Source organism: Chryseobacterium sp. 14P4.3.2 (genome assembly GCF_057799275.1).
Window position 1 is genome coordinate 1 of record NZ_JBYOKO010000018.1, and the last position, 100,381, is coordinate 100,381.

Below are 100,381 nucleotides of genomic sequence, written 5' to 3' on the forward strand. Positions count from 1 at the left end.
CTGCCAATGGTGGAAACTGGAATTCTGTAAAATGGGACTGGCAAAGAACATGGAGTGCGGTATTGGGAGGCGCCATTGGTGGAGCGGCAATCTCAGGAGCGTTGGGAACTATTTCAAGTGATCCGGCAGCTATTAAGTTTGTACTGCCAGGTATTGTTTCAGGAGGATTGAACTCTGCCTTTACAGGAAGTAGTGCTGTTGGTGGGATATCTTATACAAATAGTCTATTCGAAAGTAAAATTACATCGGCAGATTTGGTTAATACAGGAAACAGGTATATAATTTTACCAAATTATAGTGATAGTCATAAGGATGATTCTTGAGTAACAGGAATTATAAAAGATAATAATCTTTCTCTGATTTAGATTTAAGATCTGAATTAGTTAGTAAAAGGAGATGTTTTCAATTCTTTTTGCCATTATATTGTGGCCAGGTAAAAAATGATAATTTAGTATTACATTGTGCTTTATGATATGATAAATTATATTTTACTATATAAAATATACGACGATAAATTTCGAGGTTTTATTTTTTATCGGAAAATAATGAAAAATTGTTTTAGCTTTTAATTTAGGTAAGATCTTGAAAACCATGTAATATTACTATGGATAAGATTGTCTTATCAGTAACCAATGAATACTACAAAAAATATTTTCTTCTTACTGAGCTTAGCTTTGTCAGGAGGTATGGCGGAAGCCCAGGAGATCGCAAAGTCACTAACCAACACAGTGTGGAAACAACAAGGCTATGACCGGGTGCTGGCAATCAAAGATTCTGCATTTTCGTATTACAATATCAATTCTGTTACCTGCAAACCCTTGGCAGAAGGGATTTTTAACGGTCGTTTCCGGGTCATTTCTTCAGCTAAAAGAAAGCTGGTTTTAAATCCGGGAGGAATTGTTAATTATAATTTTACCCCATTGGATTCACTTCCTTCAAAATGTATAAGAGAGGTGAAGGACCTATCTTATCCAAAGAACTTTCAGGTATTTTGGGAAACGTTTAATGATAATTATGCCTTTTTTAAAGAACGGAATATAAACTGGAAAGCAATATATGACCAATACCATCCAATGGTTCAGAATGCTAAGACCGATAAAGAGTTTGCCGCAATCTTAAAGGAAATTATAGGAAAACTTAAAGACGGGCATATCCGTCTTGATCTTCCAGATGCTTTGAAGGACCAGCCTGCACCAGTATCGGCTGCATCAGGAAGTGTGCATACAAGACAGATTTTGCTGTCTGATCTGAAAAATACTTATGGAAAGGGACTAAAATCTTATAATGGAGGGGTATTGCAATGGGGGTTTTTGAAAAATGGTAAAACGGGGTATATCTTAATGACAGATATGAATAATTTTGCTGATTACGTTCCTGAAAATCAGCAAAACTCAAAAGAATTCAGAGCTTTGTATGATAAAATCAGTGAATCAAAAACTCCTCAGAAAATGTTTGATGATGAAATCGAAGGAGCGGCAAAGATGATGGATCGGGTACTTCATGATCTGGAAGGAACATCTTCCGTAGTAATCGATCTTCGTTTCAACGGGGGAGGATATGAAACGGTAGCCCTTAAACTGTTAAGCTATTTTGTTCCGTCTGACAAAAATGTGCTTTCTGTTAGAGCAAAAATGGGTTCCGGCTTTACCCCGAAACAGAACTATACTTTACATCCTGCACAGAAAACGTATTCTAAGCCTGTCTATTTACTCTTGGGACCCAATACAGCAAGTGCAGCAGAAATTTTTGCACTTGGAGCACTGGATTATCCGCATATTACAAGAATCGGAAGCAGAACTTCAGGAATATTTTCAGAAATCCTCTGGAAAGAACTGCCTAATGGATGGGAGTTTAGCCTTTCCAACGAGATTTATACTGATAAAAGAGGAAAAATTTACGAAGGAACCGGAATTCCTGTCACGATAGAGATGGATTACCCAAGGAAATATCCCGATTTTAATAACAGCTTTTATCCGGCCGGTATTTTCAAAGACAAGACACTTGATAAAGTGTTGGAATTGGAGAAGCTAAAAAAATAAAGGAGCATAGATTTACTAAAAAATACCACCTGAATAAGGCGGTATTTTTTTGGCATAAATTTTAGCTAAACTTTTGAATTGCTTCCGCAGTCACCGGTGTGAAAAAATTAATCAGATTCCCGTCCGGATCCTGAAACAGAAGAGACCGGTTTCCCCATGGCATAGTTGTAGGCTCCTGTACAATGTCAGTTGTGAGTTTTTTGATCCTTTCATATTCTGCATCTACGTCAGCAACAAGAAACTCTATGATTGTGGTTTTATTTCCTGTTGATTCTGTAAGATTTTCACCAAATAGTTTCATGGTTCGGGTACTTCCAATGGCTATGGTGATAGAGCTGGCGGATAATTCGGCAAAATCTTCAGTATACCACTGAGCGGTTAAGCCAACTGCTTTTTCATAAAATGATACCGTTTGCTTAATGTCTTTTGTAATAATCCTTAGTGAGGCAAGTTTCATACTGTTTAAATTTAATTGTTGAATAATTTTAAACAAAGGTAGAGCAGAAGGGTGACAACAGGGTGTCAGGAGGTTATTCTACAAACCACAATTCAAAACAACTTCCTTCTTCCAGGGCTCTGTAATTAAGATATCCGCCATGAGCTTCCATGATACTTTTAGCCAGTGTTAATCCAATCCCCGATCCGTTGGCTCTCGTTGTAAAAAAAGGAAGGAATATTTTATCTTTAATACCAGGAATAATTCCTGAGCCGTTATCGGCAATACTGATGATAATCCGGTTGTTATTGGATCTAACGGTTGTTTTGATCATCTTTTGTTCCTTTTCTGAGACGGCATAAATTGCATTGAGATAGAGATTGATCAGACTTCGCTCAATCATCTTTTCATCCGCAGACACTATAAAATCTTCTATTTCCGAAACCATCATGATATTGTATCTTTCAAACTCAGGTTTCAGGAAATTAGCGGCAGATTCAGAGATTTTTTTCAGTGAAATAGGAGCCAGAACGGGTTTGGGCAATTCTGCAACCTGACGGTAGTGATCTACAAAATTCAGAAGCTGTTTTGATTTTGAATTGATAATCATCAGGCTTTCTTTCATTTCCTGCTGATCTTCCTTATCGATGGTTTCCTGGTTGCTGATGTACTCCAGGTTTTGAATCAGGCTGTTGACGGGAGTAAGCGTATTCAGGAGCTCATGGGAAATCACTTTCATCAGATTGTTCCATGCCAGTTTTTCTTTTTGTTCGATAATCTTTTGTACAGATTCCAGCGTAATAATATAAAAATGATGCTGAGTACTTCTGACCTGTTTAGTTCTCAGAGAGAACGACTGTTTAGAATTCCCGTGAATAGAAATGTCAAAAAATTCCTGTGAACTCTTGTAATTGGTATCTTCGATAATCCTATAAAATTCAGGAACTTTTTCGGCATACAGATCCCACCTGTTGTATTTGGGAACCTGAAGAGTATTGAGGAACGTGCTGTTCACATAAAACACATTCCAGAACTGTTCTTTTTCAGAGAGGATCATAAGCCCGGTTTCCAGCTGATCCAGTATACTTTCATAGAGAAGCTTATAAGAAGATAAAGAGAATTGTTCTTCCTTGCTTTGATAATATAGCCGGACGCTGTTTTCTAAAAGTTCTGCTCCTTCTTCCTTTGGAAATAACGAAAAATCTTTTCTCCTGATAGAGGAAATCACCTTGTTTGCTTTTGAAATCTGGGCCATGAGTGATGTATAGACCAATGCTGTAAAAGCAATCATGAGTAGGGCAAAAAGAACAGCATTGAACCATTTTTTTTCTGAAAAGAAATGATAACTCGTGATTCCACTAACGATAGCCAGCAGGTTGTAGATCAGCCACAGATACTTTGTTTTACTCATGAATTTTTATATAGTATTGATAGTACATTATAATAACCGGAGATTTATATTTTACCAGCCCGATTGCAGTCTGGAATCTCACATCTGAAATTTAATCGCTTTTATAACCCGAATTTCTCCATTCTCCTGTACAGAGCCGCCCTTGAAAGGCCCAGATCTTCTGCTGCTAAAGAAATATTCCCGGTATGTTTTTTCAAAGCTTTTCTGATCAGGATTTCTTCCATTTCTTCGATATTAAGATTCACAATAGTGTTCTCATGTTCTTCATGTTGAGGCATTAATAGGTGAAGATTACTTTCATTGGATAGAATGACACTTCTTTCCAGGCAGTGATCCAGTTCCCTGATATTGCCGGGCCAGGGATAATTTTTGAGACCGGTTAATAAATCTTCCGTGAGGACAAGATTGGGTTTATGGTATTTCTGTTTATAACGGTCCAGAAAATAATGAGTAAGCAGTTCAATATCCTCCTGCCTTTCTCTTAAAGCAGGAATCTGAATTTCCACCGTATTGATCCTGTAATACAAATCTTGCCGGAAACGGTGCTCAGCAACTGCTTTTTTAAGATTTTCATTGGTGGCAAAAATAAAACGGACATCCAGTAAACGTTCTTTAGACTCTCCAATTCTGGATAATTTCCTGTTCTGAATCAGGCTCAGAAGTTTTGTCTGAAGCTGAAGGGGCAAATTTCCGATCTCATCCAGAAATACAGTTCCGTTTTGGGCATTTTCAATTTTTCCGGTATAATCCTGATGAGCATCAGTAAATGCACCTTTTTTATATCCAAATAACTCAGATTCAAAAAGATTTTCAGAAATACTTCCCAGGTCAATATGAACAAAAGGTTGATTTTTCCGTTCAGACTGTTCATGGATAGACTCTGCCAAGACATATTTTCCCGTTCCGTTTTCTCCTAACAGCAGGATATTAGCATCTGTAGGGGCTACTTTGCTGATCTGCTCAAGAACTTCCTTCATTTTTGAAGAGTGGCTTTCCAATTGATATTGGCTGTTTTTCTGACTTACGTTTTCCCATTGGCTGAGTTTTCTGTTTTTCCGTGAAATATCTACGGCGAGATTAACGGAGGCGTATAGCTTCTCATTGTTCCAGGGCTTTAGAATAAAATCGGAAGCTCCGTTCTTTAAAGCTTCTACCGCCAGTTCCACCTCTCCATAAGCCGTCATCAGAATAATGGGAAGATGAGGTTCCAGGGTTTTGATCTCATTCATCCAATATAGACCGTCCTGGCCGCTTTCAAAGCCTTTTCTGAAATTCATATCCAGTACCACGGCATCCACCTGATTTTCCGTCATGAATTTTAAAATCTGAGCAGGTTTACTGAGGCAGCTGACTTCTGAAAAAAACTTTTTAAGCCAGACTCTGGCGGAGAAGAGAATGTCTTCATCATCATCTACAATCAGAATATGGGCTTCTTTTTTACGCATACAGTTTACATTAAATGTATTAAAAACTTGTTTTTTGATTACAAAAGTGTTCGTTTTCGCACAAGAAGTGTCCGATAATGAACAGTTGATCTTCTATTCCTGAAAACATTATTGCAGATTGTCAATGACTTACCTGTTTATATTTCTCTGGCATCTGCCTTGTGTAATCTATTGTAATAAAATGAGTTATCTTTAATATGGATACGAAAATAGTAAAAAAGAAATCGAAATTAAAATTTGTTTTAGGCGGATTGGCCCTATTGACAATGATATCGTTGTCCGGCGTGTACTTTATCAGTGAGAAAAAAACATATAATGTTTCCGCTGCAGATATTCAGATGGACGAGGTTACCCAGGGGAAATTTGAAGATATGCTGATGGTGACAGCACAGACCCAATCTCTTAATTCTTCACTGGTCAATGTACTGGAGGGAGGAGCGGTGAAGGAAATCTTTGCTGAAGACGGTCAGATCCTCACTAAAGGACAGCCTATTGCGAGAGTGTATAATCCTAATACCGAATTTACTTACATGAATCAGGAAACAGGAATTATGCAGCAGATCAGCCAGATGAGAAGCACCCTTCTCGAACTGAAAAATCAGGAACTGGCTCAGGATAAAGAATTGCTGCAGGCTCAAAATGATTATAATACGGCGCTGCAGAATTTTAATCTTCAGAAACGGCTTTATGACGCAGAGATTGGAAAAAAGACAGATTATGACATCAGTACGCAAAATCTTACCTATCAGAAACAGAGAAAATCTATCATAGAGAAAGGATTTTCTACAGAAAAAAACTCCAGGAATGCTCAGATGGCGTCCATAAGCAGCTCAATAGGGCAGATGGATAAGAGCCTTCAGATCTTGCGTTCCAATAAAAACAATTTTCTGATTCTGGCACCGGCTTCCGGAAGACTTTCATCGTTCAGCATCTCAATAGGAGAAAACCTTACCAATGGACAAAGTATAGGGAAGATTGATTTGATGGACGGATATAAAATGGTAGCTAAAATAGATGAGTATTATATCAATAAACTTCAGAACGGAATCAAAGGGATCCTTGATAATGATGGTAAGCTTTATAATGTGGTAATTACTAAAATCCTGCCGGAAGTAAAAGACGGACAGTTTTTGGCGGAGCTTAATTTTACAGATAAAAAACCTGACAACCTGAAAATAGGAATGACCTTCGGATTGAAATTAAAGCTTTCAGCAGATACCCGGAGTACCATGATCCCCAAAGGGAACTTCTTTAAAGAGACCAATGGAAAATGGGTATTTGTAGTGAAAGGAGATAAAGCAGAAAAAAGAACAATAAGTATCGGCAGAGAAAATCCGCTGTACTATGAAGTAATATCAGGACTCAAAGAAGGAGAGACCATTATTACATCAGATTATTCAGACTTGAAAAAATATGAAATCATTGAGATTAAAAAGTAAAAAGATGAATATTTTTAACCTCTTATAAAAAGCAGCCACAAAAGGCTTTCAGAATATCAATAACCATAACATTAAACATATACTACAATGATCAATATACATAATCTTTCAAAAATTTATAAAGCAGAAGATGTACAGACCAATGCTTTAAATGAAGTAAATCTCAATATTAAGGAGGGCGAATTTCTTGCGATAATGGGACCTTCAGGCTGCGGGAAATCTACATTTTTAAATATCCTTGGACTTCTCGACGCTGCTTCATCAGGTTCTTATCAGTTTGAAGGCGTTGAAATGATCGGACTGAGTGAAAGAAAAAAATCAGACGTCCGCAAAAAAAATATAGGTTTTATATTCCAGAATTTTAACCTGATCGACGAGTTGACGGTCTATGAAAACATTGAGCTTCCACTCATATACAACGGATTTTCTTCTTCTGAAAGAAAAAGAAAAGTAGAGGAAATTCTGGAGAAAATAAATATTGCCCACCGTGCAAAACATTATCCACAACAGCTTTCCGGAGGACAGCAGCAGAGAGCAGCAGTAGCAAGAGCGCTGGTAACAAAACCCAGGCTGATTCTTGCGGACGAGCCTACAGGAAACCTGGACAGCTCCAATGGTAATGAAGTAATGAACCTTCTGGCTGAACTTCATAGGGAAGGATCTACCATAGTGATGGTGACACACTCTTCTTATGATGCAGGTTTTGCTTCCCGGATCATTACTATGAAAGATGGCGAAATTTTTAATGAAGAATATGCCTCCCGAAGAAAAGATGTCTTTGCAAAAGCAGATGCCGGAGCATTTGATTAATCCAGATGCACTTCATCACCTATCATTAACTATAACACTACTATTATGCTTACCAACTGGCTCAAAATTGCCCTGATCAATTATAAAAAGAACTGGCTGTCCACATTTATCAATTTATTTGGACTTACTGTCGGGTTAACTGGATTCATGCTCATCCTGATGAATTGGAATGATGAAGAATCTTTTGAAAGATGGAACCCTAAAAGGGAGAATATGTACTATTTCCAGACGTATCACAAGAAAGAAAATTCTTATGGGAATAATATTTCGATCCCAATGGCAAGACGTGCTAAAGAAGTCATTCCGGGGGTTCAGGATTACGTTTTGTTTAATGGTTCCGGAATAGGATTGAAGATGAGCACAAAAGATAAAACGATCTATCAGCAGGATGGAATGACCTCTACAGAAAGTTTTTTCGACTTTTTCCCATTTAAACTGATTGCCGGAAGTTATAAAAATGCACTGAAAGGAGGGAATGTTATTGTGCTTTCCACAACGGCTGCCAAAAATCTTTTTGGAAGAACAAATGTAGCAGGAGAAAGTATCAAATTTGACAACCACAATTATATTGTCACTGCAGTGTATGAGCTGCCTAAGGGAAATACGCAGGTAAAACCGGAATTCATCATCAATCCTGTTGACCAGATTAAAAATGATGAAAAGAACTGGGGTAATTTTAACTATGCCTGTCTTTTTATGCTCAAAAAAGGAACAGATCCTCTTATGGTACAGCAAAGATTCAGAAAGGATGTTTTAGAATACCGTGCCAGCCTGGAGAGTGGTTCTGCCGGGTTAACCGTTCAGCAATATCTTGATTTGTATGGTCCTACCGACAGTCTGCTGACGCCATGGGATCAGGTGAAGCTCCATGCAAAAGCATCATGGTTTGGGTTTCCGGATTTCAAAACACTGATGATTCTGTTTACGCTTTCTGTGCTTATTGTGGTTTTATCAGCTATTAATTTTATTAATCTTAAAACGGCGCAGGCTTCTCAGAGAGCAAAAGAAATTGGTGTCAGAAAAGCAATCGGAAGTACCAAATCCAGCCTTGTGCTGCAGTTTTTGCTGGAAACATTTGTGATTTGTATGACCTCATATTTACTTTCATTGGCATTAACAGAGCTCCTCTTACCAAGCTTCAATAAGTTTTATGATAAAGAAATGAAGATGGATGACTGGCATATTTTCTTTTACTCTTTCCTGATGGTCATTATGGTAACCTTGATTGCAGGACTGATTCCGGCCATGTATCTCTCCAACTTTAAAGCTATAGAAACCCTTAAAGGCAATTTCGCAAGAAGTAAACATGGCGTTTGGCTGAGAAACGGAATTCTGACACTGCAATTAGTGATTTCTTCCTTCTTTATTATCTGCGGATTGATTGTTAATAAACAGGTGGAATACATGATGAACAAAGACCTTGGCTACAGCGGTAAACAGATAATGATGATCAACTTCAATGAAAACAATGCAAAACCTTGGCTGAAGTATGAAAGACTTAAAACCGAAATGAGAAAAATACCCGGAGTTACTGATATTTCTTATGGAGAAGCAGTTCCCGGAAGTGGACGATCCAGCAGTTCCAATATCGACTTTATGGATAAGAGTATACAGGGGCAGCATGGTTCTATGGATTATGATTATCTGAAATTCATCAATGTAAAACTTAAAAAAGGGCGCTGGCTGGACCCTAATCTTTCATCAGATACCATCAATAATGTTTTGGTGAATGAGGCTTTTGTAAGAAAGTTTGGATGGAAAGATGAAGATGCTTTAAAAAATGAAATTAAGCCAGGTTTTGATATCAAAAATTATAAAATTGTAGGTATTGTAAAAGATTTCAATATCCGGAATCTGAAAACGGAAATAGAACCGATTGTGTTTTTTCATTACAGAGAAACACAGTGGAAGAGATTCAATGTCTATAATATTCAACTGAAAATAGATCCAAATGATATTGCCGGAACTGTAAAAAGAATAAAAACATATTGGCAAAATAAAGTAGAACCGGGATATCCTTTTGATTATTATTTCCTTGATCAGAAATTCGCCAAAACTTTTGAAGCCTATCAGAAGCAACAGACTTTATTCGCTATTTTGAATGCAATGGTATTAATGGTAGCTTTACTGGGACTTTTTGCACTATCGTCATTAATGATTGAGCAGAAACTGAAAGATGTAGCCATCAGAAAAACATTGGGAGCTTCAGATCATACTCTGATTTTCGGACTGACGCGCCAATTCCTCTGGATTGCAGTGATAGCTGTTTTGATCAGCATTCCCATCTGTTATTATCTGATGAATGAATGGCTTAAAGATTTTGCCTACAGAATTGATATGCCGGCATGGCCTTTTATTGCAAGTTTCCTTGTTTTATTGGGATTAACGTTTGCTGTTGTAAGCATTAAAGCTTATAAAGCCACCAAAGTGAATCTTGTAAAATATCTGAAATATGAGTAACTGAGTTCATTATTCACTTTATTTTTAAATTTATTCAAACCAGACCGTACTCATGAAAAATTTGATTTTCATACTCTTTGTTGGCCTTTATCCGGCGCAGCAAACATGGAACCTGCAGGAATGTCTCGACTATGCATCCGCCCATCATCCTTTAATAAAACAGGCTGCCATAAATGTTGAGAAAAATGATAAACTGATAACAGGATCAAAAGGAATGCTGCTGCCCTCCGTAGAAGCAGGCGTAAGGAATACCTTTAGTTTTGGTTCTTCCATTAATCAGTCCAGTAACCAGAGAGAAGCCCTCAATACCCAGTATGACCAGTTTACAGCCCAGGCAGACTGGAGCCTTTTCAACTGGAGAAATATTTTGGATATATCTTTGTCTAAGCTGAATAAAGAAACCAGTACCTATAAACTTAAACTGGCTCAGAACAAAGTAAAACTGAACGTGATCCAGATGTTTTTTGCGTACCAGAACAGCAAAAGCTGGCTTGGAGTGCTGGAGACCCAGATCTCCGGAATGCAGGATCAGATCAAACGTACCGAAAAAGAAGTAGAGATCGGAAACAGACCCAAAAGTGACGTATACGACATCAAAGCGAATTTGGGAACGCTGCAGGAGCAGTGGGTATCTGCTAAAAACCAGCGTGACCAGGCAAAGATTAATCTGCTTAATGCGTTGTCTGTGAGTCAGGATTCAGTGGATTTTGTAATGAGTGACGAAAATCTTTTTTCTGAAGCAGAATTTCATGATCCGGATTTTACAAAAAAACTGCTGGAAAAAAATCCTGCCTACCAATCTGCTATTGCCGAGATTAAGGCACAGGAAAAGAAAAAAGATATTGCAAAAGCAGGATATCTGCCAACTTTAAACGGCAGTTACAGCTGGTCTACTTTTTATAACAAAGTGTTGGGCAATGATGATGGTTCTAATATCCGTTTCTCTGATCAGTTTTCACAAAACAAAAACCAGACTGTTTTCTTTGGACTTACTGTTCCTGTTTTTAATAAGTTACAGGTAAAAACCAATGTGGAAATTGCAAAACTGAACATCATCAATTCCAATTACGATAAAGAATTGGTTATTAATGATCTCACGCAAAATATTAATTCAATCAAAGCACAGTTTTTAAATGCTCAGGAGAAATATAACCTGCTGGAGGCCAATTTTGAAAATCAGAAACTGTCATTCCAGAAGTCAGAAGAAAAATATAAGGAAGGACTGATGGATGCCTATACTTTTTTTGTTGTCCGGAACGGATGGCTTCAGGCCAATTATAACCTTATCAGCAGCAAAAATGATGTTATCCAGCAGACAGAACTTCTAAAAGTATTAGAATCAGGATTTTAAATTCAGAACATTCATACATTTCCAGAAAGCAGTCTTCATTTTTTTTGAAGGCTGCTTTTATTTTGAATTCAATATTGATGAAAAGTATCCTTATGTTTAAATGAGCTTAAGCATTTATATTTTTTGAGGCTGGTGCAGTTGAAGCCTGGTCAAAGTTAATACGTTTCAGATTTCAGAATAATGTTTAATAAAAAAGGATATTCCAAACGTTCGGAATATCCTTTTTAAAATTTATGGAGTAGTCAGCTGCTGAATCACATAACTGTCCTTATTAAGCGTATGGGCTGAAAAATACCCCAGAGCTCCGTTGCTGATATTGCTGGGAGGGTTGGAAGGAGTTACGCCGCCGCCGTTTCCTCCGGAAATCTGAAGGAGGGCATTATAATAAGTAAACACATTAGCACTGATGCACTGCATTTCTACATGAATAGTATCTCCTACCACTACCTCGTGATCTCTGCCCTTGTTATCATCATTAGGAAGAAGGAGAGGCTGTTGATTGGGCAATCCGTTGTTAACGTTGTCTGAAAAGACATTCATGTATTTCTTAGTAAGATTATTGATGGTAAAAGTAAAAAGATAACGGTTCCCTAATGGTGCCGGATCTGTAAACAGCGGCAAAAGGGTATAGGTAACTTTATCACCAAATTTGAATGAACTCTGTTGCAGCCCGTCAAGATTAACGGGTTCCGGCATAGTACTCTGAGCAGTATACTCCTTTCCTTCGGCCTTTACGTTCAGGGTGTAAGTTCTGCCCGGATCCCCATAAAAAGTAGTAGTTTGGTACATTCCATTGCCAATATAATGCAGCGTTTCCGTCTGTCCTGTATTGTCACTTAAAATAACCTGAGCTCCGGTAACGGCTGGATATTGATTAGGTTCCGAAAAACCAACGGATTTTGTGATTTTCACAGTATAAGGTCCCGCTTTATCGGTTACATTTCCTTCAATGACAATGTTTCCGCTTTGATCACTAAGGTCTAAGTCAATTTCTTTTTCACAAGAAGTTAATGCAAACAGGGATAATATGATAAAAAATGAATTTTTCATGATTTAGAATTTGAAGTTATAAGTGATGTTAGGTACCCAACGGAATAAAGAAACTTGCGTAGCACGGGTTGTTCCCTGACGGTCAGGATTATCTTCGAAGTTAATAATATAGGCATTTTCACGGCCATACAGATTATAAATACCGAAAGTCCATGAACCGCGGAAACGTTTATTGGTGCTTGGTTCATAAGTAGCACTTACGTCCATTCTGTGATAAGCAGGCATTCTGTCTGCATTTCTGTTGCTGTATTGGAATACAGTTTGTCCGTTCAGTTCATATTTCCCTGTAGGGAACGTTACTGCATTTCCTGTGCTGTAAACAAAAAGCCCTGAGAAGGTCCATTTTGGATTAAGCTGATAAGTAGCCACTACCGAAAGGTCATGAGTTTTATCCATTCTTGCGTTGTACCACTCATTATTATTGATCCCGTTGATCCTTCTTTCTGTTTTAGACAAGGTATAGGAAATCCATCCTGTAAGCTTTCCGGTTTTCTTTTTTGCAATAAGTTCCAGACCATAAGCCCTTCCTTTACCGAATAAAAGTTCACTTTCTACATCAGATCCTGTATCAAATCCAATCTGAGCCCCGTTTTTGAAGTCGATTTGGTTTTGCATAGACTTGTAGTATACTTCAGCATTCAGTTCATAATTGTTATTGTTGAAGTTTCTGCTGTAGCCCGCACTGATCTGATCTGCAATTTCAGGTTTTACTGTATAACTGCTTCCAATCCACTGATCTGTAGGATTTCCACTGTTACTGTTGCTTAGAAGATGCAGGTTCTGAGTATTACGGGAATATCCGGCTTTTACACTGCTGACCTCGTTGATGCGGTAATTGGCTGTAATTCGCGGCTCAATATTGACATATGTTTTCCCGAATTTCCCTTTTTCCAAAAACTGGCTGTCCGTAAGAACGCCATTTTCATACGTGTTGAAAGTATCACCACCCAATACACTGAACATGGAAAGTCTTGCTCCATAATTAACGGTCAGCTTTTCTGTTGCTTTAAAATCATCGTTAATATACAAAGCATTTTCCCATGAGTATCTCGGGTTTCTTGGATAACTGCTCACGCTGGTTCCAGAGGCACTGCTGGGGATAATAGTATGGTAAATAGACTGAAGTCCAAAACGTACAGAATGCTTATTCCCGGCAAACCATGTAAAATCCTGCTTAAGGTTCCAGTCCTTTATTTTTGAATTTAAATCAAATACATTATCATCATTTTTCAGACTGATTTTATAATCATAATCACTGTAGATAAATGAGGTATTTGAGAATAATTTACTGCTGATAATGCTGTTCCATCTTAATGTAGCTGTGGTGTTTCCCCAATCTGTGGAGAATGTGTCACCCAGCCCCAGCACATCCCTTCCGAAATATCCGGAAAGATAAATACGGTTGTTTTCATTGATCTGATAGTTTGCTTTCAGATTCAGATCATAAAAATATAATTTGTTGTCTTTATAATCTTTAGTTGTTTTAAGGAACAAATCGGCGTAAGTTCTTCTCCCTGAAACAATAAATGATGATTTTTCTTTTTGAATAGGTCCTTCCACGCTCAATCTGCTGCTGATCAGGCCAATTCCTCCGTTGACGTTATAATCCTGATTATTACCATCCTTCATTTTTACATCCAGTACAGAAGAAAGTCTTCCTCCATACTGAGCAGGACTGTTTCCTTTGATAATGCTTGCATCTTTTAATGCATCACTGTTGAAGGTACTGAAGAAACCAAGAAGGTGTGAGGCATTATATACCGGAGCTTCATCCAGTAAAATAAGGTTCTGGTCTGTAGCACCACCTCTTACACTGAATCCGCTGCTTCCTTCACCACTGCTTTTGATCCCCGGTAACAGCTGTATGGTTTTCATGACATCTTTTTCTCCAAATAAAACCGGAAGCTTTTCGATGTTTTTAATACTTAATGTCTCAGTTCCCATCTGAGCTGTAGAAAGGTTTTTGTCTTTCTTAACTCCTGAAATGATTACTTCATCAATTGTTTTGGATTTTTCTTTCTGTTCTTCCTGGTTTAGGGGAAGATCCAGTTTTATATTCTGGTCAACGGTGATCTTTTGCTCAAAATCCTTATAACCGGGATAAGAAATGATCACTGTGTAATTCCCCTCCGGTAATGATAAGGAATAGAATCCATATTCATTGGCTATAACATTAATAGAAGGATCTTCTGCTATTTTTACTCCTACTCCGATCAGAAGTTCTCCGTTTTTCTGGTCTTTTACCGTTCCGCTTACCGAATATTTCTGCTGTGCCATAGCCCAACTGCTGAGACAGAGTGCGGCAGAAGCAGCAGCAATTTTAAAAAAAGATGTTTGCATTAAGTTTATTTTTTTAAAGTAGTAGAGATTTCTTTATATAGGTTATAGTTTGTGAATGTTGAATTAGTTGGAGAGGAAGGAGATTAGTTACACAGGAAAGGTGGATTATTGAATAAATCCGTGGTAAAAAGGCTTTGCCTTATCATCTAATGCATTCTTCCATCGATTTAAGAGGCAAAGATAACCGCAAATTCTTATAAACAATATTATTATGCATTAAATATTTCTTTTTTTAACAATAAATTGATTTAGCCGTAAAATGTTAAATATTAATACTTTTTATATAGAATTTTATTATGTTATACAATCCATATTCATATTATTTTTATGGTATAAAGAATGTGTTAATTTTATAATTGTATTATTTTTTTCATCATATTGACTGTGTAATAATGAATGGATATATAAAATAAGAAAATAAATTTATTTTGAGCTTTAAAAGACTTTACAGGTGGTATTATATTCAGTAATATAGTTTTACATGATCTTTTTAAACCAGGGAGTGGCCAGTTTAAAATAAAATAGTTACAGAAGATTTGCTGTTTATTGATTATCTGTTGCCTATCTTGCTGGGAAGTATATTGTATTTTCTTTTAAAAGCTGCTGAAAAATGGCGTGGGTTTTTATAACCGATAATATCCGAAATTTCACTGATGTTCATATGGGTGTCAAGAAGCATTTTTTTAGCCTCTTCCATTTTCATATCATTCCAGAAACCGAAGACTGTTGTTCCGAAAAGCTCTTTAAATCCCTTTTTTAAAGTAAATTCATTGGTGCCTGCATGGTGGGCCAGATCATTTAAAGAGCAGCTGGTACTAAGGTTATTGAGAATATAATCCCTTACAGCATACATCTTCTCTTCATCTTTTTTTACAATGGGTGATTTCGAAGATTCGTGGTGGAAAAGCTGTTCCAGTTGTAAAAGAAGCAGTTCGCTTACTTTGGCCTCCAGATATATCCGTTTAAAGACTCCCTTTCTGTCACAATGCATGATGTCATTCAGAATCTCATACATTTCTAGGCTGATCCGGTTGTGATCCGGTGTGATCAGTGATGACTGCTGTTTTTCAATCGTATTTCTGAAAGTCTCAAACAAGCCCGAATACTCAGGCAGAAATTTTTTAAAGAAAGAAGGAGCCAGGTTGATTTCCAGCAAATGAAGATCGGGACCGTAAAAATCCATTTTTCCCTGCATACGGTGGGCATAGATAATATTATGCTGATAGCTGTCAAACTGTACTGTTTTTCCAAAGTTTTCCGAACTTGCCATGCTTTTTCCTTTAAGGGCAAAATGCATTTCCACCGTATCGAAATCACTCTCGAAATACAGCTGAAGCTGGTTGTCCAGTGAAATATTTCCAAAACTGATATGGACATTTTCAAAGCAGATCTCATGGTAAAATCCATTACCATAAGGAGGGATCAGCTGGATGATACACTCCTGTATATCTCCGTCATTGACGTAATAGCTGTCAGGATAATTTCGCTCTATGAGCATTTTTCCGACACTTTCATCATATAAGCGTAATGTCATTTTCTTTCCTTTGGTTAAGTTCTCCTTTTCACGGACTTTTTATTCCGTTTCACATACCCATACTGTTGAGTATACTTTCTACTTTTGCACAAAGGTAATAATTATTTAGAATCATTCTTAATAACTAAATCTATTTTTCATGAAAGAATATAAGAAAAGGAAAAACGGAATTGCAAGATTGCTGGAGATAGCGGGAAGAAGAAAACTACTGTTGCTCATATCTGGTTTTTTATCCGTACTACATGCATTGCTGAGTCTGGTTCCCTACATCCTGATATTTTATATCATCCGTGAACTGACCAGAGAAAGAGTGGATTTCAGCCTGGCCCGCCAATACATTATTTATGCAGTCATTGCAGCGGTGGTAAGTATGTTTGTATTTTTTGTTTCAGGAATTTTATCTCATATCGCGGCGTATCATATTTTATTCGAATTAAGAAGGTTTATTGTAGATAAAGTAGGGAAGCTCCCGATGGGATACCTTAATAACAGAAATTCGGGGGCATTGAAAAAGATACTGTCTGATGATGTGGAACGAATTGAAAACTTTATTGCCCATCAGATTCCTGATTTTGTGAAAGGAGTAGCTTTGCCGGTGATTACAATTATTTTCCTTTTTTTCCAGGACTGGAGGCTGGCTGTTATCAGTTTTGTACCCTTGATTATTCTGGCTATATGGATTCCCATCATGTTTGGAGGGAAAAAAGCCAAAGGAATGATGAAAAACTATCACCAGTCTTTAGAAGATATGAATTCCGGAATTGTAGAATATGTGCGGGCAATGCCTGTGATGAAAATATTCGGACAGTCTGCGGAAACTTTTGATAAATACGGAAATACAGTGAAGCAGTTCAATGGATTCGTTAATGATTGGGTGAAAACAAGTACCCCTGCGTTTGCCGTATTCATGAGCTTTATCAGTAATGCGATGCTTCCGGTACTTGCGCTGGGCCTGTATCTGTACTTTGAGAACGGGGTAACCCTGGCTACTTTGCTGTTGTTTCTGATTCTGGGGACAGGCTATATCAAACCGCTTTTTGTACTGAGCAATATGGGAATACAGATTTCAATAATCAACAGGGGAGTAGAGCAGATTGATGAACTTTTGTATCATAAAAACTTAGAAGAAAGCCATGAAAATCATCATCCGGAAAACCTCAGTATTGCATTTAAGAATGTAAGCTTTGCGTATGATGAGAATAATCTTGTATTGGAAAATGTTGATTTTGAAATCAGGGAAAGGTCCATTACAGCGCTGGTGGGCCCTTCAGGAGCAGGTAAAAGTACAGTAGGACAGCTTTTAGCCCGCTTCTGGGACGCCAGCGAAGGAAGGATAACCATTGGCGGAATTAATATCAAACATTACCCTCCGGAGCAGCTTATGCAGATGGTTTCTTTTGTTTTTCAGGACAGTTTTATGTTTCAGCAAAGTATGTATGAAAATATCCGGATGGGAATGGATAAAACCCGTGCAGAGGTAGAAGAGGCAGCCAAGGCCGCTCAGCTTCATGAGATGATCAGTAATCTTCCGGATGGCTATGATACATTATTCGGGCAGTCCGGGGTACATCTGAGTGGAGGTGAACAGCAGCGTTTTCAGTTGGCCAGAGCAATTCTTAAAAATGCTCCGATACTGATTCTGGATGAGGCCACAGCATTTGCAGACCCGGAAAATGAATTCATGATTCAGCAGGCATTCAGCCAGTTGATAAAAGATAAGACGGTACTGATTATAGCCCACAGACTAAGCACAATTACCGATGCAGACAAGATTATAGTTTTTGACAGAGGAAGGCTTATTTCGGAGGGAAAACATAAGAACCTTCTGGAAGAAAGTGAACTCTATAACAGAATGTGGAATGCCCACATCAGAGCCAAAGAATTTGTAATGTAAAAGATAACAGAAACAGTATTATGAGAAATTTTAAAGCAATACAGGCAGAATTTACAGTAAGCAGAAAAGAATATATCACACCGCATTATATCAGGATTTTTCTGACAGGAGAAAAGGTCTCTTTAATAGCCAATACGACGGTAGGAGTGAACAATAAAATTCTTATTCCGCCAAAAGGAGCAGACCAGGTTCACTTTCCGGAATTTGATTATGATAAAATGCAGTGGAAAACTCAGCCTGAAGAAATTCGTCCAACTATAAGAACCTATACCCATCGCGGGATTGATCTTGAAAATAATGAGATCTGGATTGACTTTGTTGCTCACGGAGATGAAGGTCCGGCGTCTGCATGGGCCCTGGACGCTAAGAAAGGAGATTTGATAGGGGTAGTAATGAAAGACGGGAAAACAGAGCTTTATGGAAAGGCTGATCATTATATCCTGGTAGCTGATTCAACGGGAATTCCCGTATTAGCAGCAATTCTGGAAGACCTTCCGGCAACGGCTAAAGGAATCTGCATCATTGAAGTTGATAGCCAAGAAGATGAACAGAACTTACAAACACTTGCGGAGATTGAATTTATCTGGATTTATAATGAGCACCCTCAGCAGGGCAGCAGACTTGCGGAAGTAGTCAAAGAACAGGTGCTGCCTGAAGGATCGCGCTCCGGTTATGTAGCAGCAGAATTTTCATCAGTAAAAGAAATCCGAAGATATCTCCGAAAAGATAAACAATGGAAACAGGGAGAGCTCTATGCCTATTCTTACTGGAAATCCGGAGTCGCAGAAGATAAATCTGCAACAGAAAGGCATGCGGAGAATTCCGAAGCCGACGTTCACTAATACCTGTCTAATGGTTATTTAAAACTATAACTCTGACTAAAAATTAATGATTTACAGAAAAATATATGAAATATTCAAATAAAATAAATTGGTCTTTTGGAGCAGCCGTTATCGTCTCAGTTTGTTGGCTTATTGGCGATATTTACGTTGCCGGATTTGATCCCGATCCAGCCGATTATCCGTTGTTTTCAAAAACTTATGCAGACCATGTGAATGTTGAATTTGCAACTTTGATGCTGGAGGGCTCAACTGCCAGACTGATGTTTGGTGCGTTGATTGGGGCACTTACAGGTCCATTATTAATTCCTGCAAGCTGGCTGGTTTATCAGTTTTTTAAAGACACCCAGAAATGGTACGCGGTTTTTGTCTATTGGGTATTATTGGCAGGAGCCGTTCTGTCTCCTTTAGGTCATGCGGGATTCTTTTATGTAGGGGAAATCTATAAAGCGGTTTATCATACAGATCCGGTTTCACACCTTTACCTTTTAGATACAGGAAAAGCATTTATGAAGATGCTGAATATTGCCTGGGGAGCGGCCATAGGTGTATTGGCAATCGGCTGGATCTCATTTGCCGTATGCATTCTTTTAAATAAAACCCTGCTTCCTTGGTGGATGGCTTTGCTGACACCGTTTGTGCTGACTATGTTCATTATTCCTGTTAAAAATATGCTGCCTCTGCCGTATTCAGGATGGGTGGGCGGAGCTATATTCAATATTGCTTATCTGATATTCTTCAGTTCACTGCTGTTCCTGTTCAGAGGAAAATTGATGAAAGAATATGAAACTTCTAAAAGAGCTTTACAATGATAAAAAACTTAAAGTATGTCACCTCCTTCAATCCGAAAGATACCCGGAAAGTTGCTTTTACGGAGATTGTACACAGTATGCTTATCGCTGCTCCCTCAGGTATCCTGCTGGTGGTAGTGTGGGAGCTTTTTTCAGAAAAGCCGGATCATACAAGAATTTGGTCCGTAGTTGCTTTGATGGCGGTGATGCTTCTTATTCAGTTTTTTGTGGCTTCCCGTTCCATGGTGAGATCGAATCTTCTGGTATATGATCTCTCTACAAAACTGCGCATTAAACTTGGAAACCATATTCAAAAATTTTCTTTGGGATTCTTTAAACAGAAAGATCCGGGAGAGATTGCTTCTATTGTTTTGCAGGATGTTGCCAATTTTGAAGGAATATTCGGACACAGTATTGGCAACCTGGCTTCTGCCGCATTTGGTACCGTTTTACTATCCGTTTTTCTTTTTGTATATGACTGGAGACTGGCACTTTGCCTTTTACTGGCTTTACCACTCATATATCCTTTTTTAAGGATAGCCAATTATTTGGTAAGCCGTTTAGGAAAAAAACAGATTGCGGCCAGAAATACAGTAGGAGCGAAATTTTTAGAATATGTACAGGGAATCCGCCATCTGAAATCCTATGGGCTAACGGGAAAAAGGCATAAAGGACTTGAGGATTCTTTTGATGATCTTCGCCGTAAGAGTATTCGTATGGAAGCTATTCCAGGGCCATTCATTGTGACGGCAGCTATCGTCTTTGAGATTGGTTTTATAGGAATGACGGCACTTGGATTGTATTTTCTTCTTCAGCAGTCCATCACCATTCCGGTACTCATTACTTTTCTGATCATGGGATATAATCTGTATAATCCTTTGAAAGTAGTAATGGTGGATTACCTGATGCTGAGGTATATGAATGAAAGTCTGGCCCGGATTATCGGAGTTTTGGAAGAGCCTACCATGGAAACCCCAAAAGATGAGCTTCCTGAAAACTATGAAATAGGTTTTAAAAACGTGAACTTTGGATATCAGGATAGAATGACTTTAAAGGATATCAATTTTACTGTTCCTGAAAACTCGATGCTTGCTTTGGTAGGGCACTCAGGTTCAGGAAAAACAACAATTGCATCGCTTATTGCCAGATTCTGGGATGTGAATGAAGGAAGTATTACTCTGGGAGGAATCGATATCCGAAATATTAATCAGGATAAATTTTACAAGCTGATCAGTGAAGTGTTTCAGGAGGTATACCTTTTTGATGATACCATTTATAATAATATTAAAATTGGAAATCCTGATGCTTCAGAAAAAGAGGTGTATGACGCTGTTGAGCAGTCACAATGTATGGAATTTATCCGGGAACTGCCATATGGAATTCATACAAAAGTAGGAGAAGGGGGATGCAAATTATCAGGTGGGCAAAAACAGAGAATAAGTATTGCAAGAGCTTTGCTGAAAGATGCTCCGGTTGTTTTGCTGGATGAAGCTACGGCCAGCCTTGATCCTGAAAACGAAATATATATTCAGCGTGCCATACATGAACTGGTACGGTCAAAAACAGTTGTTGTTATTGCCCATAAACTATCTACGATACAAAATGCCAGTCAGATACTGGTGCTGAATGAAGGAGAAATTGCAGAAAAAGGAAACCATGAGGAACTTTTAGAAAAAAACGGAATTTACCGCACAATGTGGGATATACAAAAGCAGTCAAACGGATGGAAGGTAAAGTACACAAATGAAATTCTTGATGTATGCTAAAAATGAAGAGGTGTCTTTTTCTCGGTAAGAAAAGACGTCATGCAGGAGTGGGCCTTTAAGTCTTCGGATTTAAAGGCCTTTTTCTCTGGAAACATTTGCCGTTTACTTTCAAATCAAATATTAGCCTTATATTGCTGTAAAGAATTATCAGTAAAGAATATGGAACGACTGAAAAAATGGTTAAGAAGTAACTGGTCTACGGCAATCTTAATGATTCTGTTCATTATATTATTAGTAAATAAAGACGCTAAAGCATGGCTGATGAGACAGGTTGCTTCTACAGGAATTCTAAATTCCCATATTTCGGAACCAAAAGAAGATCATTCCGGATCAGGATATACGTCTTATGCAGGTTTTATACTGAAGAATGAAGATGGAACGGTCACTGATGTTTCTGATTTAAAAAATAAAGTGGTTTTTATCAATTTCTGGGCATCCTGGTGCCCTCCCTGCCGTGCAGAATTTCCTTCTGTTCAGAAACTCTATGAAAAATATAAAAGCAATCCGGATATAGTATTTCTTACTGTCAATATGGATGATAAGACAGAACTTGGAAAAACTTACTTACTGGAGAAAGGGTTTTCAGTTCCTTTTCTGGTCCCTGCTTCCAGTATTCCTGATGTACTCTATAACGGTTCATTGCCAACGACAGTTGTTCTTGATAAAAAAGGAGAGATTCGTCTTCACCATACCGGAGTAGCCGATTACAGTACAGGCTCTTTTTATGAACAGATTGATGAGCTGTTGAAACAAAAATTATGATGTATTAAAACTCTGACATTGAAATTATTTGTGAAAATTTATAAATCAGTTTATTATGAGTTTGTTTAAAATATTAACCATTGAAGACGTAGAATCCGAAATGCTGGCTGGTAAAATAGCTGTACAGAACTTTCCGAAAACAATGGCGTTTCCTCTTTCAGAATGGTACGTAAAATTAGTTACCCAGATTAAAACAATAGAAATCTCTTCCGAAGCCATCTTATACAGTTCTATAGAGGCCATTACTGAAAATAAAGAATTTGAATTACCTCACTACTGGTGCTTTGCCGGCAACGGACAGGGGGACCGGTGGTTCCTGAATTCCGGAAATCAGGTTTTTTTCTACGATCATGATTATGATGAAAAACTTGAACCGATGAATATTAACTTTGAACAGTGGCTCCAAATGGCATTTGTTATTCAACAGTTGGACCATTATTTTGAAGAATATGAAGATATCCCGAAACCTGTTAAACAGGAATTTTATGATACCTTGAATACCATTCATATAAAACTCAGTGAAATCTACCCATTTACATTTTAAACCAAAAAACAATGAATAATTTAACAGATTTGGAACAAAAATATAACTTTCAATACCCTGAAATTTACAGACGTTTATCCGAAAATAAGATGCTGGACTGGGGTGAATCCAGCTCAGACTGGTATAAGACGGTTTTTCCAAAACTAAAGGAAAACCCGCCATTGCTTTTATTTGGATATGATATTGAAATCTGGAATAATCATCAGCTCGTTGAAGGTTCAATTCAGGAGATGTCAGATGAAGATGATTACAGAAATATTCATTCAGATTATAAGTTTGTTCCGTTTGCTAAAAATGGAGCAGGAGATTGGTATGCTTTTCAGTTTGACTTACAGAATGACGGCGAAGTTCCTGTTACTTTCATACCTCATGACGATGTGGAAGCTGAGGTAATGGCAGGTAATTTTCAGGATTTTATTTTCCGCCAGCTCTTGGAGGCCGTAACTGAAATAGATGATGATTCCATGTTTTATGAAGACGAAGAAGCAGATCTGAAAGAAAATTTACTCAACCAACTGAAAACCCATGAGCCGTATCTAACCCCAAAACAGATAGACATTCTTAAGGATATCTACCAACGGGATATTTTTGAATATACTTACAAAGTCCCTAATGGACATACTTTTGAAGCAGAAGGTCTGGTAACATTTGATGAGGTCGAAGAGATTCTGGCTCGTGAAATAGCCTTCGAGCAGCTCAACAAAAAATTTAATTATACAGAATGCTGGGGCAGTTAAGAGTACATATTGAAAAGATAATCCTTGTAAGTGATGATGAGTTTGAATTCATAGCCTCTTGTTTCACTTATAAGAAATATAAAAAGCACCAGTTTTTGATACAGGAAGGTGAACTGGTTCTGTACAACTATTTTGTATTGAAAGGACTTCTGAAGCTGGTGTATACAGATGAAGCAGGAAAAGAACATATTGTAGGATTTGCAATGGAAGACTGGTGGGAAACTGATTTTCCTGCCTATTACCAACAGGCTGCTGCAACCATGTCACTGGAATGTGTGGAAAGCACGGAACTATTATGTCTTCAGCTGGAAGATTATAAAAAACTTTGCGCCAGACTCCCAAAACTTGAACACTTCTTTCTGGAGAAAGCCTATATGGGATTTATTGCAGCCCAGCAGCGTACCATTTCTATGATGACAACAGGGATCAAAGAACGTTATGATCAACTTGTAAAGAAGTATCCTTCGCTGGTTCAGAGAGTTCCGAAGTCTCTTCTTGCATCTTACCTAGGGGTGTCCAGAGAAACATTAAGCCGTTTGTCTTTGTAATAGGTGATGTTTCTCACTTTATAATCGTGATCCGGATCACAGAGGTTTGCCATATCTATTCTGCAATTTTGCATAGTAACATATAAGAAATTGAATACAATGGAAAAAAGAACGGTAAACCCATGGAAATGGCAGGATGAACGAAGCTATTCTCAGGCAGTTGAGGTGAAAAATGTCGAAAAAACGCTATACTGCTCCGGGCAGGCAGCGATAGATTCAGATGGAAGATCCAGTAATAAAGATATGAAATCTCAGCTTGAGCAGGCTATTGCCAATCTGGAAGAAGTCATCATGACAGCAGGATATGAATGTAAGGGAATTGTAAGATTAAACGTCTATACTACTTCCACAGAAGAGCTTTGGCCTTATTTTCCTTTCCTTCAGGAATGGATATCAAAACATAAGGTCGAACAGGCACTCACTTTACTGGAGGTAAACGGATTATTTGAAACTTTAAAAGTTGAGCTGGAAGCAACCGTTGTTCAATAATGACAAAAAACTAATCTGATTAATGTAAACCTTCAAAGTATATTTGGAGGTTTTTCCCTACATTTATCTAAGTTAAATCATAATCATTACAGAACTATGAATATTCAACTTTTTTCAAAAAATGCTTTGGTAGGTGCTGCTACTCAGGGAATAGGAGCAGGAATAGCTGTCGAACTGGCAAAATGCGGAGCCAATGTTACTGTAATGGCCCGTAATGAAACGAAACTTCAAAATATAGTTTCATTATTGCCTGTATTACATTCTGATCAGAAACACCAGTACCTGGTGGCAGACTTCTCAGATTTTGAGAACTATAAAAAAATTATTGGTGAATATTTCAGCAGTCACTCTGTAGACATTCTCGTGAACAATACGAATGGTCCCGAACCAGGGCTGGCACTGGATAAAACGGTGGAAGACTATCAAAAAGCATTTGACCTTCTCTTTAAAACGGTCTGTGAAACCACATTACTGGCACTTCCCCATATGATCAAGCAGGGAAGCGGGCGTATTATTAACGTCTCTTCACTATCTGTTAAAGAACCGATTGCGAGTCTTGCTCTTTCCAATTCTATCCGTTCGGCAGTCATTGCATGGGCTAAAACGCTGTCCAATGAAGTCGCACAGCATAATATCACCATAAATAATGTTTTAACAGGTTATTTTGATACAGAAAGAATCCAAAATCTTGTAAATCATGAAGTACAGCAATCAGGCAAAACTCCTGAGGAAATCAAAAAAGCGAGGGAAAATAAAATTCCTATGAAAAGACTCGGAAAACCCGAAGAATATGGACATCTGGTTGCTTTTCTGGCCTCAGAATATTCAGCTTATCTTACCGGAACAAGTATTCCGCTGGATGGAGGGTTGAATAATACGTATTAGAAAATTCATTTAAACAAGAAGCTGATTACTAAAATAAAATGAAAATTTTAATTAAATATGGAACCGTAGTTTTACTTTTTCTCCTTCTCATTAATTACACTCATACCTATTTTGATTTTACGGCTTCAAAATCAAATATTTTTGTTCTTCCCTTGATAGCAGGATTATTAGTGGTCAACTTTGTAATAATTTATACCCTTGAATCAAAACATATAACAACCAATTGGGTTTTTACTATATTAATTTTGCTTTTTGGAGTTAATCTATATTTGAATACTACTCAATCCAATAAGGAAATTTGGCATGAATACTACATTTCACCAGATCCCCAGTTAAAAACACGTGGCTATGAATTGAAACTTTATGCGGATAAAACATATATGCTTAATGAGTATTGGCATGGAGAAAGTAAACACTATTTTGGTGCCTATGAATTTGAAAATGATATTTTGACTTTAGGTGATAAGACTATAGAGGATAAAACGGAAAGCCAAATGACTTCAGAATATAAATATAATAATGCCACAAAACTTTTTGAATCTATTGAAAATGGATATCCAAACTTAAAGGTTCGTAATGAATAATAGCAAGAATTTCTGTTTTTTATGATATTTTATAAATAAAATCTCCAGTTTCCATGTAATAAATCCTTTCCCTCAATTGTCCTATTAATTATTGGAAAATATTATATGAAAAATTGGTCTTTTAAAAAATGGAACACCGTATTGGGGTGGTTCCTTTTTGCTGTTGCGCTCATTACTTATCTTTCAACAATAGAGCATTCTTTGAGTTTTTGGGATTGCGGGGAATACATATCTTCTGCCGTGAAACTTGAAGTAACCCACGCTCCGGGAGCAGCTCTGTTTCAGATCATGGGGGCAGTGGCAAGTATTTTTGCATTAGGAAATGCCGAAAACTATTCTATTGTTATCAATGCAATGTCTGCCATTTTCAGTTCTTTTACCATTTTGTTTCTGTTCTGGACAATTACCCATTTTGTCAGACGTCTTTTAAATAAAGATTTTGATGAAATTTCAAAACGTCAGGAGATTTCAATTCTTTTTGCGGGGGTGATTGGCGCTTTGTGCTTCACTTTTTCAGATACATTCTGGTTTTCGGCAGTAGAAGGAGAAGTCTATTCAATGGCTTCTATGTTTATTGCATTGCTGGTCTGGCTTGCCACTAAATGGGAAAATGAATATAATGCAGGAGATAGCGAAAGATGGATCATTCTGATGTTTTTTATTATAGGACTTTCGGTTGGAGTACATATGATGTGTATGCTGGCAATCCCTGCAATATGCCTTTTATACTATGCCAGAAATTATACATTTTCATGGAAAACCTTTGTTTTTGCAAACCTGATTACATTAGGAATTCTGGCATTTGTCTTCAAATTTATTTTCCCACTGATTATGACTTTGTTTGGGAAACTGGAGATTTTCTTCGTCAACGGACTGGGGCTTCCTTTTCATTCGGGAACTATTGTAGCGTTTGTTCTAATGGCTGCAATCAGTTATGTTTTAATTAAATATTCGGGAAAAACCAAAAGAAAGATATATCAGACCACTGTTTTATCTCTGGTCTATATGATCATCGGTTTTTCCTGCTGGCTGGTCATTCCGATCAGAGCAAATGCTAATCCGCCGATGAACCTCAACGATCCCGATACCGCAATCGGGATGAAAGATTATTACAACAGAGAGCAGTATGGTGACTGGCCAACGACTTACGGACAGAATTACACTGCATTTCTGGACAAAAAAGGAATAGAAAAAAATGAAGACGGAAGCTATAAAAGGCAGATCACAGGAGATATTTACGAAAAAGACGAAAAAACAGGAACTTACAGGAAAACGGGTGAACGTTTCAATTATGTTTTCAATAAATCTCATATCAGCTTTATGCCAAGAATGTTCAGCAGTGATGAAGATGTGATGGCCAATTATATCGCCTTATATGGTGCTCCTGACTTTACTTTCAATGATGACAATGAAGATGTGGCAGATAATCCGCAGGCCAAGAAGATCTTTGAAGATCTGAGGGCTAAATATGAAAATGATTCTATTACCGCTTCAGATTATTTGAAGGTAAAACCTTATAACCTGATTAATGTTCAGCGTCCTTCCTTTGCCCAAAATATGGATTATTTTTTCTCTTTCCAGAATGGATATTACTTTGTAAGATATCTGCTGTGGAACTTTGTGGGAAGACAGAATGACCTTCAGGGACATATGGAAAACACTCAAGGGAATTGGATTTCAGGGTTCTCCTTTATCGATGATATTTTATTGGGAGATCAGGATCATATGCCGGCTAAGTTTAAGAATGAAAGTACAGTGAAATTCTTCTTTTTACCGCTTATTTTAGGGCTTATCGGCTTCTTTTTCCAGCTGAACAGGGATTTCGGAAGATTTTATGCCCTTCTTTCACTCTTTATTCTTACCAGCGTAGGAATTGTTTTTTATACAGGAGTAAAACCGTTTGAGGTAAGAGAAAGGGATTATGCCATGGTAGGATCATTCTATGCCTTTGCCATTTGGATCGGTCTGGGAGCCGGAGCTGCTCTTTGGTTTCTTCAGTCAAAAATAAAATCCAATGGAGTTAATATTGTCTTTGGGCTAATATTGTTGGGAATTCCTTTTATGATGGGCTTTCAGAATTATACTTCACACGACCGAAGCAGGAAAACGGCCGCTCGGGACTATGCGTATTCATTCCTCAGGTCTTTGCCTGAAGATGATATCATATTCATCTATGGTGATAACGATACTTTTCCTGTCTGGGCCATTCAGGAGACAGAAAGATTCAGGGATGATGTGAAGACCGTTAACTTTACTCTTTTGGCCACTCCCTGGAATATTGATCAGGTTAAAAGGAAAACATACAATGCAAAAGGGATTCCGGGTGAATTAACGCATGATGAATACAGAGACGGAGTAAATGATCAGGTTTATCTGATGAAAAAAGAGGACTGGGAAGGCTTTTTTGCCATGCTTAAAGATCAGGGAGCCCCGGAAACGGAATTTCAGGAGTTTAGAAAATATCTGACTCAGGATTCTATGACGATGAAGGAGGCCATTAAATTCTTAAAGGTGAAATCTCCGGCAAAAGATGAACTGCTGAAGATGTATTTCGGCGAAAATGAATATGAAAAATATAATATTATTCCGGTGAACAAATTTATTCTTCCGGTGAATAAAGAAAATGCTGTGAGGGCAGGAATTATCAATAAGGCTGATCTTTCCAACGCTGTAGATCAGATCATGATCAGCTATCAGGGCAATACCATGTACAAAAGTAATCTGATGATGCTTGACATGCTGGCTAACTTCGACTGGAAGCGGCCGGTGAATTTCTCATCTGGAGGAATGTATGAAAGTGAAAATATATTTTATCTTGATGACTATCTGCAGTTTGATGGTTTCAGCTACAGGCTCGTTCCTATTCGTACCCCTCAAAGTCCGGATGGGGACAAAGGAAGGGTAGACGCCATCTCTCTTTACCATGTGGTGAAAAATTTCAGATGGGGGAATTTTAAAGACCTTAGTATTTATTATGATGAAACCGCTACCTCCAATATATTTGGTTACAGAATGTCGGTAAGCAGAGCTGTTTCAGCACTGGTTGTGAACGGACAGAAAGAAAAAGCACTGGAACTTTTAGATCTTGCCGCAAAAGAAATTCCTGTAGAAAAGTATAATGATCCACGTTCGTTAAGTTCAATGGTGACGGGGTATATTGTTGCCGGACAGGAACAGAAAGGTCTTCAGCTGGCGGAAGTACTTAAAAAAGGAATAATTGAAGAATATGACTATTACCATAATCTCTCTCCAAAATTTCAGGCCGCAGCCAGAAAACAAATGCGCTCAAAGCCTATGGAATATGCTCTTGTAGTTTCCGCTGTCACAGAAGCCTACAGAACATTAGGACAGAATGAAAAAGCTCATACTTATCTTTTAAAATCTGTTGAACCTATTGATAAAAAATTCAGTATTTTCATACAGGGTCTTCAGCAAATGGGTAAAGAAAAAGCCATGAAAGAATCTGAGAAAGTTCAGCAGATTGCTCCTTTTTATCAGTATTTGTTTAATGTGATGGAACCTTTTGATTCCACTTATTCTAAAAAGAAGGAGAGTCAGATTACTTCTGCGATGATCAGAGCGACACAGTGAGGTGAAAATTAAAATTAAAAATGAGAATGAAGAATGTAAGTTAGCTGTTTAAAATAAAAAAGCCTTTGAACTTAAAATTTAAAGGCTTTTTATCATCTTTTAAGACACTTTAGCAAACTCTTTTTCCAATTGTATCGCTTTTGGGAAGAGAATGTTATTTTCCAGATGGATGTGCTTATGCAGATCGTTTTCAAAATCCTGGAGCATGGCGAAAGCAACTTTATAAGTGTTGCAGGCATCAGCTGGCGGAAGATATTCATCGGTGATTTCTGCAATTTTTCTGAAACGCTCACCTTCCACAGTATGCTCATGCTGCATGATATGCACAGGGTTTTCTACAGTCCCGAAAACAGTTTGTGGCAGGGCAGCTCCGGATAATTTAGCTTTCATCATATTTCGTACAAAAGGAAACAGAATCAGTTCTTCTTTTTTCATATGAGCGGCCAGATCATGAGCGGAGTCATTAAATAAAGTACTGATTTCAAATAATTCCGGATGCCTGTCACCGTGAACTTTACATAGTTTGTCAAGAAAATCCTGAAGAACAGATGTTTTATCTTCTACATAACGGTGGTGCTTTTTCTCAATATAATCTGTCAGGAGGTCAAGCGGCCAACTGTTGAAATCTATGGATGCACCTTCGTTTTCAGGAAGGGTTTCCAGTTCTTCGTAGATCTTTTCCGGTTTGAGTTTCTTTTGAGAGCAGGCTTCTTCTATCGTTCTTCCACCTTTGCAGCAGAAATCAATTCCATATCTTTTAAATACAGCTGCAGCCCTGAAATCTTCAGCAACGATGTCTCCTATAAAATCTGTTCTTGTATTCATAATATAATATTTTTTTGTCTTTTGTTATTTTAAAATTTTTTATTGTTTTTTAAGGGATAAAATATACTTTACCATCAGTTTAGCATTGTCTTTACTTAATCCTGTATGAGCGGTCATAGGAATTTCGCCCCAGTTTCCTTTACCTCCGTCAATAATTTTCTGCGCCAGCATATCGAGATCAGCCTCAGAATATTTCTCTGCAACTTTCTGATATGAGGGGCCTATTAATTTTGCATCTACTTTGTGGCAGGTAAGGCAGTCTGTTCCTTCAATCAGTTTCAAGCCTTCATCATTGGAAACTTTGGCAGAAACTACTGGTGCGGGAGGGGTCTCAACAGTCTGAGGAGCGGATTCGGAATAATAAGGTTCCGGCTGTGGAATGGGAGTAGTTTCAGGTTTGGAACATGAAAAAATAAGTACAGATACAATCAATATCATTGCGTAATTTAAAAATGGTGTCTTCATAATAGAGATGATTTGTTATTAAATAATATGTTTTTTAAACTGTAAGATAACTGCCAGCGTCAGTATCACAGCTTTTGCAGTTTCTGTGTAAATAAAAAAGTCGTGGAGTGGAGTAGGCGGTAATAATTTCCCTGATGAAAGTAAATCTACACGGGAATCCAAAACCGGAAGTATCCAGAGTTTTTCAAGAATAAGAATGAAAATCAGAAGTCCTATGGTTATAAAATCCAATTTTGTATAATTTCTACGGCTGATGAACATGAACATGAACATGAAAATCAGAAGAAGGAATCCTCCTTGTATATTTGTTGAAATCCCAAATATGAGTTTTCCCAATTCTAGCGCTGTCGGGAGCGCCATCCCCGGCACCTGAAATTTCAGAGGAGTCTCTAAAAAACTGACGGTGATAAACATTCCGGCCATCAGACAATACAGCATTAGTACTAAAGGGTTTTTAAGGCATAACTTCATTTTTTTATTTAATATATTAAGATCTTTTTATCTTTTATTATTGTAATTTTTTTTACACTTTTAGGTGGGTTAAATTTAAATCAAGATTATCAACGAACATTTGTATTCTGGAAGTTTCAAGCATAATGCGGAGATCCTGTCTGATGCTTTTAAACTGCTCATGAAGTGGACATGGGTGCGTTTCTGAACATTGTTCGAGTCCCAGACCACAACCGGAAAAAAGCTTATCACCATCAATTTCTTTGACAATATCGGCAATACTTGTATTCAGGTTTTTATGATCCATATAGAAACCTCCGTTCGGTCCTTTGGCCGACTGTACAAATCCTTTTCTGCTCAGATCCTGTAAAATCTTTGCGATAAAGTGCTCCGGCGAATTAATACTTTTTGAAATATCTTTAATTCCTACGCGGCCACCATCTTTAGACTGCTGGGCGATGTAAATTAAAGCTCTTAAAGCATATTCGCAGGTTTTTGAAAACATTGTACTGAATTTTATAATACAAAAGTAGTAACTTATTTTTAATAGAAGATAAAAAACTCTTTTATTTTTTTAAGCCTGCTAAAGATCATACTTCTACTCTTTATCCGGCAGGATTTCTGAAAGATTTACTGCTCTTTCTTAAGTCTGATGGTCTGGATTGCGTAAACTCATGAAAAGTGTCGCTGAATGCACTGATTGAGCTGTATCCCACATCATCTGCAATTTCATTGATGGGTTTATCTGTGTTGAGAAGGAGTTCAATAGCTTTGATGATCCTTAAAGTTTTCAGATACTGAAGAAAGGAAATATCCATATCGGATTTGAATAAGCGGGATATGGAACGTTCGCTCAACCCGAATCTGGTACTTACATTGGCAAGTGTATGTTTCTCACCGATATTCCATTCAAGATAAGAGGTAATTCTCTGCATCTGCTTATTATGAGTGGATGGGAGAATGATAGGCAAAGGCTGTTTGTGCGTTTTGGGCAGTATTTTTTTTAAGGCAATGAGAAACTCAAAATTTTCATCTTTTTCTGTGACATGCTTTTCGTCCCATATCTCTGTATATCTGATCATCTGGATCAAAAGTTCTGAAGCCGGATAAATTCCCAGTCTTCCATAGAAAGGATCAGAATCATCATCATGAGCATAGAAATACAGCGAATGCAGAACCGTAGCAGTATGGCCTATTTCCAGGATATGTTCCATCCCCTGAGGAATCCAGAAGAAATGCCTGGCAGGAACTACATAGGTCCGGTTGTTGATCGTAATATATGCTATTCCACCTTCTACATAGCTCAACTGTCCTTTTGTATGCTTGTGAAATGGAATCAGCTTTTCAGATTTTTCGTGCATGACGAATACACTTTTATCATGTTCATCTATATGCGGAAGTGTTGCAATAAGTCCCATTGAAGTATTAAAATGATGATGAATATGCAAATATAATCATTTGGCCGGAATCATGTAAAACTTGACTATTTTAGATAAAAATAATCTCCAGATTGCCAATAAATTTGCAGAGCAATAATTCGAAAAATTCAGATGAAAATTTATCTCACCGGACTGCTGATGCTGGGAACTTCCTACACAATATCAGCCCAGGCAGGCAGCTCCAGAATTGATACCATACGTTTATCCCTAAAAGATGCATGGCACAGAGCTGAGGAAAACAGCCGTCATATTAAAATCAATACCCTCAGTACAGACATTGCCGAAGCAGAAGTAAAAGATGCCAAAAGAGAACGGCTTCCGGAAATTGGAGTTAAAGGTTCCATTGAAAAAGCTTCCAATATTCCTATTTATGAAAACGGAATTTTTTCCAAACCTACCCAGCACGAAGTGATCCATACACTTTACAGAGCAGGAGCAGATTTTTATCTGAATATTTATGAAGGAAATAAGCTGAACCTTAAGATTAAAGAAACTCAGACGCTTCAGAAAATTAAAAACATTCAAAAAGAACAGGCCGTTTCTGATATTCATTACAAGACAGCAGCCCTTTATCTTGATCTTCAGAAAACATTGATCTTCAGAAACCTCATCAAAAAAGATATTGAAGACCAGAAAGTACAGCTTAAAGAAATACAGACGCTTTATAAAAACGGAGTCGTACTGAAAAGTGATGTTTTAAGAATAGATCTTGAACTGTCCAAACGTAAAATGGCCCTGGTCACCATTGAAAATGATATTCTGATTGCAATGCAGAAGTTAGATATTATCTTGGGAATTCCCGATGAACAGATCATTATTCCTGAAGAACCATTGAGTGAATGGGATGAAAAAATGACATATAATGAGTATTTGAAACTGGCCATGGATCACTCTTTTGATTATCACGTATCAGAACAACAGACCGAATTGAGCAAAGTAAAACTAAAACAGGTAAAAGCCAATGTGAGCCCTAAAATAGGTTTGTACGGAGAGTTTTATTACGCCAATCCCCAGATTTTTCTTTATCCTTATAATCCTGACTGGTATTCGTTAGGAATTGTAGGTTTAAAAGCTTCATTTTCCATATCATCACTGTATCATAATACTCAGAAAGTAAAAGCGGCTGCTTTGGAATTTGAAAAAGAAGAAGAGGTACATAAGGATACGGAAGATAAAATAAGACAGCAGGTAAAAGAAGCCTATCTGCGGTATCAGGAAGCCCTTGAACAGATAAAGGTAGCAGAAACCAACGTTGTCCAGGCCAAAGAAAATGCAAGGATTATGAAAAACACGTATTTCAGCCAGACTTCCCTTATTACCGATCTGCTGGATGCAGATATACAGCTTCTGCAGACCAAATTTGAACTGGAAGCAGCGAAGATTATGGCACAAAACAATTATTATCTATTACAAAATATTACTGGCACTTTATAATACAATGAAAAAAAAATATACCCCTACCGACAGGCTGATTACAAAAATCACAGGATGGATTTCAGTCTTAATCGTTGCTGCACTTATTATCTGGGGAGGTTTTACCCTTAAAAATTATTATCGGTACGAGCAGACCAATGATGCTCAGGTGCAGGAATACGTTAATCCTGTTATTTCAAGAGCAGGCGGATTCATTGTAGAAGTAAAATTTGAAGAAAATCAGGAAGTAAAAAAGGGCGATACTCTTTTGGTGATTGACAACCGGGAGTATGTTCTTCAGCAAAAACAGACTCAGGCAGCTCTTCAGAAAGCCTATGCAGAATTGAAAGTACTGGCAAGCAATACAGGTACCACAGCTAAAGAAGCCGCAGCATCACAGGCTCAGGTAGAGGCCAGTAAAGCAAAAGTATGGAAACAGGAGCTTGACTATAAAAGATACGAAAAGCTTTACAATGAAGAATCTGCAACCAAACAAAGGCTTGAAGATGCAAAAGCCTCATTGGATATCAATGAAAGTGATTACAAATCTTCCCAGGATAAGTATGCAGCATCCGTTTCTAAAATCAATGATATTCAGGCTGAAAAAACAGTTGTTCAGGCTGAAATTGTAAGACTGGAAGCTTTACTGGACCGCCATAAACTGGATGTCAGTTATACAGCTGTTACCGCTCCATATGATGGAAGAATGGGAAGAAGAACTGTTGAAACGGGCCAGATGATTGAAGCTGGAGAAACGCTTGCATTTATCGTCAACAATGAAACCGACAAATGGGTCGTAGCCAATTATAAAGAAACGCAGATTAAAGATATGCATATTGGTGATCATGTGAAAATTGTGGCCGACTCTTATCCTGATGAAGAATTTCAGGGAACTATTATATCACTTTCTCCGGCTACCGGATCAAGTTTTTCATTGCTTCCTCCTGATAACTCCACCGGAAATTACGTAAAAATCGTACAGAGAATTCCAGTGAGAATCAGAGTGGATGGTAAAAGAAACGAAATTGATGTCCTTAAAGTAGGGATGAACGTGAATGTATATGCTGCTAAAAAGCATTCTAATGGTTAAAAGAAAAACACCTTTTTTCAAAAGATGGGCTCCTGAATGGCTGGTGAAAATTATACTTTTCTCCATGACCTTACCTGGAATCATTATATTCTTTCTGCCATTATCCAATGTCAATGCTGCGGCAGGATACTATGGCTGTGAGCCTGCCGATATTCAGTTTTCTGTAGCGCTGTTCTATGCCGGATATGTTGGCTTTTACAGCTTGGAAAGAAGATTTTTCAGCTTTCTGGCGGCCAAAGAATATTTTCTTTTATTCACAACATTACAGATACTGGCCTGCCTGATCTGCTATTTTACCCGCGAGGTGTATATTCTGTTTCCGGTACGTTTTGTTCAGGGAATGTTGTTTGCAGGGAATGTCAACTTATCGCTTACCCAGATATTCACAAGACTTAGCAGTGAAAGAGGTCGGGAAATCAGTTTTTCCGTGTTCTTTGGGATTCTGCTTTGTGCTATGCCTTTCAACAATCTGATCACGGCGGATCTTATTGATTCTTATAATTTTAATATTGTCTATAAAACGGCAATATTCTCCTATCTTCCGGGACTGGTTTTCCTGACCCTTGCCATGAGCAATTACAGAAGCCATGCAAGATTTCCGCTCTATAAACTGGATTGGGAAAGCTTTGTGCTTTTGAGTATCATATTGGTATTAATCGGGTATATCACCATTTTCGGGCAGGAATACTATTGGCTGGAGGATAACAGAATTTTAGGCAGCGTTATCGGAATTATAATCGTGGGGGCCATCTCTGTTTTCCGCCAGAATACGATTAAAAGACCCTATATTGATTTGAGAATCTTCAGATACCGAAATTTCAAAGTGGGTTTACTGATTCTTTTTGTCATGTATATTTGCCGCTTTGCTTCCGGGATTACGAATAATTACTTTGCTGCAGAACTGCATTTGGACCCTTTTCATATTTCATACATTAATGCTTTTAATCTTGCCGGGCTTGTTGCTGGAGTGATCATCGCCTGCTGTATGGTATTGCAGAAGAAAAGAATCCAGTACATCTGGGGCCCGGGTTTTTTGATGCTGCTGCTGTTTCATGCATTAATGTATTATTCTTTTGATGTACAGGCCGATGAGCACAATTATTATATTCCCTTATTCATTCAGGGTTGGGGAGTAGGGTTGATCATGGTTCCTACCATTATTTATATTATATCATCGGTTCCGGCTTCTATTGGACCATCGGCTGCGGCAACAGCACTGGCGGTGCGCTATTTCGGTTTTTGTATCAGCATTGCATTGATCAATTTTTTTGAACTTTTTGAAAAAAGCCGTCATTATAATGCCTTTCAGGATCATTTAAGTGCTGTAGATCCTGATGTTAAAAATTTTCTTCATCAGCAGACTGCCAAGCTTATTGCCAAAGGAATGCCTGAAGACCGCGCTGTGAAAGCTGCCAATAAATTGCTGGTAGGAAGAATGAATGTGCAGGATCATGTGCGTTTTGCTATGGATTATTATGAGATGATGGTGTGGATGCTTGCTGCATGTATGCTGTTGATTTTTCTTTTTCCTTATCTGAACCGTACCGCCCTGTATTTAAAATCCCGCAGGCTGTCTCCTGCATAAGATTGACGCTGAGATTTTAATAAAATTAAGAAGAGTGAAGCTGTTTTAGCTTATTTTTATAGTTGAGTGGTAAGAGGCTGTCTTTCAAAGGCAGTCTCTTTTGTATTGAAAAAAAACATTTTTACCTATCAAAAATGGATTAGTCTCCTTAAATATTTGAATATTTAAGTGTAATGATGTGATTTTGAACAACTTATTTTTAAAAATGAAATCCCTTTCCTCAAAACCTAAAGATCGTGGAGTAAAATTTGACATTGAGACCTTCATAATCCTGAAAAAAAGTATTGACAACGGTCGGTAATAATAGTTTTTTTACAAATCAATAGTGAATCAGCGGGAGTCCGAATTTTTTATAAAAAAAACAGATCAGCGTAATTTATTTATAAACAGATGCTTGCTGATGATGATGAAAAAAACAGCAAAAAAACAGTTGGAAAAACTTGGAATTAAAAGGGAAATTTCTATCTTTGCAGTCCCTTAAACAAAGGGATTTACTTGAAAAAGTACGTGGCCGACTCGGTAGCTCAGCTGGTAGAGCAATACACTTTTAATGTATGGGTCCTGGGTTCGAATCCCAGCCGGGTCACAATCAGAAAGAACTATCCTTTGGTAGTTCTTTTTTTTATCTAAAAGGTGCCTAATCGGGATAAGCTGCAGACTGATGTAGTGATAAAAAGTGCTTGATATAAGATGTTTCTCACTGCTGATTGAAAGCGTATAAAAACTTTAGATAGTTTCTCTATATCAATCAATGAATTAATTGAAAACACTGCTGTATATTTGTATATAACAAAAATCTGGGCACCAATATGAAATTCATTCATCAGACAGATCCTTTAAAATTTACTTTTTTTGAATTACACCATAGTCCGGATAATTATATGCAAAGTCCCTACAGGGCTGATTTCTTTGAAATGATCTGGCTTAAAAAAAATCAGGAACACGAAATCTTTCTTATCCCTCCATATCGCCTTGCTGAGATGAGCATTGACGATAAAGAGGGCTGTTTAATTGCTTTCAAAAGAGAATATCTGGAAGAAGATAATAAAGAATACGCACTGGATGTTTTTAATCTTTTCAATATGCACGGACAGTATTCCAGTTTTCGTTTAGATCAGGATGTTGTGGAAACCTTTGAATATCTAAAAATACTGATAGAAAAAGAATACAGTCATCCAATGGGAACTTTTCTGGCTTTAAAGGCTTTGTTAAAGGTTTTTTTACTGAATCTTATCCGCATTAACCAAAATTACTTTTTGAATCAGGATGTCAATCAGAAAAGGGTGTATCAGTTTATTATGCTGATGGATGAGAATTATAAAACAGAAAGAAAAGCAGATTTTTATTCGTCAAAAATGGGCATCAGTGAAAAGAGGATTAACCAGATTCTTAAGGATAAAATGAACAAGACCCTTACACAGCTTCTGCATGAAAGAGTCATTTTGGAAGCCAGCAGAAGCCTCATAGCAGGTGAACTCACAATAAAGGAAATTGCATTTGATCTAAACTTTGATGATCCGGCTTATTTTTCCCGATTTTATAAAAAGCAGACAGGTCATACTCCCGAAGATTTTAAGAAACTTAATTCAGTGCTCTAAACTTTCTTTTTGAATTCCGGTTTTTTCAGCGCCGTATCATTGAAATTTTTCAACCGGGTTACCTATTTCCAAATTGTACAGATGGATTGGATAATTGTGCAAGTACATTTCTACAGGGCTGATCTAACTTTGACTTATTATTCATGGCTGATCTTGTAGTGGAGTACAGGATTTTCAGCCCAATATTTAACAAGTATAAAAAATAGTAAGTATGGAATTGACAAAGGAAATTGAAAGCCAGATCTTTGAGAATATTGACGCTCTATTATCATCTAAACCCATATCTCTTGAAGCGGGTATCAGAAGATTGGACAACGGAATGCTTCATGTGGCTATGAGGAATATTTTACACAACTGTAAAGGAAAAATGCTGGACTGGTGGTTTAAGTATTTTGAAACCACTGCCGATTTAAAGTTATGGCATCCCCATGATCATATAGAACACGGAGGATGGGATCATCAATGGATTAAGCATAAGAATTATATAGGGGCTACTATTCATGCAACAGAATCATTGGGAGATATTCCCCCTGTACCGGCGACAATCAAATTTCATGATCCTGCAGAAATTTTCAGTCCGGAAATTTTAAGAGAAGCTTATTGCAGCGGAGAGGTAAGTGCAGTTATTTATGCCAGAATTGGATTTGGGGAAAATACTCCGGTAGATTCAAACGGAGATCCGGTAGACGGCTATATGTTTCATGTGGTAAGAGATACGGTGCAGGGATGTACATTGAGAAGTCATTTTTTTCTGGGGGCATTAGCAGCAGACAGTGAGCACCAGCTGTCTGATGAAATCGGATTCGGGCTGATGGAGCATTGTTACAGTGAGTTTACCTATCTGGCGCAGATTCTTCCATCTCTTTACTATGCCGAAAATAAAACAGGAGATAAGGCGCCTCTTCTATGGTAACTTTCCACGATAAGCTGTCTTTTTTTTATAAAAGAAGCGACATCGGTTTTGAAAAATAAAGAAAAGTTTATAAAGATGCTATGTGAAAAATTTTCATGTAGCATTTTTTCAAATAATTATTGCTCAGCAAGTTGTACGATCCGGTTCAGTTTTGAATTTATAACCGCTTTCGCTTTTGCCTCTTTAAAGAGAATTTTTTTAATAAAAAAAGCTTGAAAAAACTTGGAATTAAAAAGGAAATTTCTATCTTTGCAGTCCCTTAAACAAAGGGTTTACTTGAAAAAAGTAAGTGGCCGACTCGGTAGCTCAGCTGGTAGAGCAATACACTTTTAATGTATGGGTCCTGGGTTCGAATCCCAGCCGGGTCACTAACAATAAAAATTACTGGATTTGTAATTTTATTCACTGCATGATAAAATTCTATCTGCGGAAAATATAAAAAAAATAAGATTAAATTGAGTAGTTTTTAATTATTCATTTTTAATTAAAAAAGGCCGACTCGGTAGCTCAGCTGGTAGAGCAATACACTTTTAATGTATGGGTCCTGGGTTCGAATCCCAGCCGGGTCACTAAAAAGCAACTCCAAAAGAGTTGCTTTTTTTGTTTTCCTTCGGGATGAGAATAAGGGGTCAATTCAAGAAGGCCAGAGGGGGTGACACTGCTGAGCCAATTCCGATGGGATCTACTGGGCTGCTCCAAAGAATCTCTGCTATTTTTTAATTTATTTTAGTACTTTTTAAGCTTCGTTTTTGGATATTTGTACATGGCTCTATTTATAACTTTAGATAATGTCTATCAACTGTATAATCTTGATTCTTCGAAAAAGACGGAGGGAATAGTTATTCTTAGTCAACAAAATGACCCAAAGAAGAAATATACAGCGCATAGTCGCCTATTTGATGGCTTATTACTTGGCTTCATGGTACGAGGATCCATGAAATCGCAAATCCATTTTTTAGAGTATGAAATAAACACGGGTGATATTGCTGTTTTACAACCGCAATTAATGATTGACACAAAGTCATTGAGCGAAGATGCAGAAATACTAACAATTGGTCTTTCATTAGATTTTATTACAGAATTTCCCCTTCTACGTAAGTTTGTAATGAATAACCAAATTAGATGGCAGCCCATTATCAGACTTCAACCCGAAGATATAAAGCTCCAGAATGAATTATTGAGACTTTTACAAAACTTCTATCATAAAAAGCCGAGTTGTAATAAGACACAAATGCTACGGAATCTTGTTATGGTCCTGATTAGTATGATTTCTGAAGTATATTCTAATTTACCGAACAACAAAAGCTTAGTAAAAAACCGAACACATGAGATTATAGATGATTTTTATCGACTAATCTCAAAGTATGCTAACCAACAGAGAAGTGTTGCATTTTATGCAGAAAAGCTACATTTAACACCACAATATCTGTCGGCTTTCCTAAAACAGAAAACTGGAAAATCTGTACTACAGTGGATTGATCATATTACAATTCTGCACGCTAAAACATTATTAAAATCTTCTAATTTATCTATTAAGGAAATTAGCAATGAGCTTCATTTTGAAGAGACAAGTACCTTTTGCAGATACTTCAGAAGAATAGTAGGCGTGTCGCCAAAAACTTATAGAAACGAATAATAATTTATATTCGGCGATCTATCCCACCAACTTTCAGATTGTACGTAAACTCCATTAAACTGTCAATTCCTTCTTTTTATCTCTGTTTAATTTTACAGCATGAAAAAAACAGGTAAAAAAGCAGCTATCGGATTTATATTTATCACGTTGTTGATTGATATTACAGGTTGGGGAATTATACTTCCCGTGGTTCCTAAACTCATTGTAGAACTTATCCATAGTGATCTTAGTGAAGCAGCAAAATATGGAGGTTGGCTCGGTTTCGCTTATGCTATTACGCAATTTATATTTGCACCTATAGTGGGTAATCTCAGTGATAAATATGGAAGACGCTCAATTATTCTAATTTCTCTTTTTGCATTTGCTGTTGATTATCTACTATTAGCACTTGCACCATCCATTGGTTGGCTGTTTTTTGGAAGAATCATTGCCGGGCTTACTGGGGCCACTATTTCAACGGCTAGTGCATATATAGCTGACATATCCACCGATGAAGACAGAACCAAAAATTTCGGTTTGATAGGTGCTGCTTTTGGATTGGGATTTATTATAGGTCCGGTAATAGGTGGTTTACTTGGTCATTATGGTGCAAGAGTTCCCTTTTATGTTGCCGCTCTATTATGTATGGTAAATTTTTTTTACGGATTGCTTATACTACCAGAAAGTTTAGAAAAAGATAAACGTCGCTCATTTAACTGGAAACGTGCAAATCCTATAGGAACATTTAATTTTTTTAGAAAACAATCAAAAATATCAAACTTTGTCGTTGCTTTAATTTTGGTCTATGTTGCTCTTCATGCTGTACAAAGCAACTGGCATTTCTTTACCATGTATAAATTTAATTGGACGGAAAGAACTGTAGGCTTATCACTCGGTTTACTTGGTCTATTGATTGGATTGGTACAGGGAGTTCTGATAAGGTGGACAACCCCAAAATTAGGAGAAGAGAAAAGTGTATATTTTGGGCTGCTATTCTATGCCTTGGGTTTAATGCTATTTGCATTTACTAATCAAGGGTGGATGATGTTTATTTGCCTTATCCCTTATTCTTTAGGAGGAATCTGTGGGCCGGCACTACAATCAATAATAAGTAAAAATATTCCTTCCAATGAACAGGGCGAACTTCAGGGAGCATTAGCAAGTTTAGTGAGTGCTACGTCTATTATAGGTCCTCCGATTATGACCAGTTTATTCTATTATTTTACACATGACAAAGCACCATTTGAATTTTCAGGAGCGCCATTTTTTCTAGCATCCATTTTAATGGCGATTAGTGCAATTATTATATATATTACTTTTCAGAGAAAAAGCAAACCGTGATCTAAAACATAAAAACGACACCACATAATGAGTACAAATAATCAGTCTTTATCTTTGTAGCTTACCTGATTTTTTCCGGAGGCTTTGGTTGGGCAGGTATATGTTGATCAATTATTTGTATAGATATGCCTGAATGGATTAATATCTTTTAGCTGATTTAATCACACTTCTTCCAGTAGGGAGTTCGGGTTTTGCACCAATGGGTTCACAACGAAAAAGAATTACTGTTTTAGTAATTCTTTTTTTTTGTTTTTATCCCATATATTTCATTACAAGATTGCCGGAATTTTCCTTTACACTGATTTCTTCTTTTATTTCTTTAAATCCTATTTTTCTGTAAAGGTAAAAGGCTTTGTCATTGCCCGGGGTTACTTCCAGCAATATCTCAATGGTATTGAACCTGTTTTTTACTTCATTAATTACCGCTTGTATTAATCCAAAACCTATATTTTGTCCCTGAAAATCTTTTTTCACATACATCTGATAAATATGTCCGGTGTTATTTTCACCTTTTACGAAAACACAAATACCAACAAGATGCAGATCTGCAAAAGCCCCATAAACGAACCTTTCCGGTGTTTGATCTTCAATATCACTTTCTATTCTGAACTTTCCGGTTTTTAAAGCTTCTTCATAACTGGCGCCAAATGATTCCGGATATGTTTTAAGGCTTTCAAGACGAATTGCCCGGTAGATTTTGCTTTCGGCGGCCTGCAACGGTCGATATGTAATGTTTATCATAATTTGTATGAGATTTCAAGCTGCAAATATGCATGTGATTTCCGAAACTCGGTCATACAAATGTAGTTAAATGTTTCTTATCAGTTAAAAAAAGTGAATGCATCATCAGCGTGATTTATTAAAAAATAAATAATAATTGATTTATTTTTTTTATCTCAAAATTTGTAAAGAACATAAGTTTACTGTATTACGGTAATAATGCAATATTGATGAAAAATTTACAATTTATGCTTGGAAAAATAAATTTTTATTCTAATAATTGGCATAATAATTTATGTATATTTATAATGTAGATTGTCAAAATAGCAGTTATTCAGTTCGTGTTTTTTGGTTTTTTAGATTGAAAATAGTATACCTACTCGGTGGTATAGAAAAGAAGGCTGGAGTAATAATATCAGGTTTTGGTACATGTTAAAAACAATAAGAAATATGCAGCGGTCATGGTTAAAATCGTAACCTATGCGTTTTGTATAGGCTTATTACTGGTTATAATTTCATGTAATAAGAACTCTCCGGATAAAAGAAGGGAGGCTTTTGATGTATCATTAATCAACGAAAATTCGGAACTGCAGCTTTCTGGTGAATATGAAGCGCTTATCAGATTAAATATAAACTATCTGAAAAAAGCGGTTAGAATGAATTATCCGGAAGGGAAGGCACTTTGTTATCTCAATATAGCAGGGGTGAACGTCTCTGCGGGAAACTATGAAAAAGCGCAGTTTTTCTTTAATAAAGCAGAAAAAAATCTCGAGCATTCAGAAAATTATTATCACCAGGCAACGTTTTACAACGATTACAGTCTGTATTTTTCTCATCTGAAATCATATGATAAGGCTATAGACTGTAATAATAAAGCATTTGAATATGCAATAAAAGCTAAAGATTCAGATCTCAAAAATAAGCTTATTCCAAGGCTTTATGTGAACAGAGGAATCTATTTTGCATGGAAAGGATGGCGGGGAACATCCCTGAAATCTTTTATCAAAGGAAACGAACTTGAAAATTCAGCGTATACCAATAGTATGGTTGCTCAGTACTATTTATTTAACCAAGAGCCTGAGGCTGCGGGAGTATATGTTGCTAAAGCAGATAACCTGATGCTGAGTCAGAAAACAAGTGATGTGGAATCTCTTTGGGTTTACTATACAATGGGATATTATTATAATGAGGTTAATAATAATGAAAAAGCAGAACAGGCACTGAAAAAAGCCCTCGAAATCAATATAAAAACCAGACGTACCTATTCCTCTCATATCAATGGTGTTTATAAGGCATTAGCAGAGCTTTACAAAAAAAAGAACGACGGAGGCAGAGCATATTATTATTTAAAGAAATATATGGAAGAGGAAAACAGGCTCGATGTTGCACGGCTGTCTACCATGAATAAGGCTACTGAGAATTTCATTTCTGAAATAAAGAAAGAATCAGACTGGCATAAAAATGATCTGCCGCTGTTCATTGCCCTGTCAATTGCTGTTCTCACTATCCTGGGGGGATATCTGAGAAAGGTAATCACGGTAATGAAGGTGAATAAGAGTACCCTGAAAATGGAAACTGAAGAGCTGAAAACCCATGTATATACAAGGCAGCTGGAAGAAGTTATTGAACTCGCCAGGAAGAATGATTCGTCTTTTTTGCTGAAATTCAAAGAACTATATCCTGATTTTGTGAGTGAACTTCTAAAGATCAATCCTGATCTGGAGAATTCAGAGCTTTCTTTCTGCGCCATGCTGAAGCTGCGTTTTTCATCCAAGGAAATTGCAGATTATACTTTTGTACAACATAGATCTGTACAACAGAAAAAATACAGGATAAGAAAAAGACTTACCATTCCTGCCGATGTTGATATTTATGATTTTTTTGAAAATATAAAATCCTAAAAAGTAAAACGGTGTTTTTTCATCAGAGGATTTTTAATTCCTTTAATTTCAGGTGTTTGTTTATCATAACTTATAGATAGAATTTAGTTCAAGTACAGAAAACTCATGATACGTATTTTTCTTTCTGCTTTGCTTATTATTTTGGTTTCGTGCCATTCTCATTCTCAGGAAGAATATGAGAAAAATTTTGACGCTCCCTTGCTGAATCAAAATGAAAAGTATCGGCTTTCGGGTGAATATGATTCCCTTGTTAATCTTAATAAAAGATATTATAAACTGGCTGATAAAATAAACTATGAGGATGGAAAAGCGCTGTGTTATATCAATTTGGCAGAACTGAATATTTCCCTTGAAAACTATCAGAAATCACAGATCCTTTTTGATAATGCAAAAGAAATTCTGAAAGGTTCAGAAAATAATATTCATAAGGCAAGGTTTTATAATGTGTACGGACGCTTTAATCTTGAACTCAGAAGATTTGATAAAGCTTTCGAATATAATAGTAAGGCGATGGACTGCCTGCAGAAAAGCGGGAAATCTGAATTGAAGAATTATCTGACTTTTAATATTTATTTCAGACGCGCGCTTTACCTTGTTGGAAAAAAGCAGACTAAGCAGGCACTGGAATATTTTCATAAGGCAAAAAAGCTTGATAATACAGGACTTACAGACTGCGCTATAAGTGATTATGTATATATGTCTAAAAACAGAGATTCCGCGTTCAAATATGTAACGATTGCCTATAATAAAGCTCGGGACAGAGGAAAAGAAGATGGAATCGCTTTGTATGCCAATACCATTATGGGAGAATATTATATTGCGGATAAGCAGTATGACAAAGCAGAAGAAGTTCTTAAACAGGCACTGAAAATAGATGCAAAAACAAAACGGATCTATGCCTACTATGGGAAGTATATTTATAATGATCTCAGAATGGTATATGAGCATCTGGGGGATAAAAAGAAAGCTTATTTTTATCTGAATGCCTATACAGAGGCTAGAGATAAGACTAATACAGCACTACTGGCAACAATAAATCTGGATATGGAATCCTTTATCAAAGAATCAAGAAAAGATTCAGAAAAACACAAGAATAATATACAGTGGGTGGTTCTTTTTTCTCTTGCAGGCTTGTCATTATTAGGAGTATACGGATGGAGGATGATAAGCTTGCTGAAAAAGCGAAAAGCAGCTCTTAAAAAAGAGTCTGAAAATCTGAAAAATCAGATTAATGATAATTCACAGGAAGAAATCATGGAGCTGGCCAGAAATAATGATCCTGATTTCCTTGATCACTTTAAAGAAGCATACCCTGATTTTATAAATAAACTTCTTGCCATCAATCCAAACCTGGAGAATTCTGAACTGGTTTTTTGTGCGATGTTAAAACTTCATTTCAGTTCCAAAGAAATAGCAAACTATACTTTGGTCCAGCACAGAACTGTACAGCAGAAAAAATACAGAATCAGGAAAAGACTTAATATTCCTACCGAAACAGATACTTATCAGTTTTTTGATGACCTGAATTAATTCCAAAAAAAACTGCCTGATTTCTCATGTCAGACAGTATTCGAAATATTCTCCTTTCACCACTCAAATTTTTAGTGGTCTTGTGCTCAAATTTGGATATTTTTTATCAAAGGAAGAAAAAAACGACTACTACACAAGTACTACATGTGAAATTGATGATCATAACTTTTTGATATATAGCGGATTGTATTTTTGCAGAGAAAATGTATCCTTTTTGTAAGAATTTAAACCCATTCTCCACTATCAGGATTTTTTTTAATGATCAGCTTCTGACAGGACTTCTTTACATAATTGCTTTTATACTTTGGTTTTCCCTAAATATCTTTTGGATAATAATTTCATTTTCATGCAACTGAATTTTTATATTAAAAAGAATTTGTCCTGGATTTTGTTTTTAACATGTTGATAATTAGGTGTTTGATTTAATGCTGTATCGGTGTAGTAGGTCTTTTTTATCCTTTTTTGAATTTAAAATATAGATTTGTGGGTTAAACGATTAGTGGCATTCCTGTTATGACTTGAATTAAGAATAATCATTCAAATAATTAACTGTTAAATAAGCATATTAAAAGTTTCTCCAAAAAACTGGATCAAATGATCTAAAATGGAATTTATTTTTTCAAAATGAAAAAGGCTGCCTCAAATATTGAGACAGCCTTTTATCAATATTTTTAATAAAGCAGAATCAAAATGAAACAAGAATAAAAAGTCTTGGCATTGTGTCATCTCTCTACTGATCCGTATGATGCCCGTTAAAGAAATTCAGCATTGCTGTTAAAGCATTTTCAGAGTGCATCAGTTCTCCATTTTCAAGAGATTCCAATGTGGCTTTGGCTGCTCTTTTGCGCATGTTGACTTCATACGCTGCAATAGCTTCTTTTAATGTTTTGTAATTATTACCAGCGAGGTATTCACTGAGTTCAAGTGCGTCAAGCATAGCCATATTAGCCCCTTCACCTGCAAATGGAGGCATTACATGGGCAGCATCACCCATCAGCGTTAAATTGGGCATTGTTTCCCAGGTCTGATCTAAAGGCATATAGTAAATAAGGCGTGGAATAAATGGAGTTGAAGCATTCTCAAATAATTCCTGCCAGAGATCACTCCATTCAGAATATTTTTCCTGAAACCAAGTCAGGAGCTGCGTCTTATCAGAAAAATCTAATCCACTTTCTGCGGGCCAGTTCTCATCTGCTTTGAAGCTTGCATAAAAGCCAAGATCACCATTGCCTTTCTGACCCATCAATATATTTTTAGTGTTTCCAAAAGCCATTATTTTCCCGCCTTTAATTAAGGCATCTATATGAGGAGCATTTTCTTTTGATACATTTCCTTCCAGCATGATCACTCCGGAATAAACGGGTTTTTGGTCACTCAGATAAGGGCGTATTTTAGAATTCGCACCATCTGAAGCAATCACAAGATCTGCATACGCTGAAGTACCGTTTTTGAAATGGAGCAGCCATCCTTCATTTTGGGGTTCCATAGATACAAAATGGCTGTCCCATACTACTGTTTCAGGCTGTAAAGATTCAAGGAGCATATTTCTTAAAGGACCCCGGTCTATCTCAGGGCGGAAATGTTCATCACCGAAATCTTCTTCAGGTTTGGCTCCGTGATCACTGAAAAAGATTTCTCCCTGATCATTCATAATCAGTGTTTTATCAGCGCCGGGGCGAAAGGTTTTTTTGAAGACTTCCAGCAGCTCAGCTTTACGTATAGCGGCCAATCCGGAGTCTTCATGCATATCCAGTGGAGAACCCTGTACGCGGGCATATTTATTCGTATCTCTTTCATATACTTTTACATTTGCATTTTTCAGCTGTAAAAGTCTGGCCAGTGTAAGTCCTGCAGGGCCGCCACCAACGATTGCTATTGATTTATTGTCTGTCAGCATTTTTAATTTAAATTTTACAGGACAAAATTACTTTCCCTTCAACACAGATAATAGTACAAATCGGTCGTTTTGGTTTTTTGACAATTCCTTCGGAGCTACTCCTGAAAATTTTTTCACCTCTTTGATGAAATGATTTTGATCCGTATAGTTAAGCTCAGGAAAAAGTTTTCCTTTTGCAATATGCTCCAGAGAGGCTCTGAAACGTAATATCGTAGAATAGGCCTTTAATGATAGCCCAAGTTGCTTTGTGAAATAACGGTTGATCTGCCTGCTGCTCCATCCTGTACTTTCTGAAAGGTCCTTTACACTCATTTCGCCTTTCGATGTATAGATCAGTTCAAAAAGTTTACGTTTTCTTGCATCTATTTTTAGGGGAATAAGCTCCTTTAGTTTTTTTATAGCTTTTACACAGCAAGCGTCAAAATCCTGTAAATCATCGGAATTGAAGTTCCAGAAATCATTGGGAAGATCTTTCCCGGTATTTAATAAGTCGGCAATGGAGGTTTTTAGAATATATTCAACGGCAAGAGGTTTAAAACTGATAATAAAAGCAGTGGTATGCGGAGAAATAAGCCTTTGCTCCGGATAGGTTTCCAGCCCGAGAAGGGTAATATGAAAAACTTCAGTTGGCGATTGTGAAAAAAATAGATCAACTCTTCCGTCGGGAATGATAACCACTTCTTTGGGGGTATCGGATAGATTATGAAATGTTCCTATATTTTCCACAAAGTAAGCAATTGCTTCATCAGGTTCGACAAAATTGTAATAAAAGTCATTGTCCATACTAGTAAGGGATATATACAGGTTTTGATAAAGAAAATTACAAAAAATAGTTAAACTAAAACAAATAATTTGATCATCTAATGATGTACACAAACCAAAAGAAAAAATAGACAATGAATAATATTTTTTTTATTCACATTGCCTTTAAGAATGCAATGTGAATAAGGTTTTTTAATTTTAAAACGTTACTTTTTTATTGGAAATATACATTTTCAAATAAAATTTTAAATATTTATTTGAAAAATAATCTATTAATATCTTATTTTTATATGAATGAAATAAAAAAATGGAATCCCTCCTGTTTTTATTCTAGACACTCACATTGATATGAAAAAAGGCGCATATATTCCTTTCTTGCTGGTTATATTATTTTCCTGTGCTAAAAAAAAGCAACAGAAAGCACCAGATATACAAAACTATCAGGTACTGACGTTAGCACCCAGAGAAGTTACTGTTTATAATGATTTCCCTGCATCGATACAAGGTCAGAATGTGGTAGAAATTAAGCCGATGGTCTCAGGATATCTTCAGGATATTTATGTGCCAGAAGGAGCTTCTGTCACCAAAGGACAATTGTTATTCAGAATCAAGAATCCTCAGTATGAGCAGGATATCCTCAGCGCAAAAGCCGCTATAAAAATTGCTGAAGCCAATGTAAATACAGCAAGGATGAATGTAGAAAAGGCAAGGCCTCTGGTACAGCAGGAAATTGTCAGTAAATATGAACTGAGCTCTGCTCAATATACATTACAGTCTCAGGAAGCAGCGTTGGCACAGGCAAAAACGACTCTTGCCAATGCTCAGACCAATCAGGGATATACTTATATCCGCAGTCCTCAGAGTGGAACTATAGGCCTTATCCCTTATAAAATTGGAGCGTTGGTAAGCAGTACAGCAACAGATCCGCTTACGACGCTTTCCAATACCACCAATATATTTGCCTACTTTTCTTTAAGCGAAAAACAACTGCTGAGTTTCATGAGCAGTATGAAAGGCAGTACCACAGCAGAAAAGCTGAATAATATGCCACTTATCAGTCTGGTGCTTGCCGATGGTACTATATATCCGGAGAAAGGCAGGATGGAAACAGCCAGCGGAGGTATTGACAGCAGTACCGGAACAGCGACCTTTAAAGTGGTATTTGATAATAAACTGGGAATTATTCAGAATGGAGCAAGTGCTACCATCCGCATTCCTGTCACTTTAAATAATGCTTTGCTGGTTCCGCAAACGGCTGTCTATCAAATGCAGGATAAATCATTTGTATATAAAATGATGAAAGGAAACCAGGTGATGAGTGAGGCTGTGATAACTTCTCCTACTGATGATGGTAATTTTGTAGTGCTGAAAAGCGGGATTAATGCAGGGGATCAATTGGTCCTTAACGGGCTCAATATCAGTGACAGCACAGTCATTAAGCCAACACCTGCCAATGCAGCTGAAATTTACCGTACCATGAAATCCAAATCCAACTGATTGCCATGCTGAAACTATTTATAAGAAGACCAGTGCTAAGTACGGTGATTTCTGTAATCATTGTTGTTCTAGGGGTTTTAGGAATCAGTGGTTTACCCGTTGCTCAGTATCCTGATATTGCACCTCCTACCATTCAGGTTTCGGCATCTTATCCCGGAGCTAATACCACTACGCTTATTAACAGTGTGGTTTTTCCGCTTGAACAGCAGATCAACGGGGTAGAAGGTATGACCTATATGACTTCTTCTGCCAGTAACACGGGTTCTGCCAGTATCAGCGTCTATTTTGCGGTGGGCGTAGATCCTAATCAGGCTGCTGTAGATGTTCAGAACAGGATCAGTACTGTTCTTTCTAAGCTGCCACAGGCGGTAACCCAGGCTGGGGTAACCGTAAGAAAACAGCAGAGCAGTAATGTCCTGATTGTGGGTTTATTCAGTGAACGTCCTCAATATGATCAGAAGTTTTTGCAGAATTATGCTGCTATTAACCTTGTTCCTCAATTGCAGAGAGCAAAAGGAGTAGGGGGAGCAACTATATTTGGGGGAGCAATGACCTATGCAATGCGGATTTGGCTGCAGCCTGATAAAATGGCTGCTTACGGATTGGTACCTGCAGATATTACCAACGTTCTGAATGCGCAGAACTTTAATGCGGCCCCCGGAAAAATTGGTGATAATCTCGATCAGGCTTTCCAATATGATATTACCTATTCCGGAACATTGGTTTCATTAGAACAGTTTCAGAATGTAATTGTCAAATCTATTGGTAACGGACAGTATCTTTATTTAAAAGATGTTGCACGGATTGATCTTGGAACACAAACTTATACCAGTGCTACAGCAATCAACGGAAAGCCTGCTGTTGCAGTGGCGATCAGCCAGACACCGGGCTCCAATGCCCAACAGGTAATTACAGGGGCACAAAAAGTAATGGCTGATGCCTCAAAAAGTTTTCCTTCAGGGATTAAAATGATGGAACTGGTGAATATCAATAACTTCCTCAGCGAAAGTATTTCCAAAGTACTCCATACTTTAGTGGAATGTTTTTTACTGGTATTCCTGGTTATTCTTATCTTTTTACAGGATGTACGGTCTACTATTATTCATGGTGTTTCGGTTCCGGTATCTATTATAGGAACATTTTTTTTCCTGTATTTATTCGGATACAGTCTTAACCTGCTTACTTTATTCGCTCTCGTACTGGCCATCGGTATTGTAGTGGATGACGCGGTAGTGGTAGTAGAAGCTGTTCACAGTAAACTGGAACACGGTTATACTTCTCCCCGTAAGGCTGCAATTGATGCAATGGGAGAAATTGCTCCGGCTATTATTTCGATCACCCTTGTAATGGCTTCTGTGTTTCTTCCGGTAACTTTTCTGGGAGGTTCTGCAGGAGTTTTTTACAAACAGTTTGGAATCACTCTGGCAGTAGCAATCATGATCTCTGCAGTGAACGCTCTTACCTTAAGCCCAGCATTGGCAGCCATGTTTCTAAGGCCGCCGAATCATGAAGAAGAAGCAAAGAAAAAAGGTTTATTACAAAGGATGAAATCAGGTTTTAATTCCAATTATGAAAAACTGATTAATAAATATACAGATACAGTAAGCTTTCTTATAAGAAGAACATGGCTGACAGTGGTGTTGGTAATTATTTTTGGCGGATTGTTTTATGTGACTATTAAAAGTGTAGCCTCCAGTTTCGTTCCTTCAGAGGATATGGGGACTATATTCGTTAACGTAACTCTTCCGGTAGCCGCCAGTAAAGAAAGAGTACAGGCAGTCAATACCCAGATCGACCATATTGCACATACAATCCCTGAAGTACAGGCTTCTATGACTACGTTGGGGCAAAACCAGCTTGGAGGAAGCGGGAGTTCATACGGGATGCTTATTTTAAGGCTTACTCCATGGAGCCAGCGGCCCGGAGTTACAGATAAAGATGTCATACAACAGCTTACAGAAAAAACAAAACATATACAGGGAGCTTCTATTAATTTTATGCAGCAGCCTACCATTAGTGGTTTCGGAACAAGTGGCGGATTTACTTTTCAAATAGAAGACAGAGGAGGGCATAGCATTGGTGATTTTTATAACGTTGCCCAGAATTTTCTTGCAGCACTTAATAAAAGAAGTGAAATTCAATATGCAGCAACAGCATTCAATCCTAATTTTCCGCAATATGAAGTAGACGTAAATGTCGCAAAATGTGAAGATAACGGAATACAGCCTTCTGATATCTTAAACCTTATGAATGTGTACTACGGAAGTTCATACATCAGCAACTTTACAGAATTTGGACAGCAATATCAAATTATTCTTCAGGCAGACAATCCTTATCGGGGAACTGTAGAGCAGATGAATAATATTAAAATCAGAACCCAAAGCGGAACGATGAGCCCTATTTCAGAATATATTACCATGAAAAAGGTATATGGACCTTCTTCTGTTTCAAGATTTAATATGTATAATGCGATCTCGGTAAGTGGATCTCCCAATGCAAGCTACAGTACAGGGCAGGCAATGCAGGCAATCAATGAAGTGGCAGATCAGACTCTTCCTCCCGGATACAGTTTTGAATACAGTGGAATCAGTAAAGAAGAGCAGAGCTCCGGCTCTCAGGCGGGAATTATATTCCTTTTGAGCCTATGTTTTGTTTATTTGCTTTTAAGTGCATTATATGAAAGTTATATTCTCCCGTTGGCAGTTATTCTTTCGCTGCCGGTAGGACTGAGTGGTATTTTCGTTTTTGCCAAGTTATTTGGAATAGATAATAATATTTATGTGCAGATCTGTATGGTAATGCTGATAGGGCTCTTGGCCAAAAATGCTATTTTAATGGTAGAATTCTCACTTGAAAAGAGACATGAGGGGATGAGTCTGCTGGACAGTGCTCTGGCAGGAGCGAAAATCAGAATAAGACCTATTCTGATGACTTCCCTGGCTTTTATTTTTGGATTAATGCCTTTAATGTTCTCTACCGGTGTGGGAGCCAACGGAAATAAATCCATTGGGATAGGGTCTATTGGTGGAATGCTGTTTGGGACCTTATTGGGAATTTTCGTTATCCCCGGGCTGTATGTAATTTTCCAGGGGCTGCAGGAAAAAGCAGTAAGCAGTAAATATGACGAAAACGACGAACTGATTGTTGAAAATAAAAAATAACCCTCCGGTAAAAGTATGATACATTGGAAAAAACAATATACTATTTCTGTACAGGTTTCGGCCTTATCAATTGTGCTTTTCAGCTGCGATGTTGCCAGACCTTATACAACAAGTCAGACTGTTCCGGATAGTTTGTACGGAGAAACCGGGGCAGATTCCAGTAAGAACATGGCTGTACTTTCGTGGAAGGAAATCTTTAAAGATCCCTTATTGCAGGACCTTATTTCTGAAGGAATTGCTAATAATCTGGATTTGAAAACGGCAGCGGCAAACCTTAAGGCAGCCGAGGCTAATTTTGTACAGAGTAAACAGGCATTTCTGCCTTCACTTTCAGGAAATGCTTCTGCAGGAGCATATGATCCATCCAGTTCGCAGGCCTCTGCTTCACAGATCTATCAGCTTTATGCCCTTTCATCATGGCAGGTAGATATTTGGGGTAAACTCAAAAGTACCAAAAGATCAATGTATGCCACTTATCTGGCGAGCGAGGCGTATCGACAGGCTGTGCAAACGCAGCTGATAGCGAATATTGCTGTAACTTACTATCAATTATTGGCTTATGATGAGCAATTGAATATTGTACAGCAGTCTCTTGATGTGTATTCTAAAGATACAGAAACCATGAAGATCTTAAAAAACAGTAATGTGGTAACTGGTGCTGCTGTAGTACAAAGTGCAGCCAACTATTATGCTGTAAAATCTACTGTGCCTGATATTAAAAACAATATTCGGCAGAGCGAAAACACGATGGCTTTACTACTTGGCCGGACACCGGGGCCTGTAAAAAGGGATGCCATTTTTAATGAGCAGGTATATAGTGAATTGTCAGTGGGAGTTCCCGCTCAGTTATTAGCCAACAGACCTGATGTAAAGGAAGCCGAGCTGCAGCTCAGAAGTAATTTTGAACAGATCAATGTAGCCAGAACGGCTTTCTATCCTGCCTTAACAATAACAGGGCAAGCAGGTTTATATGCAACACAGCTCAATTCATTTTTTAATGCCGGAGCTTTTTTTGCCAATATTGTTGGAGGGTTGGTGCAGCCGATTTTTAATAACGGGCTTAATAAGCAAAAGCTGAAAGTAGCACAGGCTAATTATGAAGCAGCAGAATACAATTACAGCAAGGTTTTATTGACCGCAGGACAGGAAGTATCCAATGCTTTATATCAATATCAGATGGTAGAGGAGAAGTTTTCCTCCCGAAAAGAGCAAATTGCTAATCTTGAAAAAGCGGTTTACTTTACAAAAGAACTTTTAAAATATACCAGCGCAACCAATTATACAGACGTTCTCACTTCAGAGCAGAGTCTTTTAAGTGCAAGGCAGAGTGCTGTTACAGATAAATTGCAGCAGCTTCAGGCGGTAGTCAACCTGTATGCAGCTTTAGGAGGAGGATGGAAATAAGCATTTTTTATCTATAAATGCTCGATACTTTAACCTTATATAGTATTTATTGACGGTTTTAATGATTCAAAAAAATAAAAAACCCGAACTGTAAAATACAGCCCAGGTTCTATCAAGATTAAAAAAAATTAAAAAGAATACCCTACAGAAACCATTACATTTCTTGGAGCTCCCGGGAATCCTCGTGTATAATCAAACCCGCCCAGGAAATAATATTTATCAAAGATATTATTGACATTCACTGCCATTTTCATTTTTCCGATGTGATAATAGACCGCTGCATTTACTGTAGTATAAGATGGCCACTGTCCCCAAAGTGCATTTCCTCCGCTGTCTTTGCCAATGCTGTTATCCATACGTCTGGTGTCTACATAATAGACTCCGGCACCGAAACCAAGCCCTTTCAAAGCGGTAGTAGAAAAGACATATTTCATCCACATACTGGCCATATTCTTAGGAGCTCCCGGTAATGCCTGCCCAACTTCAGAAGCTATGGATGAAGATTTTACCTCCGTGTAGTTATAGGTATAATTTCCCATAATCTGAAACTCTCTGGTGAGCTGTCCTCGGATGTCCAGTTCCACCCCTTTGGAAAGGGCTTTTCCAGACTGTCTGTATACCGGAAATCCGGTGGTACTGATCTCTCCCGTAGCAATGAGCATATTTCTGCGCTCAATCTGGAAAAGAGACAGATCCATTTGTAGCTGGTTCTTGAAAAATCCGGTCTTAAGCCCGGTCTCAATCTGGAAGCTATGTTCAGCACTAAATGCCTTATCGGCACCGTAATCCTGATAATTTTGGATGAAATTTGCTCCTACAGGAGCGAAACCTTGTGAGTAGCTTGCAAAATAGTTGATCTGATCATTGATTTGATATGTTAATCCAATTCGGGGCAGCCATGCATTTTGTGTAGCGCTGTAACGGTTGGCAGAACTGATCGTTTCCGAATAATAATGTTCGTGGCGGAGTCCCAGAATAAGTTTCAGCCTTTCAGCAAAAGATATCTGATCCTGTACATAGATTCCTGTGGTCTTATACGGGCTTAAAAAAGGATAGCTTCCTTGTGGCAGCCATACATAATTGGTAAGATCATGCGTTGTATAGGTCGGATTATTAAGATCAAAGGTCAGAGGAACTACTTTTCCGTCTACTTTCTGCTGCCGGGCCTCCCGCTGCTGATTATTGCTGTCTCCTTCATATTGCGCATAATCTACTCCGGCTATCAGATGATGCTGTATTTTACTTCCTGTAAGATCCCATTTCAGGTATACTACAGAATTATCTGTGTAATCTTTTCCGTGACGGTCAAAGAAACGCATGTTCATAATTGTATTGTTGGGAGCATCAGCATAGGTGTTCAGTGTACGGTGTTCATTAACGTCTTCCTGGTAAACCGACTTCATATAGCTGGCGTTTAATGACAGATTATGGGTAAGCCGCTGGCTGAACCTTGCGCTTAAGGATAAAGTTCTGGTGTTGTAAAAGTCTGAAGGCTGGCTTAATGTAAATGAGCGGGGTAGGGCATAAAAATCGTTATTCCTTAAACCCATTCCACGGTCCAGATACCCATGGAACTGATCATATACCAGGTCTATATCCAGCTGAGTTCCATCAAGAGGTTTAAAAGTAAATGACGGAGCAATCATAAAGTTTTTTTGCTGATTGACATTTCTGAATGTTTTGCTGTCTTCATATCCGGCATTCAGACGGTATAGAATTTTCTTGTCTTTATCCAGAGGTCCTGTAAGGTCAATACTCGTCCGGATTGTCTGAAAACTGCCGACTGAGAAATTAACAGATCCTTTTTGTTTGTCCAAAGGCTTTTTAGTTACCATATTGATGGTTCCTCCGGGAGTAATATCCCCGAATAATGACGCTCCCGGACCTTTTAAAACAGAAACACTTTCCAGATTGATCGTTAGCGGTGACCGGTAATAGCTGTTTCCGTAACTATAACCTGACCGCAATCCGTTGACAAGACGGATACCGGTTTCATAGCCACTTTTAAAACCACGGATAATGAGGTCATCATAAGACGAAGCTGTGGTGACACCTGCCAGATCCTGTGCTATTTCACGGGTGGTATAAGCCTGTTTGTCCTCCATAAATTCGCTGCTTACAATAGATACAGACTGTGGAAGATCTTTAAGATTACCGGAAAATTTTCCACCCAGTTCCAAAGTATTGGTGAGATAAGAATTATTTCTGCGGGCTGTGACCAGAATTTCCTGAATATCTGTTTGATTTTCAGCCATACGGATCGTTATTCCATTTTTATCATCATAAGAAAGGGAATCCAGAGTAATAGTAGATCCTGAATACCCTTTGGCATTAATCATCAACTGAGCCGGATACTGAACCGGATTGCCAAATTGAAATTTTCCATCTTTATTCGTAATGGCCGATGTTCCCTGGTTGATAGAAACCGTCGCATTGGAAATTATTTTACCCTCCTGATTCAGTACCGTTCCGAAAATAGTATGGGTTTCCTGTGCCGATAAGGCAAAAGGAAGTAAGAGTATTATACCATTGATGTATAATACCTTTTTGGTGATGTGCTTCATTGTATCTTTCTACGCTGCCGTAGTGTTTATTATTTTGTTGTAATCATTAATTCCATATGCAATGTGGGATAGGTACCTTCATAGCAGGATTTCAGTAATTTAAATTCCTGTTTCAGCCAATAATCATAGGCTCCCTGCAGGAAAGGATGAGTGTGGAGGTATAAGCGTCTTATATGTTTCTGTTGTGCTGCTATTACCAGTTCCTGAAATAACCGGGACGCAATTCCTGTTCTTCTGTATTCCGGGTTAACGAACAGCCTTGCTACTTCTACTGTCGTTTCTTCATCAATGTTCAGATGGGAAAAACGGTAGTCATAGGGCATCATTCCGATAACGCCAATCAGCTTTCCGGCTGCTGTTCTGGCTTGTAAAAAAGCTCCGGTAGGAGACTGAATATAGTTTTGCTCAAAGTTGACCAGATCTTTTGGAACAATCAGAGGATCAAGTAACGGATACAGCTGACGTCTGAATTCCATCACGTATGGAAGGACTTCAAAAACATGGTAGTCTTCTACTGCTGAAATAATTATTTCTTCATGATTTTTCATATATTCTATTTTAATTGAGGTGTGAATATTGGGCTTCCCTGGTTGTCGGATACGGATAAAGGAACCTGGTAGGTATCTTCCAGAAGCTTTTTCAGCACGTCTTTTTCCAGTGATTGAACAGGGGTCAGTTCATGGTGGTGCATTACAAAAAAATCATCTCCAAAAAGAAAAGCGAGATTAGGATCATGCATCACGCACAAAACTGTAGTTCCCTCATTCACCAGCTGGCGGATGGCTTCCAGAACGGATACCTGATAATGCAGATCCAGATGATTGGTAGGTTCATCAAGCATCAGAACATCAGGTTTCTGAACCATTACCCGGCATAAAAGTACCAGCTGACGCTCTCCACCGGAAAGAGAGGTATAGGGTTTATCCTTTAAATGGATTAAATTAAATTTCTGCAGGATATTCTCAACTTCTTTATAGTCCTGTTTTTGGGGAGAAAATCTTGAAAAAGTGGCCCTGCCGGTTAATATCACATCAAAAACAGTGAATGGAAAAGTAGTTTGATGGATTTGGTTTAAAAATCCCAGACGGATCGGTTTTGAAGTTCCTATTTTAATTTTTCGACGCTCCTTATCTCCGATCCGGATATTGCCCCGATAGCGCTTTTCCAGCCCGGCAATGATCTTGAATAAAGTAGATTTACCACTTCCGTTTCTTCCAAGAATGACAGAAAGTTTACCCTTTTGAAATTGAGCATTTACATTCTTCAGGACTTCATCTTTTCCATAACCGAAAGAAAGCTGTTCTATAGAAATAATATTGTTCATGAGTTCCAGTTTATGGCGTTTCGACGCATTAAATAAATAAAAACAGGAGCTCCTATAATCATAGTAAACACTCCGATCGGAATTTCAAAGGGCATCGCTGTACGTGAAAAATCATCAATTAACAGTAAAAAAGTTCCTCCGATACTTATATTGGCCCAAACTGTAATGGAATTGTTTGGCCCGAAAATCATTCTGCTGATGTGAGGGACAATTAACCCAAACAGGCTGATCACTCCTACGGCCGCTACTGATGATGCCGTAATCATGGTTGCTGCTGCCATCAGGATCAGTTTCAACACTGTCGGATTAACTCCAACAGCCATTGCCTCCTGATCTCCCAAAGCTAAAAGGTTGAGCTTCCAGCGAAGAATAATGATAATAAAAAGACCAATAAGAACAGGAAATATTGCAGTATGTACTTTCTGCCATGAAGCTGTGTGCAGGTTTCCCATGGTCCACTGTATAATAGCCTGTAATTTATAAGGATCACTCAGGTATTGTAACACCGTCAGTAAAGCAGTAAACACTCCTGACACAATCATTCCTGCAAGAACCATACTTACAATGGAGGTTTTGGCTCCGGCATAAGATACAAGGTAGGTAACTGCCACAGCGATGACTCCAAAAATAAACGCCGAAGTATTGACTGCCATAACAGGGAATAACATCGCTAATGCAGCGCCAAATGCGGAGCCTGAAGAAATTCCAAGAGTGAACGGGTCAACAATAGGATTTCTGAAAACAGCCTGCAATACTCCTCCGGAAGAAGCCAGAGAAGCCCCCACCAGAAAAGTTAGAATAATCCGGGGTAGACGGACCTGCCACAGGATTGTAGGCAGACTTCCCTGTAGGACAAGATCGTCTTTAGAAATACCTAATTCCAGAGCTATATGATGAAATAGTTCTCCAAAACCGATATTCTGGCTGGAGCCTATGATCAGTGAGATACATAACAGGATAATAGGTAATAGGATCAGTAAAGCTCCTTTTTTAACGCTCTTTATCATCAGATCAACCCTTTTTTTCCATAGATTACTTCAAAAGCTTTTTTTACATCCTGATCCAGCTGTTCCTGTGTATACTCCGGCATACACCAGTGGCGAAGCTGTTTCGCAAACAGCATAAACTTCACAGTATGCGGATCATATGGGAATGATGGTGACATTACGAAGACCTGCTTATTTTTTACGGCTGGGAGAGCTGCCAGCTCCTTCAGGCTGTAAACGTCCGACAGTTTGGAATTCCATAGAACAATCAGATCAGGGTTCCATTTGTACATGGTTTCTGCGCTGATATTAGGTGCTTCTACGGGAACCGGACATACATTTTGGGCTCCTGATAATGTAATAGCCATATCAATCAGGCTTCCTTTTCCTGAAGTAGACATAATACGTCCTTTTGACCAGGCATAATAAATTTTTTTCGGAGAAGTTTCTCTGGAGGCTCTCATTTTTTTTACTTCTTCAGAAACGTATCTCGTAATTTCCTCTGCGCGTTTTTGCTTTCCAAGCAGCTTCCCTACATTTTTCAGCTCATCAAGAATTTTTTCATCGTTTAAAGAAGAAAAAGTAAATACAGGAATTCCCAGATTTTCAATTTGGGTAATATTATCCTGATCTGTATTGAATGTGAGTACCAAATCAGGTTGGAGCCCAACAATACTTTCTGCATTGCTGGATTGTCCTCCGAAAGTGGGTGTGGGAATGCTTTTATTTTTAATCCGGTCATCCAGCTTGGACAGAAAGTTGTAAGTGTCTTCCATTTCATAAATCTGCTGAGGAATTCCTACAATTTTTTCACCTGCCTGAAGCATATAAACATCATCTACAAGGGCATTGTATAAAACTACAACGCGCTTTGCTTCGTGGGGAAGGATTATTGTTTTTCCTCTGCTGTCTGTTGCGGTGACTTCGGTATTGGCTGAGGTTTCTTTATTACCCGAATTTTTTGGGTTATTACAGCTCTGCAGCATTAATATAACCGCAGAAAAGCTTGTAATAAAAAGATTTTTAATTTTCATGTGTTTTATTTTTTACCAGATATCGAAGTGACTGATGAGATAGCAGCTGTGTGTCTGTAAGCTCAATGCGTTCACCATACCTGAACGATAGCTGTTCATACAGACGTCCGTCATAAGGAACTGCAAATTGCTGGTTTGAGGTTAAAAATACAGGAAGATGCTGATTGCCGATAAAGTAGCAGAAGTCTGCAGCTTCAGTATCATTTTTTGCAGAAAAACATATGGTAAGACAGGGTTTGATCGTAATTACAGCGGCTAGTTTCCCATTACAATATAAATGATCTCCCTGCTGCCATTCCTTAAGGTTGCCTAATCTCAGCTCTAAAACTATCCCGGATCTGGTAATCCGGGTTAATTTTTGCTTTTTATTTTCAAACCATTCGAGTTCCAGAATATCAGGATAAGAATCATTCGGATTTTCTCCTGTTTTCACATCATCTATTACGATTGGCTGTATTGTATTCATATATTAAGCTTCCTGGACAGCATTTTCTTTTTTTAATCTTACTTTTTCTTTCAGCCAGCTGCACCATTCGTCTATTCCGTCTCCGTTTAAGGTGCTTATAGTGATCACTTCAAGGTTAGGATTCACTTCGTGGGCATCTTTTGTTACCGCTTCCACAGAGAATGGGACATAAGGCAGCAGGTCAGCTTTAGAAACAAGCATCAGCTCGCTGGTTAAAAACATACGCGGATATTTTTTAGGCTTATCATCTCCTTCAGTAGAAGCAAGAAGTGTTACCCGGTAATCTTCTCCAAGATCAAATGCAGAAGGACAAAGAAGGTTTCCTACATTTTCTATAAATAACAGATCTACTCCGTCCAGATTGATATGATCCAGGGCCTGTAAGATCATTTGTGCTTCAATATGGCACATTCCTCCTGTTACGATCTGAAGTGCATCTATTCCAACTTCACGCATTCTAATGGCATCACGTTCTGTTTCAGGGTCACCTACAAGAACTGATATGTTGAGATCCTGGGCAAGACGCTTTCCTGTCTCCTGCATCAGTGTTGTTTTTCCGGATCCGGGAGATGAACAAACATTGATGACACAAACGTTCTTCAAACGTTCTCTTATGGCTTTGGCTACAAAATCATTAGCCTTTAATAAATGAAGTGTAGTATTATCACATTGAACCGATCCTACACGGTTTCCTAAACTTTTTGGGTTAGCTGTTGACATATTTTAATGATTTTTTTGTTTAAAAATTACTTTTGAAATAAAGAGTTCATTACCCTGAACAATATTGGCAGAGGCCGTTCCGCAGTCATCACACACAAACCTGTGGTACCTGACTTGGAAGTCTTTTTCACACCGGTCACAGTGTGCAATAATTTCGTTGACGAGAACTTCGAGTTCCATTTCCTGATAGTGGGGATGAGCGGTAATGAATGCATCAAATGCATTCTGGATCAGGACAGGTTGTACGTTAGATAAAAGTCCTGCCGTAACCTGAACCTTCTGAATATCTTCTGCTTTAGCGTCATAATGTTCTTCCAAAGTGTCAAAAATATCCTTCACTATACTTAATTCATGCATAGCTTATATTTTTATAGGTGAAACTGATTATCCGGAATTTTTCAGATAACCTTAATAAGAATTTGGCTGTAAATAATCCATTACATGGAGCTTACAGAGAAAAGTTGAAATCAGAAATCCTGATTTTTAAATTGTGGAATAAAAGATATCTGGGAAGATGGTAATGGTGTATAAATTCTGAAGCAGAACTTATTACCGGATTAGAATTGAATTTTGATCTCCATGAAAGTGTATCTTTTTCAAAAAGAGTAAAAGGGAGATCGAAAAAGGTCTTATCAATATCAAAATCATTTTCTGCAAGAGAAGCCATGAACAGTATATCGTGCTGCCGAACAGATTCGGATGATTTCAGACCTATTTGGTTTTCAGAAGAAGACGCACTGATATGATCTTTGCTATTCCTGGTGAATCCCATTTTTGCAGTAGAAAACAGGATTAGCAGAAAAATAATTGATATGTGAAAAGACTTCTTCATCAGTAGTACAAATTTAAACCTTTTACCAATCCCGGTTCTTACCAAAATCCTTTTAAAAATGTTCAAAATCGGGATGAAATATGTTGTTTGAAATAAAATGAAAAATGAATGATATTTTATGTGTTTAAATTGTATAATGTTGTTTATCAGTATTTTGATTTGGTTTTTATGAAGGCGTTCAAGTTTTTGTCTCTACTTTTGAATGTTAAAAATAGTGACTTAGACACACTGAAAAAATAGCTGAAATTTTCCGTATTTCTAAACCCTTGCTTTTATTAATCGTCAATATAATCAGAACATCATCAAAATTTAAAAAAGAGTCTTTTCATAAAGATAAACAGCCTGAAGCTGAATAAGAAGAATATCAGGAGGTCGCAGATCTGGTTATCTATTAATAATTAATGACTGAAGATTAAGATATTTTAATTGAAATACATTTTTAAAACCCTTTGAAATATAGATTTTAAAGGATTTTGTTTTTTATAGTTTATGCCCAAAAATACAAAATCCCTGTGTTAGTCAGCTTTAAAGTACCTATATTTGAATGAAGTAATGCATTGTAGAATGTTTTATAATGCCGAATGAAAAAGAATAATATGAAAAAAGAAACAGTAGATTTTTTACACCATAATGAATCTGCCTGGAACAAGCAGGCACTGGAACCGAATGAATGGTCTCATTTCAGATTCTTAATTGATAAATATTTGCCAACTTTTATAGCATCCACGGCTGTGAAATTAGACTGAACCATACAATACAATGGATAAATCATCAATAAACAATTATTTTCATTCGTTATTTAGTATCAGGGATGAGGTTGTAGAGCAGATTACACAGACATTCAATTGTTTTGAACTCAAAGCAAATGCTGTTTTGCTGGATAAAAATACTATCAGTACAAGAACGTTCTTTCTGGAAAAAGGATATGTACGTTCATACATCCTCAATGAAGATAATGAGGAGATCACCACCAATATTTATGCTGCACCGTGTTTTGTAAATGATTTTTTATCCTTTTTCAGACAGCAGCCTACCAAAGAAATCTACCAAACGGTTACAGATTGTACGTTCTGGGAAACGGGTCTTGAGAATGTTCAGAATAATTTCCATACTGTTCCGGAATTCAGAGAGTTCAGCAGGCTTCTTTTTGTGCTCAATTATCATAATATTCATGACAGACTGATTGAAATGGCCAGTCAGAAAGCTTCCACAAGATATTCTAACCTGATGAAGAAGGATCCGGATATTTTCCGCTACGTTCCTCTGAAAGTCATTGCGTCTTATCTGGGAATAAAAGACAGTTCGCTGAGCCGCATCAGAAGAGAGATTAAGAAAATATAATTTCTTTTCATTTGTCAAGTGATAGTTTAAAATTTCTCCTCCATCTTTGTTAAAAATAATGTAATGAATAAAAAACATATTGTGGTTGTTGGATTGGGTGGTGTAGGCGGATATTTCGGCTTTAAAATAAATCAGATCAATGAAACTTCCGGGAAATATAAAGTTACTTTCGTGGCCAGGGGAGAAACTTATGATAAAGTAAAAGAAAACGGACTGGTTCTTTTATCTCCGGAACATTCCGTAGATCATACTTACCCCAATGCTTTAGAAAAGAATATCAGTGACGTTAGCAATCCGGATCTGGTACTTATCTGCGTGAAGGAATATGATTTGGAGAACGTCTGCAGACAGCTCGCAGAGGTGATTCAGGATGACACAATATTGCTTCCTATGATGAACGGAGCCGATATCTATGACAGAATCCGTAAAATAATTCCTGATCATACAATATTACCAACCTGCCTTTATGTGGCTTCCCATATTAAAGAAAGAGGAATAGTAGAACATAAAGGAAAAGCAGGAAAAGTGATTGCAGGGAGAGATCCTGAGCATTTTTCCGCTGATGTGGACTGGGTTATAAATTTACTTCAGGAGAGTAAAATTGATTTTGATTTTAAAGATAATTCTCTGACAGATATCTGGACCAAATTTTTCTTTATTGCAAGTTTTGGTCTGGTAACTGCAAAGCATAATTCATCGATTGGAACTGTTTGTACTGACAATCTGCAAAAGCAGGAAGCAACAGAAATTATGAAAGAGATGAAATTGATTACCGACAAAAAAGGAATTGAACTTCATCCGGATATTATTGAAGCAACTTTTGAAAAGGCCGCTGCGTTTCCTTTTGAAACCCCTACCTCTTTACAACTGGATGTTCATTCCGGGAAGAAAGATAACGAACTGGAATTATTTGCCGGAGCAATTTTAAAATATGGCAGAGAACTTGGAATAGAGACTCCTTTTACTCGAAAAATATATCTGGAGATCAAAACACAATAGATTTTGGGTAAAGACAAGTGGATCATCTTATATAATTAAGGCGGGTTTTAACCCGCCTTAATTGATAAATAGAAATTTAAATATAAAGCTGCAAAATGCATTCACTGATGGTAAAGGTTTACCGACCACAATCGCTGATATGCTTTTAAGATCAAAACTCACGGTCACGGTCTCTTATGTTTCTGAATTTTGTATTAAAGAAGATATCAGCTTTGGTATTAAACTCATCTGTATAAACCACTAAAGTACTGTGGCCGGAATTAGGCAGGATCCAAAGGTTGGCTCTGGGAATATTTCTGAAAATTTCCAGCGTATGTTCCGGTTTTATGACATCATAATCTCCTCCTATTACCAGAACCGGAATTTTAATATTGTGTAAAGCTCTGTGGTCTATATTAGGTTGTTCACTTAATAACCTTTTGTATTTGAGAACCATATAATCCAGGTCAGTTTTATTCTTGTTTTTAGCAAACTGATCTTTAAATTTTGTATAATTGGAACTTACCCTTTTGAAAACATCTGACTGTACTGCAGTTGAATCCGGACGCAGATTAGCTCCGGTAATAATTAGCTTTTTTACCTTTTCAGGATGCCTGATGCTTAGCAGCAGACCATTAATCCCGCCATCACTCCAGCCAATGACAAAAGCTGAATCAATCTTCATTTTTTGAAGCAGTTCAGCATAATCATCCGCCATCATTTCATAGGTAAGAGCATCTCCTCTGTCTATTGATTTTCCATGTGCTCTGCTGTCAGCAACAATTACTTTATAATTTTTTGAGAAAAAAGGAATTTGTTTAGAAAAATCAACAATTGAGCCTCCGTTTCCATGGATAAGGAGTAAAGGCTGCCCCTGTCCATACGTTTCACAATACATCTTTATACCATTGACTTCATAATACTTGCCGGCTGCCGGATTATTGCCATAACCGGACTTTTCCAAAAGCTGTATATATTCTTTTTTGATTTCCGTGATATCTGTCTGTGCAGAAAATAAAGCAGGTAATAAAGTGAGAAAAAATAATATCTGTTTCATAATTTATAATAGGGTGTTAAAATTATTAATGATATTTTGCTTCCCGATTAGTAGTAAATATTCAGACCTTGTTACACCATTATTTTAAGTGGCGGATACCCTAAAAAGTTTAAGAATTATGCATGAAGTTCTTCCGGTTCAGCAGCACCTCTTCCGTTTCCCGATGGTCAGGATCATCAACACAGCAGTCTACAGGACATACCGCTTTACATTGTGGCTCTTCATGAAAACCTTTACACTCCGTACATTTTCCTGATACGATATAATAAACATCATCCGATACCGCCTCATTAAAGGCATTGGCATCTGCTTCAGAGCCATCCGGAAAAGTGATATGACCGGAAAGTTTTGTTTTGTCCTGCCAACGCCAGTCGATAGCCCCCTCATAAATAGCTGAATTGGGGCATTCCGGTTCACAGGCTCCACAGTTGATGCAGGCATCTGTTATTTTTATAGCCATATTATTTTATTTTAAGATTCCAGTAAAAGGAATTTCTCTTAACAAGTTCTGTTGCGGAAATCCCTATTCAACTTAATTAAAGCATTTTCAACAATTTATATACATCATAAACTGTGCAAACTTTTACTTTTATCTGTTAATCTGAAGCAATTTGTACAGAAAGTCCATCCATCTGAGCGGTAAGATAGATCTGGCAGGCTAACCTGCTGTTTTCGTTGGTGTTGAAAAGTTCAGAAAGAAGGGCTTCTTCAATATCATTTTTTTCAGATAGTGCTTTTGTATCATCAGGAATATAGCAGTGGCAGGTGGCACACATGGCCATTCCTCCGCACATCGCTTCCATAGGGAGATCATAGGCTTTACACATATCCTTTAAGGTGAGTCCCATATTTGTGGGGCAGATCAGGACGTGCGTGTTTCCTTCCTGATCTGTGACGGTGATGGTAATTTCATTCTTCATAGGATCAGCAGCGTATTTTTAGAAGTCCGGCTTCAATAATCAATATGTCCGTTTCTATCATTTTAAGAGTGGTTTATGGTAATTTTTTCTATTTTCTTAGTGGTAGCAATATTGATAAGTTTGTCAAATTTATCAGCGTAAAGAGATGATATTTTTATATGATCACTGTCCAGCAAAGAATTTTTAATAATAGGTACACTGAAGGGCAGAGGCCATGCCCGTAATGATTTGGCAACAGAATCCATTGTATTGATTCCCTGCATAGCCTGTAAACCATCTGCCCAGCACACCAAACCTATTGTTTTGTCTGTAAGATAAGGCTCGTAGCTGTTAGCTGTCACTTCAAGCCAGTCCAGACAGTTTTTCATAACCCCCGGAATACTTCCGTGGTAAAGAGGAGCCAGCCAGAAATGGACATCAGCATCCCGGAATAACTGAGTCATGCGTTCTACGGCCAAAGGAGTTTTGGTAAGGGTTACATCAAATAAAGGAATTCCGGAATCAGCTAGGGTAAAAATGTCAGTATGAATTCCCAGTATTTTGAGGCGCTCTGCAAAATATCCTGAAATAAGCCCGGATGTGGATTCGGTTCTTCTTTCCAGTGACCCGTTAAATATGATTGCTTTCATTTTTTTATCTTTTAAAAATTACTTTTGGTAAGCCTATTTCACCATACATCAGACTTTTGACCAGAGGTTTCAGAAGTCCTGCCGCAAGCAGATAAAGCGAAGGATCATAGCTTGTGCCCGCTCTTACAACTACTTTCTGATTTTTAAAATGCTTCATATCCGCATAGATAAGACGGCGCTTCCAGAGATCAAGCAGAATCTTTTCGGCATTGTTTAAATCCGCATAGGCGGCATAGGGAGTTAGTTTCTCCATTAGCAGCATATAAGCCCACGGCGGAATAATAGCCTCCGTAGAACAAATGATTCCTACTGCTTTTTCATTGTATACAGAAAAGTCTGCTTCTGCAATGGATGCTTTAAACTCCTTCTCCTTGACAATCATTCCCATAAAAAGATAATCTTTGATATCCAGTTCCACAATTTCTGTAGTAGGTCTGTAGTCTAAAAGATCAAGTGCAATAATGCCTGAAGTCTTTGCTTTATTGATGAAAGTTTCCTGATTCATAACTGTAGTTAATTATCTTACTTTAGAGAGTGCTTCTTCGTATTTCTTTTCAACAGAAGACCAGTCCAGTACAGACCAGAATGAATCCACATAGTCTGCTCTTTTATTTTGATAATGAAGATAATAAGCATGTTCCCATACATCGATCCCAAGAATAGGAAAGCCTCTGCTCATCGTAAGAACGTCCATCATGGGATTATCCTGGTTGGGAGTAGAGCTCACCGCAAGAGAACCATTGAATTTTACAAATAACCATACCCATCCGGAACCGAACTGGCTAAGACCTATTTTTTTCATCTCTGCTTTAAGGTTTTCAAGATTTCCGAAAGTTGAGATAATAGCATCATTAAGAGGGCCTTCAGGATTTAATTTTGGCTGCGGAGAAAGAATTTCCCAGAATAAAGAATGATTGAAATGACCTCCGCCGTTATTTCTTACTGCAGGACTATATTCACTTATTCTTTGCAATAATGAATCAAGATCAGGATGCGTTTCATTGGTTTGTGCTAATGCTGCATTTAAGTTATCAATATAAGCCTGGTGATGACGCAGATGGTGGATAGTCATGGTTTCTTTATCTATAAACGGCTCCAAAGCATCATAAGCATACGGTAAAAGGGGAAGTGTAAATGGTTCCATTGTATTTATTTTTTTAATTAATGTATCGCAAAGATAACACTATATTTATATAAAACAACTAATTTGTTGTTTTATTAGTTTGTTTGAAATGATAAATAATGCATTGTGAATAATTGATTTACGCTCATAATTTAAAGATTATAGAAAATGACTATATTTGTTGTTGAAAAATAAAACAACCAAAATATTGTCAAATGAAGAAGCCCGCAGCAGACCGCATCCTGATGTTTCTGAAGATGAGGGGAGAGGCTACATCACTTCTTATTTCTGCAGAACTGTCTATTACAAAAGAGGGTGCGAGAAAACATTTACTGAATCTTGCTGAAGAAGGGTTCATCCAGCCGTCTGTGAAGAGCGAGGGTGTTGGCAGACCTACGACTTATTATACGCTTACTGAAAAGGGACTGGCTCAGTTTCCGGATACTCATGCAGAAGTAACGGTTGAAATTCTGAAGTCTGTAAAAAAACTTTTAGGAGAAAATGCACTGGAGCTTCTGATCACTGACCGGGAGAAGAACACGCATGAGCGGTATGAAAAAGCACTTTCCAGGACGAAATCTCTTGAACAGCGTCTGGAAGTTCTCACAGAAGTACGTAGTAAAGAAGGATATATGGCAGAATGGAAAAAGGAGGGTGAAGAATATTTTCTTATCGAAAATCATTGCCCGATATGTGCTGCTGCCACAGAATGCCAGGGTTTTTGCCGTGCAGAATTATCTAATTTCCAATCACTGATTGGAAAGGAATATAGAGTAGAAAGGGTAGATCACATTATTTCCGGTGGACAGCGCTGTGTGTATAAAATCAGTCAATAATTCATTACATATACTATTTCATTTAAACAAGATGGCATTGAAAGCAGTAATATTCGATATGGATGGAGTTCTTGTAGATTCCGAAGGTTCTGGGCAAAGGCGGAACTGGACGTATTTTCATCATATGGCGTACAGGTTACAGATGAGCTGGCTGCACAGACCAAGTATATGACAACCGAAGAGGTGACGAAATTCTGGTATGAGAAATTTCCATGGGAAAACCTGAATGTCTCTTATGTAGAGCAGCAGGTAGTATCAAGGGTGATCGAATTTATACAAACTGAAGACTGTACCATGAACGGTATACAGGAATTTATTAAAAATCTTAAAAATAAAGAATATAAGGTAGGCCTAGCAACCAATGCCCCTTTGAAGGTTGCCGATGCTGTCCTGGACAAACTAAAGGTTCGGGAACTTTTTGACAGCGTGCATTCATCAGAATCTGAAGCGCAGGGGAAACCGCATCCTGCTGTATATCTTACTTCAGCAAAAAAGCTGGGGGTATCTCCTGAACATTGTATTGCTATTGAGGACAGTCATTCAGGATTACGGGCGGCCAAAGAAGCAGGAATGAAGACCGTTGTTTTTACCAATAATGATGAAACAATAGACTTTGATATCGCAGATTTTAAAATTTTAAACTTTAAAGAAGGGGTATTACCTGCCTGATAACGGAATTATGAATTTTAATACAACCGAGCTTTCTGATTATATCAACCTGTTTTGGCAGTTTTCATGGCCACAATGGATTATATTTAGCTTTATAATCAATATCCTGTTGTATCTCTTTTCAATAGGACTGTATTTATTTATTGATAAAACATGCCGTAAAAATTTATTGCAGGAAAAAAATCACCCTGTTTCAAAATCAGATTTTTATCTCAGCCTTTTTACAGTAGCCTGCAACAGTCTGGTGATGCTGCTGGGTGTTTTTCTATGGAAAAATGGCTGGCTTGAACCTGGAAGTAATCTTTCAGCAGGTATTATTGTTTTTGAAGTAATCGCATTGCTGCTTGTGATGGATTTTCTAATGTATTTCTTTCATTATGCAGCTCATTTACCTTTTGTATACAGACTATTGCACGGAAAGCATCATGAACATGTAAGTACCAATTATTTGAGTCTTTTTGTTCTTCATCCATTTGAAACTGTCGGTTTTGGGTTGATGATGCTGGTGGTATTAATGTGCTATGATTTTTCTGTTGTTGCAATTTCTGTCTATTTACTGATCAATCTGATTTGGGGAACTATAGGTCATCTGAACAGAGAGTTTTTTCCCGCTCAGTTTGACCGTTTTTTTGTAGGGACTACAAGATTTCACAACCTGCATCATTTGGATGAGACTAAAAACTTTGGTTTTTACACATCCATCTGGGACAGGCTGTTTGGAACTTATAAATAGTATTTCTGACATTGCGGGAGAACTGATCCCTCTTTGGGTAGCGTACTCTCCAGAATAGGCATAATCAGAATTTGATATGATGTAAAACTTTACCCAGCAGATTATTAAGATTTTCCAGTTCTGCAGAGCTTAGTATTTCCGCAGTCTGCTTCGTAATATTTTTCCTGAATGTTTCTGAATTTTCTATAACAAACCGTCCTTTTTCTGTGGCAGAGAGGTTGAATTTTCTGCGGTCGGTTTCATCCTGTTTCTGAATGATGAAATCATGATTGATCAGGAACTTCAGCTGTTTTGAAATAGCAGCCTGGCTGATATTGAATGCCAATGAAATTTCTGTTCCTGTTGCTTCCTCTTTCCGCAAAATAAATTCAATGATATTATAATGAGCTGCTGTGACCCCGTTAATATCTCCTCTGTTCATATGCGCCAGAATGAGACACTGAAAATCAGTAAATGTGTTAAAAAACTCTTTTTCAATAGATTTCATAATAATTATACTTAACTTGGTTAATAATTTACAGAGTTAATCATTTAAAAAATGAAAAATATAGAAATTACAAATGCCAGGCAAAATAATCTCAAAAATATTTCCATAAAAATTCCAAAATATAAGATCGTAGTTTTTACAGGAGTATCAGGTTCAGGAAAATCTTCTTTGGTTTTTGAGACTATCGGGGCAGAAGCTCAACGGCAAATTAATGAAACTCAGAATAGTTTTATAAGAAACCGGCTGCAGCATTATGGCCTTCCGGATGTAGATAAAATTGAAAATCTTAATGTTCCTATTATGATCAATCAGAAAAGGCTGGGCGGAAATGTAAGATCTACCGTGGGGACAGCAGTGGATGTATCTGCTGCTTTAAGGCTTTTGTTTTCAAGAATGGGAGAACCGTTTGTAGGATATTCCAATGTTTTTTCGTTCAATAATCCGCAGGGAATGTGCCCCGAATGTGAAGGGTTAGGCTTTATCCAGACCCTGGATATCAATACTTTAATTGACCGTAATAAATCTTTACATGAGGGAGCTGTTCTATTTCCTACCTTTCAACCTGGTGGCTGGAGATTAACAAGATACACCCAATCCGGCTATTTTGATAATGATAAAAAGCTGAAAGATTTTACCCCTTCAGAATGGGAAATGCTATTAAATGCAGCAGAACATAAACCTCAGCATCCTCATAAAGATTGGGGGAAAACCGTAAAGTATGAAGGCATTATTCCAAGAATTGAAAAAGCATTTCTGAAAAAAGATTCAAAAGAAAATATAACAAGAAAAGATGCCCTGAATCATGTGGCCATTACCAGAACCTGTCCGATATGTAAAGGAAAGCGATTGAATGAAAAAATATTATCCTGTAAAATTAAAGGAAAAAGTATAGCCGATTGTACAGCGCTTTCCGTTGATGAATTACTGGAGTTTATTACTTCTCTTGATTCACATCCATATGACATAATTATCAGCGAGCTTGCGGTAAAACTTCAGAATATTATGACCATCGGACTGCAGTACCTGACCCTTGACAGAAATACAAATTCGCTTTCAGGAGGTGAATCTCAGCGGATAAAAATGGTACGCAGTCTAGGAAATAGTTTAGTGGATCTCTTATACATTTTTGATGAACCCAGTATTGGACTTCATCCAAAAGATCTGGAAAATATTGCGTCTATCATTCAGCAAATCAGGGATAAAGGGAATTCTGTTTTAATTGTGGAACATGACCCCGATCTGATTAAAATGGCAGACTGGGTTATTGATATAGGACCCGGTTCTGGAAGGAATGGAGGGGAAGTGGTATATGAAGGGACATTTGAAGACTTAAAAATGTCTGGAAGTAAGACGGGAATATATTTTTCCAAGAGGCCATTTATCAAACAAAAATTTAAAAGCCCTTTAGGCTATCTGGAAATTAAAAATGCCAGTCTCTATAACCTCAAAAATGTGACGGTTCATATTCCGACCGGGGTAATGACAGTGGTTACCGGAGTGGCAGGATCAGGGAAAAGCACCTTAATCAATCGCATTTTACCGGATTTTTATCCTGATGTAACCATAATAGATCAGTCATTGTCTGCAGCTAGTGCCCGTTCTAATTTACTTACTTACCTTGGGATATCAGATATTGTACGCAGACTTTTTGCCCGGTCTAATCATGTTTCCGACAAACTGTTTAGCAGAAATAGTGAAGGAGCATGCAAAAACTGCAAAGGACTGGGAGTGGAGAGAATTGATCTTGCTTTTATGGATAATATTGAGCAGCCTTGTGAAGTTTGTGGTGGTTCGGGATTCACTCCTGAAGCATTAAAATACCTGTACAACGGAAAAACAATTGTAGAAATTATGGATATGACCGTTTATGAAGCCAGTCATTTTTTTAAAGAACAGTCTATTCTCAAAAATTTTGATTTGCTGATTCAGCTGGGGTTGGATTATCTTACCCTGGGGCAGAGGCTGGATCATTTTTCAGGAGGTGAAAGACAGCGTCTGAAATTAACCAAAGAATTGAAAAGTACCCATCAGACTATTATTCTTGATGAACCGAGTACCGGGCTTCATCCAAGTGATACACAGAAATTATTAACCTTTTTTAATACTATTGTGGATCAGAATAATACATTGATTGTCATAGAACATAATCTCGACATTATTGCACAGGCCGACTGGATTATTGATATGGGCCCCGGTGCCGGAAAGTATGGCGGAGAAGTACTGTTTGAAGGAACCCCGGAAGCATTATTAAAGGATAAAACATCATTTACTGCAGAGTTTCTGAGAAAACATATCCGGTAGGATCAAAAAATTAAACCATTAAGAAAAGTCAGACCGGTAAGAAATTGCTTCGGTTTGTATTGGCAATGCCTGTAGCATATCTCTTAGCTTTCCTAATGGTTTAAATAAAATTTATTTTGACTTTTTAGCTGCTCTTACCGCAGATTGAATCTTTTTTTCAATAATTCTCCAGTCATAAAAATGAAATACCCTGCCATTGCTCATCGCAACAAATACGCCTTTCGGAAACTTCGGACCTAAATTAACAGAAGTCACTTCAGAACCATCACTTTCGAGAGTAGAAACAGGAATTTCTGCAATTCTTCCTTTTGCCGGATTCTCTCTTAAATACACATTAAACGTATCATTTTGCTGATTGGAAACCAGAATATATCCCGTTTTTTCAGAAGTGGGGTAGATTGAAATTCCTTCCACATCAGATTTAAAATCACTATTTCCGAAAACCAGAAGCTCTTCATTCCCTTTTGCCGGATCAGCATAATACTTATGAACGCCAAACTGCTCATCAGAATAATAGATATATCCCATTTCATCATCTACAGCTATGCTTTCAATCTCTTTCAGCCCGCTGTATTTTCCAAACTTACGGACAACTTCTCCGGTGATGCTTCCATTTTTTTCAGAAAGTTTATATTGCCACAGGTAACCATCTTTAGGGCCTGATTTTCTTCCCACAACAGCGAAAATATCTCCTGTCTTACTGTTTTTGTACATTGAAATTCCCATGGGACCACGTTCAGCCTCTCCGTCGAATACAGAAAATTCACCTACTTCCTTCAGTTCAGGAAGAGCATAAAGCTTGACCTTGTTGGTTTCACGTTCTGTAACAGCAGCAAGGTCTGTTTTCTTTCCCTTTAAAACAAAGCCATATTCAATGTCAACATTATTAGGACGCTTAAGACCTAAAACCTTATTAACGATCTTACCGTTGAGGTCAAAAGCATAGAGGCCACCATTGGTATCTTTATCTGTACCGATAATTATACTTTTGGAAGGATCTGTGGGATTGATCCATATTGCCGGATCATCGGTATCATGAACTACAGTTTCTGTAATTACTGTTGGTTTTAATTTTTCTACCGACTGTTCCTGTCCTTTACAATTCATAATAAAAGGGAAGAGAGCCAGTGCCGCTATGTAATAATTTATCTTTTTCATGTTTCTTTAAAAATCAAATTTTATACCCATGGTAAATCTCGGTCTGTAGTATTCTGCCTGTGCCGTTCTGCTTTGAATTCCCTGGTAATATCTTAACGGCTGATTGGTCAGATTATTGGCCTCTGCAAAAATTCTCAGTTGGCTTGTGATTTTATACGAAGCATTGGCATCCAGAAAAACCTGCTTGTCATAATAGCGGTCATCAAAAGCTTTACCTCCCAATTCATCAATATAATAAGACGCATAATTCATAGAAACTCTGGCTGAAAAACGTTTGTTCTCCCATGAAAGAGATCCGTTGAACATATGAGGAGCTGCTCCCGGAAATCCTACATCTGTTCTTTCAATCCCTTCTTCATTGGTGATTCCTTTTGCCTTTGAATGGGTGTAGGTATAGTTGACATAAACTCCAAGACCTTTCCAGAATGCTCCCGGAATAAAATCCATCTGCCTCTGTAAAGCGACTTCAAAACCATAGATATCTACATTATCACCATTACGCTGCTGAGTGAATTTCCAGTTGCTTTCTCCTCCGGGAATAGGGTTGGACTGACCTGCGAAGTCGTTGGAAAAGTCGGTTGCCGTATAATTTCTTCGTGAATAGGTATAAATAAAATTATTCAGATTTTTATAAAAAACACCTCCGGAAAGAATCCCTACAGATTTAAAATACTTTTCTGCCATAAAATCAAAATTGTAGGCATAGGTAGCTTTTAAATTCGGATTTCCGGCCGAGATGACTTCGTCTTCTGAAATTACGTTAAGGAAAGGAACCAGTGAGTAATAATTAGGACGGGCCAGAGCTGTCGTAAATGCTGCACGAAGTACAAGATCCTGAACAGGAACATACTTGAAAGAGACGTTAGGAAGTACATTGGTATAAGTGTTGGTATTGTTGATCTTTCCTACCAGATCACTTTCGTTCATTACATAATTTCCGGTGTAATCAATTTGGGTCGTCTCAATACGGGCTCCCATAATCATGGAAAGCTTATCGTTGAAATCCTGATCCCAGCGGATATATCCCGCATAAATCTGCTCTTTTGCAGTATAATTGCTTGATAGGAATTTAGAAGGTTTTAGTTTGCCATTGAATAAATTTGAATTATAAAGATCCAGTCCGCCTAAATAAGACGGATCCACAAATGTTCCCGGAACATAGTTTCCTGCCTGGAAATTGCTGCCATTGAAATATACTGTAGGTACAGAAAGTAAGCTCCCCATATTTGTGACAGGTGTAAAGGTGTAGTAATCATTCTCCCTTTCCTTATTCTTTAAACGCATACGCAAGCCGGCACGGATTCTTCCTTTTTGGCCGTCAATCACAGAAAAGGGAAAGCGTACATTCACCTTTGCACCAAATTCTTTTTCTTGCGTAAAGCTGTTGGCATCTGAAAGATCACTTAACTTATAACTTCCCGGATTATCCGGAGCAAGAAGATTGATCATAGGTTTTCTGGGATCACTAAGGTCCTGTGAAAAATTCATCTTGCTGTTTTCAAACTCTATATAACGCTGGTGAGGCTTGTCTTCGCTGGCGGTGGCATAATTCATGGACCAGTCCAGATCTATTTTAGACCCCAGTAAATGTTCACCTCTTAATGCATAGTTCTGTACTTTTTGTTTTTCAAGACGCGTATTGTCATTGTCTGAATTTCCACCCTTATTTTGCCTTGTGATGCTGCCTTTCCAGTCTGTGATCTCTGATTCATCAGCATTATAGACTGGCTTTATTTTATATCCAAGCGCAAAACGGTTTTCCTTATCATTCCTGAAATTGTACATTGCCGAAGCGTAGATCTTGTTTTTGGAGTTGAATTCATAATCCATATTAAGATCAAAGCTGTGTCTGATACGGTGTTCATTGTACTGACGGACTCCCATTTTACTTATATAGGCCGTCTGCGCCTTATCGTTAGCCTGGCTCCATACAGGTTCTATATTGTCTGAACCAAAATTATTGTTGTTATAAGAAAAACTGAATACAGCACCCAGCTTTTTGTTTAAAAAACGGTTTCCATATACCAGACCTGCTGTATAATTTCCCTTCTCCCGGATGGGATTATAACCTCCGGCTAATGTTGCAGAAATTCTTTGCCCGTTAGGAGATGCTCTTGTGATCAGGTTTACAGATCCTCCAATGGCATCAGCGTCCATGTCGGGAGTTAATGTTTTATTCACTTCAATAGTGGAAATCATGTCTGAAGGAATAAGATCCATCTGAACATTCCGGTTATCTCCCTCAGCAGAAGGAATTCTGTCACCATTTAGGGTTACAGAGTTGAGGTTCGGGGCAAGCCCTCTGATAATAAGGTTTCTGGCTTCTCCCTGATCATTTTGTATCGTGATTCCGGGAACACGCTTTAAAGCATCTCCAATATTAGCGTCAGGAAAACGCCCTATCTGGTCGGAAGAAATTACGTTGGTGATATTGGCATTGTTTTTCTGCTTGTTTAAAGCTCTGGCCTGGTTTTTTAAAGTAGCTCCGGAAACCACGATTTCTCCAATGCTTGTCTCTTTTTTATCAAAAACAATATTTTGGCTGGTGTTTTTTTCGGGCTCTACAACAACGTTATACTGACGAGTCCCATAGCCCAGATAGTCAATCTTCATCGTATAATTTCCGGGTGGGACATTCAGGAAAACGAAATTTCCATGCTCATCAGAAGTAGTATAGATATTTCCGGGGCTTAGAGAGATTTTAGCCCCAGGTAAGGCTATTTTAGCATCGTCATTAATGTTTCCGGTAACACTACCGGTTTGTGCATAGAAAAATAGAGAAGCACAAAACAAAACAGAGGTAAAAATTTTCTTCACTTTACTTATAATAGATTAAATTGGAACAAAATTAAACGTCTGTTTGGATAATCAGTTGAAGTGTAAATTAAGGTTTTTTTAATATTTGTTAATATAGGGTAGATTTAGCCGAAATAAAAGCAGGTTTCAGCAATGGCAATTGCCTTTATGGTTTGAATGCTGACTGGAATTCCCTGAAAGCCTGGCCAAATTTTTCAGTAAGTTCGTAGTTACTGAACTCATATTCTTCATGAAGGCGTAAAGCTGAGGAAAAAAATAAATCCTGCCATGGCAGGATTTACAGTCATTCTTTGCGTTTTTATACAATCATGGTCCGGAATATTCTTTTTCAAAAGCTGATTATCAATTTGTCACATTATTGCGGTGTACTCTTTTGTCTCATTAGCTGTCAGCTGTTTTAAAATTTCAGTTTGTTGCAATATCATTTTTTCTTTTATTCTGGCCTCGTCTACAGTACCATCCAGGGGGAAATAAGAGATGTCAGTTACTCCCATATGATTCAAAAGCTGTGTGATGTGAATTTCCAGCGGATTTCTTACTTCATGAGAAATGCCCCCCATTGAAGAGATGATATATGCCTTTTTATTCTCAAGTAATCCTTTGCGGGTGCTATTATAACCTGTAAATGTTTTCTTCGTTCTGACAACGCTGTCAAAATAGGCTTTTAATGAAGAAGGAATCCCATAGTTGTACATCGGGCAGGTAATCAGGAGTTCTTTACACTGACACAATTCATTGATCAGTTCATCAGAGAAACAAATGCTTTCCATATCAGGCGTTTCACTAAAGAAGGCATTCACGGTCTGTTGGGTGATATGAGGAACAGGCTGTCTGGTAAGATCTCTTTCCAGAATGGTATTAACTGGGTTCTTTCTTTTCCACTGCTCAATAAAATAATCTCCTAATGTACGGGAGTAAGATTTTTCTGTTCTAAGGCTGCTGTCGATTCTAAGTAGTGTGTTCATATTTTTTTCTTTAAAGACACACTGCTTTTTCAAAATGTGACATTTATTGCAGTTTTTTTAATTTTTCAGGATCCACAATAGAATAGATTTCACGGATCATACCCTCTGGATCAATATCCAGAATGTGACAGTTATAAATACGGTCTTTCTGCCAGAAGCAAATGGCGGGCTGATGATTAAAGATATGGAAAGTATAGGGCTTGTTGCCAAGAAATTGCTGCTGTACATAGGCTAAAAGCTGAGCTGCAGCCGATTTTCCAACTTCTACAGCCTTGATTACCCGAACGCGTTTTCCACCATCTGCTGAAAGTTTTATATCATCAATAAGCAGTTTCTCGATATCAGTCGCATTTCCTTCACTCAGTGCCTGTTGGTATTTCTGAAGAATCTCTGTCTCGGAAGCAGTACCGATATTATCCGGCTTATACTTTATATCCTGCAATTGATTAGAGGCACGGCTTAATAACTTCCGTGAATTTTCTACAGAAATTGCAAGAGTTTCTGCAATCTCCCTGTGAGAATAGTCAAAAGCTTCTTTGAGTATATAAACGGCACGCTCCCTTGCATTCAGTTTTTCTAAAAGAACAAGCAGGGTATAGCGGACTGTCTGTTCTTTTATCAGTTTGTTTTCTGCGTTTTCAAAAGAGAGAGGTTCAGGGAGCCATTCTCCATAGACCATTTTCTTGTGATGCCGGTTTTTAAAGTTAATGGCATGATTAATCGTACTTTTAATCAGAAAATTAATCTCATTTCTAATTTCAGATTTATCTAAAGAAATATATTTTTCTATGACATCCTGTACCAGATCCTGAGAATCTTCATAGGAACCGGTAATATTATAGGCATAGGTCAGGAGCCTGCTGTAATTTTCCTTCATAATATTTCTTTTAAGACAAAGTTATCAGGCAAAATGTGACAACTAAATGAGAGAAATTTTTTAATTGAAAATTAAGAACTAATAATTGAGAATTGAAATTATCCATTTTCAAAATGAATTCGGTACATCACTGAAAGAACTTTATATAAATCCTCCTGTATAATAAAGCTGTACGAGAAAGAAAAGCAAAGTAAAGAACCACACAACATAAGGATGGTAGCGGAAGTTTTCTTTCAGGATATAATGAAGCGCCTTAAACAACTTGAAGAGTCCTATAATTCCTATGATAATAAAGGTAAAGAAAACTGCGAGGAATGCATAGTCTCTGATTCCGTAGGTCTGCACAGTTGCAAAGTGGTCAATATAGGACTGTACATTGATAGTTTTCCCTAAAAACATCGCTGAAATAATTAATATAAAAAATGGAGTAGAAGTATACACGGTAGTATAAATAAAAGAAAACAGAAGTGTCCGGAAGGCAGAAGTGTTCACCTTTTCTTTTTTATAGACCAGTAATATTACACTGAATAATACTGCCGTGATATTATTAAAAAGAAATATAAACAGGGCTTTTTCTACCATGCTCAGTCCTTTGATTCTGGAAATAAAGTTCTGTTCATTGCTATAATCCATTAACAATACAGAAACAATGACAGAGGTATACACAGAAAGCTTGATTGGGGACAGGTAATCCTGAAACCGTTCTGTTTCCTCTTTTTCCATTTCATGTACCGAAAATTCATAACAGCGATGGGGGGCCTGAAACAATTTAAAAATAGTAACAGGTACCAGCAGAATTTCTATAATAATCTGCAGGCAAAGTTTTTCAAAGCTGTCAATTAATTTTTCGAACATAGATACCGGGGTATTAAGAGAATGTGTTCATGATGCAATTTAAATAAAATTTAGATTGCCTGTAAAATAAAAACTGATGAATATTAAAAAAGGTGCCTGATCTTACTAAGATGAGGCACCTGATATTTTTTTCCGTTTCTTTTTTATTTTGGAAGACCCTTTTTCAGAGCAATATTGGCTCTCTCAACGGCTTTTCTTTCCTTCCAGTCCATATATCTTTTTTTGTAACGGCCTTTCATGAAGTTATCAAAGTTACGCTGAACGGCAAGATTCCAAAGAGAATGTGCCTTTACAGCCCAGCTTTTGTCCCACGCACGAAGGGATATAGAGAAAGAACCGTCCAGATACTTCATCCAGTGCCACCATCCTGTTGGCATAAACAGCGTATCCCCATGTTCCAGAAAACATTCAATCCCCTCAATTCCGTCAAGTGCCGGGAATTTTTCGAAATCAGGATTGGCTATATCATAATCTTCCAATGCATAAGTTGCGTAAGGAAGTTTGTAAAGACGCGTTTTCCATTTATATTCAAAAAGAAGAACATGCTTTCTTCCGTTAAAATGAGTATGGAAGATATGAGGCATATCAATATCATAATGAAGGAAAGTCACAGAGCCTTTACCTCCAAAGAACATACTTGGGTACTTATCTAAAAATCCTCCCATCAGATTTTTTGGAGGAACATATTCATCCAATAATTTAGGAGCAAATTTTATAGGATCAAAAAAGAAAATTCTAAGATCTGTAGGCTCTCTTTGGATAAGGTCTACATAATCACCGAACTTCATTTTGGTGGTCGGGGTATTGATGGGAGCTGCAGGGTCTGCTTTGGCACTGTCATATAAAGGCACTTCAACATCACCTACTACCTCTTTCATGTACTCCATCGTCCATTTTTGGTACGCAGGCCATTTCCTAGCCATATTCTTGATTACCACTGGCTTGCATGGCTTTAGATATTTTTCACGAAAATCTTCTTGTGAAATATCATCTACTACATCAATAGGTTTAAGGAGTATTCCCATTCGTTTAAATTATTAAGCTAAAGTATTAAATATTTATGAAAATAAATAGAAAGAAATTAAATTATTTGGAACTAATATAAATAAATATAACTACTAAAAGTCAAATAAGCTTAATAAAGCTATATCAGACAGTTCATTCCTATTTTTGCATCCGAAAAACAGGTGTTTTTGAACCGTAAAATAATATTTGTAAAATGTGATATTTGTCTGTATACTTGCCTTATTATTTAGAAGAAAAGATTAATAAACGATGAATGATAATCAGCTTGTATATGCAGTTTCAATAATTTGCCTGCTGTTTATTATTGTTTCCTTTAAGGTCAATAGACTTTTTGGAGTTATTAATAGTGTTGTATTCTTGTTGTACAGTACGTTTTTGTATTATAATTTATTTTTCAAAAGTGGAGGTGGGATGAGTCTTGTATGGTGGTTTTATCTGCTGCTTGTCATGGGAATCCACATGCTGAGCGTTGGGATTTTCTTTTTAATTAAACTTTTAAAGACTAAATAATCTGAAGAATTAAATAAAATGGATAATTCTTTTGATAACGAGTTTGAAAAGTTCTTTGAAGAAGATCTTTAGGTCTTACCATATAGTATTACTGATGTAAGTTTCCTCTTTGCATTAAACATGCCATTTCCATTTTCAATTCTTATATTTGATCTATGAAAACAGGTGTACTAGCATTATCTTTTGTTATTTTCAGCAGTGGTTATTTTGCACAGACAAAATTCCAGACCAAACCGGAAACGGGAGTGTCACACGAATTGGCTCAGTTGAGAAAAACTACATTAAGCACTGTTAAATATGAACTTAACCTGCAAATTCCTGAAAATAAATCAGAAAGAATATCAGGGGCAGAAGTTCTTTCTTTCCATTATAAAAAACAAAACGAAGCACCTTTATTAATCGATTTTAAAGAAGAAGCAGCCTCGTTGATATCTGTATCTGTAAACGGGCAGACGACTCCACCGGTTTTGGAAAACGAACATATCATTATTGATGCAAAATACCTGAAATCAGGATTTAATCAGATCAATTTTACTTTTCTTGCCGGAAATTCTGCATTAAACAGACGTGACGGCTATCTCTATACTTTATTTGTACCGGATCGTGCAAGAACCATGTTCCCGTGTTTTGATCAGCCTAATCTGAAAGCTAATTATTCTTTAACATTAACAATTCCTGAAAAATGGAGTGCCATCGCTAACGGAGAACTTGAAAATACAACCTTACAACAAGGGAAAAAAATCCTCCATTTTAAGGAGTCAGATGTAATTCCTACTTATCTGTTTTCTTTTGCTGCAGGAGATTTTAAAACCTTTACAGAAAAAATAGATCAACAGGATTCTAAACTCTTATACCGTGAAACAGATTCTGTGAAAATAAAAAACAGCATGGATTCTATTTTTACCCTCTACCGGAATTCACTGGATTATTTTACAAAATGGACCCATATTCCGCATCCTTTCCAAAAACATGGAATGGTTGCGGTACCGGATTTTCAGTTTGGAGGAATGGAACACCCAGGTGCTATCTTATTTCAGAATTCAACCCTGTTTTTAGATAAAAGTGCTACACAAAGCCAACTCAATAACCGTTCAAACCTTATTGCTCATGAAGTTGCCCATCTCTGGTTCGGAGATATGGTTACGATGGATTGGTTTAATGATGTTTGGATGAAAGAGGTTTTTGCAAACTTTATGGCCGATAAAAGTACAGGAGCGGCTTCGGACAAAGCAGTTTATGATCTTAAATTTTTAACCACCCATTTTCCTGCGGCCTATTCTGTAGACCGTACTTTGGGAGCGAACCCGATCAGACAGGTTCTGGATAACCTTCAAAATGCAGGGATGATGTATGGGCCTATCATTTACAATAAAGCCCCCATTATGATGCGCCAGCTGGAATTATTGATTGGTGAAGAAGATTTCCGAAAAGGAATTGAAGAATATCTTAAAAAATATGCTTACAGCAATGCAACCTGGCCGGATCTGATTGATATTCTTGATAAGCATACTAAGGAGGATTTGCAAAACTGGAACAAAGTCTGGGTTAATGATCCGGGTAGACCTGTTGTGGATTACAACATAAAATATAAAGGTGACAAGATAGAAACATTTACCGTTTCCCAGCATCCAGAATATGGAAAAGAGCAGAAAGTGTGGCCACAGGAGTTTCAGATAAGTTTATTTTACCTTGGAACAGTCGAGAAAGTTGATGTTAAATTATCAGGAGCGCAGAAGGAAATTCTGGAATTAAAAGGAAAGAGCAAACCTTTGTTCGTCCTGCAGAATTCTTCAGGGATTGGATATGGGGTATTCGGGATTGATAAATCTGCAATGTCTGAATTTTCTATAGTAAAGGATCCGATAAACCGTGCCAGTGCTTACATTTCTTTATACGAAAATATGTTGGGCGGTACAGGAGCATCAGCCCAGGAACTATTGGACTTCTTTACCGGACAGCTGCAAAATGAAACTTCAGAACTGAATCTCCGTCTTATTACCGGTTATATTTCTGCAGTATACTGGAGCTTTTTACCAGAAAATAAAAGAACTGAAGTTTCTGAAAACCTGGAAAATACAGTATGGAAAGCATTACAGGTACAGACAGCAAAAAATAATAAGAAAATTTTATTCGATTGCTATCAGGGGATTTTTCAATCCTCAAAGGCATATGACAACCTATATGCGATCTGGAAATCCCAGACTCCGCCACAAGATGTATCTCTCAATGATGAAGACTTTACCAATCTAGCGCTTGCTTTATCACTTCGGAATAATGATAACAATTCTTTGCTACAGGAACAGTTAACGAGAATAAAAAACCCGGACAGGATAAATCGCTTTAAAATCATTATGAAAGCAGCTTCTTCGGACAAAGATATCCGTGATGAATTTTTTAATGGTCTTTCAGAAAAACAAAACAGATCCAATGAGTCTGCAGTGGGTGCCTCTCTTACTTATCTGCATCATCCTTTGAGACAGAAGACTTCTGTTAATTACGTTCCAAAGACTTTAGAGCTGCTGCAGGAGATTCAAAAAACGGGAGATATCTTCTTCCCGGATAACTGGCTCCGTTCCACATTAGGAGCTTACCAAAACCCAAAAGCTCTGGATATGGTCAACCAGTTTTTATTACAAAATCCGAATTATAATCCAATATTGAAAAATAAGATCCTGCAGGCTTCAGATAACCTGAAAAGAGCTCAGAAGCTTATAAAATAAAAACAACCTTTGCTTTTATGAACAAAAATAAACAGATCCAGTTTTTATGAAATATCTATATTATCATCCACTAATAAAGGGATAAAAGTGTTCATACATTTGCGGTTCAAAAAACGTTGTATCAGCTTTTGCGGCTGACCCGGAAAATCATTATATTCGGCTTCATAAAAAATAATATGCAAGTATATGAAGCGGTTTCTGTGGGACTGTACCTGTTGCTAATGATAGGTATAGGCATATATTCTTATAGAAAATCAACAAGCAATTCTGAAGAATTTTTAATAGGTGGGCGGAAAATGGGCCCTGCGGTAACGGCATTGTCTGCCGGTGCTGCTGATATGAGCGGATGGCTGCTGATGGGAGTTCCCGGAGCCATGTATCTGTCGGGTATTTCCAGTGCATGGATCGCTATTGGCTTAACGATTGGGGCTTATCTCAATTACATAATTGTTGCACCGAGACTCAGAATTTATACAGAAGTAGCTCAGAATGCTATTACGCTACCTGTTTTTTTTGAAAACAGATTCAAAAATAAAAACCATCTTCTCAAGATCACCTCATCCATTTTTATTCTGGTGTTTTTCACCCTTTACACTTCAGCAGGGATGGTGTCCGGTGGAAAATTATTTGAATCGGCCTTTGGGATGGATTACACCGTAGGTTTACTTTTAACAAGTGTGGTGGTTGTTTTATATACATTTTTAGGAGGATTTCTTGCTGTGAGCCTTACAGATTTTGTACAGGGAACCATTATGGTGCTGGCATTGGTGATTGTACCAATTGTAGCGGTTATCCAAATTGGAAGTGTTGGTGAAACGCTTTCGTTGATTGAAACTAAAGATCCGAAATATCTTGATTTATTCAGAGGGACAACTACCGTAAGTATTGCATCTTTGTTGGCGTGGGGTCTTGGCTATTGTGGTCAGCCTCATATTTTAGTCCGTTTTATGGCGATTGATAAACCTAAAGATCTTGTAAAAGCAAGACGAATAGGTATTACATGGATGATCTTTACCGTTGCCGGAGCATTAGCCATAGGTTTGATAGGGATTGCTTATCTGCAGAAATTTGATGTGGAAACCATGTTGAAATTTGATGGATCAAAGACCGAGGCAGAAACAATATTCATTTATTTTTCCCGAATATTATTCCATCCGTTTATAGCAGGATTTCTGCTTACAGCGATTCTTGCGGCTGTAATGAGTACAATTTCATCTCAGTTACTGGTAACGTCAAGTTCATTAACAGAAGATATTTATAAAGCTTTTCTGAATAAAAAAGCAACTCCAAAACAACTTTTGATAGCCAGCAGACTTTCTGTTTTACTGGTAGCAATTATTGCAGGGCTTCTGTCGCTGGACCCTAAAGACAGTATACTTAATCTGGTTGGAAATGCCTGGGCTGGTTTTGGTTCAGCATTCGGACCCCTTATTTTACTGTCACTTCTATGGAAGAAAACAACCTGGCAGGGAGGTCTTTCCGGAATGCTTGTAGGAGGAGTAACAGTATTGGCCTGGGTTTACCTTCAGCATCCGCTGAAAGACTGGTATGAAATAATTCCTGGATTTACGCTCTCTTTATTAGCCAATATTGTCGTTTCCTTGTTTACCTACAAACCTGACATGATCATTGAACAGGAATTTGATGAAATGAAGAAAATCATGCAGGAATAATATTCAGTTCTGTATATATTTCATTGATCATATATCTGGAAACGATTAATTTATTATTTTTATCAAATTAAAAATGCAGTGTATATTTTTGCAGGTGAAGGTGCAAATTTTCCAGCGGGTATTTTTACACATCCGCAGATGCTGAACCACAGATAAAAAAATCATTAAGCGGAATATTGAATAAATATCCTGTAGATAAAGGATTTTATGATTGTACAATTCAGGAAGGCTTTTTTACGATTCGGACAAAAAACCAAAAAGAATCAAAATTTATACAGAAGTTTACCTTTGCTTCACTGGAATATTTTCACTTTGAAAATGGTAATTTAAAATAACGGCGCTGGTGAAATTATTGTTAAAAAGTACAAATTTATCAGGGTAATCTGCCTTGCAGGATACACTGCCCTAAAAAAAAAACTAATGATTAATCTATCAATTATACCTGATGAAAATCTAAAGGATGTTTCTCTGATCTATCATTTTTATGAAGATACGGGCAGAATACCGCTTGAAATAATTTTTGATGCGTATTCTGTTTATCAGGAAGGTATTACAATAGATAATTATGACGGGGAAACGGGAAATTTTATCACATTTAAGTTTGATAAAGTATCAAAAAGCCTTGTCAATATTACCTTTGTATCTGTTAATGGGAAAAATATTATACCTGAAAACTTCATGGAAAATATTCATGCTGCTGAAGGTAGCTATCAGTTTTGTTTACATGATAATAAGACTGCCCAAAGAACATATCATACCACTCAAATCTTATTTGATGTTCAGTGTCAGAATATTTTGGTCTTCTTTGGCAAAGCTGATGTCAATGCATTGACATTTCATGATGCAGATGAACATCTATCCCTTGGACTGGATACGGATTATAATTTAAAAAGTATTCTATTGAAAAAGCTGGAAAAAGAACAAATAAAACAAATCCTTAATTTGTAATATCAGTAAAATTTGAAATAAAGGTCCTTTCACAGTAGATGTAACATCACGATTGAAAAGAGGATAATACTTCTGATTGACTTGAAGTTGTACTTATTCCAAATATTATTTAAACTTAATGAAAAAACTATGTATCATCACTGGCGGCCCCGGTGCCGGGAAAACAGCTTTGCTGGATGAATTACAGAGGCGGGGATTTCAGACAGTTCCTGAAGAAGGCCGTAGAATTATCAAAGAACAGATCGCTGTGAATGGAAACGGGCTTCCCTGGCTCAATAAAAAGTATTTTGCAGAATTGATGTTCAATGCTTCTTTAGAAAGATTTCAGGAGATAAGCTCAGGGGCTGATTCTAAAATCATATTCTTTGACCGGGGAATATTAGATACCTTAGGATATCTTAAACTGGAAAATATACCTGTTTCTGAAGAAATGCAAATCAAATCTGCTGAAATGATCTATCATAAAAATGTTTTTATTCTTCCGCCCTGGAAAGAAATTTATGAAAACGATCAGGAACGAAAACAAACTTTTGAGGTAGCTGTATCCACTTTTTACTGTATCAAGGAAATCTATCTGGCCTACGATTATCATGTTATTGAAGTCCCTAAAGGTACAGTAGAAAAAAGAGCAGATTTTATTCTTGAAACTATCAAAGTGAATCAAATGTTTTTGTAACTTCGGTTGTCTAAAATATATAAAATAATGAATATCAGGAAAATGAAAAAAGAAGATCAGAATGCTGTTGCAGTTTTACTGGATCAGCTTGGATATCCTGATATAGGGGAATTTATTGCTCAAAAAATTAAAAATCTTTTAAATGATCCCGATGAATACTTAACAGTAGTGGAAAATTCCGAAGGAAAAGTGACCGCATTTATATCTATTCATATTATTCCACAGATTGCGCTTAAAGGAGATTTTGCCCGAATCAGCTATTTCTCGGTTGATGAAAATTTCAGAAGTTCAGGACTTGGAAAACAGTTGGAAGAATATTGTGAGAAAATAGCGCGAACGCGAAAGTGTGATCGTATAGAAGTACACTGTAACGGCAAAAGAGAAAAAGCTCATCAATTTTATTATAGGCAGGGTTATACAGAATCTCCCAAATATCTTATAAAAAAACTATAACAATGAATGAGAGTTTCGCCAAAGAATTGCTGAAACTGGCAGATAAAGATTTAGCCATAAGACAGCAGTTATTAGCTGAAGGAAAGCTGTCAGCCGGTTATCATCCCGAAATGGAAAAAGTTCATACAGATAATGCAAAAAGGCTGCGTGAAATTATCGCAGAAATCGGGTTTCCAACCATTTCAAAAGTAGGTGAAAATGCAAGTAATGCTGCATGGCTGATTGTACAGCATTCCATTGGGGAGCCTGATTTTATGAAACAGTGTTATAAGATGATGGAAGAAAACAGTAATGATGTGGATGCCAGGAACACAGCCTATTTGTATGACCGCATTCAGGTATTCCAAAGTAAACCCCAAAAATACGGAACACAAATTATTCCTGAAGGAATTTATCCTGTTGAAGATAAAGACAACCTTAATAAGGAGCGCGAAAAGGTCAATCTGCTGCCATTATCCCAGGAAAAAATTAATTGGATCCCGACTCCGGAAAATATTCCGGAAATTGAGGCGAAAGATAAAGGATATAATATTTGGAGGAAGAAAGTTGGCTGGATATAATATATGGAGTTTAACGTTTTATAAAACTAATAAAGAATGTTCCTGATATGGTGTCTATTTAGTTTGCGCTAAAGCAGTCATTCTCTCTCTGGCATATATAATCTGTTCCTTTTCTCTTTCCTGGTCAGGTTTGTTTTTGAGATACAACTGATAATAGACCACCGCATTTTTAGGCTGTTTTAGATTAAGGTCATATAGAAGGGCTAAACGGTAACAGATCATATTGCTCTGTCCGAAACTAAGTCCTCTTTTATAAGCTGCCAGTGCATCACTGTACCGGCTTTTTGCTTCATAAATACCTGCCAGCGCAGCATAATAAAGTGGAGTATGATCTGAAATCGCTTCATCAATGGTTTTTTGAGCATAGATTGCAGCCTTATCATAATCCTTTAGTTCACGATAGCTCAAAGCCATATAATACAATGTTCCCTCATTCTGAATCCCCAGATCTTCAAGAACTTTATACAGATTAATGCATTTCTGATAATCTTTTACATAGAAATAGGCCTGTCCTGTATCATTCATAACGTTGACGTCAGCATTGATTTTCAACAATTTTTCGCCGGTCTCGATCACTTCCTGATACTTGCCTAGCTGATTGGATAAAGGTAATTGAGCCTGCTGTAGAATAAAGTTTTCAGGATCTGCAGAAATAGCTGTTTTTAAAATATCATATGCCTGTTGATATTCTTTAAGCTCCCGGTAAACCATAGAAAGATCATACGCTACATCAGGATCTGCAGTCTTCAGTGTATTGGCTTTTTTGAGAAATTTAAGTTTTACATCAGGAACATCTTCATAAGCTGCAAGCTGTTTATAAGCACTGAAATTGAGGCTGTCTAACTGAATAATCTGATGAAGATAAGATTTTGCTTTGGAAGCATTACCCCGTCTGGAATTGATGCTGGTAAGACTGAATAAGGCAGATAAATTGTTAGGCTGCAGACTGTTGATTTTCAGATAGCTTTTTTCAGCTTCAGGAAGTTTCCCTGCCATCAGATTACAATAAGCAATTTGGCTGAGCGCCTTTATATCCTTTGTATTCTCATTGTATATACTTTGAAGGTACTTGGCAGCATCTTCATAGCGCTGGTTTTCATAATATTCAAGCAGTTTCTCGGGGTCAATTTTTGCAGACTGAGCGGATATATTTTTGAAACTCAGAATAGCAATCAATAAAGAAAGCCAAATTTTCATCATTATTGTTTTTTTTACTAAAATATCAGATATTTAATAATTTTCCAAATTTAGTGATTAGTTATTAAACGCTTTTTTGATGTTTTGAATAATTTATATCAGAAATTATAATCTTCTTTTTCAGGATTTCTTATCTTCAAATGATAAAACGGACTGTTAATTTGATTAAAGGCTTAACCAATGGAAATAAAATCTGTGAAATCATTTGTTGATTACGGTGGGAAAACCAGAGAAGGAACAAGCAGAATCATTGAATCAGTATCTCCTGTACATGTAGATTTTTCCTCTAAACCCGGAAATTTACCATTGGAGATCAGATCAGACATATTGCCACCATTGAACGCTATAGGTATTGCGAAACCATTTCAGGAAGAAAAAGTGGTTATCAGGGATGTAGAAGAGACCTGGCAGACGGTTATGAAAATACCGTGATTTTTTTAATGAAATGCACAGACAAACACTGGAAATAATTAATAATTTGTCCAATGAAGATCTTTACCGGAAATGTTTAACACCTGCCAATAGTGAAATTTCAACTTGGAAATGGCTTCGTGCAATGATAGAACATGAAATTCATCACAGAGCAGAAATATACATATACCTCAATCTGCCTGATGTAAAGACACCTCAGATCTATGGACTTTCTGCAGAAGAAGTATGGGGAGTAAGCGTTCAAATGTAAGAAGTAAAACATTTCTACCTGTTAAACCGGCTGCCGTAATTTGTATATATTAGCCCTTTAAAAAATAACAATGGTCAAACCTTTCATTATTCCTTTTTTATTAGTGGTAAATTCTGCTTATGCTCAAACCAATACATACCTGAAACCGGGTGATACCCTGAAATACTCACCTCAGTCTGATAAATCTGTCTGGATTTCTGTTCATTCGCCTGATGCCAATCTGGCTTTAGCACTATTTATGGATGGAAAAAAAGTAAAAGATCAGGATGATTCGAGAGGAATAAAAAGTGTGGAAAGGTTATATTTTACCCCTGAGAAAGGTAAAATATATGGACTTAAAATCTGGGCTAAGTCTTATTTAGAAAAGAGTAAACCTGCTAAAGTTACTATTACAGAATCTAAAAATGTTCAGGTTTTAAAAGATCAGTTAAGTGCTGGTCAGTTTGTGGAAGACCTGCATACTTTCCGTTCTATAAGAGAAAAAGCAAATTCAGGACTATATGTTTACAGGGCTAAAAAACAGATTGACAGCATTTATCAGCAGGCAGAGAAGGAAGCTGAAAACTGTAAAAATATCTTTGATTTTTACAAGGTGATTGCTAAAGTCACAGGATTTGAAGGCAGCTGTCATAACTATACTGATCTGCCCAATCATGCTTCTTATTATATGACCCAGAAGCCGGAGTATCTTCCTTTTACATTAACGAATATTGACGGACGGCTGCTGCAGGATTCTAAGGAGGTTGCGGTGCCTCTTGGCGCTGAGGTACTGTCTGTGAATGGTATTCCGGCAAAAGAGATGATCAACCGCTTTTCTCAATACTATTTTTCCGACGGATTTTCAATGCCCTATAGAGAAACAGCAGGATTTGAAAGGGGAATGATTGATAAATTTTACATGGAATTTGGAACTCACAAAAATTATGAAATCAGCTATCGGTGGAATGGAAAGATAAATAATGTTTCCCTGCCTGGGATATCATTGGAGAGTTTCAGAAAACTACAGGATTCACGGCATTCACTTTCTTTCGATAAGAAGCTGATGGCAGAAAAATACAGTTTTAATAAAGAAGGAGAGGGGATATACCGGTTATCTGTAAGAGGCTTTGACTTTGCAACAGGCAAGGAAGATCCTGCATATACCAGATTTAGTGCTTTTCTTGATCAGATGATAAATACACTAGAGCAGGAAAAGGTGAAGAATCTCATTGTCGATTTAAGAGGAAATACAGGTGGAACAGGAGCGCTTTATGAAAAAGTCTTTTCTTACCTTACACAAAGGCCTTTCCGTGACAGCCATTATGCTTATACAAAATTTAATGAGGTTCCATTAGACGAAAAGCTGGTGATTATTTCCCTTTTCCTATCCAATGGCGTAAAAGATAAATACGGATTGAATACTTATCTTAAACAGCTTTATCCTAAACAGGTTCAGGATAAATATTATTGGACTGATGATAAAAATCCGCTGATTCTTCCTAATCAAAAAACCTTTAAAGGACAGCTTTATCTGCTGGTAGATCAACGTGTAGCTTCCGCAGCTTCGCACCTGGCTTCCCTGATTAAGTCATATACCAATGCAGTGGTCATTGGAAAAGAAACAGTTGGAGGGTATTATGAGCACAACGGGCACCTTCCCTTAGTTTATGAACTTCCCAATACCGGTATACAGACAGGTTTTTCCATTGTTCATGTCATTCAGGATGCCCAAAACCTTCCGGATCAGCATAAAGGACAGGGGATTATTCCTCATATTGAAGTTCACCAGACTGATCAGGAATTTTTAGACCAGACTGATGTTTATCTAAAAAAAGTTTTAGAGCTTCAGAAAGAACGGATATAATATTGATCAACCATGAAAATAGAGTAAGTTTTTTTTGAAAAATGGATAATTTTCATTGAAAGTAAAAGGTGATAAGAGCAATTGGTGAACAGATGTTTGATCCGGATCAGTAAACGGGAATTCAAAGGAGAGATTACTAAGGAATATTACTAGGATTAAAAAATATTTCTTAAAAAACATAGTAACACATCGGGAAGTTCTCTTTGATTTTAAATGATTGGTATTTAGATTTTAATATACTTTATTTTTGATTTTTAAGTGAGTTGAATGCTTATTGAATCTAAAAAAAATAATTTTATTGAAAAAATATTTTGTCAATATTAAAAAACTTTCTATATTTGCACCACTGAAAAACAACGGTACTACCGGAGTTTATGGAGAGATGGCAGAGTGGTCGATTGCGATAGTCTTGAAAACTATTGACTGTAACAGGTCCGGGGGTTCGAATCCCTCTCTCTCCGCAAGTTGGAGAAACAAATAAAATCAAAATCCTTTAAATCTTAGTGTTTAAAGGATTTTTTGTTGTTTGGAGTGAGCAAAATGTATCAAAGAAATACAAAACGAAAGTGAGTCATTCGGTGAGTAGCCGGAAGTGTCATTTTCTACTCACCGAATAACAAGTAAAGAGCCTGTTCATCGATTGAACATCTTGTAGGTTTTAAGATTCGCAAATACATTACTAATCTTAAAAATCTAAAGTTATGGAAACTTACAATGTGCTTTTCTATGCAAAAAAAGTCAAAAACAATTCTACAATTTCTACGATCTATTTGCGGATTACTATTTCCGGCAAAAGAACAGAAATCTCGACAGGACAGATGATTAAAACCTCATAATGGAGTATTAAATCAGGAAAAATTGCAGGCAATACTCCTCATGCTAAGCCGTTAAATTCTTTTTTGGAAGGAATACGGTCAAAATTATTTGAATGTTATACTAGTTTATTCAGTGAAGGGAAAGAAATAACCTGCGAAAGTCTACGGAATAAATATTTAGGAATTGAAGAAAGAAAGTTCACACTCATTGAGGTTTTTAAAGACCATAATTCAAAAATGAAGGAACTTATAGGAAAAGAGTTTTCTAAAGGAACATGGGAAAGATATGAAACTTCATTACGACATACTCAGGCATTCATGAAATGGAAATTTAATATTGGTGACATTGATGTCCGTCATATTAATTCCGGATTTGTTGCGGATTATGAATTTTATTTGAGGACGGTAAGAAACTGTTCCAATAATTCTGCTGTAAAGTACATCAAAAATTTTCAAAAAATTATTAATATCTGTCTTGGCAATGAATGGATGAACAAAAATCCTTTTGCAAACTATAAATCTAAAATAGTAAATGTAGATGTAAGATTCTTAACCGATTTAGAATTGAAAAGAATTCAGGGTAAGAAATTTATTTCTGAACGTTTGAGAATTGTTCGTGACATTTTTGTGTTCTGCTGCTTTACAGGTCTAGCTTATATCGATGTTAAGAATCTTACAGGATATAAAATTACCAGAGGGATTGACGGCGGATTATGGATAAAGACCAAAAGGGCTAAAACAAAGATTGAAGCAAGTATTCCCCTGTTAGCAGAAGCACAGGAGATTTTGAAAAGGTATGAGGATCACCGAAAATGTGTGAATTAAAATATAGTTTTACCGGTATTAAGCAATCAAAAAATGAATGAATATTTAAAGGAGATCGGTGATTTATGTGAAATTGATTTTGATATTACTTTTCATACGGCAAGACATACTTTTGCTACAACGGTTACCCTTAACAATGGTGTACCATTGGAAACTGTCAGCAAAATGTTCGGTCACACCAATATAAGAATGACCCAGCATTATGCCAAAATTCAGGATAAAAAAATTAGTGAAGATATGCTCTCTCTAAAAAAGCAGCTAAAAAGTAAAACAAAATCTCGTATTGCTTAATATAAAAATCAAAAAATTATCTTTCCTTTTTTGTCCTGATCTTTTTCTTTCCCTTGAGTACAGAACTCAAAGAGCATAAAGAAAGCTTCGACAGGTCAATGTCCCACATTGGCTGGCTTTGGTTGTTAACTACAATTGTTTTATCATTCACATCAAACGGCTTTATAAAACAGCAATAAAGCAATCGGTTGAGGGATAATTGAAACCTCTTTTCTTGACCTTTCCTTAGAGAGACAGAGAAACGAATTATATCTTTATTATTAGGTTTAGAATCACATTTAAGCCTCATAATCTGTTCGCCCAAATACGTCTTACTTTTCCCGGCGACCCATCCGCTCAATCGCTTAACTCTCCCTTTATTTGAAACAAGATATGTCTCTTCAAAATCAGGGACAGGCTTCCAGTTTTCACCGGGAAGATCATTGAGTGAAAGGTTCATGCAGGCAGGTGGGTTATTTTCATCAATTAATGGCTTGCCCAGTCTCATCCAAAGGTTTATATTAAGAACATCATCTGTCCTTGTTGACCTTTTCCTGTTTTTTGAGGAAAATATAAAATCTTCCTTTTCAGGTTGGTACTCTTTATAAAACCATCGAAACCCACCTGCCGTAAAACTCTTGTTCCTTAATACATACAAGATGCCTCCACTATTAAGCCCAAGCGCTTTCTCGACAGCATAAATACTTTCATGATCTGCTACAAAATCACCTTCAATAGTGTATTGGCTAATAGGCTGCTTAGAATCACTTTTCCAGCTTTTAGCTCTGTCTTTACTGAACATTTTATAACGTTGTTCACTAATGGATAGCAGTTCCAGATTGCTATAATGAAGATGGAAACTATTGCTGTCTTTATAGGAGATAACAACAGATCGGTTATCCATATCATACTTTTTTACAAAATGATAATATACTAAACGGGCTATCGATTTTCGGTGCTTTATTCCTTCTAATGATAATGAGCAGAAAATATTGTAATAACTACGTTCAAGATATTTATTAGAGTACTTCGTAAAAAACAGCTTCATAATCTTTTCAGGCTCTTCACGTTTACTGCGTAGTGTGACGGTAATGCGTTTGAGACTCTTCACCCTCCCGTAATTAGAGATTTCATAATTCTCAAAACCTTCAATCATCTTCCATTCTTCATTCGGAAGATTGTTTAGGGAATTATTGTAAAGAACCTCTTTCAGGTATTGATCTTCTATATCTTCGGAGAGCTTCATAGGCAGGAACTTTTAATAAATAAATTAATTAATATCTGTTGTATATGAATTATAAAGGGTAAAAATAGAAAACCTTTTATACTTATACTATTAAAAATTAATTTGATTAAAAGTAGGATGCTCTACCTAAGCTAACAGTTCAGAAACTTGTGAGGTAAGCAGATTGTAGGGTTCTGCTTTAGATAATCTTCAGTTCCTTAAATTTTTCCCAGGTAAAAATTACTTTTCATAGTAAAAATGGAAACCTCTGTTTTTTTAAGAAATCCTAATCTCAATAGAGTGGATTCCAAAAACTCGGTCATGAAATGGATGTGATTTGTGAGAAAAACAGCAGAGAGAAATAAAATTTCTTTTCCTGTTTTTGGATGAGTTTTTTAAGATTCCAAAATTGCCGGAGCTTTATTGCTTTTATTGAAGTTTGGAGATCAGGAAAACAACCAACAATCTGGAGGAATTCTGGAATAGACAAGGAAACGGAAGTTAGGACGATGAGGTTTTGGAATTCTGAAATTATGTGATATATTTACCTCTACGAAATAATTTTTTTTTCATCATTTGTGTTTTTTTAGTCTCCTGATTTTTTATTGGGGGACCTTTTTGTTTTTATTATTTTACAAATTACCTTGACTATTGTATTACAAATGATATTTATAAAATTCTATCTAAAAACTCCACAATAGCTAAAAATATAATAAGCATAAAATCAATCATAATATTTGTTTTAATAATCTAATCTAGCACCCTGTTTTTCCCACATAGATTTATAAACAGAATTTGTATTGAGAAGTTCTAAATGACTGCCTTGTTCAATAATCTGCCCCTCTTTCATGACAAGAATAGTATCAGAGTTAGCGATGGTACTCAATCGGTGAGCGATAACAATCATTGTTTTGCCCTGATTTCTAAATTCCTGTAAAGTATTTTGAATGACCAATTCTGATTCAGTATCTAATGAAGAAGTAGCTTCATCCAAGATTAAAATTTCGGGATTTTTATATAAAGCTCTTGCAATGGCAATTCTTTGCTTTTGTCCACCGGAAAGCAAAGCTCCGTTTTCTCCTAAATAAGTTTGAAAACCATTTGGGAGTTTTTCTACAAAATTTATTATTCCCAGATTTTTAGTAATACTTAAAATTCTTTGTATATCCGGAAAATCTTCACCTAAAGCAATATTTTCAATAACGTTCCCTGAAAAAAGATCGATCTGCTGCGGAACAACAGATACTAAATTTCTTAAAGAATAATTGGAAATATAATTAACGTCATAATCTCCGATCATAATTTTACCCGTTTTAAGCGAATATAAATTTTGGATTAAAGAGGCTAATGTCGTTTTACCACTGCCACTTTCTCCAACAATAGCTGTAGTTTCTCCTTTTTTTATAAGACAATTAAAATTCGTAAAAACTTCGGTTCTGCTCCCATAGCTAAAGCTTATGTCTTTAAACTGTATATCTCCAACATTTTCTTTTGCGAGATCTAGCTTTTCGGTATTTTCCTCACGCTCCAAGTCCATGATTTCAAAAAGACGGTCGGCGGCTATTAAAGCATTCTGAATGGTTTTGTTCATTCCAATTAATTGCGAAACCGGACTTGTGAAATATCCGATCAAAGCATAAAAAGATAATAATTCTCCTGGAGTAATTACTCTATCAATAACATAGCCAGAACCAGCCCAAAGTAATACAATGGTGAAAATTCTTGATAGAAATTCAGAGGAATTTCCTGAAAACAAAGCATTCATTACAGAAGAGTAAATAGTCTTTAATAATTTTGAAAAAGCATTATCAGTTTTATTATTGGCAAAAGTTTCTACCCCAAATTGTTTAATAGTCTTTACAGAAGTGATAGATTCCACCAAATGGGATTCCAATTCGGCACTTTCTTCCATTAATTTTCTTTCTGCTTTTTTATTCAGTTTATTGGTGATCCAATACACTAAAAAATAGAAAGGAATGACTAATGCTGTAATTAATGCTAATTTCCAGTAATACGTAAACATCAGGGCAAACGAGAAAATGATAATGAAAATATTGACAAAAATCTGTATGGAGACATCATTGATGAATGTTCTTATTTTGACGGCATCGTTTACCCTTGAAATAATTTCTCCTACTTTCATCGTATCGAAAAACCGTTGAGGTAATTTTAACAAATGCTTATAATAACCAAGAATAAGATGTTTATCCATTTTTTGCCCAGTTTGCAATACCAAAACACTTTTCATGGCTCCAATAAAAATTTGAAACGACAATATAACAATCATTCCCACAGAAAGTAAGTTGAGCAAACGCTTGTTTCCATCTATCAAAACATAATCTGTTATTTTTTCAATGTAAATTGAAGTCGACAAGCCAAGAATAGTATATACCAATGCACCCAATAAAGCTTGAACTAAAATGCTTTTATGTGGCTGAATTAAATCCCAAAATCTTCTGTAGAGGCTTGTTTTTTCATTTCTTTGTTCAAAATATTCATTAGGTTCCAACAGAATCAGAACGCCTGTCCATATTTTTGAGAAGTCATCTATTTTGTAATCCTCCAATTTTCCTCTTGCGGGATCCATCACCGTGATTTTATCTTTCGTAACTTTGTAAACGACTACATAATGGTGTATTTGTCCGTTAACAATAATGTGGGCAATAGCTGGTAACGGAAGTTCCGGCAAAGCGTCGACACCTCCTTTCACGCCTTTCGCATTGAAACCAAGCTGTTCCAATCCTTGTACTAATCCTAAAACATTGGTTCCTCTGGTATCGGTATGGCAGATTTGCCTGATTTTGGCAATAGGCATTTTTAATCCGTAATGGATGGCAACGGAAGCCAGGCAGGCAGCACCGCAGTCTTTAATATCGTGCTGTTTTATCAGTATATTTTTTTTCATCATTTCAATTTTGGATTGAACCAATCATCAACTCTGTCAAATAATAGCTGCCACAAAGTGCGGTCTATTAAATGAAAACGAGCCGTAAAGCTCATTCCTTTTCCTATATTTCCTTTGTATCCGCTTTTTAGTTGTAGGTAGTTATCATCCATTTTACAAAGCACTCTGAAAAAAGCTTCTCCGGTTTGTTGGTTTACTTTAATATTTTGATCTATTTCCTGAACTTTTCCTTTCAACAATCCCCACTGATTATAGTTATAAGTGTCAATCTGAAATTTAACATCCTGTCCTGTATGTATGAAGCCTATATCTTTTGGGGAAACCAAGCATTCTGCAATTAAAGAAACCTCAGGCGATATTTCTCCAATATTTTGCCCCTGAGTCAGAAAATTATTCTTCTGGATTCCTGAAAAATTAATAAGCCTTCCTGAAACGGGAGCAGTGATGATATAATTTTTTTGTTCCTGATTGATACGTTGTACCTCTGAACCCGAAGTACGAAGTTGTCTTTCTGTTTCTCTTTTTTGAGCCTGCCATTGGGCTATTTGTTGCTCTTTGATTCCTGAGATTTGTTTTTTTATCCCTTGATAATCATAGTAATATTTATCATATTCTGCTTTAGGAATTACACCTTGATTATACAGGATGGCAGCTCTGTCATAATCTTTCTGTGCTAAAGAGAGCTGAGTTTGGACCTGTGCAATTTTTTCCTGCATGGCAGAAACTTCCTTTTGGTATTGTCCGGTCTGTAAACCAATAAAATTCCCACGGGAGATTTTTTGTAAATCTGAAAGTTGTGCATTGTAATCTTGACTTTGGTTGTTTTGTAAGTTTTTTTGGATATCTAATTGTTCAGCTGTTACAACGAGTAAGGTATCTCCTTGTTTTATTTCTTGATTATTTTTTTCTAACTTATTTTGTATTATTTTCCCTGAGACAACAGCAGAAATTTGAGTGTTCTCTTGTAGAGATCTAACTGTTCCTCTAGATGAGGATGAAATGGGAACAGAAATAATCGGTAAAGTGCATA

At 37.1% G+C, this 100,381-nt stretch carries 89 protein-coding genes, 4 tRNA genes and 1 pseudogene; 54 read left to right on the plus strand and 40 right to left on the minus strand.

Translation table 11 applies throughout. From position 1 onward, the window contains the following. On the plus strand, positions 1–323 hold a 323-nt coding region (locus AC27VX_RS20300; RefSeq protein WP_488697581.1), incomplete at its 5' end, for a hypothetical protein. A gap of 309 nt (positions 324–632) precedes the next feature. Continuing rightward, complete coding sequence (locus tag AC27VX_RS20305; RefSeq protein ID WP_488697583.1) at positions 633–2,039, plus strand: S41 family peptidase; 1,407 nt, start codon at positions 633–635, stop codon at positions 2,037–2,039. Positions 2,040–2,100: 61 nt separating this feature from the next. Here AC27VX_RS20305 and AC27VX_RS20310 read toward each other — a convergent pair whose 3' ends face one another. The 3 genes from AC27VX_RS20310 to AC27VX_RS20320 form a co-directional block, all read right to left on the minus strand. After that, positions 2,101–2,496 (minus strand): VOC family protein, encoded by a 396-nt coding sequence (locus AC27VX_RS20310; protein WP_488697585.1) that lies wholly within the window; start codon positions 2,494–2,496, stop codon positions 2,101–2,103. Positions 2,497–2,569: 73 nt separating this feature from the next. Next, positions 2,570–3,886, minus strand: a complete 1,317-nt coding sequence (locus AC27VX_RS20315; protein ID WP_488697587.1) for a sensor histidine kinase — start codon at positions 3,884–3,886, stop codon at positions 2,570–2,572. Positions 3,887–3,987: 101 nt separating this feature from the next. Next, a complete protein-coding gene (locus AC27VX_RS20320) occupies positions 3,988–5,331 on the minus strand; it encodes a sigma-54-dependent transcriptional regulator (RefSeq protein ID WP_300691589.1) in 1,344 nt (447 codons plus the stop codon). 197 nt (positions 5,332–5,528) lie between these two features. Here AC27VX_RS20320 and AC27VX_RS20325 point away from each other — a divergent pair, with 197 nt between their 5' ends. The 4 genes from AC27VX_RS20325 to AC27VX_RS20340 all read left to right on the plus strand — a co-directional run bounded on the left by AC27VX_RS20325 (position 5,529) and on the right by AC27VX_RS20340 (position 11,391). Then, positions 5,529–6,770, plus strand: a complete 1,242-nt coding sequence (locus AC27VX_RS20325) for an efflux RND transporter periplasmic adaptor subunit (RefSeq protein ID WP_488697589.1) — start codon at positions 5,529–5,531, stop codon at positions 6,768–6,770. An 87-nt stretch (positions 6,771–6,857) separates the two neighbouring features. Further along, complete coding sequence (locus AC27VX_RS20330; protein ID WP_236858726.1) at positions 6,858–7,580, plus strand: ABC transporter ATP-binding protein; 723 nt, start codon at positions 6,858–6,860, stop codon at positions 7,578–7,580. 45 nt (positions 7,581–7,625) lie between these two features. Next, complete coding sequence (locus AC27VX_RS20335; RefSeq protein WP_236858732.1) at positions 7,626–10,040, plus strand: ABC transporter permease; 2,415 nt, start codon at positions 7,626–7,628, stop codon at positions 10,038–10,040. Between the two features lie 52 nt (positions 10,041–10,092). After that, the gene (locus tag AC27VX_RS20340) at positions 10,093–11,391 is read left to right on the plus strand and encodes a TolC family protein (RefSeq protein WP_236858733.1); all 1,299 of its coding nucleotides are present in this window, start codon (positions 10,093–10,095) and stop codon (positions 11,389–11,391) included. A gap of 231 nt (positions 11,392–11,622) precedes the next feature. On the opposite strand, the gene AC27VX_RS20345 is transcribed toward AC27VX_RS20340, so the two are convergent. The 3 genes from AC27VX_RS20345 to AC27VX_RS20355 form a co-directional block, all read right to left on the minus strand. Further along, positions 11,623–12,441: a DUF4249 domain-containing protein gene (locus AC27VX_RS20345; RefSeq protein WP_488697592.1), complete on the minus strand. Its 819-nt coding sequence runs from the start codon at positions 12,439–12,441 to the stop codon at positions 11,623–11,625. Positions 12,442–12,444: 3 nt separating this feature from the next. Further along, complete coding sequence (locus tag AC27VX_RS20350; protein ID WP_236858735.1) at positions 12,445–14,781, minus strand: TonB-dependent receptor; 2,337 nt, start codon at positions 14,779–14,781, stop codon at positions 12,445–12,447. A gap of 550 nt (positions 14,782–15,331) precedes the next feature. After that, entirely contained in the window at positions 15,332–16,315 is a 984-nt protein-coding gene (locus tag AC27VX_RS20355) for a helix-turn-helix transcriptional regulator (RefSeq protein ID WP_488697594.1), read from the minus strand. A gap of 139 nt (positions 16,316–16,454) precedes the next feature. On the opposite strand from AC27VX_RS20355, the gene AC27VX_RS20360 reads away from it, so the two are divergent. The 12 genes from AC27VX_RS20360 to AC27VX_RS20415 all read left to right on the plus strand — a co-directional run bounded on the left by AC27VX_RS20360 (position 16,455) and on the right by AC27VX_RS20415 (position 29,745). Continuing rightward, the gene (locus tag AC27VX_RS20360) at positions 16,455–18,209 is read left to right on the plus strand and encodes an ABC transporter ATP-binding protein (protein WP_488697596.1); all 1,755 of its coding nucleotides are present in this window, start codon (positions 16,455–16,457) and stop codon (positions 18,207–18,209) included. A 20-nt stretch (positions 18,210–18,229) separates the two neighbouring features. Next, positions 18,230–19,051, plus strand: coding sequence for a siderophore-interacting protein (locus AC27VX_RS20365; protein ID WP_488697598.1), 822 nt, complete (start codon positions 18,230–18,232; stop codon positions 19,049–19,051). A 65-nt stretch (positions 19,052–19,116) separates the two neighbouring features. Further along, on the plus strand, positions 19,117–19,860 hold the full coding sequence (locus AC27VX_RS20370; RefSeq protein ID WP_488697600.1) for a DUF6796 family protein: 744 nt from the start codon (positions 19,117–19,119) through the stop codon (positions 19,858–19,860). Continuing rightward, positions 19,857–21,605: an ABC transporter ATP-binding protein gene (locus AC27VX_RS20375; RefSeq protein WP_488697602.1), complete on the plus strand. Its 1,749-nt coding sequence runs from the start codon at positions 19,857–19,859 to the stop codon at positions 21,603–21,605. Before AC27VX_RS20370 ends, AC27VX_RS20375 begins: the two co-directional genes overlap by 4 nt. Before the next feature lie 159 nt (positions 21,606–21,764). Next, on the plus strand, positions 21,765–22,367 hold the full coding sequence (locus AC27VX_RS20380) for a TlpA family protein disulfide reductase (protein WP_488697604.1): 603 nt from the start codon (positions 21,765–21,767) through the stop codon (positions 22,365–22,367). Positions 22,368–22,422: 55 nt separating this feature from the next. Next, positions 22,423–22,911, plus strand: a complete 489-nt coding sequence (locus AC27VX_RS20385) for an SMI1/KNR4 family protein (RefSeq protein ID WP_236858742.1) — start codon at positions 22,423–22,425, stop codon at positions 22,909–22,911. Between the two features lie 11 nt (positions 22,912–22,922). Next, positions 22,923–23,648, plus strand: a complete 726-nt coding sequence (locus tag AC27VX_RS20390) for an SMI1/KNR4 family protein (protein ID WP_488697606.1) — start codon at positions 22,923–22,925, stop codon at positions 23,646–23,648. Next, the gene (locus AC27VX_RS20395) at positions 23,633–24,196 is read left to right on the plus strand and encodes a Crp/Fnr family transcriptional regulator (RefSeq protein WP_488697608.1); all 564 of its coding nucleotides are present in this window, start codon (positions 23,633–23,635) and stop codon (positions 24,194–24,196) included. The genes AC27VX_RS20390 and AC27VX_RS20395 overlap by 16 nt, the downstream gene beginning before the upstream one ends. A 99-nt stretch (positions 24,197–24,295) precedes the next feature. Then, positions 24,296–24,685, plus strand: coding sequence for a RidA family protein (locus AC27VX_RS20400; protein WP_488697610.1), 390 nt, complete (start codon positions 24,296–24,298; stop codon positions 24,683–24,685). Between the two features lie 96 nt (positions 24,686–24,781). Continuing rightward, positions 24,782–25,570, plus strand: a complete 789-nt coding sequence (locus tag AC27VX_RS20405) for an SDR family oxidoreductase (protein WP_488697612.1) — start codon at positions 24,782–24,784, stop codon at positions 25,568–25,570. A 38-nt stretch (positions 25,571–25,608) separates the two neighbouring features. Continuing rightward, positions 25,609–26,154, plus strand: a complete 546-nt coding sequence (locus AC27VX_RS20410) for a hypothetical protein (protein WP_488697614.1) — start codon at positions 25,609–25,611, stop codon at positions 26,152–26,154. Between the two features lie 105 nt (positions 26,155–26,259). Continuing rightward, entirely contained in the window at positions 26,260–29,745 is a 3,486-nt protein-coding gene (locus AC27VX_RS20415; protein WP_300691629.1) for a glycosyltransferase family 117 protein, read from the plus strand. A gap of 99 nt (positions 29,746–29,844) precedes the next feature. Here AC27VX_RS20415 and ric read toward each other — a convergent pair whose 3' ends face one another. The 5 genes from ric to AC27VX_RS20440 all read right to left on the minus strand — a co-directional run bounded on the left by ric (position 29,845) and on the right by AC27VX_RS20440 (position 32,903). Continuing rightward, a complete protein-coding gene (ric, locus tag AC27VX_RS20420; protein ID WP_236858749.1) occupies positions 29,845–30,570 on the minus strand; it encodes an iron-sulfur cluster repair di-iron protein in 726 nt (241 codons plus the stop codon). A gap of 39 nt (positions 30,571–30,609) precedes the next feature. Continuing rightward, positions 30,610–31,035, minus strand: a complete 426-nt coding sequence (locus tag AC27VX_RS20425; RefSeq protein WP_488697617.1) for a c-type cytochrome — start codon at positions 31,033–31,035, stop codon at positions 30,610–30,612. A gap of 18 nt (positions 31,036–31,053) precedes the next feature. Beyond that, a complete protein-coding gene (locus tag AC27VX_RS20430) occupies positions 31,054–31,506 on the minus strand; it encodes a hypothetical protein (RefSeq protein WP_488697619.1) in 453 nt (150 codons plus the stop codon). Positions 31,507–31,558: 52 nt separating this feature from the next. Next, on the minus strand, positions 31,559–31,990 hold the full coding sequence (locus AC27VX_RS20435) for an RrF2 family transcriptional regulator (protein WP_236858752.1): 432 nt from the start codon (positions 31,988–31,990) through the stop codon (positions 31,559–31,561). Positions 31,991–32,090: 100 nt separating this feature from the next. Then, complete coding sequence (locus AC27VX_RS20440) at positions 32,091–32,903, minus strand: AraC family transcriptional regulator (protein ID WP_236858753.1); 813 nt, start codon at positions 32,901–32,903, stop codon at positions 32,091–32,093. Between the two features lie 132 nt (positions 32,904–33,035). Here AC27VX_RS20440 and AC27VX_RS20445 point away from each other — a divergent pair, with 132 nt between their 5' ends. The 10 genes from AC27VX_RS20445 (at position 33,036) to AC27VX_RS20490 (ending at position 42,479) form a co-directional block, all read left to right on the plus strand. After that, on the plus strand, positions 33,036–34,358 hold the full coding sequence (locus AC27VX_RS20445) for a TolC family protein (protein ID WP_300691640.1): 1,323 nt from the start codon (positions 33,036–33,038) through the stop codon (positions 34,356–34,358). Positions 34,359–34,362: 4 nt separating this feature from the next. Beyond that, complete coding sequence (locus tag AC27VX_RS20450) at positions 34,363–35,427, plus strand: HlyD family secretion protein (protein WP_488697621.1); 1,065 nt, start codon at positions 34,363–34,365, stop codon at positions 35,425–35,427. Then, positions 35,420–37,012 carry an efflux MFS transporter permease gene (locus tag AC27VX_RS20455; RefSeq protein ID WP_488697623.1) on the plus strand — a complete coding sequence of 531 codons (1,593 nt, stop codon included), beginning with the start codon at positions 35,420–35,422 and terminating at the stop codon, positions 37,010–37,012. Before AC27VX_RS20450 ends, AC27VX_RS20455 begins: the two co-directional genes overlap by 8 nt. A gap of 513 nt (positions 37,013–37,525) precedes the next feature. Then, positions 37,526–37,598, plus strand: a tRNA-Lys gene (locus tag AC27VX_RS20460). A 223-nt stretch (positions 37,599–37,821) separates the two neighbouring features. Further along, a complete protein-coding gene (locus AC27VX_RS20465; protein ID WP_236858757.1) occupies positions 37,822–38,610 on the plus strand; it encodes a helix-turn-helix domain-containing protein in 789 nt (262 codons plus the stop codon). Between the two features lie 211 nt (positions 38,611–38,821). Next, positions 38,822–39,523 (plus strand): DAPG hydrolase family protein, encoded by a 702-nt coding sequence (locus AC27VX_RS20470; protein ID WP_488697625.1) that lies wholly within the window; start codon positions 38,822–38,824, stop codon positions 39,521–39,523. A 295-nt stretch (positions 39,524–39,818) separates the two neighbouring features. Next, a tRNA-Lys gene (locus AC27VX_RS20475) sits at positions 39,819–39,891 on the plus strand. A gap of 128 nt (positions 39,892–40,019) precedes the next feature. Next, a tRNA-Lys gene (locus tag AC27VX_RS20480) sits at positions 40,020–40,092 on the plus strand. A gap of 194 nt (positions 40,093–40,286) precedes the next feature. Then, a complete protein-coding gene (locus tag AC27VX_RS20485) occupies positions 40,287–41,159 on the plus strand; it encodes a helix-turn-helix domain-containing protein (RefSeq protein ID WP_236858759.1) in 873 nt (290 codons plus the stop codon). 99 nt (positions 41,160–41,258) lie between these two features. Further along, on the plus strand, positions 41,259–42,479 hold the full coding sequence (locus AC27VX_RS20490) for a TCR/Tet family MFS transporter (RefSeq protein ID WP_488697627.1): 1,221 nt from the start codon (positions 41,259–41,261) through the stop codon (positions 42,477–42,479). A 252-nt stretch (positions 42,480–42,731) separates the two neighbouring features. Here the strand turns inward: AC27VX_RS20490 and AC27VX_RS20495 are convergent, their stop codons facing one another. After that, complete coding sequence (locus AC27VX_RS20495; RefSeq protein ID WP_236858761.1) at positions 42,732–43,220, minus strand: GNAT family N-acetyltransferase; 489 nt, start codon at positions 43,218–43,220, stop codon at positions 42,732–42,734. Between the two features lie 440 nt (positions 43,221–43,660). Here AC27VX_RS20495 and AC27VX_RS20500 point away from each other — a divergent pair, with 440 nt between their 5' ends. Then, the gene (locus AC27VX_RS20500; RefSeq protein WP_488697629.1) at positions 43,661–45,100 is read left to right on the plus strand and encodes a tetratricopeptide repeat protein; all 1,440 of its coding nucleotides are present in this window, start codon (positions 43,661–43,663) and stop codon (positions 45,098–45,100) included. A gap of 105 nt (positions 45,101–45,205) precedes the next feature. Next, the gene (locus AC27VX_RS20505) at positions 45,206–46,630 is read left to right on the plus strand and encodes a tetratricopeptide repeat protein (RefSeq protein WP_488697631.1); all 1,425 of its coding nucleotides are present in this window, start codon (positions 45,206–45,208) and stop codon (positions 46,628–46,630) included. Positions 46,631–47,360: 730 nt separating this feature from the next. Here AC27VX_RS20505 and AC27VX_RS20510 read toward each other — a convergent pair. Then, entirely contained in the window at positions 47,361–48,527 is a 1,167-nt protein-coding gene (locus AC27VX_RS20510; protein WP_488697633.1) for an FAD-dependent oxidoreductase, read from the minus strand. A 27-nt stretch (positions 48,528–48,554) separates the two neighbouring features. After that, positions 48,555–49,310 carry a helix-turn-helix domain-containing protein gene (locus AC27VX_RS20515; protein ID WP_488697635.1) on the minus strand — a complete coding sequence of 252 codons (756 nt, stop codon included), beginning with the start codon at positions 49,308–49,310 and terminating at the stop codon, positions 48,555–48,557. Positions 49,311–49,637: 327 nt separating this feature from the next. Here AC27VX_RS20515 and AC27VX_RS20520 point away from each other — a divergent pair, with 327 nt between their 5' ends. From AC27VX_RS20520 to AC27VX_RS20530, 3 genes are read left to right on the plus strand one after another with little or no spacing between them, the layout of a single operon-like run. Continuing rightward, positions 49,638–50,786 carry an efflux RND transporter periplasmic adaptor subunit gene (locus tag AC27VX_RS20520; RefSeq protein WP_488697637.1) on the plus strand — a complete coding sequence of 383 codons (1,149 nt, stop codon included), beginning with the start codon at positions 49,638–49,640 and terminating at the stop codon, positions 50,784–50,786. Between the two features lie 5 nt (positions 50,787–50,791). Further along, positions 50,792–53,947 carry an efflux RND transporter permease subunit gene (locus AC27VX_RS20525; RefSeq protein WP_488697640.1) on the plus strand — a complete coding sequence of 1,052 codons (3,156 nt, stop codon included), beginning with the start codon at positions 50,792–50,794 and terminating at the stop codon, positions 53,945–53,947. A 15-nt stretch (positions 53,948–53,962) separates the two neighbouring features. After that, complete coding sequence (locus AC27VX_RS20530) at positions 53,963–55,351, plus strand: TolC family protein (RefSeq protein WP_488697642.1); 1,389 nt, start codon at positions 53,963–53,965, stop codon at positions 55,349–55,351. A gap of 128 nt (positions 55,352–55,479) precedes the next feature. On the opposite strand, the gene AC27VX_RS20535 is transcribed toward AC27VX_RS20530, so the two are convergent. The 9 genes from AC27VX_RS20535 to AC27VX_RS20575 all read right to left on the minus strand — a co-directional run bounded on the left by AC27VX_RS20535 (position 55,480) and on the right by AC27VX_RS20575 (position 63,277). Next, positions 55,480–57,915, minus strand: coding sequence for a TonB-dependent siderophore receptor (locus AC27VX_RS20535; protein WP_488697644.1), 2,436 nt, complete (start codon positions 57,913–57,915; stop codon positions 55,480–55,482). A 29-nt stretch (positions 57,916–57,944) separates the two neighbouring features. Then, a complete protein-coding gene (locus tag AC27VX_RS20540) occupies positions 57,945–58,463 on the minus strand; it encodes a GNAT family N-acetyltransferase (protein WP_300689445.1) in 519 nt (172 codons plus the stop codon). Positions 58,464–58,468: 5 nt separating this feature from the next. Then, complete coding sequence (locus AC27VX_RS20545; RefSeq protein WP_300689442.1) at positions 58,469–59,239, minus strand: ABC transporter ATP-binding protein; 771 nt, start codon at positions 59,237–59,239, stop codon at positions 58,469–58,471. After that, complete coding sequence (locus AC27VX_RS20550; RefSeq protein WP_488697646.1) at positions 59,236–60,246, minus strand: FecCD family ABC transporter permease; 1,011 nt, start codon at positions 60,244–60,246, stop codon at positions 59,236–59,238. Before AC27VX_RS20550 ends, AC27VX_RS20545 begins: the two co-directional genes overlap by 4 nt. Continuing rightward, on the minus strand, positions 60,246–61,259 hold the full coding sequence (locus AC27VX_RS20555; protein ID WP_300689437.1) for an ABC transporter substrate-binding protein: 1,014 nt from the start codon (positions 61,257–61,259) through the stop codon (positions 60,246–60,248). Before AC27VX_RS20555 ends, AC27VX_RS20550 begins: the two co-directional genes overlap by 1 nt. Beyond that, the gene (locus AC27VX_RS20560) at positions 61,249–61,725 is read right to left on the minus strand and encodes an urease accessory protein UreE (RefSeq protein WP_488697648.1); all 477 of its coding nucleotides are present in this window, start codon (positions 61,723–61,725) and stop codon (positions 61,249–61,251) included. Before AC27VX_RS20560 ends, AC27VX_RS20555 begins: the two co-directional genes overlap by 11 nt. A gap of 3 nt (positions 61,726–61,728) precedes the next feature. Further along, complete coding sequence (gene hypB / locus AC27VX_RS20565; RefSeq protein ID WP_488697650.1) at positions 61,729–62,445, minus strand: hydrogenase nickel incorporation protein HypB; 717 nt, start codon at positions 62,443–62,445, stop codon at positions 61,729–61,731. 3 nt (positions 62,446–62,448) lie between these two features. Further along, complete coding sequence (locus AC27VX_RS20570; RefSeq protein WP_488697652.1) at positions 62,449–62,802, minus strand: hydrogenase maturation nickel metallochaperone HypA/HybF; 354 nt, start codon at positions 62,800–62,802, stop codon at positions 62,449–62,451. Positions 62,803–62,893: 91 nt separating this feature from the next. After that, positions 62,894–63,277 carry a hypothetical protein gene (locus AC27VX_RS20575; protein ID WP_488697654.1) on the minus strand — a complete coding sequence of 128 codons (384 nt, stop codon included), beginning with the start codon at positions 63,275–63,277 and terminating at the stop codon, positions 62,894–62,896. Between the two features lie 596 nt (positions 63,278–63,873). On the opposite strand from AC27VX_RS20575, the gene AC27VX_RS20580 reads away from it, so the two are divergent. The 3 genes from AC27VX_RS20580 to AC27VX_RS20590 all read left to right on the plus strand — a co-directional run bounded on the left by AC27VX_RS20580 (position 63,874) and on the right by AC27VX_RS20590 (position 65,617). Further along, positions 63,874–64,023 carry a hypothetical protein gene (locus AC27VX_RS20580; RefSeq protein WP_488697656.1) on the plus strand — a complete coding sequence of 50 codons (150 nt, stop codon included), beginning with the start codon at positions 63,874–63,876 and terminating at the stop codon, positions 64,021–64,023. Between the two features lie 13 nt (positions 64,024–64,036). Beyond that, entirely contained in the window at positions 64,037–64,618 is a 582-nt protein-coding gene (locus AC27VX_RS20585; RefSeq protein WP_236858779.1) for a Crp/Fnr family transcriptional regulator, read from the plus strand. A gap of 63 nt (positions 64,619–64,681) precedes the next feature. Then, positions 64,682–65,617 carry a ketopantoate reductase family protein gene (locus AC27VX_RS20590; protein ID WP_488697658.1) on the plus strand — a complete coding sequence of 312 codons (936 nt, stop codon included), beginning with the start codon at positions 64,682–64,684 and terminating at the stop codon, positions 65,615–65,617. A 151-nt stretch (positions 65,618–65,768) separates the two neighbouring features. On the opposite strand, the gene AC27VX_RS20595 is transcribed toward AC27VX_RS20590, so the two are convergent. The 6 genes from AC27VX_RS20595 to AC27VX_RS20620 all read right to left on the minus strand — a co-directional run bounded on the left by AC27VX_RS20595 (position 65,769) and on the right by AC27VX_RS20620 (position 69,346). After that, positions 65,769–66,653, minus strand: a complete 885-nt coding sequence (locus tag AC27VX_RS20595; protein WP_488697660.1) for an alpha/beta fold hydrolase — start codon at positions 66,651–66,653, stop codon at positions 65,769–65,771. Between the two features lie 109 nt (positions 66,654–66,762). Beyond that, positions 66,763–67,113 (minus strand): 4Fe-4S dicluster domain-containing protein, encoded by a 351-nt coding sequence (locus AC27VX_RS20600; RefSeq protein WP_236858782.1) that lies wholly within the window; start codon positions 67,111–67,113, stop codon positions 66,763–66,765. Between the two features lie 136 nt (positions 67,114–67,249). Then, positions 67,250–67,573 (minus strand): 2Fe-2S iron-sulfur cluster-binding protein, encoded by a 324-nt coding sequence (locus AC27VX_RS20605; protein ID WP_488697662.1) that lies wholly within the window; start codon positions 67,571–67,573, stop codon positions 67,250–67,252. Positions 67,574–67,635: 62 nt separating this feature from the next. Further along, positions 67,636–68,202 carry an NADPH-dependent FMN reductase gene (locus tag AC27VX_RS20610; protein WP_488697664.1) on the minus strand — a complete coding sequence of 189 codons (567 nt, stop codon included), beginning with the start codon at positions 68,200–68,202 and terminating at the stop codon, positions 67,636–67,638. A 4-nt stretch (positions 68,203–68,206) separates the two neighbouring features. Continuing rightward, positions 68,207–68,707 (minus strand): DUF2480 family protein, encoded by a 501-nt coding sequence (locus AC27VX_RS20615; RefSeq protein WP_236858785.1) that lies wholly within the window; start codon positions 68,705–68,707, stop codon positions 68,207–68,209. Positions 68,708–68,719: 12 nt separating this feature from the next. Further along, positions 68,720–69,346 carry a superoxide dismutase gene (locus tag AC27VX_RS20620; RefSeq protein WP_236858786.1) on the minus strand — a complete coding sequence of 209 codons (627 nt, stop codon included), beginning with the start codon at positions 69,344–69,346 and terminating at the stop codon, positions 68,720–68,722. A gap of 194 nt (positions 69,347–69,540) precedes the next feature. On the opposite strand from AC27VX_RS20620, the gene AC27VX_RS20625 reads away from it, so the two are divergent. From AC27VX_RS20625 to AC27VX_RS20640, 4 genes are read left to right on the plus strand one after another with little or no spacing between them, the layout of a single operon-like run. Then, positions 69,541–70,161 carry a helix-turn-helix transcriptional regulator gene (locus AC27VX_RS20625; RefSeq protein ID WP_236858787.1) on the plus strand — a complete coding sequence of 207 codons (621 nt, stop codon included), beginning with the start codon at positions 69,541–69,543 and terminating at the stop codon, positions 70,159–70,161. A gap of 37 nt (positions 70,162–70,198) precedes the next feature. Beyond that, on the plus strand, positions 70,199–70,333 hold the full coding sequence (locus tag AC27VX_RS20630; protein ID WP_488697667.1) for a hypothetical protein: 135 nt from the start codon (positions 70,199–70,201) through the stop codon (positions 70,331–70,333). Further along, a complete protein-coding gene (locus tag AC27VX_RS20635; protein ID WP_488697669.1) occupies positions 70,330–70,830 on the plus strand; it encodes an HAD-IA family hydrolase in 501 nt (166 codons plus the stop codon). The genes AC27VX_RS20630 and AC27VX_RS20635 overlap by 4 nt, the downstream gene beginning before the upstream one ends. A 10-nt stretch (positions 70,831–70,840) precedes the next feature. Next, positions 70,841–71,563: a sterol desaturase family protein gene (locus tag AC27VX_RS20640; protein WP_236858789.1), complete on the plus strand. Its 723-nt coding sequence runs from the start codon at positions 70,841–70,843 to the stop codon at positions 71,561–71,563. A 64-nt stretch (positions 71,564–71,627) separates the two neighbouring features. Here the strand turns inward: AC27VX_RS20640 and AC27VX_RS20645 are convergent, their stop codons facing one another. Then, positions 71,628–72,050 (minus strand): MarR family winged helix-turn-helix transcriptional regulator, encoded by a 423-nt coding sequence (locus tag AC27VX_RS20645; protein WP_488697671.1) that lies wholly within the window; start codon positions 72,048–72,050, stop codon positions 71,628–71,630. A 51-nt stretch (positions 72,051–72,101) separates the two neighbouring features. Between AC27VX_RS20645 and AC27VX_RS20650 the strand changes: the two genes are divergently transcribed. Next, positions 72,102–74,351 carry an ATP-binding cassette domain-containing protein gene (locus AC27VX_RS20650; protein WP_488697673.1) on the plus strand — a complete coding sequence of 750 codons (2,250 nt, stop codon included), beginning with the start codon at positions 72,102–72,104 and terminating at the stop codon, positions 74,349–74,351. Between the two features lie 111 nt (positions 74,352–74,462). On the opposite strand, the gene AC27VX_RS20655 is transcribed toward AC27VX_RS20650, so the two are convergent. The 6 genes from AC27VX_RS20655 to AC27VX_RS20680 all read right to left on the minus strand — a co-directional run bounded on the left by AC27VX_RS20655 (position 74,463) and on the right by AC27VX_RS20680 (position 82,048). Beyond that, positions 74,463–75,509, minus strand: a complete 1,047-nt coding sequence (locus tag AC27VX_RS20655) for a phytase (RefSeq protein WP_488697675.1) — start codon at positions 75,507–75,509, stop codon at positions 74,463–74,465. Between the two features lie 6 nt (positions 75,510–75,515). Beyond that, complete coding sequence (locus tag AC27VX_RS20660; RefSeq protein WP_488697677.1) at positions 75,516–78,326, minus strand: TonB-dependent receptor; 2,811 nt, start codon at positions 78,324–78,326, stop codon at positions 75,516–75,518. Positions 78,327–78,676: 350 nt separating this feature from the next. Further along, entirely contained in the window at positions 78,677–79,291 is a 615-nt protein-coding gene (locus tag AC27VX_RS20665; protein ID WP_488697679.1) for an FMN-dependent NADH-azoreductase, read from the minus strand. 43 nt (positions 79,292–79,334) lie between these two features. Further along, on the minus strand, positions 79,335–80,168 hold the full coding sequence (locus AC27VX_RS20670; protein WP_488697681.1) for a sigma-70 family RNA polymerase sigma factor: 834 nt from the start codon (positions 80,166–80,168) through the stop codon (positions 79,335–79,337). 141 nt (positions 80,169–80,309) lie between these two features. After that, positions 80,310–81,023, minus strand: a complete 714-nt coding sequence (locus AC27VX_RS20675) for a hypothetical protein (RefSeq protein WP_488697683.1) — start codon at positions 81,021–81,023, stop codon at positions 80,310–80,312. 143 nt (positions 81,024–81,166) lie between these two features. Further along, positions 81,167–82,048: a cupin-like domain-containing protein gene (locus AC27VX_RS20680; protein WP_236858797.1), complete on the minus strand. Its 882-nt coding sequence runs from the start codon at positions 82,046–82,048 to the stop codon at positions 81,167–81,169. A gap of 666 nt (positions 82,049–82,714) precedes the next feature. Between AC27VX_RS20680 and AC27VX_RS20685 the strand changes: the two genes are divergently transcribed. The 7 genes and pseudogenes from AC27VX_RS20685 to AC27VX_RS20715 all read left to right on the plus strand — a co-directional run bounded on the left by AC27VX_RS20685 (position 82,715) and on the right by AC27VX_RS20715 (position 89,589). Next, a complete protein-coding gene (locus AC27VX_RS20685) occupies positions 82,715–85,279 on the plus strand; it encodes a M1 family metallopeptidase (protein ID WP_488697685.1) in 2,565 nt (854 codons plus the stop codon). A gap of 176 nt (positions 85,280–85,455) precedes the next feature. Next, positions 85,456–86,952, plus strand: coding sequence for a sodium/proline symporter PutP (putP, locus tag AC27VX_RS20690; protein ID WP_488697687.1), 1,497 nt, complete (start codon positions 85,456–85,458; stop codon positions 86,950–86,952). Between the two features lie 116 nt (positions 86,953–87,068). Next, positions 87,069–87,287, plus strand: a pseudogene (locus tag AC27VX_RS20695) (DUF7710 domain-containing protein); the annotation flags it as partial. Positions 87,288–87,372: 85 nt separating this feature from the next. Continuing rightward, complete coding sequence (locus tag AC27VX_RS20700) at positions 87,373–87,900, plus strand: hypothetical protein (protein WP_488697689.1); 528 nt, start codon at positions 87,373–87,375, stop codon at positions 87,898–87,900. A 118-nt stretch (positions 87,901–88,018) separates the two neighbouring features. Beyond that, on the plus strand, positions 88,019–88,576 hold the full coding sequence (locus tag AC27VX_RS20705; RefSeq protein WP_488697691.1) for an AAA family ATPase: 558 nt from the start codon (positions 88,019–88,021) through the stop codon (positions 88,574–88,576). 27 nt (positions 88,577–88,603) lie between these two features. Beyond that, entirely contained in the window at positions 88,604–89,029 is a 426-nt protein-coding gene (locus tag AC27VX_RS20710; protein ID WP_488697693.1) for a GNAT family N-acetyltransferase, read from the plus strand. A 2-nt stretch (positions 89,030–89,031) separates the two neighbouring features. Next, on the plus strand, positions 89,032–89,589 hold the full coding sequence (locus tag AC27VX_RS20715; protein WP_488697695.1) for a DUF6624 domain-containing protein: 558 nt from the start codon (positions 89,032–89,034) through the stop codon (positions 89,587–89,589). Between the two features lie 54 nt (positions 89,590–89,643). Here AC27VX_RS20715 and AC27VX_RS20720 read toward each other — a convergent pair whose 3' ends face one another. Continuing rightward, positions 89,644–90,789 (minus strand): tetratricopeptide repeat protein, encoded by a 1,146-nt coding sequence (locus tag AC27VX_RS20720; RefSeq protein WP_488697697.1) that lies wholly within the window; start codon positions 90,787–90,789, stop codon positions 89,644–89,646. Positions 90,790–90,966: 177 nt separating this feature from the next. On the opposite strand from AC27VX_RS20720, the gene AC27VX_RS20725 reads away from it, so the two are divergent. The 6 genes from AC27VX_RS20725 (at position 90,967) to AC27VX_RS20750 (ending at position 95,242) form a co-directional block, all read left to right on the plus strand. Beyond that, positions 90,967–91,218, plus strand: a complete 252-nt coding sequence (locus tag AC27VX_RS20725; protein WP_488697699.1) for a hypothetical protein — start codon at positions 90,967–90,969, stop codon at positions 91,216–91,218. 13 nt (positions 91,219–91,231) lie between these two features. Next, complete coding sequence (locus AC27VX_RS20730) at positions 91,232–91,468, plus strand: DinB family protein (RefSeq protein WP_488697701.1); 237 nt, start codon at positions 91,232–91,234, stop codon at positions 91,466–91,468. 70 nt (positions 91,469–91,538) lie between these two features. Further along, entirely contained in the window at positions 91,539–93,311 is a 1,773-nt protein-coding gene (locus AC27VX_RS20735) for a S41 family peptidase (protein ID WP_488697703.1), read from the plus strand. A gap of 376 nt (positions 93,312–93,687) precedes the next feature. Then, positions 93,688–93,772 (plus strand) — tRNA-Ser (locus tag AC27VX_RS20740). A gap of 438 nt (positions 93,773–94,210) precedes the next feature. After that, complete coding sequence (locus tag AC27VX_RS20745; protein ID WP_488697705.1) at positions 94,211–94,951, plus strand: tyrosine-type recombinase/integrase; 741 nt, start codon at positions 94,211–94,213, stop codon at positions 94,949–94,951. A 3-nt stretch (positions 94,952–94,954) separates the two neighbouring features. Next, positions 94,955–95,242, plus strand: coding sequence for a tyrosine-type recombinase/integrase (locus AC27VX_RS20750; protein ID WP_488697713.1), 288 nt, complete (start codon positions 94,955–94,957; stop codon positions 95,240–95,242). 16 nt (positions 95,243–95,258) lie between these two features. Here the strand turns inward: AC27VX_RS20750 and AC27VX_RS20755 are convergent, their stop codons facing one another. The 3 genes from AC27VX_RS20755 to AC27VX_RS20765 all read right to left on the minus strand — a co-directional run. Further along, a complete protein-coding gene (locus AC27VX_RS20755) occupies positions 95,259–96,467 on the minus strand; it encodes an NUMOD4 domain-containing protein (RefSeq protein WP_488697707.1) in 1,209 nt (402 codons plus the stop codon). A gap of 721 nt (positions 96,468–97,188) precedes the next feature. Next, positions 97,189–99,351, minus strand: coding sequence for a peptidase domain-containing ABC transporter (locus tag AC27VX_RS20760; protein ID WP_488697709.1), 2,163 nt, complete (start codon positions 99,349–99,351; stop codon positions 97,189–97,191). Further along, positions 99,351–100,381: HlyD family secretion protein (locus AC27VX_RS20765; protein ID WP_488697711.1), on the minus strand; the 1,031-nt coding region annotated here is incomplete at its 5' end. The genes AC27VX_RS20765 and AC27VX_RS20760, both read right to left, overlap by 1 nt.

Excerpts from the sequence above, each read along its gene's own strand:
- AC27VX_RS20305 (WP_488697583.1), top strand. The coding sequence starts at position 633 with ATGAATACTACAAAAAATATTTTCTTCTTACTGAGCTTAGCTTTGTCA.
- AC27VX_RS20310 (WP_488697585.1), bottom strand. The coding sequence starts at position 2,496 with ATGAAACTTGCCTCACTAAGGATTATTACAAAAGACATTAAGCAAACG.
- AC27VX_RS20315 (WP_488697587.1), bottom strand. The coding sequence starts at position 3,886 with ATGAGTAAAACAAAGTATCTGTGGCTGATCTACAACCTGCTGGCTATC.
- AC27VX_RS20320 (WP_300691589.1), bottom strand. The coding sequence starts at position 5,331 with ATGCGTAAAAAAGAAGCCCATATTCTGATTGTAGATGATGATGAAGAC.
- AC27VX_RS20325 (WP_488697589.1), top strand. The coding sequence starts at position 5,529 with ATGGATACGAAAATAGTAAAAAAGAAATCGAAATTAAAATTTGTTTTA.
- AC27VX_RS20330 (WP_236858726.1), top strand. The coding sequence starts at position 6,858 with ATGATCAATATACATAATCTTTCAAAAATTTATAAAGCAGAAGATGTA.
- AC27VX_RS20335 (WP_236858732.1), top strand. The coding sequence starts at position 7,626 with ATGCTTACCAACTGGCTCAAAATTGCCCTGATCAATTATAAAAAGAAC.
- AC27VX_RS20340 (WP_236858733.1), top strand. The coding sequence starts at position 10,093 with ATGAAAAATTTGATTTTCATACTCTTTGTTGGCCTTTATCCGGCGCAG.
- AC27VX_RS20345 (WP_488697592.1), bottom strand. The coding sequence starts at position 12,441 with ATGAAAAATTCATTTTTTATCATATTATCCCTGTTTGCATTAACTTCT.
- AC27VX_RS20350 (WP_236858735.1), bottom strand. The coding sequence starts at position 14,781 with ATGCAAACATCTTTTTTTAAAATTGCTGCTGCTTCTGCCGCACTCTGT.
- AC27VX_RS20355 (WP_488697594.1), bottom strand. The coding sequence starts at position 16,315 with ATGACATTACGCTTATATGATGAAAGTGTCGGAAAAATGCTCATAGAG.
- AC27VX_RS20360 (WP_488697596.1), top strand. The coding sequence starts at position 16,455 with ATGAAAGAATATAAGAAAAGGAAAAACGGAATTGCAAGATTGCTGGAG.
- AC27VX_RS20365 (WP_488697598.1), top strand. The coding sequence starts at position 18,230 with ATGAGAAATTTTAAAGCAATACAGGCAGAATTTACAGTAAGCAGAAAA.
- AC27VX_RS20370 (WP_488697600.1), top strand. The coding sequence starts at position 19,117 with ATGAAATATTCAAATAAAATAAATTGGTCTTTTGGAGCAGCCGTTATC.
- AC27VX_RS20375 (WP_488697602.1), top strand. The coding sequence starts at position 19,857 with ATGATAAAAAACTTAAAGTATGTCACCTCCTTCAATCCGAAAGATACC.
- AC27VX_RS20380 (WP_488697604.1), top strand. The coding sequence starts at position 21,765 with ATGGAACGACTGAAAAAATGGTTAAGAAGTAACTGGTCTACGGCAATC.
- AC27VX_RS20385 (WP_236858742.1), top strand. The coding sequence starts at position 22,423 with ATGAGTTTGTTTAAAATATTAACCATTGAAGACGTAGAATCCGAAATG.
- AC27VX_RS20390 (WP_488697606.1), top strand. The coding sequence starts at position 22,923 with ATGAATAATTTAACAGATTTGGAACAAAAATATAACTTTCAATACCCT.
- AC27VX_RS20395 (WP_488697608.1), top strand. The coding sequence starts at position 23,633 with ATGCTGGGGCAGTTAAGAGTACATATTGAAAAGATAATCCTTGTAAGT.
- AC27VX_RS20400 (WP_488697610.1), top strand. The coding sequence starts at position 24,296 with ATGGAAAAAAGAACGGTAAACCCATGGAAATGGCAGGATGAACGAAGC.
- AC27VX_RS20405 (WP_488697612.1), top strand. The coding sequence starts at position 24,782 with ATGAATATTCAACTTTTTTCAAAAAATGCTTTGGTAGGTGCTGCTACT.
- AC27VX_RS20410 (WP_488697614.1), top strand. The coding sequence starts at position 25,609 with ATGAAAATTTTAATTAAATATGGAACCGTAGTTTTACTTTTTCTCCTT.
- AC27VX_RS20415 (WP_300691629.1), top strand. The coding sequence starts at position 26,260 with ATGAAAAATTGGTCTTTTAAAAAATGGAACACCGTATTGGGGTGGTTC.
- ric (WP_236858749.1), bottom strand. The coding sequence starts at position 30,570 with ATGAATACAAGAACAGATTTTATAGGAGACATCGTTGCTGAAGATTTC.
- AC27VX_RS20425 (WP_488697617.1), bottom strand. The coding sequence starts at position 31,035 with ATGAAGACACCATTTTTAAATTACGCAATGATATTGATTGTATCTGTA.
- AC27VX_RS20430 (WP_488697619.1), bottom strand. The coding sequence starts at position 31,506 with ATGAAGTTATGCCTTAAAAACCCTTTAGTACTAATGCTGTATTGTCTG.
- AC27VX_RS20435 (WP_236858752.1), bottom strand. The coding sequence starts at position 31,990 with ATGTTTTCAAAAACCTGCGAATATGCTTTAAGAGCTTTAATTTACATC.
- AC27VX_RS20440 (WP_236858753.1), bottom strand. The coding sequence starts at position 32,903 with ATGGGACTTATTGCAACACTTCCGCATATAGATGAACATGATAAAAGT.
- AC27VX_RS20445 (WP_300691640.1), top strand. The coding sequence starts at position 33,036 with ATGAAAATTTATCTCACCGGACTGCTGATGCTGGGAACTTCCTACACA.
- AC27VX_RS20450 (WP_488697621.1), top strand. The coding sequence starts at position 34,363 with ATGAAAAAAAAATATACCCCTACCGACAGGCTGATTACAAAAATCACA.
- AC27VX_RS20455 (WP_488697623.1), top strand. The coding sequence starts at position 35,420 with ATGGTTAAAAGAAAAACACCTTTTTTCAAAAGATGGGCTCCTGAATGG.
- AC27VX_RS20465 (WP_236858757.1), top strand. The coding sequence starts at position 37,822 with ATGAAATTCATTCATCAGACAGATCCTTTAAAATTTACTTTTTTTGAA.
- AC27VX_RS20470 (WP_488697625.1), top strand. The coding sequence starts at position 38,822 with ATGGAATTGACAAAGGAAATTGAAAGCCAGATCTTTGAGAATATTGAC.
- AC27VX_RS20485 (WP_236858759.1), top strand. The coding sequence starts at position 40,287 with ATGGCTCTATTTATAACTTTAGATAATGTCTATCAACTGTATAATCTT.
- AC27VX_RS20490 (WP_488697627.1), top strand. The coding sequence starts at position 41,259 with ATGAAAAAAACAGGTAAAAAAGCAGCTATCGGATTTATATTTATCACG.
- AC27VX_RS20495 (WP_236858761.1), bottom strand. The coding sequence starts at position 43,220 with ATGATAAACATTACATATCGACCGTTGCAGGCCGCCGAAAGCAAAATC.
- AC27VX_RS20500 (WP_488697629.1), top strand. The coding sequence starts at position 43,661 with ATGGTTAAAATCGTAACCTATGCGTTTTGTATAGGCTTATTACTGGTT.
- AC27VX_RS20505 (WP_488697631.1), top strand. The coding sequence starts at position 45,206 with ATGATACGTATTTTTCTTTCTGCTTTGCTTATTATTTTGGTTTCGTGC.
- AC27VX_RS20510 (WP_488697633.1), bottom strand. The coding sequence starts at position 48,527 with ATGCTGACAGACAATAAATCAATAGCAATCGTTGGTGGCGGCCCTGCA.
- AC27VX_RS20515 (WP_488697635.1), bottom strand. The coding sequence starts at position 49,310 with ATGGACAATGACTTTTATTACAATTTTGTCGAACCTGATGAAGCAATT.
- AC27VX_RS20520 (WP_488697637.1), top strand. The coding sequence starts at position 49,638 with ATGAAAAAAGGCGCATATATTCCTTTCTTGCTGGTTATATTATTTTCC.
- AC27VX_RS20525 (WP_488697640.1), top strand. The coding sequence starts at position 50,792 with ATGCTGAAACTATTTATAAGAAGACCAGTGCTAAGTACGGTGATTTCT.
- AC27VX_RS20530 (WP_488697642.1), top strand. The coding sequence starts at position 53,963 with ATGATACATTGGAAAAAACAATATACTATTTCTGTACAGGTTTCGGCC.
- AC27VX_RS20535 (WP_488697644.1), bottom strand. The coding sequence starts at position 57,915 with ATGAAGCACATCACCAAAAAGGTATTATACATCAATGGTATAATACTC.
- AC27VX_RS20540 (WP_300689445.1), bottom strand. The coding sequence starts at position 58,463 with ATGAAAAATCATGAAGAAATAATTATTTCAGCAGTAGAAGACTACCAT.
- AC27VX_RS20545 (WP_300689442.1), bottom strand. The coding sequence starts at position 59,239 with ATGAACAATATTATTTCTATAGAACAGCTTTCTTTCGGTTATGGAAAA.
- AC27VX_RS20550 (WP_488697646.1), bottom strand. The coding sequence starts at position 60,246 with ATGATAAAGAGCGTTAAAAAAGGAGCTTTACTGATCCTATTACCTATT.
- AC27VX_RS20555 (WP_300689437.1), bottom strand. The coding sequence starts at position 61,259 with ATGAAAATTAAAAATCTTTTTATTACAAGCTTTTCTGCGGTTATATTA.
- AC27VX_RS20560 (WP_488697648.1), bottom strand. The coding sequence starts at position 61,725 with ATGAATACAATACAGCCAATCGTAATAGATGATGTGAAAACAGGAGAA.
- hypB (WP_488697650.1), bottom strand. The coding sequence starts at position 62,445 with ATGTCAACAGCTAACCCAAAAAGTTTAGGAAACCGTGTAGGATCGGTT.
- AC27VX_RS20570 (WP_488697652.1), bottom strand. The coding sequence starts at position 62,802 with ATGCATGAATTAAGTATAGTGAAGGATATTTTTGACACTTTGGAAGAA.
- AC27VX_RS20575 (WP_488697654.1), bottom strand. The coding sequence starts at position 63,277 with ATGAAGAAGTCTTTTCACATATCAATTATTTTTCTGCTAATCCTGTTT.
- AC27VX_RS20580 (WP_488697656.1), top strand. The coding sequence starts at position 63,874 with ATGAAAAAAGAAACAGTAGATTTTTTACACCATAATGAATCTGCCTGG.
- AC27VX_RS20585 (WP_236858779.1), top strand. The coding sequence starts at position 64,037 with ATGGATAAATCATCAATAAACAATTATTTTCATTCGTTATTTAGTATC.
- AC27VX_RS20590 (WP_488697658.1), top strand. The coding sequence starts at position 64,682 with ATGAATAAAAAACATATTGTGGTTGTTGGATTGGGTGGTGTAGGCGGA.
- AC27VX_RS20595 (WP_488697660.1), bottom strand. The coding sequence starts at position 66,653 with ATGAAACAGATATTATTTTTTCTCACTTTATTACCTGCTTTATTTTCT.
- AC27VX_RS20600 (WP_236858782.1), bottom strand. The coding sequence starts at position 67,113 with ATGGCTATAAAAATAACAGATGCCTGCATCAACTGTGGAGCCTGTGAA.
- AC27VX_RS20605 (WP_488697662.1), bottom strand. The coding sequence starts at position 67,573 with ATGAAGAATGAAATTACCATCACCGTCACAGATCAGGAAGGAAACACG.
- AC27VX_RS20610 (WP_488697664.1), bottom strand. The coding sequence starts at position 68,202 with ATGAAAGCAATCATATTTAACGGGTCACTGGAAAGAAGAACCGAATCC.
- AC27VX_RS20615 (WP_236858785.1), bottom strand. The coding sequence starts at position 68,707 with ATGAATCAGGAAACTTTCATCAATAAAGCAAAGACTTCAGGCATTATT.
- AC27VX_RS20620 (WP_236858786.1), bottom strand. The coding sequence starts at position 69,346 with ATGGAACCATTTACACTTCCCCTTTTACCGTATGCTTATGATGCTTTG.
- AC27VX_RS20625 (WP_236858787.1), top strand. The coding sequence starts at position 69,541 with ATGAAGAAGCCCGCAGCAGACCGCATCCTGATGTTTCTGAAGATGAGG.
- AC27VX_RS20635 (WP_488697669.1), top strand. The coding sequence starts at position 70,330 with ATGACAACCGAAGAGGTGACGAAATTCTGGTATGAGAAATTTCCATGG.
- AC27VX_RS20640 (WP_236858789.1), top strand. The coding sequence starts at position 70,841 with ATGAATTTTAATACAACCGAGCTTTCTGATTATATCAACCTGTTTTGG.
- AC27VX_RS20645 (WP_488697671.1), bottom strand. The coding sequence starts at position 72,050 with ATGAAATCTATTGAAAAAGAGTTTTTTAACACATTTACTGATTTTCAG.
- AC27VX_RS20650 (WP_488697673.1), top strand. The coding sequence starts at position 72,102 with ATGAAAAATATAGAAATTACAAATGCCAGGCAAAATAATCTCAAAAAT.
- AC27VX_RS20655 (WP_488697675.1), bottom strand. The coding sequence starts at position 75,509 with ATGAAAAAGATAAATTATTACATAGCGGCACTGGCTCTCTTCCCTTTT.
- AC27VX_RS20665 (WP_488697679.1), bottom strand. The coding sequence starts at position 79,291 with ATGAACACACTACTTAGAATCGACAGCAGCCTTAGAACAGAAAAATCT.
- AC27VX_RS20670 (WP_488697681.1), bottom strand. The coding sequence starts at position 80,168 with ATGAAGGAAAATTACAGCAGGCTCCTGACCTATGCCTATAATATTACC.
- AC27VX_RS20675 (WP_488697683.1), bottom strand. The coding sequence starts at position 81,023 with ATGTTCGAAAAATTAATTGACAGCTTTGAAAAACTTTGCCTGCAGATT.
- AC27VX_RS20680 (WP_236858797.1), bottom strand. The coding sequence starts at position 82,048 with ATGGGAATACTCCTTAAACCTATTGATGTAGTAGATGATATTTCACAA.
- AC27VX_RS20685 (WP_488697685.1), top strand. The coding sequence starts at position 82,715 with ATGAAAACAGGTGTACTAGCATTATCTTTTGTTATTTTCAGCAGTGGT.
- putP (WP_488697687.1), top strand. The coding sequence starts at position 85,456 with ATGCAAGTATATGAAGCGGTTTCTGTGGGACTGTACCTGTTGCTAATG.
- AC27VX_RS20700 (WP_488697689.1), top strand. The coding sequence starts at position 87,373 with ATGATTAATCTATCAATTATACCTGATGAAAATCTAAAGGATGTTTCT.
- AC27VX_RS20705 (WP_488697691.1), top strand. The coding sequence starts at position 88,019 with ATGAAAAAACTATGTATCATCACTGGCGGCCCCGGTGCCGGGAAAACA.
- AC27VX_RS20710 (WP_488697693.1), top strand. The coding sequence starts at position 88,604 with ATGAATATCAGGAAAATGAAAAAAGAAGATCAGAATGCTGTTGCAGTT.
- AC27VX_RS20715 (WP_488697695.1), top strand. The coding sequence starts at position 89,032 with ATGAATGAGAGTTTCGCCAAAGAATTGCTGAAACTGGCAGATAAAGAT.
- AC27VX_RS20720 (WP_488697697.1), bottom strand. The coding sequence starts at position 90,789 with ATGATGAAAATTTGGCTTTCTTTATTGATTGCTATTCTGAGTTTCAAA.
- AC27VX_RS20725 (WP_488697699.1), top strand. The coding sequence starts at position 90,967 with ATGGAAATAAAATCTGTGAAATCATTTGTTGATTACGGTGGGAAAACC.
- AC27VX_RS20730 (WP_488697701.1), top strand. The coding sequence starts at position 91,232 with ATGCACAGACAAACACTGGAAATAATTAATAATTTGTCCAATGAAGAT.
- AC27VX_RS20735 (WP_488697703.1), top strand. The coding sequence starts at position 91,539 with ATGGTCAAACCTTTCATTATTCCTTTTTTATTAGTGGTAAATTCTGCT.
- AC27VX_RS20755 (WP_488697707.1), bottom strand. The coding sequence starts at position 96,467 with ATGAAGCTCTCCGAAGATATAGAAGATCAATACCTGAAAGAGGTTCTT.
- AC27VX_RS20760 (WP_488697709.1), bottom strand. The coding sequence starts at position 99,351 with ATGAAAAAAAATATACTGATAAAACAGCACGATATTAAAGACTGCGGT.